At 28.8% G+C, this 115,343-nt stretch carries 115 protein-coding genes, 3 tRNA genes, 1 pseudogene, 1 riboswitch and 1 other annotated feature (1 of these 121 running past the window's edge); of the genes and pseudogenes, 35 read left to right on the top strand and 84 right to left on the bottom strand.

From position 1 onward, the window contains the following. Positions 1-677, bottom strand: partial view of an FUSC family protein gene (locus BN2920_RS01715; RefSeq protein WP_172437911.1) — the 5' portion only. Its footprint begins 841 nt before the window's first position; only the first 677 of its 1,518 coding nucleotides appear in the window; its start codon is at positions 675-677; its stop codon lies off the left edge, out of view. A gap of 695 nt (positions 678-1,372) precedes the next feature. Here BN2920_RS01715 and BN2920_RS01710 point away from each other — a divergent pair. Then, positions 1,373-1,963 carry a sigma-70 family RNA polymerase sigma factor gene (locus BN2920_RS01710; RefSeq protein ID WP_058293332.1) on the top strand — a complete coding sequence of 197 codons (591 nt, stop codon included), beginning with the start codon at positions 1,373-1,375 and terminating at the stop codon, positions 1,961-1,963. 79 nt (positions 1,964-2,042) lie between these two features. Here BN2920_RS01710 and BN2920_RS01705 read toward each other — a convergent pair whose 3' ends face one another. From BN2920_RS01705 to BN2920_RS01680, 6 genes are all read right to left on the bottom strand, one after another. Beyond that, positions 2,043-3,332 (bottom strand): replicative DNA helicase, encoded by a 1,290-nt coding sequence (locus BN2920_RS01705; RefSeq protein WP_230132323.1) that lies wholly within the window; start codon positions 3,330-3,332, stop codon positions 2,043-2,045. A 12-nt stretch (positions 3,333-3,344) separates the two neighbouring features. After that, positions 3,345-4,178, bottom strand: a complete 834-nt coding sequence (locus BN2920_RS21945; protein ID WP_058293330.1) for a phage replisome organizer N-terminal domain-containing protein — start codon at positions 4,176-4,178, stop codon at positions 3,345-3,347. A 50-nt stretch (positions 4,179-4,228) separates the two neighbouring features. Continuing rightward, a complete protein-coding gene (locus BN2920_RS01695) occupies positions 4,229-4,423 on the bottom strand; it encodes a helix-turn-helix domain-containing protein (protein ID WP_058293329.1) in 195 nt (64 codons plus the stop codon). A gap of 443 nt (positions 4,424-4,866) precedes the next feature. Continuing rightward, complete coding sequence (locus tag BN2920_RS01690; RefSeq protein WP_058293328.1) at positions 4,867-5,439, bottom strand: hypothetical protein; 573 nt, start codon at positions 5,437-5,439, stop codon at positions 4,867-4,869. A gap of 222 nt (positions 5,440-5,661) precedes the next feature. Further along, positions 5,662-6,144: a PTS sugar transporter subunit IIA gene (locus BN2920_RS01685; protein ID WP_058293327.1), complete on the bottom strand. Its 483-nt coding sequence runs from the start codon at positions 6,142-6,144 to the stop codon at positions 5,662-5,664. Between the two features lie 129 nt (positions 6,145-6,273). Further along, entirely contained in the window at positions 6,274-7,200 is a 927-nt protein-coding gene (locus BN2920_RS01680; protein WP_058293326.1) for an AEC family transporter, read from the bottom strand. Between the two features lie 79 nt (positions 7,201-7,279). Here BN2920_RS01680 and BN2920_RS01675 point away from each other — a divergent pair, with 79 nt between their 5' ends. Both BN2920_RS01675 and BN2920_RS01670 read left to right on the top strand, forming a co-directional pair. Further along, a complete protein-coding gene (locus BN2920_RS01675) occupies positions 7,280-8,053 on the top strand; it encodes a MurR/RpiR family transcriptional regulator (RefSeq protein WP_058293325.1) in 774 nt (257 codons plus the stop codon). Positions 8,054-8,077: 24 nt separating this feature from the next. After that, positions 8,078-8,851, top strand: coding sequence for a MurR/RpiR family transcriptional regulator (locus tag BN2920_RS01670; RefSeq protein ID WP_058293324.1), 774 nt, complete (start codon positions 8,078-8,080; stop codon positions 8,849-8,851). Between the two features lie 37 nt (positions 8,852-8,888). Here the strand turns inward: BN2920_RS01670 and BN2920_RS01665 are convergent, their stop codons facing one another. The 9 genes from BN2920_RS01665 to celB (BN2920_RS01625) all read right to left on the bottom strand — a co-directional run bounded on the left by BN2920_RS01665 (position 8,889) and on the right by celB (BN2920_RS01625) (position 20,996). Beyond that, positions 8,889-10,415 carry a PTS transporter subunit EIIC gene (locus BN2920_RS01665; protein ID WP_058293323.1) on the bottom strand — a complete coding sequence of 509 codons (1,527 nt, stop codon included), beginning with the start codon at positions 10,413-10,415 and terminating at the stop codon, positions 8,889-8,891. Positions 10,416-10,717: 302 nt separating this feature from the next. Then, positions 10,718-12,043 carry a 6-phospho-alpha-glucosidase gene (locus tag BN2920_RS01660; RefSeq protein ID WP_058293322.1) on the bottom strand — a complete coding sequence of 442 codons (1,326 nt, stop codon included), beginning with the start codon at positions 12,041-12,043 and terminating at the stop codon, positions 10,718-10,720. A 474-nt stretch (positions 12,044-12,517) separates the two neighbouring features. After that, positions 12,518-13,600 (bottom strand): 3-phosphoserine/phosphohydroxythreonine transaminase, encoded by a 1,083-nt coding sequence (gene serC / locus BN2920_RS01655; RefSeq protein WP_058293321.1) that lies wholly within the window; start codon positions 13,598-13,600, stop codon positions 12,518-12,520. Between the two features lie 412 nt (positions 13,601-14,012). Beyond that, positions 14,013-14,426: a GNAT family N-acetyltransferase gene (locus BN2920_RS01650; protein ID WP_058293320.1), complete on the bottom strand. Its 414-nt coding sequence runs from the start codon at positions 14,424-14,426 to the stop codon at positions 14,013-14,015. A gap of 174 nt (positions 14,427-14,600) precedes the next feature. Then, positions 14,601-16,046 carry an ABC transporter substrate-binding protein gene (locus tag BN2920_RS01645; RefSeq protein WP_058293319.1) on the bottom strand — a complete coding sequence of 482 codons (1,446 nt, stop codon included), beginning with the start codon at positions 16,044-16,046 and terminating at the stop codon, positions 14,601-14,603. A gap of 3 nt (positions 16,047-16,049) precedes the next feature. After that, positions 16,050-16,853: a carbohydrate ABC transporter permease gene (locus tag BN2920_RS01640; protein ID WP_058293369.1), complete on the bottom strand. Its 804-nt coding sequence runs from the start codon at positions 16,851-16,853 to the stop codon at positions 16,050-16,052. A 7-nt stretch (positions 16,854-16,860) separates the two neighbouring features. Next, complete coding sequence (locus BN2920_RS01635) at positions 16,861-17,745, bottom strand: carbohydrate ABC transporter permease (RefSeq protein WP_058293318.1); 885 nt, start codon at positions 17,743-17,745, stop codon at positions 16,861-16,863. Positions 17,746-17,807: 62 nt separating this feature from the next. Then, positions 17,808-19,703 (bottom strand): DUF4838 domain-containing protein, encoded by a 1,896-nt coding sequence (locus BN2920_RS01630; protein ID WP_058293317.1) that lies wholly within the window; start codon positions 19,701-19,703, stop codon positions 17,808-17,810. Positions 19,704-19,715: 12 nt separating this feature from the next. Further along, a complete protein-coding gene (gene celB, locus BN2920_RS01625) occupies positions 19,716-20,996 on the bottom strand; it encodes a PTS cellobiose transporter subunit IIC (protein ID WP_058293316.1) in 1,281 nt (426 codons plus the stop codon). Positions 20,997-21,153: 157 nt separating this feature from the next. On the opposite strand from celB (BN2920_RS01625), the gene BN2920_RS01620 reads away from it, so the two are divergent. After that, a complete protein-coding gene (locus BN2920_RS01620; protein WP_058293315.1) occupies positions 21,154-22,365 on the top strand; it encodes an ROK family transcriptional regulator in 1,212 nt (403 codons plus the stop codon). A gap of 110 nt (positions 22,366-22,475) precedes the next feature. On the opposite strand, the gene BN2920_RS01615 is transcribed toward BN2920_RS01620, so the two are convergent. The 7 genes from BN2920_RS01615 to BN2920_RS01585 all read right to left on the bottom strand — a co-directional run bounded on the left by BN2920_RS01615 (position 22,476) and on the right by BN2920_RS01585 (position 30,564). Then, the gene (locus tag BN2920_RS01615) at positions 22,476-22,970 is read right to left on the bottom strand and encodes a PTS sugar transporter subunit IIB (RefSeq protein WP_058293314.1); all 495 of its coding nucleotides are present in this window, start codon (positions 22,968-22,970) and stop codon (positions 22,476-22,478) included. Between the two features lie 188 nt (positions 22,971-23,158). Beyond that, a complete protein-coding gene (locus tag BN2920_RS01610; RefSeq protein WP_058293313.1) occupies positions 23,159-23,635 on the bottom strand; it encodes a PTS sugar transporter subunit IIB in 477 nt (158 codons plus the stop codon). Positions 23,636-23,648: 13 nt separating this feature from the next. Then, complete coding sequence (locus BN2920_RS01605; protein ID WP_058293368.1) at positions 23,649-24,464, bottom strand: PTS system mannose/fructose/sorbose family transporter subunit IID; 816 nt, start codon at positions 24,462-24,464, stop codon at positions 23,649-23,651. Next, positions 24,457-25,233 carry a PTS mannose/fructose/sorbose/N-acetylgalactosamine transporter subunit IIC gene (locus BN2920_RS01600; RefSeq protein ID WP_058293312.1) on the bottom strand — a complete coding sequence of 259 codons (777 nt, stop codon included), beginning with the start codon at positions 25,231-25,233 and terminating at the stop codon, positions 24,457-24,459. Before BN2920_RS01600 ends, BN2920_RS01605 begins: the two co-directional genes overlap by 8 nt. A gap of 17 nt (positions 25,234-25,250) precedes the next feature. Beyond that, positions 25,251-25,667 carry a PTS sugar transporter subunit IIA gene (locus tag BN2920_RS01595; protein ID WP_058293311.1) on the bottom strand — a complete coding sequence of 139 codons (417 nt, stop codon included), beginning with the start codon at positions 25,665-25,667 and terminating at the stop codon, positions 25,251-25,253. Positions 25,668-25,669: 2 nt separating this feature from the next. After that, positions 25,670-27,739, bottom strand: a complete 2,070-nt coding sequence (locus tag BN2920_RS01590; protein WP_058293310.1) for a glycoside hydrolase family 31 protein — start codon at positions 27,737-27,739, stop codon at positions 25,670-25,672. A 119-nt stretch (positions 27,740-27,858) separates the two neighbouring features. Next, a complete protein-coding gene (locus BN2920_RS01585) occupies positions 27,859-30,564 on the bottom strand; it encodes a sigma 54-interacting transcriptional regulator (RefSeq protein WP_242868282.1) in 2,706 nt (901 codons plus the stop codon). Positions 30,565-30,903: 339 nt separating this feature from the next. On the opposite strand from BN2920_RS01585, the gene BN2920_RS01580 reads away from it, so the two are divergent. Further along, positions 30,904-31,344: a hypothetical protein gene (locus BN2920_RS01580; RefSeq protein ID WP_058293308.1), complete on the top strand. Its 441-nt coding sequence runs from the start codon at positions 30,904-30,906 to the stop codon at positions 31,342-31,344. 72 nt (positions 31,345-31,416) lie between these two features. Here the strand turns inward: BN2920_RS01580 and BN2920_RS01575 are convergent, their stop codons facing one another. After that, on the bottom strand, positions 31,417-31,569 hold the full coding sequence (locus BN2920_RS01575) for a zinc-ribbon domain-containing protein (protein ID WP_058293307.1): 153 nt from the start codon (positions 31,567-31,569) through the stop codon (positions 31,417-31,419). A 420-nt stretch (positions 31,570-31,989) separates the two neighbouring features. Here BN2920_RS01575 and BN2920_RS20840 point away from each other — a divergent pair, with 420 nt between their 5' ends. From BN2920_RS20840 to BN2920_RS01565, 3 genes are all read left to right on the top strand, one after another. Next, the gene (locus BN2920_RS20840; protein ID WP_083498684.1) at positions 31,990-32,166 is read left to right on the top strand and encodes a YvrJ family protein; all 177 of its coding nucleotides are present in this window, start codon (positions 31,990-31,992) and stop codon (positions 32,164-32,166) included. Positions 32,167-32,263: 97 nt separating this feature from the next. Continuing rightward, positions 32,264-32,488, top strand: coding sequence for a DUF1659 domain-containing protein (locus BN2920_RS01570; RefSeq protein WP_058293306.1), 225 nt, complete (start codon positions 32,264-32,266; stop codon positions 32,486-32,488). A gap of 88 nt (positions 32,489-32,576) precedes the next feature. Continuing rightward, entirely contained in the window at positions 32,577-32,795 is a 219-nt protein-coding gene (locus BN2920_RS01565; protein ID WP_058293305.1) for a DUF2922 domain-containing protein, read from the top strand. Positions 32,796-33,009: 214 nt separating this feature from the next. On the opposite strand, the gene BN2920_RS01560 is transcribed toward BN2920_RS01565, so the two are convergent. Together BN2920_RS01560 and BN2920_RS01555 are read right to left on the bottom strand one after the other, a co-directional pair. Then, positions 33,010-34,230, bottom strand: coding sequence for an MFS transporter (locus BN2920_RS01560; RefSeq protein ID WP_058293304.1), 1,221 nt, complete (start codon positions 34,228-34,230; stop codon positions 33,010-33,012). Between the two features lie 453 nt (positions 34,231-34,683). Continuing rightward, complete coding sequence (locus BN2920_RS01555; protein ID WP_058293303.1) at positions 34,684-35,583, bottom strand: AraC family transcriptional regulator; 900 nt, start codon at positions 35,581-35,583, stop codon at positions 34,684-34,686. 236 nt (positions 35,584-35,819) lie between these two features. On the opposite strand from BN2920_RS01555, the gene BN2920_RS01550 reads away from it, so the two are divergent. From BN2920_RS01550 to BN2920_RS01525, 6 genes are all read left to right on the top strand, one after another. Beyond that, entirely contained in the window at positions 35,820-36,698 is an 879-nt protein-coding gene (locus tag BN2920_RS01550; RefSeq protein WP_058293302.1) for an AraC family transcriptional regulator, read from the top strand. Between the two features lie 243 nt (positions 36,699-36,941). Continuing rightward, entirely contained in the window at positions 36,942-38,615 is a 1,674-nt protein-coding gene (locus BN2920_RS01545; protein WP_058293301.1) for a glycoside hydrolase family 13 protein, read from the top strand. 280 nt (positions 38,616-38,895) lie between these two features. Beyond that, on the top strand, positions 38,896-39,504 hold the full coding sequence (locus BN2920_RS01540; protein WP_058293300.1) for a sugar O-acetyltransferase: 609 nt from the start codon (positions 38,896-38,898) through the stop codon (positions 39,502-39,504). A 433-nt stretch (positions 39,505-39,937) separates the two neighbouring features. Further along, entirely contained in the window at positions 39,938-41,446 is a 1,509-nt protein-coding gene (locus BN2920_RS01535; RefSeq protein ID WP_058293299.1) for a purple acid phosphatase family protein, read from the top strand. Positions 41,447-41,549: 103 nt separating this feature from the next. Beyond that, positions 41,550-42,713 (top strand): YibE/F family protein, encoded by a 1,164-nt coding sequence (locus tag BN2920_RS01530; RefSeq protein WP_058293298.1) that lies wholly within the window; start codon positions 41,550-41,552, stop codon positions 42,711-42,713. Positions 42,714-43,170: 457 nt separating this feature from the next. Then, positions 43,171-43,833 (top strand): class I SAM-dependent methyltransferase, encoded by a 663-nt coding sequence (locus BN2920_RS01525; RefSeq protein ID WP_141443107.1) that lies wholly within the window; start codon positions 43,171-43,173, stop codon positions 43,831-43,833. A gap of 196 nt (positions 43,834-44,029) precedes the next feature. Here the strand turns inward: BN2920_RS01525 and BN2920_RS01520 are convergent, their stop codons facing one another. The 4 genes from BN2920_RS01520 to BN2920_RS01505 all read right to left on the bottom strand — a co-directional run bounded on the left by BN2920_RS01520 (position 44,030) and on the right by BN2920_RS01505 (position 47,631). Then, entirely contained in the window at positions 44,030-44,923 is an 894-nt protein-coding gene (locus tag BN2920_RS01520; RefSeq protein WP_198157479.1) for a DUF7916 family protein, read from the bottom strand. A gap of 42 nt (positions 44,924-44,965) precedes the next feature. Beyond that, on the bottom strand, positions 44,966-46,237 hold the full coding sequence (celB, locus tag BN2920_RS01515; RefSeq protein ID WP_058293295.1) for a PTS cellobiose transporter subunit IIC: 1,272 nt from the start codon (positions 46,235-46,237) through the stop codon (positions 44,966-44,968). A gap of 190 nt (positions 46,238-46,427) precedes the next feature. Beyond that, complete coding sequence (locus BN2920_RS01510; RefSeq protein ID WP_058293294.1) at positions 46,428-47,171, bottom strand: MurR/RpiR family transcriptional regulator; 744 nt, start codon at positions 47,169-47,171, stop codon at positions 46,428-46,430. A 139-nt stretch (positions 47,172-47,310) separates the two neighbouring features. Then, a complete protein-coding gene (locus BN2920_RS01505; RefSeq protein WP_058293293.1) occupies positions 47,311-47,631 on the bottom strand; it encodes a winged helix-turn-helix transcriptional regulator in 321 nt (106 codons plus the stop codon). A gap of 320 nt (positions 47,632-47,951) precedes the next feature. On the opposite strand from BN2920_RS01505, the gene BN2920_RS01500 reads away from it, so the two are divergent. Continuing rightward, a complete protein-coding gene (locus BN2920_RS01500) occupies positions 47,952-48,353 on the top strand; it encodes a pyridoxamine 5'-phosphate oxidase family protein (RefSeq protein WP_058293292.1) in 402 nt (133 codons plus the stop codon). 112 nt (positions 48,354-48,465) lie between these two features. On the opposite strand, the gene BN2920_RS01495 is transcribed toward BN2920_RS01500, so the two are convergent. Together BN2920_RS01495 and BN2920_RS01490 are read right to left on the bottom strand one after the other, a co-directional pair. Then, positions 48,466-49,269, bottom strand: a complete 804-nt coding sequence (locus BN2920_RS01495; protein WP_058293291.1) for a hypothetical protein — start codon at positions 49,267-49,269, stop codon at positions 48,466-48,468. Beyond that, on the bottom strand, positions 49,260-49,841 hold the full coding sequence (locus tag BN2920_RS01490; protein WP_058293290.1) for an RNA polymerase sigma factor: 582 nt from the start codon (positions 49,839-49,841) through the stop codon (positions 49,260-49,262). Before BN2920_RS01490 ends, BN2920_RS01495 begins: the two co-directional genes overlap by 10 nt. 231 nt (positions 49,842-50,072) lie before the next feature. Here BN2920_RS01490 and BN2920_RS01485 point away from each other — a divergent pair, with 231 nt between their 5' ends. After that, on the top strand, positions 50,073-50,960 hold the full coding sequence (locus BN2920_RS01485; protein ID WP_058293289.1) for a LysR family transcriptional regulator: 888 nt from the start codon (positions 50,073-50,075) through the stop codon (positions 50,958-50,960). Positions 50,961-51,119: 159 nt separating this feature from the next. Here the strand turns inward: BN2920_RS01485 and BN2920_RS01480 are convergent, their stop codons facing one another. From BN2920_RS01480 to BN2920_RS01465, 4 genes are all read right to left on the bottom strand, one after another. Continuing rightward, positions 51,120-51,698 (bottom strand): chromate transporter, encoded by a 579-nt coding sequence (locus BN2920_RS01480; protein WP_338132735.1) that lies wholly within the window; start codon positions 51,696-51,698, stop codon positions 51,120-51,122. A gap of 5 nt (positions 51,699-51,703) precedes the next feature. Further along, positions 51,704-52,273, bottom strand: coding sequence for a chromate transporter (locus tag BN2920_RS01475; protein ID WP_058293288.1), 570 nt, complete (start codon positions 52,271-52,273; stop codon positions 51,704-51,706). A 122-nt stretch (positions 52,274-52,395) separates the two neighbouring features. Continuing rightward, positions 52,396-52,719, bottom strand: a complete 324-nt coding sequence (locus BN2920_RS01470) for a thioredoxin family protein (RefSeq protein WP_058293287.1) — start codon at positions 52,717-52,719, stop codon at positions 52,396-52,398. A gap of 20 nt (positions 52,720-52,739) precedes the next feature. After that, the gene (locus tag BN2920_RS01465) at positions 52,740-53,486 is read right to left on the bottom strand and encodes a hypothetical protein (protein ID WP_058293286.1); all 747 of its coding nucleotides are present in this window, start codon (positions 53,484-53,486) and stop codon (positions 52,740-52,742) included. 273 nt (positions 53,487-53,759) lie between these two features. Between BN2920_RS01465 and BN2920_RS01460 the strand changes: the two genes are divergently transcribed. After that, a complete protein-coding gene (locus tag BN2920_RS01460; protein WP_058293285.1) occupies positions 53,760-54,386 on the top strand; it encodes a biliverdin-producing heme oxygenase in 627 nt (208 codons plus the stop codon). A 199-nt stretch (positions 54,387-54,585) separates the two neighbouring features. Here BN2920_RS01460 and BN2920_RS01455 read toward each other — a convergent pair whose 3' ends face one another. The 17 genes and pseudogenes from BN2920_RS01455 to BN2920_RS01380 all read right to left on the bottom strand — a co-directional run bounded on the left by BN2920_RS01455 (position 54,586) and on the right by BN2920_RS01380 (position 69,443). Further along, entirely contained in the window at positions 54,586-55,044 is a 459-nt protein-coding gene (locus BN2920_RS01455) for a hypothetical protein (protein ID WP_058293284.1), read from the bottom strand. A 173-nt stretch (positions 55,045-55,217) separates the two neighbouring features. Beyond that, positions 55,218-56,579 (bottom strand): MATE family efflux transporter, encoded by a 1,362-nt coding sequence (locus tag BN2920_RS01450; RefSeq protein ID WP_058293283.1) that lies wholly within the window; start codon positions 56,577-56,579, stop codon positions 55,218-55,220. Between the two features lie 313 nt (positions 56,580-56,892). Next, positions 56,893-57,630, bottom strand: a complete 738-nt coding sequence (locus tag BN2920_RS01445) for an amino acid ABC transporter ATP-binding protein (RefSeq protein WP_058293282.1) — start codon at positions 57,628-57,630, stop codon at positions 56,893-56,895. A 12-nt stretch (positions 57,631-57,642) separates the two neighbouring features. Next, entirely contained in the window at positions 57,643-58,419 is a 777-nt protein-coding gene (locus BN2920_RS01440; protein ID WP_058293281.1) for an amino acid ABC transporter permease, read from the bottom strand. 65 nt (positions 58,420-58,484) lie between these two features. Further along, positions 58,485-59,303 (bottom strand): transporter substrate-binding domain-containing protein, encoded by an 819-nt coding sequence (locus tag BN2920_RS01435; protein WP_058293280.1) that lies wholly within the window; start codon positions 59,301-59,303, stop codon positions 58,485-58,487. Between the two features lie 145 nt (positions 59,304-59,448). After that, positions 59,449-59,632: riboswitch (Lysine riboswitch) on the bottom strand. Positions 59,633-59,822: 190 nt separating this feature from the next. After that, positions 59,823-59,975, bottom strand: a complete 153-nt coding sequence (locus tag BN2920_RS01430; protein ID WP_058293279.1) for a zinc-ribbon domain-containing protein — start codon at positions 59,973-59,975, stop codon at positions 59,823-59,825. A gap of 261 nt (positions 59,976-60,236) precedes the next feature. Further along, the gene (locus BN2920_RS01425; protein WP_058293278.1) at positions 60,237-60,443 is read right to left on the bottom strand and encodes a hypothetical protein; all 207 of its coding nucleotides are present in this window, start codon (positions 60,441-60,443) and stop codon (positions 60,237-60,239) included. A 367-nt stretch (positions 60,444-60,810) separates the two neighbouring features. Further along, positions 60,811-61,266, bottom strand: a complete 456-nt coding sequence (locus BN2920_RS01420; protein ID WP_058293277.1) for a DUF2000 domain-containing protein — start codon at positions 61,264-61,266, stop codon at positions 60,811-60,813. Positions 61,267-61,415: 149 nt separating this feature from the next. After that, a complete protein-coding gene (locus BN2920_RS22235; protein ID WP_268259372.1) occupies positions 61,416-61,544 on the bottom strand; it encodes a hypothetical protein in 129 nt (42 codons plus the stop codon). Between the two features lie 107 nt (positions 61,545-61,651). Beyond that, positions 61,652-61,933, bottom strand: a complete 282-nt coding sequence (locus BN2920_RS01415; RefSeq protein ID WP_058293276.1) for a hypothetical protein — start codon at positions 61,931-61,933, stop codon at positions 61,652-61,654. A gap of 39 nt (positions 61,934-61,972) precedes the next feature. After that, positions 61,973-62,248: pseudogene (locus BN2920_RS01410) on the bottom strand (MFS transporter); the annotation flags it as partial. A 319-nt stretch (positions 62,249-62,567) separates the two neighbouring features. Then, complete coding sequence (rlmH, locus tag BN2920_RS01405; protein WP_058293274.1) at positions 62,568-63,047, bottom strand: 23S rRNA (pseudouridine(1915)-N(3))-methyltransferase RlmH; 480 nt, start codon at positions 63,045-63,047, stop codon at positions 62,568-62,570. Positions 63,048-63,629: 582 nt separating this feature from the next. After that, positions 63,630-65,810: a methyl-accepting chemotaxis protein gene (locus BN2920_RS01400; protein WP_058293273.1), complete on the bottom strand. Its 2,181-nt coding sequence runs from the start codon at positions 65,808-65,810 to the stop codon at positions 63,630-63,632. Positions 65,811-66,009: 199 nt separating this feature from the next. Next, entirely contained in the window at positions 66,010-66,651 is a 642-nt protein-coding gene (locus BN2920_RS01395; RefSeq protein ID WP_058293272.1) for a lactate utilization protein, read from the bottom strand. Between the two features lie 160 nt (positions 66,652-66,811). After that, positions 66,812-67,309, bottom strand: a complete 498-nt coding sequence (locus BN2920_RS01390) for an SEC-C metal-binding domain-containing protein (protein WP_058293271.1) — start codon at positions 67,307-67,309, stop codon at positions 66,812-66,814. A gap of 53 nt (positions 67,310-67,362) precedes the next feature. Next, a complete protein-coding gene (locus BN2920_RS01385) occupies positions 67,363-68,154 on the bottom strand; it encodes an MBL fold metallo-hydrolase (protein WP_058293270.1) in 792 nt (263 codons plus the stop codon). 23 nt (positions 68,155-68,177) lie between these two features. Continuing rightward, positions 68,178-69,443 (bottom strand): UDP-N-acetylglucosamine 1-carboxyvinyltransferase, encoded by a 1,266-nt coding sequence (locus tag BN2920_RS01380; RefSeq protein WP_058293269.1) that lies wholly within the window; start codon positions 69,441-69,443, stop codon positions 68,178-68,180. Between the two features lie 348 nt (positions 69,444-69,791). On the opposite strand from BN2920_RS01380, the gene BN2920_RS01375 reads away from it, so the two are divergent. The 6 genes from BN2920_RS01375 (at position 69,792) to BN2920_RS01350 (ending at position 75,269) form a co-directional block, all read left to right on the top strand. Beyond that, positions 69,792-70,331, top strand: coding sequence for a hypothetical protein (locus BN2920_RS01375; RefSeq protein ID WP_058293268.1), 540 nt, complete (start codon positions 69,792-69,794; stop codon positions 70,329-70,331). A gap of 144 nt (positions 70,332-70,475) precedes the next feature. Next, a complete protein-coding gene (locus BN2920_RS01370; RefSeq protein ID WP_058293267.1) occupies positions 70,476-70,934 on the top strand; it encodes a dUTP diphosphatase in 459 nt (152 codons plus the stop codon). A gap of 338 nt (positions 70,935-71,272) precedes the next feature. After that, entirely contained in the window at positions 71,273-71,704 is a 432-nt protein-coding gene (locus BN2920_RS01365) for a DMT family transporter (RefSeq protein WP_058293266.1), read from the top strand. 242 nt (positions 71,705-71,946) lie between these two features. After that, positions 71,947-73,143, top strand: a complete 1,197-nt coding sequence (locus tag BN2920_RS01360) for a S8 family serine peptidase (protein ID WP_058293265.1) — start codon at positions 71,947-71,949, stop codon at positions 73,141-73,143. A gap of 142 nt (positions 73,144-73,285) precedes the next feature. Further along, the gene (locus BN2920_RS01355; protein WP_058293264.1) at positions 73,286-74,293 is read left to right on the top strand and encodes a DnaD domain protein; all 1,008 of its coding nucleotides are present in this window, start codon (positions 73,286-73,288) and stop codon (positions 74,291-74,293) included. Then, complete coding sequence (locus BN2920_RS01350) at positions 74,286-75,269, top strand: ATP-binding protein (RefSeq protein ID WP_058293263.1); 984 nt, start codon at positions 74,286-74,288, stop codon at positions 75,267-75,269. The genes BN2920_RS01355 and BN2920_RS01350 overlap by 8 nt, the downstream gene beginning before the upstream one ends. A gap of 241 nt (positions 75,270-75,510) precedes the next feature. Here the strand turns inward: BN2920_RS01350 and BN2920_RS01345 are convergent. From BN2920_RS01345 to BN2920_RS01330, 4 genes are all read right to left on the bottom strand, one after another. Continuing rightward, a tRNA-Asp gene (locus BN2920_RS01345) sits at positions 75,511-75,587 on the bottom strand. A 6-nt stretch (positions 75,588-75,593) separates the two neighbouring features. Beyond that, positions 75,594-75,669: transfer RNA gene (locus tag BN2920_RS01340), tRNA-Val, on the bottom strand. 12 nt (positions 75,670-75,681) lie between these two features. Next, positions 75,682-75,756, bottom strand: a tRNA-Glu gene (locus BN2920_RS01335). Between the two features lie 167 nt (positions 75,757-75,923). Then, positions 75,924-76,472 carry a hypothetical protein gene (locus tag BN2920_RS01330; protein WP_058293262.1) on the bottom strand — a complete coding sequence of 183 codons (549 nt, stop codon included), beginning with the start codon at positions 76,470-76,472 and terminating at the stop codon, positions 75,924-75,926. Between the two features lie 131 nt (positions 76,473-76,603). On the opposite strand from BN2920_RS01330, the gene BN2920_RS01325 reads away from it, so the two are divergent. Beyond that, complete coding sequence (locus tag BN2920_RS01325; RefSeq protein ID WP_058293261.1) at positions 76,604-77,851, top strand: BaiN/RdsA family NAD(P)/FAD-dependent oxidoreductase; 1,248 nt, start codon at positions 76,604-76,606, stop codon at positions 77,849-77,851. 323 nt (positions 77,852-78,174) lie between these two features. On the opposite strand, the gene BN2920_RS01315 is transcribed toward BN2920_RS01325, so the two are convergent. The 3 genes from BN2920_RS01315 to BN2920_RS01305 form a co-directional block, all read right to left on the bottom strand. Then, positions 78,175-78,924: an acyl-[acyl-carrier-protein] thioesterase gene (locus BN2920_RS01315; protein ID WP_058293259.1), complete on the bottom strand. Its 750-nt coding sequence runs from the start codon at positions 78,922-78,924 to the stop codon at positions 78,175-78,177. A gap of 262 nt (positions 78,925-79,186) precedes the next feature. Beyond that, on the bottom strand, positions 79,187-79,369 hold the full coding sequence (locus BN2920_RS01310) for a DUF1858 domain-containing protein (protein WP_058293366.1): 183 nt from the start codon (positions 79,367-79,369) through the stop codon (positions 79,187-79,189). A 98-nt stretch (positions 79,370-79,467) separates the two neighbouring features. Next, positions 79,468-80,754, bottom strand: coding sequence for an adenylosuccinate synthase (locus BN2920_RS01305; protein WP_058293258.1), 1,287 nt, complete (start codon positions 80,752-80,754; stop codon positions 79,468-79,470). A 345-nt stretch (positions 80,755-81,099) separates the two neighbouring features. Here BN2920_RS01305 and BN2920_RS01300 point away from each other — a divergent pair, with 345 nt between their 5' ends. Continuing rightward, complete coding sequence (locus BN2920_RS01300; RefSeq protein WP_058293257.1) at positions 81,100-82,275, top strand: NAD(P)-dependent malic enzyme; 1,176 nt, start codon at positions 81,100-81,102, stop codon at positions 82,273-82,275. Positions 82,276-82,492: 217 nt separating this feature from the next. Here BN2920_RS01300 and proC read toward each other — a convergent pair whose 3' ends face one another. Beyond that, a complete protein-coding gene (gene proC, locus BN2920_RS01295) occupies positions 82,493-83,299 on the bottom strand; it encodes a pyrroline-5-carboxylate reductase (protein ID WP_058293256.1) in 807 nt (268 codons plus the stop codon). A gap of 145 nt (positions 83,300-83,444) precedes the next feature. Between proC and BN2920_RS01290 the strand changes: the two genes are divergently transcribed. Beyond that, positions 83,445-83,792 (top strand): hypothetical protein, encoded by a 348-nt coding sequence (locus BN2920_RS01290; RefSeq protein ID WP_058293255.1) that lies wholly within the window; start codon positions 83,445-83,447, stop codon positions 83,790-83,792. A gap of 116 nt (positions 83,793-83,908) precedes the next feature. Here BN2920_RS01290 and BN2920_RS01285 read toward each other — a convergent pair whose 3' ends face one another. The 11 genes from BN2920_RS01285 to BN2920_RS01235 all read right to left on the bottom strand — a co-directional run bounded on the left by BN2920_RS01285 (position 83,909) and on the right by BN2920_RS01235 (position 92,610). Continuing rightward, a complete protein-coding gene (locus BN2920_RS01285) occupies positions 83,909-85,246 on the bottom strand; it encodes a replicative DNA helicase (RefSeq protein WP_058293254.1) in 1,338 nt (445 codons plus the stop codon). A 71-nt stretch (positions 85,247-85,317) separates the two neighbouring features. Next, a complete protein-coding gene (gene lonC / locus BN2920_RS01280) occupies positions 85,318-87,213 on the bottom strand; it encodes a Lon family ATP-dependent protease (protein WP_058293253.1) in 1,896 nt (631 codons plus the stop codon). A 12-nt stretch (positions 87,214-87,225) separates the two neighbouring features. After that, entirely contained in the window at positions 87,226-87,672 is a 447-nt protein-coding gene (rplI, locus tag BN2920_RS01275) for a 50S ribosomal protein L9 (RefSeq protein WP_058293252.1), read from the bottom strand. Between the two features lie 2 nt (positions 87,673-87,674). Further along, on the bottom strand, positions 87,675-89,612 hold the full coding sequence (locus tag BN2920_RS01270; RefSeq protein ID WP_058293251.1) for a DHH family phosphoesterase: 1,938 nt from the start codon (positions 89,610-89,612) through the stop codon (positions 87,675-87,677). Between the two features lie 26 nt (positions 89,613-89,638). After that, on the bottom strand, positions 89,639-89,959 hold the full coding sequence (locus tag BN2920_RS01265) for a MazG-like family protein (protein WP_058293250.1): 321 nt from the start codon (positions 89,957-89,959) through the stop codon (positions 89,639-89,641). A gap of 155 nt (positions 89,960-90,114) precedes the next feature. Further along, complete coding sequence (rpsR, locus tag BN2920_RS01260; protein ID WP_058293249.1) at positions 90,115-90,372, bottom strand: 30S ribosomal protein S18; 258 nt, start codon at positions 90,370-90,372, stop codon at positions 90,115-90,117. A 25-nt stretch (positions 90,373-90,397) separates the two neighbouring features. Next, positions 90,398-90,850: a single-stranded DNA-binding protein gene (locus BN2920_RS01255; protein ID WP_058293248.1), complete on the bottom strand. Its 453-nt coding sequence runs from the start codon at positions 90,848-90,850 to the stop codon at positions 90,398-90,400. 14 nt (positions 90,851-90,864) lie between these two features. Further along, on the bottom strand, positions 90,865-91,152 hold the full coding sequence (gene rpsF / locus BN2920_RS01250) for a 30S ribosomal protein S6 (protein WP_058293247.1): 288 nt from the start codon (positions 91,150-91,152) through the stop codon (positions 90,865-90,867). A 101-nt stretch (positions 91,153-91,253) separates the two neighbouring features. Continuing rightward, complete coding sequence (locus BN2920_RS01245; protein WP_058293246.1) at positions 91,254-91,448, bottom strand: DUF951 domain-containing protein; 195 nt, start codon at positions 91,446-91,448, stop codon at positions 91,254-91,256. A gap of 24 nt (positions 91,449-91,472) precedes the next feature. Continuing rightward, entirely contained in the window at positions 91,473-92,354 is an 882-nt protein-coding gene (locus tag BN2920_RS01240; RefSeq protein WP_247607689.1) for a mechanosensitive ion channel family protein, read from the bottom strand. Between the two features lie 16 nt (positions 92,355-92,370). Beyond that, the gene (locus tag BN2920_RS01235; RefSeq protein ID WP_058293245.1) at positions 92,371-92,610 is read right to left on the bottom strand and encodes a putative Se/S carrier protein; all 240 of its coding nucleotides are present in this window, start codon (positions 92,608-92,610) and stop codon (positions 92,371-92,373) included. Between the two features lie 356 nt (positions 92,611-92,966). Between BN2920_RS01235 and BN2920_RS01230 the strand changes: the two genes are divergently transcribed. Next, a complete protein-coding gene (locus BN2920_RS01230) occupies positions 92,967-94,127 on the top strand; it encodes an aminotransferase class V-fold PLP-dependent enzyme (RefSeq protein WP_058293244.1) in 1,161 nt (386 codons plus the stop codon). Positions 94,128-94,178: 51 nt separating this feature from the next. After that, positions 94,179-94,757, top strand: a complete 579-nt coding sequence (gene yyaC / locus BN2920_RS01225; protein WP_058293243.1) for a spore protease YyaC — start codon at positions 94,179-94,181, stop codon at positions 94,755-94,757. 87 nt (positions 94,758-94,844) lie between these two features. Here the strand turns inward: yyaC and BN2920_RS01220 are convergent, their stop codons facing one another. From BN2920_RS01220 to rpmH, 12 genes are all read right to left on the bottom strand, one after another. Then, the gene (locus BN2920_RS01220) at positions 94,845-95,360 is read right to left on the bottom strand and encodes a DUF4446 family protein (protein ID WP_058293242.1); all 516 of its coding nucleotides are present in this window, start codon (positions 95,358-95,360) and stop codon (positions 94,845-94,847) included. Between the two features lie 38 nt (positions 95,361-95,398). Then, on the bottom strand, positions 95,399-96,250 hold the full coding sequence (locus tag BN2920_RS01215; RefSeq protein ID WP_058293241.1) for a ParB/RepB/Spo0J family partition protein: 852 nt from the start codon (positions 96,248-96,250) through the stop codon (positions 95,399-95,401). Between the two features lie 13 nt (positions 96,251-96,263). Beyond that, a complete protein-coding gene (locus BN2920_RS01210; protein WP_058293240.1) occupies positions 96,264-97,025 on the bottom strand; it encodes a ParA family protein in 762 nt (253 codons plus the stop codon). A gap of 140 nt (positions 97,026-97,165) precedes the next feature. Beyond that, positions 97,166-97,948, bottom strand: a complete 783-nt coding sequence (gene noc / locus BN2920_RS01205) for a nucleoid occlusion protein (RefSeq protein WP_058293239.1) — start codon at positions 97,946-97,948, stop codon at positions 97,166-97,168. 104 nt (positions 97,949-98,052) lie between these two features. Then, positions 98,053-98,772, bottom strand: a complete 720-nt coding sequence (gene rsmG / locus BN2920_RS01200) for a 16S rRNA (guanine(527)-N(7))-methyltransferase RsmG (RefSeq protein ID WP_058293238.1) — start codon at positions 98,770-98,772, stop codon at positions 98,053-98,055. Positions 98,773-98,793: 21 nt separating this feature from the next. Then, positions 98,794-100,680, bottom strand: coding sequence for a tRNA uridine-5-carboxymethylaminomethyl(34) synthesis enzyme MnmG (gene mnmG, locus BN2920_RS01195; RefSeq protein WP_058293237.1), 1,887 nt, complete (start codon positions 100,678-100,680; stop codon positions 98,794-98,796). A gap of 12 nt (positions 100,681-100,692) precedes the next feature. Continuing rightward, the gene (gene mnmE / locus BN2920_RS01190; RefSeq protein ID WP_058293236.1) at positions 100,693-102,075 is read right to left on the bottom strand and encodes a tRNA uridine-5-carboxymethylaminomethyl(34) synthesis GTPase MnmE; all 1,383 of its coding nucleotides are present in this window, start codon (positions 102,073-102,075) and stop codon (positions 100,693-100,695) included. 148 nt (positions 102,076-102,223) lie between these two features. Beyond that, positions 102,224-102,847 (bottom strand): RNA-binding cell elongation regulator Jag/EloR, encoded by a 624-nt coding sequence (gene jag / locus BN2920_RS01185; protein ID WP_058293235.1) that lies wholly within the window; start codon positions 102,845-102,847, stop codon positions 102,224-102,226. 39 nt (positions 102,848-102,886) lie between these two features. Beyond that, positions 102,887-103,663: a membrane protein insertase YidC gene (gene yidC / locus BN2920_RS01180; RefSeq protein ID WP_058293234.1), complete on the bottom strand. Its 777-nt coding sequence runs from the start codon at positions 103,661-103,663 to the stop codon at positions 102,887-102,889. Between the two features lie 22 nt (positions 103,664-103,685). Further along, positions 103,686-103,895: a membrane protein insertion efficiency factor YidD gene (gene yidD / locus BN2920_RS01175; RefSeq protein ID WP_058293233.1), complete on the bottom strand. Its 210-nt coding sequence runs from the start codon at positions 103,893-103,895 to the stop codon at positions 103,686-103,688. Continuing rightward, positions 103,858-104,244, bottom strand: a complete 387-nt coding sequence (rnpA, locus tag BN2920_RS01170) for a ribonuclease P protein component (protein ID WP_058293232.1) — start codon at positions 104,242-104,244, stop codon at positions 103,858-103,860. The genes yidD and rnpA overlap by 38 nt, the downstream gene beginning before the upstream one ends. Positions 104,245-104,305: 61 nt before the next feature. After that, a complete protein-coding gene (gene rpmH / locus BN2920_RS01165) occupies positions 104,306-104,440 on the bottom strand; it encodes a 50S ribosomal protein L34 (protein WP_058293231.1) in 135 nt (44 codons plus the stop codon). Positions 104,441-104,944: 504 nt separating this feature from the next. On the opposite strand from rpmH, the gene dnaA reads away from it, so the two are divergent. The 7 genes from dnaA (at position 104,945) to gyrA (ending at position 113,764) form a co-directional block, all read left to right on the top strand. Further along, complete coding sequence (dnaA, locus tag BN2920_RS01160) at positions 104,945-106,294, top strand: chromosomal replication initiator protein DnaA (protein WP_058293230.1); 1,350 nt, start codon at positions 104,945-104,947, stop codon at positions 106,292-106,294. Between the two features lie 260 nt (positions 106,295-106,554). Continuing rightward, complete coding sequence (dnaN, locus tag BN2920_RS01155) at positions 106,555-107,655, top strand: DNA polymerase III subunit beta (RefSeq protein WP_058293229.1); 1,101 nt, start codon at positions 106,555-106,557, stop codon at positions 107,653-107,655. Between the two features lie 36 nt (positions 107,656-107,691). Continuing rightward, complete coding sequence (locus BN2920_RS01150; protein ID WP_058293228.1) at positions 107,692-107,898, top strand: RNA-binding S4 domain-containing protein; 207 nt, start codon at positions 107,692-107,694, stop codon at positions 107,896-107,898. 62 nt (positions 107,899-107,960) lie between these two features. Next, positions 107,961-109,046, top strand: coding sequence for a DNA replication/repair protein RecF (gene recF, locus BN2920_RS01145; protein ID WP_058293227.1), 1,086 nt, complete (start codon positions 107,961-107,963; stop codon positions 109,044-109,046). Positions 109,047-109,059: 13 nt separating this feature from the next. Further along, positions 109,060-109,311 carry an extracellular matrix regulator RemB gene (gene remB, locus BN2920_RS01140; RefSeq protein ID WP_058293226.1) on the top strand — a complete coding sequence of 84 codons (252 nt, stop codon included), beginning with the start codon at positions 109,060-109,062 and terminating at the stop codon, positions 109,309-109,311. 33 nt (positions 109,312-109,344) lie between these two features. Next, positions 109,345-111,252, top strand: coding sequence for a DNA topoisomerase (ATP-hydrolyzing) subunit B (gene gyrB, locus BN2920_RS01135; RefSeq protein ID WP_058293225.1), 1,908 nt, complete (start codon positions 109,345-109,347; stop codon positions 111,250-111,252). A 25-nt stretch (positions 111,253-111,277) separates the two neighbouring features. Beyond that, complete coding sequence (gyrA, locus tag BN2920_RS01130) at positions 111,278-113,764, top strand: DNA gyrase subunit A (RefSeq protein WP_058293224.1); 2,487 nt, start codon at positions 111,278-111,280, stop codon at positions 113,762-113,764. A gap of 561 nt (positions 113,765-114,325) precedes the next feature. Further along, positions 114,326-115,084: a sequence feature (16S ribosomal RNA rRNA prediction is too short), on the top strand. The last annotated feature ends 259 nt before the right edge of the window (positions 115,085-115,343 follow it).

The following is a 115,343-nucleotide window of genomic DNA, read 5'->3' as shown; positions in this document are numbered from 1 at the left end:
GGCATTAACATTAAAAATGCGCTCATTGGATACCAATATCCATGATTTAATTTTGTTACACGACAAAAAAGAAATGATATGCATAAAACGAGGGATAATCGTAAAGCAAATCTTAATTGAAATAGGTCAATTCTTAAGAAATTGCGAAATCCTTGTATTGAAAATACTTTTTTAGGTAATTTCCATTTTTCTTCTGATTTATTAATAGATACATATCGCAAATCTGATAAAGCATAAGTCAAAAGCCCTAAAATTGAATTCATTGCTTGTTCGGATTTCAAATCAGATAAATAATAATTTTTCTTAAAATAATTAATTCTTTCTATTAAAAATGAATTATCTTCTAGATTTATTCTAGTCTCCATAAAAGAAAAAATATCCTTTAAATTATTGTAATATACCTTATCATTATCAGAAATATCTCCCGAAATAAAATTGTTCATATAATAATGAAATCTTTGAAAAACAATCATAAACCAATAATTTATTTTACCATAGCCATTAGCTAAATATGAATAATTACGAGTACTGTAAATAACCTGGTTCATATGATACATCATTTGAACCAATTCTTCTTTTTCAGCACTGAAGCTTTCATTTCTCAACATTTTATCCAATTGTGCTGATAAATTTTTCATCCCTTTACGTACTGTTCCAAAATGTCTCTTTCTTTTCATGATATATTTATGAATATATAAACTAAAAGTAACCACAATAAATCCATAAATTAATGCAACAAAACGCATTAAAAAACTAGAAAATGAAATCGGAATTAATTGAAGAAAAACAAACTCCATCGTATAAACAAAATAAGATTTTGGAGTAAACTTATTAGTCATCATATATACTAAAAAGAAAGGTACGCATAAGTTACAAATTATGCATAACTCAATATTTATTGTTGCTAAAAAAGAAAAAAAACACACTAATATCATAAGTAAATAAGACCTTAACAGTTCTCTAAAATTAAAATCCTGAGTGTGGCGAATTCTAAATACAAGTGTTAAAAAAGATGTCATTATCACATGTACTATTCCAAACAATTTAAGAATTGAAAAAAATAAAAAAATAGAAACTATGATGGTTGGAAGTGAATTAATCCATCTCTGTTTAATCATCATTAATCTTTTAGAATACCCAGTCATAGAAACCCTCCTCCTTTGAATTTTAAAAATAATCATTCTTTTTTTGTATTCTATAATTTAGCAAATTAATTATATCACCGTTTATTTCACCTAGCCAATATTCTATTTCAGACTATTATTCATTTACAAGTAGTACCTCCTATTAAAAGTCGTATATACTGTATATAGTGGTTTTATCTAAAATTAACTATATATTTTATTATGTTATTTAAGGAGGATTTCTACCCTTGGATTATGATTATGTAGAAAATTTAGTTAAGAAATCTAAAGCCAATGATAAAACTGCACAAGAGGAACTTTTAAAGGAGTTTGAACCATTCATAATAAACATTTCTAGTAAAGTTCATTTAAATGGTTATGACTTTGATGATATTAAAAGTGAATGTTACAAAAGTATAGCTAAATGTCTTTTACTTTATGATGAAAACAAACATAGATTTGTTGCCTATTCAATTAATGCAATAAAAAATAATTTAAAGGACCTTGTTAAATGTAATTTAAAGAAGAGTTCAATTGCTTCTTCTAATTTAATACATTTAACTGATGAATTACAAAGCATACTAAAGTCAGAAGAAATAGACCTAGATGAATTAATCATGAATAAAATTGACTGCGATATATTAAAAGCATCATTAAAAACTCTTACCTCTGAAGAACAAGAATTAATAAACTTTATTTTTATTAAAGGATATTCACTTAAAGCTTATTCAGAATTGAAAAACATAAGTTATAGTAAAGTTTATAAAGACAAGCAAATTATTTTAAATAAGATTTACAATCGACTTATTTCTAATAGTTCACTTTCTTATCTTTCATAAAAAATGAGACAACAAAAAACAGATGTAATTTTACTTTATTTGAAAATTACATCTGCTTTTTATTTTATAAAGCTATGAATTATAAATTTTCTATTTTTTGTAGTTTATCAAGATACCTGAATTTAAGAGTACCTGTTCTGCCATTCCTTTGCTTTGAGATAATCCATTCTATAATATTTTTTTCTTCCGTATCTGGATAATAATACTCATCTCTGTATGCAAATACAATTAAATCTGCATCCTGCTCAATATTCCCTGATTCGCGTAAGTCACTCATAATAGGTCTCTTATTACTTCTTAATTCAACTGCCCTTGATAGCTGGCATACTAGAATTACATTTATGTCTAATTCCTTAGCAAGCAATTTTAAAGCTCTCGTAACATCACCAATCTCCTGACTTCTATTATTTTTAGAAGGTATGTCCATAAGAGTTAAATGATCAACTATAAAACAATCTAATCCATGAGATTGTTTTATTGCCTTAGCTTTTGCTTTTATTGTGAGTATACTCTGATAACTGCTACAGTCTGTGAATACTTTATCATTTTTAGCAAGTCTGTTGAATGCAGCTGCTACTTTGTAAAATTCTTCATCATTCAATTTGCCTGTCTGTAGCTTTTGTGTTTCGGTATTGGAATTATATGCGAGCCTTCTAAATCCTAGTGATTCCGGAGTCATTTCAAGTTCCATAAGCCCTACACAATATCCCTTCTCTGCAAGTTTATCTCCTATATTAAGAGCCATTAAGGTCTTACCCATAGATGGCCTTCCGCCAATTACAACTAATTCTCCCTTTTTAAGTCCATTAGTCGCCCTATCAAAGTTTATAAATCCTGTTTCCATTCCTGAGATTTGTCCACCGTTTTTATATCTTTTTTCTATTTCTTCCACAGTTAATGTTAATAACTTTGTGTCATTCAATATTGAACTGTGGACAGTTGATGAATCAACAAGCAGATTAATAAGCTCACCAGATAATTTATTTGGATTTTCGTTATCATCATAAAATTTGTTCATATATTTCTGCATTGCCTTTATGGCTTTTCTTCTGTATGAACAATTCTTTAAAATCTCAATATACTTCTCAGGATTTATAAGTAATCCGCTTGTAGCTAATTCAGTAATGTAAGTTACTCCTCCAACATCTTTTAAATTCTCTCTGCCAATGGCATCAATAAGCATTGTTATATTTATATCTTTACCTTCAGCAAACAGTCTACATAAACCTTCAAAAATTACTACATGTCTTTTAATATAAAAATCCTCAAATGTTACACTTTCTAAAACTTCTGTAAGCATATTAGGATTTTGCATTATCCCACCTAATATCTCAACTTCAACCTGAATGTTTTGTGGCAGTTGCCCCATATCCATACCTCCTTAATCAAAAGTAAACATATTATGACTTCTACTTTTTACTTCTTTAGTCTTATCATTATTTTTTCCATATGAAGTTTTATTATTGTTTTTCGTATTATTTAAACACCAGGTATTAATCACTCTGTAATGATCTTTATATTTTTTCTTGCCATTAACTATATAATTATCAAGCTTTAAAATAATTGTATTTACATTAACAGTTCCATGCTTCATACCGAGTTTATTATATTCTTCCTGTGTAATCTTCACATTGTCAATAATGTCATCTATAAATGTGAGATCCATATATATCTTATTCTTCTTTTTCTCTATTTCTGTATCTGACTCTTTCTCTATAAGACTTTTTTCAGACACCTCTTGGACATTGTCCTCAAACTTAACTTCTATATTGTTTTCCCCATAATTTTCAATGAGCTCACTCTTATCACCTTCATGCACATTATTGTTTTTATTGCCTTGTATCTGCTTTTTTTCTTCTCTTTGCTTTCTCTTAATCTCTGCCCATTTTGATTCAGCCCCAACCATGTTCTGTATTTCATTCATAAACAAAGCTCCATTTTCTAAATTCTCCATAAGCTTAAGCTTTATAAAAATATCTATTGCTATCCGTACTATATCTATATTTTCACCCGTAATCGACGATATCATTTCTGGTGTATATGGTATTGTTCTTTTAAATATGAGTGCGCCTTCTGTTTCTATGCTTTTAAGTAATAATTTTAAGTAAATGATTACATAAATTGTTCCATTTTGCATTGCTAAAAGTATTTTTATCTCTTCCTTTTCAAAAAAATTGTTTTGAAGTTTAAGCCAATAATATTTGTTTCCCGCCATAAATCCCGCTCTCCTTTTTATCAAATAAATATTAAATCATATGAAACTTTTCAACTATAAGAATATAATTTACTTATTGTGACTTTAAATATATTTGCAAATATTATTACTTCATCTTCTTTTAATACTCTAATGCCAAGTTCAATCTTACTAATTTGTGTTTGATTAAAAATACACGTCAGTTTTGCTAAGTCTTCCTGTGACATATTTCTTTCTTCTCTTAATTTTTTTATTACTTTACCCATAAATATTCCCTCTCCCCATAATAAATTTCAATAATACCCACTTACACTTATTTGTATTTTTGTAAATATTAAAATTATTGTATTATATATCGAGGTATAAATCTACTATTTTTTTACATATTAATTCATCTTTCTTATTTTCTATCTTGTCTAAAGTACCTTCATTCCTATATCTAAGTGATTTTTAATAACCTAAAATAGAATATTCCCGCTATTCTTGTTGACAAATATACATTTATAATATAAGTTAATTCATCGTCTATTAAATTATTTATCAAAATAAAAAATACAGATAACCAATTTTAAAATTGATAATCTGTATTACTATTCTTAATATTATAGTCGTTCTTTATCAAAAAATGAAAAATATTAACATGCCTTATCTAGGATAAGGCCATTATTCTTGTTTTTTCAACTAAATAATCATGTATATTGATATCTTGTTATTCCTGTGACCTTAAATATATTATTGGCGATTCAAAACCAACTAAAACCCTATCACCTTTTTTAAGTATTTCATTTACTTCAAATTTATCTTTATCTAAAGTTTCTTCTAATAAAAATGTCGTATCAGGTCCAAATTGACTTAAGCTTTTTCCATAAAATCCAGTTTTCTCACTGTACTCATATGTCATAGGATTAAATTTCTCTGATATCTCAAGTTCATTATAATCTAATCTTAAATCAGGATTTGAATTTGTAAAATCTTTTTTATTTATTGATTTAGGAACCTCATAAGATGTAAGTCTTACCTTACCATCTTCTGTCTCTTCAAATAAAAATAAATGAGGTAATATATTTGTTCTATCTGCATCAACAAATGTATAATAGCTTTCTTCTAATACAAAAATACCTTTAAAATTATCTGGTAAATTGTCAATTTTATCATTAACAATTGCATTTACATGCTTTGCAATTGGATGAATTACGTTCCCATTATTTTTTTCTTGCTCTATCTGCTGTAAGTTATTAAATTTACCGACTATTACACTTTTAAATAATTCAAATTGAGACATATTAATCCCTTCTTTCTTCAACTAAATTTTAATTTTTTCATAGTTTATTAAAATTAATTGTTAATTTGTATATTATTATACTACCATCGTATTTTTTTGTCTTGTTCAAAAGTATTATTAACTATATTAAAAAGAATGCTTTAATAAAAAAATATAAAAGTAAAAGCTATATGATATTTTTATTACTCTAAAATCATATGGCCTATATCTTTAATTCAACCTTTAAAATTTAACCACTGTACTTTCACCAGCATAAACTTCATTTCCTGTTATTAATTCCATGCTTGGATAATCTAAATGATTAGTTATTACAAGCATCGTATCTGCCACAAATCCCTTTTCTTTTATTAAGCCTGGATCAAATTTAATAAGGTTATCACCTTGCTTTACCTTGTCTCCCTCTTTTACAAAAACCTCAAATCCTTGTCCATTCATTGATACAGTATCAATTCCAACATGTATAAGTGCTTCAACTCCATTTTCAAATCTAATTCCCACTGCATGTTTAGATTCAGACATAACTACTGTTATCTCCCCATCTGCTGGAGACTTTACTAAATTAGTTGTTGGAATTATAGCTACTCCATCTCCCATCATTTTTGATGAAAAAACTTCATCATTAACCTCAGTAATATCTATTATTTCTCCTGATAAATAAGCTTTTAATTCTAATCCTTTTTCTTTCTTTTTTAAAAATGAAAACATGTTAATCCTCCTATATATCTAATATTTATATTTCAATCTGACTGCTAAACTTATATGGCTATATTCTTGTATTGCCATATTTTTATATTATTGCATTTCTATTTTTTTAAATTTTATCTAAAAATTCACTTATGTTAACAATAAATAAATCATTAAAGGAATAGTTACTACTGATAAAACTGTAGTTATGAAAACACCTATAGATGCTGCTTTTACATTGCCTTTATATTGAGTTGTTAACATTACAATCATTGATCCTGCTGGAAGAGCTGTTGCTATTGTTAATTGTGCAATTATAAAACTATCACTTGTAAATAAGTTAGCTATAAAATATGCAATAAGCGGCATAATTATTAATTTTATAAATGATACTATATATATTTTTATATTGCTAAATACATATTTTATTGGTATAAGTGCCAATGAAGACCCTATTAACATCATTGATAATGGAATAGTTATATCTCCAATCATAGATAATATCTTTTGTATTGTTTGCGGCACCTCTATACCAAGTAAAAATATTACTAAAGCAATTATTGCTGCAATAACTCCTACGTTTAAAACATCTTCAATTCTAAATTTTCTTTTTGAATCACCTTTATTTTGAATCATATATACTCCATAAGAGTAAATTAAAACATTAAATGGCATATGTAAAATTGCAGAAGCAAAAATGGCATAATCACCATACAATGCCCTAAGAACAGGGTATCCTACAAAAGATGTATTAGTAAAAACAAGCATTAATGAATATATATTTTTACTTTCATCATTTGCACAGAATAGTTTTATTACGATTTGAGAAAAAGCAATTAAAACTACATATAATAAAATTCCAATAAAGAAAATTTTAATAATTTGATTTTTATCTGTCATTTCATTTGTACTACAAACAGAACTAACAACTAAAACTGGTCCCGTTACTTTTACTATTAATTCTGATAATACATCATTTGATTCCGCTCTCAATATCCCCAATTTATTTAATATATACCCAATTAGCATTATTACAAATAACACCACCATAGTTTCAATCAAAACCATTATGTTCATTGCTTCTTCCTCTTTCTTGCAATTTGTATTTCCTTTTGATAAACTTAAAATTATAGTTATGGAACAGGAGTGATATCTATTGTTAAATTTTATTGATAATAATATTTTAAATACTTTAACACAAAGCGAATTATCCATATTACAATACATAGATACTCACACATCCGAAGTCTTAAATATGAGTATTCATGAATTATCAGAGAAAGTATTTTTCTCAACAGCTACAATCCTACGTTTGTGTAAAAAATTAAATTTCAGTGGATACTCTGAATTAAAATTTTCCTTAAAAAATCGTTTAAATTCTCAAGAAGTAATCGATATTAATCCTATAAATAATGAAAATGTATTAATGGACTTATATACTCAAATTGAAAATACCAGTCGCTTACTTGATACAAAAAATATAGATGTAGTTGTTAATTATCTTTTAAGTGACAAAAAAGTTCATTTATTTTCTACTGGAATTACTAGTATGGTTTTTGAATATATGCAAAGATATCTCTTAGCTACTGAACGTTCAACAACTTTATATAAGACTGATACTATAGCATATCACTCTGCTCAGAACCTTACTGAAAATGATGTTCTAATTCTAGCAAGCGTTACAGGTTCTAATCCTTCTATATTAAAGGCCGCTAGAATAGCAAAAAGTAATAATGTACATATTATTGCGATTACTCCACTTACAAATAATCCATTATCTCAACTTGCAGATACTACATTATATTTTTTCTCAAGAGATCGCATATTTTCTAATTCTGATGTAAAAAGCAGAACTGGTATATTTTATATTATTGATATAATACTTCAACATTATCTTTATTATTTAAATCAATCTAAAATTGATATATAGTATTTAAAAGGATGGGTACTGGTAATGATAAATAAATTTGATCCTAAAGCAATGCAGACATTAACTACAAATGAAGAGGATGTATTGCAATATGTTTTTTCTAACAAAGATAAAGTCATAAAAATGAATATTAATCAATTAGCACAAAACACTTATGTATCCACAGCAACTATTCTTCGTTTGTGTAAAAAATTAAATTTGCAGGGATTTAACGACTTAAAATTTCAATTAAAATCTGATTCATTATCCCAAAATAGTGATAATCCCTCTAATGTTGAAGTAAATGAAATTATTTCAAACAGTCTTTATAAATTAAAAAGTACTATATTAAATCTAAATTTAGATGATTTAAACTATATCGTTGACTGTTTATGCAGTAATAAAAATATCCATATCTTTGGCAGAGGACTCACCCAAATGCCATTAGAATATTTTTATAACATGCTGTTATCCTTAAACAGACCATGTACATTTTACATTGATCCCCCACTTCTTTATCGTGATGCTTCACATATGAATACAGATGATATTCTTATAATAGGAAGCTCTGGTGGATCTACAGTCCCAATTGTAAAATCAGCAGCATTAAGCAAAGCTAATTCTGCCACTGTAGTTGCAATAACTTCAAATTATGATAGTGAATTGTCTAAAATAGCCAATATAGTTCTACATGGTGAAACTGAAAATACAAAGTTTTATGGTATAGACATTAAGTCAAGATTATCTATACAATTTATTGTAGAATCAATTCTAGAACTATATATAAATAGATTAAAAAGCAAAACTAATATAGATTAACAAAGAAGAGCAACATCAATAGCTGCTCTTTTTATTTTTATCTTTTCATAGCCTCTTTTACCTGCTTTGCAACCTTTTCAACCTTAGGCCCATAAATAACATGAATATGAGTTGCTGAAGGTTTTACAATTCCCATAGAGCCAGTAGATTTCAATAAAGTTTCATTTATTAATGACATATCTTTAACGTCAACTCTTAATCTTGAAATACAATTATTAACTGCCACAATATTATCAAATCCACCTAATCCATCTATGATTTTTGTAGCTAAATCACTTGCACCTTGCCCATTTGATTGAATTGAAGTGTCTTCTACTTCATCTTCATTTACATCAATAGAAAGATTTCTGCTTGAGAAGTACCATTTGAAAGCTAAGTAGTAAATTATCGCAAATACAATACCTACTAGAATTACTATATACCAATTTGATCCCGGAACTAAAACACCATAGATTAAGAAATCTATAATACCGCCTCCAGTATTTCCTATACCAACATTTAGTAAGCTTAGCAATCCAAAAGATATCCCTCCCATAACTGCATGGAAAAGGAATAAAGGTGGTGCAACAAACATAAATGCAAATTCTAAAGGTTCTGTAATTCCTGATACAATAGATGCAGCTACACCAGCAATCATTAGCGCTTTTACTTTTGGTTGTTTTGCTTTAGGTGAAGTTTTATAAATTGCATAAGCTGCTGCTGGGAGTCCAAACATCATAAATGGCATTTTACCTTGTCCTAAGAATGCAGTATATTGTCTTAGCTCAGATATAGGAACTTTATCAAAGAATTGAAGGAAAATATTTAAACAGCCTTCAACCCCTTCATACACACCACCAACGGAAGTAGTACGGAATATACCATTTAAAACATGATGTAGTCCAGTTGGAATTAATAATCTTTCTAAAAATCCGAAAATGAATACACCAAAATGTCCTAGGCTAGCTATCATATTTCCTAAGCTAGTAATTGCTGAAGAGATTGGAACCCAGACAAATGGAATCACTTGTCCTAAAACAGTCATTGCACCAATAACTACTATAGCAACAAATCTTTTGCCACCATAGAATGCAATAGCAACTGGAAATTCAACGTTATAAAACTTATTATGAAGTACTGCTGTTAATATACCAGTCAGCATACCTGCAAATGCTCCCATTTCTATTGTATCTGCCACACCTAGAATACTTGCCATTTTTAATGCACTAAAGTCAAAAAATCCTGATCCAATAATTAATGATGCACTTAATAAGAAAACATAATACCCTATAAATCCTGCAAATGCTGCAATTTCTTTTTCTTCTTTAGCCAATCCAAAGGCTATACAAATTGAAAATAATACCGGAATCATTCCAAATACAGTTGCAGTAATCGTTTTTATAGCTGTTATAAAATATGAAACGCCTGTTATCTGTAAAAATGGAAGTACCTCTTGAATTTGAGGTTTTAATAACGCAGAAGTTAATCCTAATAACAGACCAGCAGCTGCTAAAGTTGCAATCGGTAACATTAAGCTTCTGCCAAGTGCAGAAAAGAAATCCATCACTTTATTTTGCTTACCCATATCCATTCCTCTTTTCTAAATTTATTTTAATACTATAATTTATCATCTATGATTCACTACAAAAATTCTTAATACATATGGAAAGGTAATATTAACTTATATACAAATTTACTATTAAAATATCTTATATAAAATTTATATCATGAGATTATGATAGCATAGATTTCAAATTAATATATGATAATATTTCAATATACTAAATATAAGTGGTTATTATAGTTTTAATAAATCTGTATATATTGTTAAATTACCTTTCTTAAAGTACTGTTAGTATAAATATTGAATAATATTACTTTTAGATATTATTTAAGTTCTGGCCAGTAGCCTTTATTTGCTTCAATTAACGCATCTAATACTTTTCTTGCCTTTTTAGCATCGTTTATTAATCTATTTAAAGTAAATGCCTGAAGTGCTTTAGTATAAGATTCTTCATAATAAGCATCTATTAATAACTTTTCACATGATACTTGATTCACTAATAATCCTAAATAGAATTGAGGTATATTTCCAACGCCCATAGGTCTTGGTCCATTTATTCCAAGCTCAGCAACTACTTCTACCATAGCATCATCTTGCATATTATTTATTGCTCCATTATTTTCTGTAATTATTATATATCTTCTATTTTGGTTATAAGCAATTGATTGTGCTACTTCAATCATCATTTCAGCATGAGCATCACTTTCAATTTTAACCTTTCCTTCTGTTGTTCCAGCTGCGATTACTTCTCTACATTCATTGAATACACGTTTTTCTCTATTAGCCATAACTTCATCAGCTCTTGTGAAGTTTGGATCAAGGTGAGAAACCTTGTAATCTGGATATAAATAATATTGATCATAGGTATTTGGTAAATAATCTGGGAAGTCCTCCATTATTGTTTGAACCATTCCATAAGTGTCTAACCAAGATTTATCTCTTTGCTCGGCATCTTGTGGTAAGAATCCTCTTTCTTTTATTAATTCTTTTAGTTTAGGAAGTAAATCTTCACCTGTAGCTTTATCATATATATGAGTAAACCATCCATAGTGGTTTAATCCAAAATAAACAGGATCTAATGATTCCCAGTCACAACCTAATAGACGACTGCAAGAGCGAACAACATTTTCTGGCTGGTCACATATATTTAAAATTCTCTTATCATCTGGAAACTCTCTTCTTAATGCTTCTGCAACAATTGCTGCTGGGTTAGAGTAATTAAGTACCCATGCATTTGGAGCATATTTTCTTATGTCATAAATTGCTTTTATCATTTCTCTTGTTGATCTTAATCCATAAGCCATTCCACCTGCTCCACAAGTTTCTTGTCCTATAAGTCCCATACTTAATGGAATATGTTCATCTTGTGCTCTCATTGGAAGTCCACCAACACGCATTTGCATGAATACAAAATCCATATCAGTATAAGCCTCTGCAACATCTGTAGTATAATTGAATTCAACTTCAGGATATTTTTCCTTCATTAATATTTTTCCAAACTCTCCAATTGGTTCTTGTCTTTCAGCATCTATATCAAATAAAACTAATTTATTAAGTGGAAATTCTTCTTTTAATCTGCAAAATGATTTTAAGAAACCTGGTGTAAAAGTACTTCCTCCTCCAACAATAACAACATTATATCTTTTCATAATAATCACTCCTACTAACTTCAATTTAATGAAATTCTAATTTATTTTAAAGTAAATATAGATTCTTAATTTCTATTAATTAACGGCCGTTTATTTTCTATACTCACATTTTATATTCTGATATCGTTTTAATCAATGCTTCTTAGCACTATAGTCATGGATAATACCGTATGTCATTTGTAACTCTCAATGTCATTTGTAACTGTAAAATTAAGTAATACTTTATGATTAGTTCCATATAAATAACTCTCACATTAATTCTTAATTATTAATGTGAGAGTTATTAATTCTTTATTTGATTCACTTTTATTAATTGTCTTAAAATCTACTATTCATTTAACTTATATAGATTTCTTCCCACTTATAAAACTAACAAATGGGTTTAGATGATGCAAAGAAATAGAGCTCACAGTTTCTGCCAAGCAAGCATAATTGTGAGCTCTATTTCGATTGTCTACCACTAAACTCTAATGGTTATTTATTTTCAGCTTCGAATTTCTTCATAAAGTCAACTAAATATTGAACACCTTCTATTGGCATAGCATTGTAGATACTTGCTCTCATACCACCAACAGTTCTATGTCCTTTGATGTTTTCAATTCCAGCTGCTTTAGCTTCTTTTACAAATTTAGCATCTAATTCTTCATTACCTGTTACAAATGGTACATTCATTAAAGAACGATCTTCTTTTACAACTGTACCTTTGAATAATTCACTTGAATCAAGATAATCATAAAGAATCTTAGCTTTTTCTTCATTTCTCTTCTTCATAGCTTCTAAGCCACCAAGTTTCTTAAGGTGTTTAAATACCTTTCCACAAATGTATATACCATAAGCTGGTGGTGTGTTATATAAAGATTTATTATCTGCATGGATTTTATATTGAAGCATTGTTGGAGTACCTTCAAGTACATCTTCTGTAATTAAATCTTCACGAATTATTACAACTACTGTACCAGCTGGTCCAATATTTTTTTGAACTCCAGCAAAGATTAATCCATACTTAGTTACATCTATTGGTTCAGATAATATATCAGATGACATATCTGCAACTAAAATCTTACCTTTAGTATCAGGAAGATTATGATATGTAGTTCCATAAATTGTATTGTTGTGACAAATGTATACATAATCTGCATCATCGCTAACTTCTATCTTTGTTAAGTCTGGAATATATGAAAAAGTCTTATCTGCTGAAGATGCTAATTCATTTACTTTACCATATTTTTTTGCTTCTGCTGCTGCTTTTTTTGCCCATTGCCCTGTTATAATGAAATCTGCAACTCTATTCTTCATTAAGTTCATTGGAATCATTGCAAATTGTGTTGATCCTCCACCTTGAAGAAATAATACTTTGTAGTTATCAGGAATGTTCATTAAATCCCTTAAATCTTGTTCAGCGTCTTGAATGATTTCTTCGAAAGCCTTAGAACGATGGCTCATTTCCATTACTGACATTCCAGTTCCTTTGTAATCTAACATTTCTGCTGCTGCTTCTTTTAGAACCTCTTCTGGTAAAACAGCTGGTCCTGCTGCAAAATTATACACTCTTGACATAAAAAAATGCCCCCCAATTTTAAATATTTTATAATATTATAACACATTTTATATATTTAGGAATAATTTATTAATAAATTTATTTCTGAAAATTATTAATCTCATTGATATATTATTATGAATTTAATAAATATCTAATTATGATGTTAATTTGTAATTGAATTATTTATAGTGAATATTTATTCCATTTTATATTACATAAATGCAATCTTTATAAATAAATATAAAATTAATAAGTAAATATATATTCCTAAGAATATATATTTACTTATTCGCTTATTCTTATATTTACTAAACATTTACAACCTTTTTTAATAATCCTTTATTAAATATTTTTTATTAAATATACTAGAAATGAAATTCCCAGTTATATTTTTAATTTACTTTAGAAATGTATGAATAATCAGTTGATTTAAACACCCTTTATCAAGAAAATCCTAGTAGTTCCTTTAAATGGAATATCGTTTAGTTCGAAAACCACACTATATCCCATTTTTTCATAAAACCTTCTTGCTTGATAGTCCTGTGTAGTTAAAAAAATTTTTTTGCACCCATGCCTTTTAACTTCATTTTCTAATTCTAAAATTAATTTTCTTCCTACTCCAAGTTCTTGATATTTTTTTTCTACAGCTAATAAATCTACAAAGCAGGTCTCAAATACTTTTTGTGCCGTGATTCCTCCAATGTAATTATCTTCTTCAAAAGCTGCTAATGAAATACTACTTTCATTTCTTGTTTTAAGATGTGTTCTTTCTGCTAAATGCCCTAAAAGAATTCTATTGAGATTCTTACTATTTTCTTCTTCATTAAATTCAATTATTTTCATATGCAACTTTCCTCCTATTTTTATTCAGCAATTATTTATATTCTGAGTATTAAAACTGACATTCAATTGGTTTAATAACATTTTCGAATTATTCTATATTTCCTTTTCTCCTGGCTTACATATAAAATATTTTCAATCTTTTAATAACTGCAAAAAAGCTATTCCCTTTAGTTTTTAGTCACTATAGTTAAAATCATCAATTTTAACAGGATATTTCTTTTTAACACTATCAATAGACATTTTTAACTTTTCTTGCAGTTTATTTGAATAGTCCTTCATTTTATCCTTATAATTCTTATCCCCAGAAAGGATGCTAGATGATATGTCTCCAAAATCCGGTATTAATTGAGGTAAATTTGTATAAACTAATTCTAAATATTCATTTTTTTCTATCGGATTTATAACTTCAATGCTCTGTTCCATAGATAACTGATAGTAACACTTCATTACCTCATCTTCTATATCCTCTTCTCCCAAGTCATTCCTAATTGAAACAAAACCACCTTTTTTGACAAGTTCCTTTTGATATTCATAGGAATATAAGTATTCCAAATACTCTGCTGCTATATCTGGATGTTTACTGCTAGATGATATTCCCATCCATCCCTTAGTAAAAGGACGAATCATTTTAGAGCTCTGAGATTTATTTTTATCCGGAATTTTCATCACTCCAAAATCTAAATCTGGATTATCCTCTTCCCAAACTGGAATACACCATGATCCTTGAACTATAAATGCAGCCTTATTTTCCGCAAAAATATTCCTTGCCTCTGGTGCAGAAAGAGAAGCTGAATCTGGATGAAAACAGCCATTTTGATATAATTCATTGTAAAAATCTAATGCTTCCATTACTTGAGGAGAATCAAATTGATTTTCTCCATTGTTTAAAAAAATTTGACCAGCAGGTCCTAATCTAGCTCCTGCTACTTCTGCAAAGCTTCTTAATTCTAAATCTATTCTATTTTTTTGAGCTCCACTTGTAACTATTCCAAAATATTTTCCATTTCCTTTTTCACTCACTAGCTTGGTAATATTAAGAAATTCTTCCCAGGTTGTTGGAAGTTGATTAAGAGAAATTCCTGCTTCTTTCAGTACCTTTTTATTATAAAAAATTAAAGTACTTGGAATTTCTTCTGCTTCTGGCAAAAGATATATACTCTCTTCTTTTGTTGTAATATTTTGCTTAAATACATTATCTTTTAAAGATGAAAAGAAATTAGAATCTAAATACCTATTTAAGGGAATGAACCATCCTTCATTAATAGCAGTAGAAAAAAATACAGTACTAGGAAGTGGAAATAAGTCTGGTGCATTTCCTGATCTAATTCCAGATAACATTGTTTCATTAAACTGAGCTTGAGTTAATGTAGTGTAATTTATAGTAACATTAGGATGGTCTTTCATAAAACGATCATTGAGTTTCTCTCTAGATTTTTTTGTACTATCACTCCAGTCTACAATATTTAATGTTACTTTTTCTTCTTTATCTGTCTTAATAATCTCATTACTATTATCTAAATTTTTTCCTTCATTCCCATATTCAACAATATCTACTCCAATTCCACATCCGGTCAATGTAAATAATAGAATAAATACAACTCCACATAATTTTTTCATCATACCCTACTCCTTTATGGCTCCTGATATTCCTTGTATAAAGTAGTCTTGGAAAATAATAAATAAAATAATTATTGGTATTATAGTTATGCAAGCTCCAGCAGATATACTTCCCCAATCTACAATGTTCTCTCCTTGAAATGAATATAATCCTACTGATAATGTCCTAATACTTGGATTGTTAATTGATAGAATTAACGGGTATAAAAAGGAGTTCCATGTCCATATTGACTGTGTTATAACTACTGTTCCAATAATAGGTTTTGAAAGCGGAAACATTATTCTCAAAAAAATATTGTAAGAATTTGCACCATCAATCACAGCTGCTTCCTCAATTTCATTAGGAATAGACCGAAAAAAGCTAACAAAAAGGAGTATAAATATGACATGCCCTCCACCTATCTCTGCTAAAATTAACCCTATTATTGAATTTTCAAAGTTTAACATTCTTAATATCTGGTACACAGGTATTGAAAAAAATATCATAGGCATTCCCATTGAAAGTACCAAAATAGAATATATGAATTTCTTTCCACAAAACTCAAACCTCCCCATAATATAACCAGCTAAAGAAGTGATACAGAGTATAATTATCACAGAAGAAATTGTTATGATAATCGTATTCAAAAAATATTGAGAAAAATTAGCTTCCTGCCATGCATTAGTAAAATTACTAAAGGTAATATTGCTAATGTTAAGTAAATCACTAAAAGATAATGTATTCTGGCTATTAAAAGCTATTAATAACATGATTAAAAATGGTAAAAACCATATAAACATTAATAAGATTAAGGTAATTTTCTTAATCATCACTCTCTCACTTCCTTTTAATATTCTTCAGAAGAATCTTAGATGTATATGCAATTATTAATATAAAAATTAAACACAGTACTGAAGCTGCACTCGCATAGCTTAGTCTTGGTGCACCGAAACTACTTGAAAATGCTGTCCTGTAAATATAGGTCGATAACATATCAGTTGAGAAATATGGACCACCAGAGGTTAGAGTCTGAATTATATCAAAAACCTTTAGTGAATTTAAGAAAGTAATCATTGTAACAAATAATGCAACTGGCTTAATTATTGGAAAAATGATATGGATAAACATTGCTCTTCCTGTTGCTCCATCTAAATTAGCTGCATCAATTATTGATGTAGAAACTAATTTAAAACTCGCCATCCAATAAATAAAAAGCGTTCCTGTCTCCTTCCATATAGATACAAGAATAATCATTATAAAAGTCCATACAGGGTCCGCTAACCAATTAATTTCTCCCATTCCTATCTTTTTAAAGAACATATTCAAAACCCCATTATAACTAAAAATCGCCTTCATTATAATTCCAATTGTTGCAGAAGTGGCAACTATAGGCATTATAAAAACTAATCGGATTATTTTTTTAAATTTAAACGAGTTAAATTCAACAAAATATGCTATAGAAAACGAAATAAAGACTTGAAAAAGTGTTCCAAAAATCGCAAATAAAATACTGTTTTTAAATGCATTCCAAAAAAGTCCATCAAATATTATTTCTTTATAATTTTCTAAGCCAATAAAATTAGCCCATTTAGTAATTCCATTCCAATTTAGAAAAGAATAAATTACATTTAAAATAATGGGATATAATTGAAATACTACATAAACAATTAATAACGGTAATAAAAATATAGGAATTATAGACCTTTTATTTTTCTTTAACATTACTTACCTCACAGTACATGGCATCAAATAAACTTTTGATGCCATACTTCTTTCTATAAACTCTATAAAATGAAACCTGTGTAATTTTTTGCCACCTCAATTACTCTATAGACATCTAAATTATTTTGTATATATGGTTCATTTCTTCTAATGAAATCTAATAAGTCTCTCCACTGTCTTTGTCCTAGCTCATTATTTCCTTCACAAAGTAGTTGTAAAGCTTTTGAAAGTTTACAAACATACTCTCTATGAAAACCTAACTGTCTCCATTGTTCTTTCTGGAGTCCACTTACAGCTTCAGTGTTTTTTTCTATTTCTGATAGAAATTCATTAGCTAAATTATTAGATATTTTATATTTAATTGAGAGTTCTGTATTAAGTCTATCTCCAATTGCATTGAAATAATCACATGATGAATATTCTGATAGCTTCTCCAAATAGTCACATACTTGAATCCATTCTTCCCCATACATAGCTTCAAAATACTCTTCTTTTAAATCCTCATAAGATAATTTGTTATTCCAAAGCATTTTCCCCATTACATAATTCGGGAAATTATGTGGAAATCCAGCTCTTAATTCTTGACAACTGATATAGCCATTTAGATCTAACTTATCTAGAAATTGAATATCTCTATAAATTATTTTACTAATTTTCATATAACCTAAATCACCATAATGAGCACGTCCTAGCGGATAATCATAAACAAAGCTGTCTCCAGAAAACGTTTTTTTCCAACTGAATAAATATGATAGATTTTCTTCTAAAGAATTGGGAAGAACTATTTTATTTCTTTGATATTCTTTTGGTTCTGGAACCCCTTTTTCATAATCTACATCTGCATAACTTTTTTCAAAAGTTCTTGTAATTGGTGCAAACATCATTGTAAATCTATCAGGATTATTTATTTTTTCTTTACATGGTGCAAATAATAATTCATGATATAATAGAAAACATATTTTTGTCTCAAGTCCTTCTTTATTTAACGCATTATCTAATTCATTTAAGATACGCACATATTGATCAGAAGGTATCTCTTTCTGACATTTTTCACACTCACAAATATTATTTCGTGCATCAGATAACCATACATGAAGATAGTCAACATCTTTTCTCTCTTTTGCATAATCGACAATTAACTGTACCATCTTACTAGAAACCTCAGGATTAGAAAAATCCAAACTAGTCAATATAGGGGCAGTTCCGAACAATTCCCTCTTTCCATTTAGTTCTGCTACCAATGGTTTCTTCTCTTCAGGTAGTGTTAAACCAGATTCCCATCCATATTTTGACGAATAACCTAATACTTCACCTGTCCATCCATGTCCAACTCTATGATGTACAATACCTCTCTTAGAAATCTCTTCATCAATTAAATCACTCATTTTTTGTGATATATCTGTATTAAATTCATCATTTTCTAAGTACGGATTAAATTCATGTTCATACCATCTTTTAAAGAATGAATATGGATTTTCAAATTGAATGAAGAAGCTATTCAAACCAATCTTAGGTAACCAATCAACAAAATTTTTAACATTTTCAAAAGAATCAGCGCCCTCAATACAAATACCTCTATGTTTAAAACTAGCCTGTTCTGAAATAGTAATTTTTTTGCTAATAAAATCCTCAATGTCTCTTTTTACTGTGTACTCGTTTTCTCTTCCTGGACGTAAATATCTTACACCAAATTCTGAAAAGAAACGATAAATACCAATAAGCAGACCAGATCGTGTATTTGATTGAATTTTTCCTTTACCTTCTAATAATTTTATTTCAATTAAGTCATTCTTGTTGATGTCTAAATCAGGAATAATCTGTAAAATAATATCAGCTTCACTTTCCTTTTCAGTTTCTTTAATATTTATAGAAAATATTTTTTCAAAATAATACTTCATTTCTCCTTTACAAAATTCAGCAAAACTTTTTTCTAAATCAAAGCTTATTTTTAAATTCATAATATTCACCTCTTAATTATTTTTCTTTTCAATAGCTAAATTCCTTTTATCTGCAGATTTAAAGAATGGATAATAAATAAGGAATGAAACTGCTACTAAAACCACCTGCAGTGCTGCACCCTGCCAGCTTCCTCCTGTAGCAAGGAATCCTCCAATAATAGGTGGTGTTGTCCAAGGTAATGTTACACCAGTCGTAAGGGGGACAAGTCCACTTACCATTGCAAAATACGTAATAATTGCATTTACTACAGGTGTTAAAACAAACGGTATTATCATAATTGGATTAAGTACTGTTGGGAAACTAAATAAAATTGCTGTATTTATATTAAATAAAGCTGGAATGCCTGAAATCTTTCCAAGTGTACGATACTCATTGCTCTTACTAAAAAATATTAGACATAGTGCTAATCCAATAGTTGCACCGCCTCCACCAATATATACAAATAAATCCATAAAAGGAGCTGTAATTATATGAGGCAAAACTTCTCCAGCAGCTTGAGCCAATCTGTTTTCATCTGTATATTGAAGCCATATTGGATTCATAACAGATCCAACAACTTGTCCACCATTAACACCACAGAACCAGAAAATAGAATTTAGAAGAACTGCTATAAATGTGCCTGGCAATGTACCTCCAATAAGGCCTAAAGGTTTGCCAATAACAAATGCAAGAACATTATTTAAACTACCTAACTCCAATACATCTAACACTTTTAGAACTATTGAAAAGAATAAAATTATTACAGTTCCAGGAATTAGCGCCGAAAACGATTTACTTACTACCTCAGGAACACTTTCTGGCATTTTAATTGTAATATTTTTTTGAATAAACCATCGATAAATTTCAGCAGAAATAATAGCTACAACGATTGCAGCAAATAGGCCCTTTCCCCCTAACATTCCATATGGAATTCCAGCAGCGTTATTAGCATCGGTTATTGTTGGTGTAACTAATAGAAAACTACTTAAAGCCAACACGCCTGCAGAAGGTCCATCTGTATTATAGGATTCAGCTAAACGATAAGCAATTCCAAAACTTGTTACTAGTGCAATAAGACCAAATGTATTGTTAACCATTGTATTTAATAAAACATCTAATTGCCAATGTGTCTTTAACCAATTTGTCCACGAATCAATTGGAAAACTAGCAATTAAAACAAATATAGATCCAATTAATACCAATGGCATTGCCATCATAATTCCTTCACGTAATGCTTTTAAATGTCGTTGATTTCCAAGCTTTTCTCCTAATGGTGCCAGTCTTTTTTCTAAGAATTCAAAAAAAACTTTCATTTCTCTATCTCCTTTTTATTTATAATTTATAAATAAATATTATCACGTAATCGTTTAATTGTAAATATTAAATTTATAATTTATTAATATTAAAAGCTTTAAATCAATCAAAAAATAGAGTAAAATAGTCTATGTATTATAAACGGAGGTATTTATAATGTATAATAAAAAAAATTTAGATGCTTTTAACTTAAATATGAGCACGGTACTAGAGTTTATTTATAGGAATCCACAGACTTCTCGTATTGAGATAGCACACTCGACTGGTATTACACCTGCGACTATTACTAGTATTGTAGGTGAATTATTAGACAAAAACCTTATAATTGAAACTGGTGCAGAAGTACAAGGAGCACTGGGCTCTGGTAGAAAAAGAAAAGTTCTAATACTAAACCCTTCAGCTGGATTCTTTTTGGGCATTGAATTTAATATGAAAGGCCTTTTTCTTTCAGTTACAGATGCCTGCGGAAATGTAGTCTATAATCTAAAAAAAGAATTAAACGATTTTAATGTAACGCATATAAATCAATTAATTATAGATATGATTAATACTGCCTGTGAAACATTAGATACTTCTAAGCTAATAGGAGCTGGCATTGCAATTCCAGGGCACTTTGATTCAATAAATAAATCCATTATATCTAACAATAAAATGTGGAAAGATTTTTCTTTATCAAAAATAAATAAAAACTTTAATTTTCCAATTATTGCAGAAAACAATATTGAATGTATGGCTTTAGGTGAATATCTTTTTAATCCATTAAAAACACCAGAAAAATTTTTATTTTTGCATGTTGGTCATGGCCTATTTTGTTCTTTCTTTAATTCGAATCATATTGGATTCAAATCTAACTTTTATTTAGGTGAAATAGGTCATACAGTAGTAGATATTAATGGGCCTAAATGCGAATGTGGAAAAAATGGTTGTTTACAAACATACATATCTGAATCATGGTTAATAAAAAATGCTAAATATCTTTTTGAAAATTCAACTAATACAGTTCTTCACTCACTAGTTGAAACATCTGATGAAATAAATATTAAAACCATTATAGATGCATATAAGCTTAATGATCCCTATTTCAAAGAACGTATTGTATTAGGAATTAAACTTCTTGGTACATCAATAGCAAATACTCTAATCATGCAAGATGCAGATAAAATATACTTAAATAGTGAGTTATTCACAAATGATGAATTTAGAACATTTATTTTAGAAATTATAGAAAATCAATTAATGTTTATTCCCACTAAAAGAAATGTGGATATTGAAATTGAAAACTTCAATTATAATAGAGGGGCTACTGGTGCATGTGCATTAGCTTGCCTATCATTTGTTATAAAAAACACTGGCTATTTGCAGGAATAAATGTGTTCAAAATATTGACCTAGGTTCACTTTATAAGTAAATATAGAATTAATAAGTAAATATATATTCCTAAGAATATATATTTACTTATTCGCTTATTCTTATATTTACTAAACCTTTACAGCCTTTTTTAAGTAATCCTTTAAATAATTTTTACCTTCATCAGGTACCATCATCGCAGTTAACAGCACCCCTCTCTTCTCAAGCTGTAGGAAATTTCCAAGCTCATCATTAGTTATACTAACTGATCTTTTTATTTGAATAGTATCCTTTCGTGACGCCATATTTCCAACATTCACTTCTTTTATATCCAATCCTAAATCCATTAAATCCAATATATCTTTGGGATTCTTAACAATTATCATTACTCTTTGTCCTAAATATTTCTCATTTAAAATATTTTTTACTGCTGTTTCTTTACCCAATATAGACGTTCTTATATTGGCTGGAGCCACCATTCTTAGAAATGTTTTTTGAAGCTCATCATTAGCTACTTCATCATTTATTACCATTACTCTTGATATTTGCAATGAATTACTCCAAAATGCTACAACTTGACCATGTAGTAATCTATCATCTATTCTTATATGAACTATACCCTTCATAATTTTCATCTCCTTTATACGGCTATATTTGAATACATAAAATTATATAAGTTCTAAAGAAATTAAATAATAATTTCCTGTTTAAAATAATACTTTAAAATTATAATATATTTTTTTTCGATTTAAAGCAAAAGGAAATTAGCATGAAATTTATTTGATTTATGCTAATCTCCTTTCTTTAGTTTATTTTATAATGAATCTTTAAGATATACTTTAGGAGCTCCAGGTGTCATTATTGCTGTCACTTCTACTCCTCTTTCTATAAGTTCTTTAAATGCTTCTTTTTCTTCCTTAGTAACACTAATTGTAGTTTTTATAACTTCTGTATTTGATTTTGCTGACATATTTCCTACATTTATTTCTTTTATATCTAACCCATTATTAAGTAAATATAATATATCTAATGGCGATTTAACAACAATAAATACTTTCTGTCCTTTATACTTGCCAGATGATATATTTTTTACTGCTGTTTCTCTAGTAATAATAGATGTACTTACATTAGGTGGCGCTGCCATCCTAAGTAATGATTTTTGCATATCATTATTTGCTACTTCATCATTTATAACCATTATGCGTGTAGCCCCTAATTCATTTGTCCACATTGTAGCTACTTGACCATGGATAAGACGGTCATCTATTCTTATATGTGTAATTCCTTCCATAACTAATCAACTCCTATTTTAATATTTTTAATACATATGCAAGTACTGCAATTACCATAACTAATAGTATTAAATAAACTGGTTTTACTTTTTTACCTAAAAGATAGTAAACTAAAAACACAAGCGCTGCTGGGATTATTCCTGGCATAATTTGATTTAAAATATCTTGTCCTTTCATTGTTACATCACCTTGGGCAAATTCGAAAGCTATATTTGCTTTAATAACTGATGGAATTAAGGCCCCTACAACCATTAAACCTAGTATTGCAACACATTCTGAAATTGTTTTTAACTTTTTACCTAAAGAATTTACTAAACTTGTACCTGACTTATATCCCATTTCAAAAAGAGGAAAACTTAACATTTTTAATGTAATTCCAACTGCAAGCCATAGAACTATTCCAATAGCACTGCCTTGAAGAGCCATATTGGCAGCAATTGCTCCAAATATTGTCCAAGGTATAACAACAAACATACTATCACCAAGCCCAGCAAGTGGTCCCATAAGTCCTGTCTTTAGAGATGCTATTGCTTCAGCTGCATTATTTTTTTCTTTTTCTTCAATACCTATGTTTACTCCTAATACATATGGAGCTATCCATGGATTTGTATTGAAGAACTGTAAATGATTTTTTACTGCTGTTTGTAGACCATCTGGATCACCTTTATGAATGAATTTTAGGAAAGGCATAATAGCATAACAATAAGCAAGTGCCTGCATTTTTTCATAGTTTGATGATACACTACTTGTAAATATCCATCTCCATAAAACTTTATAACGTGTTTTTTTATCTAAAACTGTTTCTTGTTGTTTTACTTCATTATTCATCTTCATCCATACCTCCTACAGTTTGAGTTTGAGCTTCTAATTGAGTGCTCTTTTTATAGTTAAGTAATGCTATTGCTGCTCCTAATAGAGCTACTCCTAATATTGGTATATTTAAATAGACAGCAAGAACAAAACCTATAATAAGATAACTAATATAACTTTTTACTGGTAGATAACGTAATAGTAATCCAATACCTACAGCTGGAAGTAATCCTCCCGCTACTGATAATCCACCTATTAGCCATTCTGGAGTATAATTTAAAATAGTGTTTACAAGATCTGGTCCAAATACTACAGCTAAGAATACTGGTATTCCTGTAGTTAACATTGTTACAGCCACGCCTACCATCTGCATTAACTGAATTTTATTATATTCTCTTGACTCTGCATATTTTTCTGCTTTGTGTTGCAAGAATATACCAAATGTATTTCTTAATACATCTAATTGAACCATGAATAATGCTACTGGAATGCCTATAGTAATTCCAACTTCTGGCTTTTGACCAGTAGATATAGTTATAAATGTACCAACAATAGTTGCTGTTTGATAGTCAGGAACTGATGCTCCACCAAAATTACTAATACCAAGTGACATTAATTGTAATGTTCCACCAACATATAATCCAGTTTTAACATCACCTAATATCAATCCAACCACAAAACCACACATTACAGGTTGATATGTTCCAAACATTGTACTGTTTTTTTCATAGTTAATAAATAGGCCGTATAAAATAACCAGTGCCATTTGCCAAAATTGTAATTCCATTAATTTCTTCCTCCTTTTTATTCATCATCTTCATTCATATTATTTAAATTAAATTTTTCACTAAATATAACTGGCTTATTAGCTTCTATAATTGAAGGCAATGCTTCTTTTAGTGTCATATCCTTTTGTTTAAGTACGGCTTCCAATATTCCAGGCATATTCACACCTGCAATTATTTCATATGAATTCGTAAACTTTTCAATTTTAGATGAGAATACATTAAATGGACTCCCATAAAATAAATCTGTGAAAATAAGCACCTCATCTGCTCCAATTTCTTCAATTACATTATCTGCCTTTTTTTCAAATTCTGATATGCCTTTGTCATCTAAGCATATAGAATATACTTCCTTATCTTCACCAACAAAAAGGCTAAGCGTGTCATTTATACTTTGTGCTAAATTTCCATGTGTAGCAATAATAATCTTATACATTTCTATTCTCCTCTCACTATGTCCTTAAACATAGGAAGCTTAACTGCTTCATTGTTTAGTTTATAAAATACTGGAATGGAATCAATATCAGCATCAATCGTATAGTAATTGCCTCCGCTGTATTGTTTACCTGTATTTGCATCTATCCAATTTTCTCCTGTTGGAAGGTAAACTTCTCTTTCTCTTTCTTTGTAATTTATAATTGGAGCAACTAGAATATCTGGTCCAAACATAAATGTATTTTCTATATTCCAAGCTGTTTTATCATTAGGGAAATCATAGAATAATGGTCTCATTATTGGAGTTCCCTTTTCATGTGCTTCTTTCATTAACTCCTTAATATAAGGTTTTAAAGCTTCACGAATTCTAATATATTTTGTAAATATTTTTTCATTTTCTTCTCCATAAGACCAAATTTCATTTGGAGCTCCACTTGAACATTGTCCTCCACTGTCTGTACCTAAAGGCTCTGAGTGTGGTTGCCTATCACCATGCATTCTTAGCACTGGAGTAAATGTTCCATATTGGAACCAACGTATCATTAATTCTCTAAATTCTTCATCATCAGGATTTCCACCATGGAAACCTCCTATATCAGTAGTCCACCAAGGTATTCCCGCTATTCCCATATTTAATCCGCTATTTACTTGATTTCTAAATGCTTTAAAGCTTGAATCAATATCACCAGACCATGCAAGTGCACCATATCTTTGGCTTCCAGCCCATGCACATCTTACTAAGCTGACTATATTTTCTTCACCCTCTTCTTTTAATCCATCATAGACCATCTTTGTATATTCTAATGGATATAAGTTAGCAACTTGAAGACTTGGTCCATTATAATATCTATAATTATCAAAATCATATACCATGTATCCTGGTTCAGCTACATCTAACCAAAATAGCTTGAATCCCTTACTTACATAGCTTTCTTTAAGCTTACTCCAAACGTATTTTTGCGCATTTGGATTTGTTGTATCAATAAATACTGTATTTCCAAGCTGTTGCATTGTCATTTTTACGCCTCTATCAACATGGATCAAATATCCATTTTCTAAGAATTCTTGATATGTCTTAGCGTTTGTTGAAACTGTTGGCCATACAGAAATCATTGCTTTTATTCCCATTTCATCAAGTTCTTTAATCATTTTAGCTGGATCTGGCCAATATCTTTCATCAAAATCAAAATGTCCTTGCTCTGTCCAATGGAAAAAGTCAATTACTATAACAGATGGTGTTATGCCCTTTTCCTTATATCTCCTAGCAACTTCCATAACTTCATCTTGTGTTTGATATCTCATCTTACTTTGCCATAATCCTAATGCATAATCTGGCATCATAGGTACTTTACCTGCTACCTCTGCATATTTTTCTTCGATCTCAGCTGGTGTATCCCCTGCTGTAATCCAATAATCTAAAACCTTTGTTGAATATAACTGCCACTCTGTGATATTTTTAGCAAAGTTGACCTTTCCAACACCTGGATTATTCCATAAGAAACCATATCCTTTACTTGAAATATAAAATGGAACAGATGACTGTGAGTTTCTTTGTGCTAATTCTATGGAACAATTCTTTAGATTTAAAAATGTTTGTTGATATTGTCCCATACCGAATATTTTTTCCTCTGGATCAGATTCAAATCTAACTGTAAGATTATAATCGCCTCCAAGTATTGGCTTAAATTCACGTGGATTTAATTTTAAAGTTGATGAAAATGCTTTTATAGTTTTTACATTAACATCTTCATTTCCAGTATCATTTAAAACCGCTCTTTGACGTATATATTCTTCAAGAATAACTTCATCCTTTTGATTTCTAAATATTATTGTTCCTCTTGATGTAAATGTTGCTGATATATTACCATTTTTTATTGAAGCCTCATTATTTTTTATTTCAATTTTTAAGTTATCGTTTTCTTTTTCTTGTCTATCAAGTAATGCCCATTTATTATCAGGCATTTCTGGTAATAATGTTGCTCTAACTCTAAGACTATTATCTCCCCATGGCTCTATCCATACGGTTTCATTATCAAACTTTCTAATCAGTCTATCTCTTTCTTTTAAAAACATAAACTCATTCCTTTCTTAATTTATTTCTATAATAATTTCTGCATATGTTTCTTTGATACTTTTATATAAAGCAAGAAGCGTGCCACATTTGTGTAACGCTTCTTTAAATAATTCAGATTTTATATTCTATTTTTTATAATGCCCACTATTACTGCTGTTTCATAAGATGGAACTTTTATTGAATATTCTTTTAACTCATTGTCTAATATATTCTGTACTAACTCTAAATCCTTTGTGTCACAATTTATATGTATTTCATCATCATCATCAAGCTTTGTGTCCCTGTTTAATACTACCCTTTCTATCATTATTGCCGTATGAATAAATAATGTTAACCTTAAGTCACTATTTAATTTAACTTCTAATTCGATTTCCAGTATATTGATTATTCTTTCTACATCATTTATTACTCTTTCTGGATTTAGTATAATCATTCTACTTATAATATTCTGAAGGGATAGTAGCTTTATTAAGTCCTTAATTAAAACATCTGCACTTCTGCTTTTTACAATCTTACTAAATACTTTTCTAAGTCTTTCTTCACCATCTTTTCTAAAACAGTCGCTTAATAAAATCACATCAAATCCTTTTATCTTTAAGTCTAGTGTACTTATTATTAATTCAACTTCATAATCATCAAATACCACATCACTTAATCCATTATTTTTTAACTTAAAGTAATCGTAGGCCAATACTTCTATATTTTCATCATCTATACAACTCTTTATTATGTCTTTTATTTTAGTTGCTACTCCAATACCAGTAGCACAACATGTAATAATAGCTTTTTTCTTCTCTTTGCTCTCAAAATACTTATAGCTTATTTTTGTATCTCTTACTGCTGTATCTATTATCTCTTTTATACTCTTTTCTTTAATTATCATATCTCCAACACTTAAAGCAAGCTGAGTAGTTATATTATTGATAACAGCAACTTCACCTTCCATAATATCTTTTATACTTGGATATATTTCAAACAGAGAACCCATATCCACTAAAAATATAGTTCCTTTACTCTTTGAAAAATTCTTAATGTAATTCTTTATTATTCCTGTTACTTCCTCAGGATTCATATCTATTGGCATATCAAATGGTTCAAATATAAAGTCTCCAAGAAGTTTATTCACTACGCTTGCTATGCTGCTTGCAGTTGAATCACCATGGGCAACTATTATACCATTTGTATCATTTATATCATTACTTTTTGTAAGCATATAAATAAATAGTGTAATATACAACTCACCATTTATCCCAAGATTAAATTCTTTATTTTCTTCTATATATTTCAGTATTTTTACTGCAATATAGTTATATTTAAAATTCTTATTCTTCAGTATATTAATTATGTCTTTCTGCATATTAATTATTTCTGGATTATTAAGTTCTTTAGCATTTTCAAATAATAATAATGCCGATGTAATTATTCTAGAACTATTATTGTAATATTTTATTCCATAGTTACTTTCTAATTTACTTATTGCTTTTTCTACTACATTTAAAGATAATTTGAAATTGATACTATCACTCTCATGAACATCATTAGATATTATCGCTTCATTAATTGTATTCAGCTTGGTCACTAATATTTTTCTATATTCATCAAATTTTATTAAGTTCTCATTATACTTTTCTGTAATTTCATAAATTTCTTCTATCATATTTATATATTGTTCAATTATTATAGTAGTCTCTTTTTTACATACTATATCAAATATTTTTTCTCCATACTTTATATGAAAATTTGTATCAAAATACACCTTTTTTATCTTATCAGTATTAATAAATGACTCTGGTAAATTATCTAGCTTAATAACTATTTCACCTGAAACACTATTTCTAAAGCTACTTGCGCAGCTATATTTAATAGCATTTTTAAGAGCACCTACATTACCAACCTTATTCATGAATAATAAATTATTCATAACTTCACTATCCACAAAAATATCATTCTTTAATATATCACTTTCATCTTTGTAGAATCTATATATAAGCTCTACCCTTTCATCAATTGGCCTTTCATCAATGTTAGGTAAGTTAGTTATGATAGGTATTCTTCTTATGAATGTATCTATTAAAAATTCATCTAGTTTTTCTGTAGTTGCGCATATTAACCTTACATTTACTTTTCTTGGATTACCACTTTCCCCTATTCTCTCAAAAACTCCTTTATCCAATAATAAAAATAGTTTTTCTTGACCTTCTGGTGATAGCCTATGCACTTCATCAAGAAATAAATAACCGTTTTCAGATTCGTCAATTACACCAGTTGATTCTTTATCAGCTCCAGTAAAAGCTCCCTTAACATAACCAAATAACTTTGATGATAATAGCTCTTTATTATCTGAATACTCTGCACAGTTAAAAGTTATAAATTTTGCATCTTCCTTTATTACCTTTTTCTCTTTAGCATATTCATAAATCAGCTTTGCCATAAAACTCTTTCCAACACCACTACTTCCTGTCAAAAGAATAGGTAGTCCATTCCCAGGATATAATGTCGCAGATTTGCACTCCTTAATAGCATTAGCTAAGCTACCGTTTGCCCCTATAACCTTACTAAAAATATCATCTTCTTGATTTAATTGTTCATTATTGAATTGATCAATTACTTCCTTATATAAAAAATATACAGGCCTAGTCTTTGTTTTAATTACTAGTCCATCATCAACCATCCTATTTAAATAATGACTTATTACATTTCTCTTTATTCCAAGAACCTCACTAATATCTTGTGCTGTTATCCCTTGTTCCCCTTTCTTTAAAGCATTACTACTTAGTGTAGCTATAACCATTTTTATCTTTTCTTCGTTTTTCAAGTAAATCACCTCACATTTTACTTGTTCTATATCACTATTATATATTTATTCCATAATATTTTAAATATCGACTTTGTTTTCGTTTTCACAAATTCGTGTATTTAATTTTATCTAAATATTCTTGTATTCCCATGTTCTCAAGCCAAAAGATCAACTCTTGCATCTACTATAAATCGTTTATTCAAAAAATACATGTGAGTCAAGTTTACTATATATATATTTTTATCTATTTTTATATTTCTATATTCTTCTATTCTCAAAAATATATATTTCTTATCGTATATTAAAATTGCATTATTACTATAAAAATAATGACATATAAATATTGTATTTATAAAGGAGAATCTTATGAGTTATAAAAAATCTGAGCCACTAGATAATATTGATGTTATAGATGAGTTTGATACATTCACTTTTGCTGAGGGAGATGAAGCAGTAATTCCTGTTGGTAAATGTATTGCAGAATTCAATTTTGATGATATCAATAAATCTTCTAATACTTGTACAACTTATAATAATGAATATTCAACTTCCTCTCAATCTCATGTTGATAAAATTTTAAGCAGCTATAACTCTTTAGATAATTTAAATATTCCTGTATGTCATGGCTCAATCCCATCAATTAATGATGAAGTTCCAGATATTAAGCGATGTTATGTTCTTCGTTCTTCTACAGTAAGAAAAATTAATGAAATAAAAAATAATCATTCAAGCCTTAATGTATGTGTGAGCACAATAGTCGATTTAGCAGTAAATCATTATTATGATTGTATAAAAAACAATAACTAGTTTAGCGCTTTATATGAAATTTAATAACAAAAAAGGCTATAGTCTAAACTACAGCCTTATAACAATCTAAAATTATCTTCTATTTTGTTCTTTCTTAGCTCTTCTACAAGATACACATCTTGTTGGCTCATTTTCAAATCCTTTTTCTTTGTAGAATTCTTGTTCTCCTACTGAAAATATGAATTCACTTCCGCAATCTCTGCATGTTAATGTCTTATCTGTCATAAATATTCCTCCTAAATTTAAAGCTCTCTATTTGATGATAATACTTTCTAAATTTATGAGAAATTATTTATCCAAACGAAACTTAAATTATCTTAATTATTTTTATTAGCTTTTTGCTACTCATTTATAATAACATAGTTTTTAATATAATGCAACTATTTTGTTTAAATATATCAAAAAATCAAATTATTTGTCATTATTAAATGAATAAATAGATTTATCTAGCATTGATATATTGTATACTTCATTCTCTAAAGAGTATCTTTATAAATAATTATTACACTGCCATTTCTAAAAGCTATTTCAAAGGACATAGCCTGCCCATATGTTAGGCTTATTTAAATAATTTATTTTAAAGCCTATTTTGTTTATATTACCATTTACATTGTCGTATATATTCATTGAAAGGAGTGATTAATAATGGAAATCAATGAGCTTATAAGTCTTATTGGAAATGTTGGCTTTCCTGTCGCAGTAAGCAGTTATCTGCTCATAAGACTTGAAAAGCAAATTAATACCTTAACAGCTTCAATTAGTAAATTGAACACCATAATTTCTACAAAGCTTGGAGTCGTTATAGAATATGATGAAAAATAAATATGTTCTTTGATTAGAATATTTATAAAACATTGTGAAAAATTTTTTTAAGCTTCGTATATCTTAATTGAAGCACACAAATAAAGGAGGTTTTAAAATGGCTGTGAACAAAATTGTAAACTCAACAAATATGGCAATAGAAATTCAAACTTCTGTTGATAAAGCAGGAGATCCAGTTTTCACTAAGAAAACTTTTTCCAATGTCAGAAACAATGCTGATGCTCAAGCTATATATGATGTAGCTGAAGCAATAAAAGGCGTCTTATCACCTACTACAAGGGGAACTTTACTAAATGTTTCTTCTGACTTAGTAAATAATTAATATTATCTTTGCATTTTTATTACCTTTTGAGAGTCCCTGAGGCTCCTTGAAGATAATAAACAAATTAAAAGAAAGGAGTAATTTAATTATGGAGTACATCTTAACTATGATCTTCACAACTGAAGGTGGCAAAACAAGCACCTTCAGCATAAATGGTGTAAAACAGACTCTTGATAAAGATCAAATTTTAGCTCTTATGGACCTAATCATTGAGAAAGACATCTTCTTAATGGATAGTGGTGCTTTAGTTGGCAGAAGCACAGCTAAAATCACTGAAAGAAAAGTTACTAAATTTGATGTAGCTTAATATTATATAAAGGACTATACATAATGATTACATATCATTTGTATAGTCCTTTTTCTCATAATTATTTAATTATATATGTTTTGATTAAGAATTTACATTAGAGTATTTTATTAATATCAAATACTTTAACAATGTTAACCAAAACATTAGTTATAGGTTTTAATGTAGAAACTTTATTAAAACTTATATATAAATATTTCAATTAAAAATCATATTAATTAGCTGCCACAGTTCCTTTTATATCTTTGATTTTAACACTTTTTTTCTCTCTGACGCTATAAATTAATAAGTAAGCAAATACAACTGCAATTATAAGAAGAATTGTACCAGCAAACGCAGTATACTGAGTTCCCGCATATTCAACCACTTGTCCACCAGCAAAAGATCCTAATGAAATTCCAAAGTTAGCAAATACCGAATTTAATGAGGAAGCTAATGTTAGAGATTGAGGATAATCATCTGTTGCTACATTCATAAAATGCATTTGAATAGGTGCATTTGTAAGATACATCATTACGCATAATACAAAAATCAAAGGTATGCAGATCATCGCATTATTAACTGAAAATGGTAATATTGTTAATAAGGCTGTGTGTATAATATATATAACTGGCATCTTATTTATTCCATGCTTGCCCGCAATAGCTCCTGATGCTAAATTACTAATAATCGCTGCAACTCCAAAGAATAAAAGTATAATACTAACATATCCTGTAGGTATTAATAATTTATCTTCTAATATTGGCGTTAAATAAGTATAAAATGAATATGTCCCCGCTAGACTAAAAAGAGGAAGTCCAACTCCAAATAATATTCTTCTATCTTTTAGCAAAGATAGCTGTGATATTAAACTAGTAACTTCTGTAGGCTTAGCAGGTGGCAGTAATCTCCACATTGCTATTGTTATAATTATAGCCACTATAGTTATAGCAAGGAAAGATGCTCTCCATCCAAGCATATTAGTTATAAATTTTCCTATTGGCACTCCAATTACTGAAGCTATACTAAATCCAGAAAATATCCAAGATAAAACTTTAGCTTTATTTTCTTGTGGAACAAATTCATTTGCATATGCTAATGATAAAGAAATCAATGTTCCTGAAGCTAATGCAGTAATTATTCTTGATCCTAAAAGTACACCATATGAATAAGATACTGCATTTAAAAGATTTCCAATAACAAAAACTACAGAGATTAATAAAATAAAATAATAGCGATTATATTTTCCAGCAAATGTTGTTATAATTGGTGTCCCTATTGCATATACAAGTGCAAATAAAGTAACAAGTCCTCCAGCTTTCGATATAGAAATTTGAAGGCTTTCCGAAATTTCTGGAAGAATTCCTATCATTATAAATTCACTGGTTCCTAAAATAAAACTTAAGCTAACAAGAGTAATAACTGCTAGCATATAGGAAGTTTTCTTTTCCTTCATCAATATTCCTCACCTTTCTGTTCAAAAATAAAAAAATCGCCAAGGCGACTATGATATAGTCTTCTATAAAAATGCAAATCCAATAGAATACAATAGCTTTTATAAAACGTAATCCTTTAAGCCGTCGATTTTTTTCAGCGCACTCTGGATTTTCTGAGCTTGCCGAAAAAAAGGCCGAGCGCATATAATTTATTTTTTATTCTTTAGGAACTATGCATTAGTCTATTGCAATATTTTTTTAAATAACTTATCCACAGGTTGTCCAATAATATAATTTCCTAAAGAATAAAAAAACTTATAAGGGGAGTGGAATCTAATTTTATTTCAGTCCCACACCGATTATAAGTATAATATTATTATATTGTCTAATATATAAATATTATAGGTTTTTTTATAACAATATTATGATAACATTTCCTTAATGGAATTTTTACTCTAATTATTGAATATGTATCACTTAGATAATATTTCTTTTTTATATTGAGAAGGAGTTTTTCCCATAATCTTACGAAATGATTCTGTAAAATAACTAGCACCTGTAAATCCAACCATTTGTGCTATTTCAGTTACAGAGTATTTATCAGATGCTATTAAAGGCAAACTCCTTGATATTCTATATGACATTATATATTCCATGGGAGTTTGATGAAGTATTTTCTTAAATAATTTGCACATTTCACTTTTACTTAAAGAACAAGCTGCTGCAATGTTATCTAATGTTATTTTTTCATTATATGAAGTCTGAATGAATAACAATGCATTTTTCATTCTTGTGACTTCTCTAGACTCTGATTGCATATAAACTTTATTCTTCATTGTATTTTCATACAGTATATGCCATATTGAAAGTATATCTCTAAGCATGTCCAACTCATAGCATTCAGACTTCATATTGTACAGCATAGATAAATTTACTAATAAATCTATAATTCTTTTTTGCCATTCAATATCCATACATAAAGGTTGAGCTGCAAGCTCTGCACACGATAAAATTGGATTAATATATTTTTCATAAATGATTCCACCGGTTATTCCACCTATCAATGATGAATCAACAAGGATTGCTTTATAATGACAATCTTCCTCACTAATTTTATTAGATCCATGAAGAACATTTGCATTTACAAAAATCCCTTCACCTTTTTTAATTATATAATGTGATTCATTTACTTGATAATCCATTTCACCTTGAGTAATAAACATGAACTCTAATTCTGGATGCCAATGACAACCTACAGAGTCATGTACAAAATCTGAAAGCTTATCATAATAAACTTTAAGCGGAAACTTACCATTTAAGTTTTCGTCTAGCTGTCTTTTATTTTTATCTGTCTTGATTATCTTTTTCTCCATTTCAGAATCCTCCTTAATGCATAAATTTTAGATTTTATTTTACTTTTATTTATATATTACATATTAATTTCATATAAAACCAGATATTATTAGTTAATAATTTTACCTTAACATCAATATCACACAGAATATACTATTATTATAGATATTCATTTTCACTTTTAATTTATATGTTATAACCTATTACATGTTATAATTAATATAAGAATTATAATATTTCTGAAAGGATTTTAACAATGGAAAAGGAAGAGTTGAAGGAAAATATCACACATGGTACTGTGAACTTTCCATTAGCCAATTATAAATGGAATTCAGATAAACAATTTATCGTTAACCTACACTGGCATGATGAAACCGAGTTAATTTTCTTCAAAAAAGGTTCATTTACTGTAACATCAAATATGAAGGAATATAAAATTACAGAACCTACATTTATGTTTATAAATTCTGGTGATATTCATTCAATTGTAAGTGATGGTGGATGTAATGAATCTGCTGTGGTATTTGATTTAAAAATGCTCAGCTTTGAATACTTTGATGCTATACAATACAAAATTATCAGACCTCTTATTGAAGGAAAAATTCAATTTCCACCTTTTATATTAGAAGATAATCCTATATGGAAACCTGTTAAAAAATTATATGAAAAGATTATTAAGGAATCGGATAATGATGAATTAAGTTCTTATATGAAGGTGAAATCATATTTATATCAGCTTATAGCATGCCTTTATGAAAATGACAGTTTTTTAAATGCTGATAACACAGAAGAAAGTGATACATATAAGCTGGAAAACATAAAAATAGTTCTTACTTTTATTCGTAAAAATTACAGTCAAAGAATTTCCTTAGACGAAATTGCAGGTCTTGTAGGCATGAACACGCAATACTTCTGTAGATATTTTAAAAAACTTATAGGAAAAACACTTACTGAATATATAAATGAAATCCGAATAGAAAAAGCTGCTGAGTGTCTTATAAAAACAGATACAAAAATTATAGATATAGCAATATGTTGTGGTTATGACAATATTGGATATTTTATTAAAAGATTTAAAGAGCAAAAAAATGTTTCTCCATCAGAGTATAGAAAAGATCATAGAAATCAAATTTAGAAAATAAATCTGACAAAAATTAATTAAGCTTTTGTCAGGTTTATTTTTTTATTGTATTTTATACTATTTCTTTAAAAATATAGATAAAAATAAGAAGTCAAAATAGTGTAACTTTTTATGCGGAATTATATAAGTAATTCTCCCATTAAAAATATATAATACAGTTATATTAAAAAGATAAGAAATACATTTTTTAATTTGTAGCTAACATATATGATTTTAATTTAAACAGGAGGATTTTTTATGAAAAAACAATGGTGGCATGATAAAGTAGCTTATCAAATATATCCAAAAAGTTTTAATGATACAAATAATGATGGTATCGGTGATATTCGTGGAATTATAGAAAAATTAGACTATTTAAAAGAATTGGGCATAGATATAATCTGGATTTCACCTATGTACAAATCTCCATTCGTAGACCAAGGCTATGATATATCAGATTATTACAGTATTGCACCGGAATTTGGGACAATGGAAGACTTTGATGAATTGCTTGAAGAAGCTAAAAAGAGAGAAATGCATATTGTAATGGATCTTGTAATAAATCACTGTTCTGACAAACATGAATGGTTCCAAAAAGCATTGGCTGATCCTGATGGCGAATATGCTGATTATTTCTATTTTAGAGAAGGTAAAAATAGAAATCCCCCAAGCAATTACCGTTCTTACTTTGGTGGAAGTGCCTGGGAGCCAGTGCCTGGAACAAATAAATATTATCTACATGCATTTGCTAAGGAACAACCCGATCTTAATTGGGAAAATCCTAAAGTTAAAGACGAGTTATTCAAAATGATAAATTGGTGGCTTGATAAGGGGCTTGCTGGATTCCGTATTGATGCTATTATAAATATCAAAAAAGATTTAGACTTTCCAAGTTTTGAGCCAGATGGACCAGATGGACTTGCTAGCATAACAAAAATGGTTGAAGAAGTTGATGGTGTTGGTGAATTGCTTGAAGAAATGAAACGTAAAACCTTTGATAAATATGATGCCTTCACAGTTGCTGAAGTCTTCAATATGCATGAAGATGAGCTTCCTGAATTTATTGGTGATAATGGTCATTTCTCAACAATGTTTGATTTCTCTGCACATTGTGTTGCAGAAGGAGAACATGGATGGTATGACTCAAAACCTTTTGAATTCACTGCTTGGAGAAATGCCATCTTTGACTCTCAAATGAAATGTAAAAAAGTTGGCTTTTTAGCTAATATTATTGAGAACCATGATGAGCCAAGAGGTGCATCTCGTTATCTTCCAGACTATGCTTCAAATGATGCTGGAGTAAAGATGCTTGCAACTACAAATATCCTACTTAGAGGCTTACCATTTATATATCAAGGACAAGAAATAGGAATGAGAAATTGTCCTATGGACAGCTTTGATGAATATGATGATCTTGAATCAAAGAATCAATACCAAGTATCAATAGATGCAGGCTTAAGTAGTGAGGAAGCACTAAAAATATGTTGTGATCGTAGCAGAGATAATGCTAGAACTCCAATGCAATGGTCAGATAGTAAAAATGCTGGTTTCTCTGAAGGAACACCATGGATTAAAGTCAATCCAAACTATAAAGAAATCAATGTTGAATCACAAATAAATAATGAAGATTCAATACTTAAATATTACAGAAAATTAGTTGCTCTTAGAAAGTCTAAAGAATATAACGAAATATTCACTTATGGTGATTTTGAGCCAGCATATTTAGATAAGAATAAAATCTTTGCATTCTACAGAGAATTAGATAATATGAAGATTTTAGTTGCAGCTAATTTTGGTGAAACTGACACTACTTTAGAGTTAGAAAGAGACAATAATAAAATTTTATTATCTAACATGAATCCTAGATTATCAGCTGATCATGAACTTAACCTAAAATCATGTGAAGTAGTAATTCTTTTAATGAATAAATAACTTTAATATCAATTATTTAATAACGGCTAATAGTAATTTTCATATAAATTTGATTCACTCATCTAAATTTTTATACAAAATGAAATATAGATTAGTGAATTACCCCTATATAATTAAATAAACTAACGCTATAAAATACCTTTACCATAAATTTTATAAATATATTTTAATTCATTAATCTATTTCTAAATTGAAATAGATTAATGAATTAGTACTTTACACGATAATTTAATATTAATTGAGTATATTAAAAAGAGAATAATAAAAGGAGTATAATAATATGAATCAAAAAGAAAGAATGTTAGCAGGTCTGCCATATAAGGCTTGGCTTGATGGCCTTAGTGAAGAAAGATTAGATTTAAGACTTAAAATTCATAAATTCAATTCATGTTCACCTGATAAAAAAGATGAAATGAAAGCAATGATTAAAGATATCGTAGGCAAATGTGGAAAAGATATATTTATCGAACCTCCATTTCATTGCGACTACGGAAAAAATATAGAAGTTGGCGAAAACTTTTATGCAAATTTCAATTGCGTAATACTTGATGTAGGCAAAGTTAAAATAGGTACTAATGTTATGTTTGCACCAAATGTATCTATTTATACAGCTGGCCATCCAATCCATCCTGAGTCAAGAAATTCTGGCTATGAGTATGGAATAGGCATAACAATTGGAGATAACGTATGGGTTGGAGGAAGTGTTGTTATAAATCCCGGCGTGCATATTGGTAATAATGTTGTTATAGGTTCTGGAAGTGTTGTTACTAAAGACATACCTGATAATGTAATTGCAGTAGGAAATCCATGTAGAATCATACGTGAAATAACAGAAGATGATAGAAAATATTACTTCAAAGATAGAGAATTTGATGTTAATGACTATTAATGTATTGCATTTTTCGATTATCAATAATTAATAATCAATTATAGTTTCAATTACCTTATGATCTCTTAAATTATATGAAAAATAAACTATAAATAACATATATGGTAATGATTAATAACATACTTGCTCATGAACATGAGACTGTCGCATTAAGAAATGTAATCACTATGAATATATTATTGAAATTTAAATGTTCAATAATCCATAGTATTATTTAATCTTTTGCAACAGTCTCTTGTATTTTTTATAATAAAAACTCGTTCTAATAATAGACCTATAGCAAGTTAAAATTAATGTTCTCTATGTTATAAATTAATATATTCTGTTGTTGATTAGTTAAAATTGTTATCATTTCTTAATATTTATTCAGTTATAAATTTATATGAAATAAAATGAATAAGGAGATATTTATTTATATAAAGGAGAAATCATAATGATAAAACGTACTAAGAAATTAATAACACTTATATTAACTACGACGATGCTTTTAACTGCAAGCATCTATTCTTTTGCAGCTGATAATGATGGCTGGACTGAAGCAAGCAAAACAACTGCTGCCGCAAATGGGGACTGGGATAAATGGTGCAAGGAATGGGAAAGTATAAAAAATAATCCTACTCAAATCTCCTTAACTCCCGGAAAAGACGAATCAGAATTAAATTTTGCATGGTATTCAAAGGAAAATGATGCTACACCGCATTTAAGATTTGGTAAAAGCATTAATTTAACAGACTCAGATGAAATCAATGTTTCTCATGAAGATGCTGTTGAAGGATTTATTTCTAATAAAGCTACAGTAAAAAATCTCCAAAGTGGGACAAACTACTATTACAGCTACGAAGTTGATGGTAAATGGCTTGCTCCAATAAAATACGAAACTAAAAATAGCAGCGATGGATTCTCTTTCATATTTGTAGGAGATCCTCAAATAGGATCATCAAGTGAAAATATTGCTACAGGTTCATCAGAAGAACAGGGCCAAGATAAAGCTACAAGAAATGATAGCTTTAACTGGAATAACACAATAAAAAAAGCTTTGGAAAAACAGCCAAATGCTAGCTTTATGCTTTCAGCTGGTGACCAAATTCAATCAAGAGATAAGAAAAATGCCTCTAAAACATATGATAAAAACGAAATTGAATATGCTGGTTACTTAAGCCCAAGCTTATTAAAATCACTTCCAGTTGCTACAGCAATAGGAAATCATGATGCTCCAAGCGGAAACTACTCTTTCCATTTCAATAATCCAAATGCTTCTGAATTAGGTTCTACTATGGCAGGCGGAGATTACTATTATTCATATGGTGATGCATTATTTATAATGCTAAACACTAATAATCTTAACATTGCTGAACATAAAAAATTAATAGAAAAAGCTATTAGCGAAAATAAAGATGCTAAATGGAGAATAGTTACTTTACACCAAGATATCTACGGTTCTGGTGAACATTCTAATGAACCAGAAATAGTAAACTTAAGATACAGCTTAATTCCAATTTTAGAAGATAATAATGTTGATGTTGTATTGACAGGACATGATCATACTTATTCAAGATCTTTCATCTTAAAAGGTGGATCTAAAAATGAATCTAAACTTATTACAGAAGATGAATTTGATGCATATATAGATGGAGAAACTCCTATTGATTCTAAATATAATGAATATTTAACAAGTATTGAAGATCCATCGGCTGTAACTAATAAATCTATAAATGTAACTAATCCCGATGGAATATTATACATGGCTGCAAACTCTGGTTCTGGTAGCAAATACTATGATTTAGTTCAAACTCAACAATCATATATTGCTGCAAGATGGCAAGAAGATGTTCCAACATATTCTATAGTAGATATTACTGATAATACATTTACAATAAACACATATAGAACAGACAATGGTGAAAAAATAGACGATACATTTACAATTACCAAAACTAAATAGTAGTAAAAAGGGTGTCGTTACATGATTAATTATTAATCAAATACGGCACTCTTTTTATTTAATTAATTATTTGCATCTTAATTATAAAATTGGAGGGCTTTTAATGATTTCAAAATTATTTAATGATAAACATGCTAGCTTAAGACATGGGATAATTCTTTTACTTGGAATATGCTTTTTCATATTCTTATATTTGTTTAATCAAATTGATAAGGCTCAACTTATAAACAGGCAAAATACCAGTTTTGAGAAAGCAGTTGTTCAAGAAGTTATTGATGATAACTCTAGCGAATATGGCTCATCATCCGGAAAACAAAGAGTTAAACTTAAAATACTCAGTGGAGAACATCGTGGAAAGAATGTCTATGCTTCAAGCTTTAACGGGTATTTATATGGTGCTGATTGTAAAGAAAATATGAGAGTTATTGTTTCATTAAGTGTTTCTGGAGATGATTATGTTGCATCAGTTTATGGCTATGATAGATCGCCTATTATTTATGGATTTATAGGACTATTTTTACTTATACTTTGCATTATAGGCAGTAAGAAAGGGTTTAAATCTGCTATAGGTTTAGTCTTCACATTTATCTGCATAATATTTATGTTCATTCCAATGATATATAGAGGATACTCCCCTTTCCTATCAGCAGTTATTGTAGTAATCCTCGTAACCATTGTCTCTATGTATCTTATTGATGGAATAACAATAAAATCAGTAAGCGCTATGTTGGGTACTGTAATCGGAGTTATTATTGCTGGAATTTTTGCAGCTGGCTTTGGACATCTGGCTAAAATATCTGGCTATAACGTATCTGAAATTGAAGAATTAATCTTCGTTGCAAATAACACTAATTTAAAAATTGGAGGCCTTCTATTTGCAGGTATATTAATTGCATCATTAGGTGCTGTAATGGATGTTAGCATGTCTGTAGCTTCTACAATTAATGAAATATACGATAAAAATCCAGATTTATCTGGTAAGGAACTTTTTAAATCTGGAATAAACGTTGGTAAAGATATGATGGGGACAATGTCAAACACACTTATATTAGCATTTACAGGTGGATCTATTAATACGCTTATTCTAAACTACTCTTATAATATGCAATATAATCAAATTATTAACATGTATTCAATTGGAATTGAAATAATGCAAGGCATATCAGGAAGTATTGGAGTTATATTAACAGTTCCTCTAGTCTCATTTATAACTTCTTTCTTATTAACTAATAGTAAATTAAAATCTAATAAAATTTTAGATATTTAGTCATTTTAGGAATTCTCTTGATAATTAACATTAAGTCAAAATAGTGTAATTCTTATGGTAAAATAAGAGAAAAACATATAATTATGGTATAATGTTATTTAATAAAATTTTACAAATAAAAAGCATATTTTGGAAAACTAGTGACAAAAACAGAGGGAGAGGTAAAATCAATAGTATAATTTTTCTATATTATAAATTAAATGTAATCAAAAATATTTGGCTAAAATAGACATCTCTGCACTACAAAATCAAAATGAAAATACACTTTTGGAACTGATCATATTGATTTATTAATCCTGTTTGGTTAAACAATACTATACAGATATGATGTTGTAATTAAACCCATAAAAATGGCGTTTCTAAAAAATAATTGTTTCTAGATGGCAAATACCATAATACTGAATCTCTAAGAAAAGAATTCAAGTTAAACTGCCAAGAATTAAAGATTGAATTAAGTATGAAAGCTTATGAAATAAATTCAATTAAGGAGTCGATGAATATGAAAAATAATATAAAAAAGAATTCGGAACTACATTTTAATGAAATTGCTAAGAATTATAATAATAGCCATGATGGAAAATTTGTAAAGTGCATGTATGATGAAATTATAGATAGAGTTTTAAAAAAACAACCTAAAGATATTTTAGATTTAGGTTGTGGAAATGGCAATATTCTCTCTATTCTTAGTGACTGTACAGACGCTAATCTTTTTGGACTAGATCTCTCTAAGAATATGATTTATGAAGCTCAGAAAAAACTTAACGATAAAGTACAATTAGATATAGGCGATTCTGAAAATTTGCCTTATGATGATGATAAGTTCGATCTCGTTATTTGTAATGCTTCATTTCACCACTATACAAATCCACAAAAAGTTCTAAAAGAAATAAAACGTGTACTAACTCCATCTGGAACTCTTATATTAGGTGATCCAACAGCTCCATTTGAATGGTATTTAAAGATATTAAACTATTTTCTTCCTAAAACTAATTCTGGAGATTATAAAATTTATAGTAAAAATGAAATTTATTCGCTACTTAATGCATCTGGTTTTACCCCTTCAAATTGGAAAAAAATCAATCACAGTGCTTTTATCATTGATGCCACAATCACAAATTAATATGAATATATAAATATACAAAATAGCTGTAGTCTTACCTGAATTTAATTTTACTTTATACTCTTTCTATTCCGTGGATGTAATAGCTAAATCTATTTTATTTCCATTTATATTATCTATTCCACTTCTCTTAAAATTATAAAATTATAGACGGTTTCGGAATTCCACAACCGTCTATAATTTTATTTAATAATATCTATCTATTAATAGAACGTGATATCATTGTTAAAGTATGTCTTATCCCTCTAATTGAAGATGATAATGCAAAAATATTTTCTACAGGTGCTAGTCCAGAATATCCAGCATCTCCTATATGTTGTATATCTACACCACATACTTTATTCTTTAATCCAAATTGCTCAATCACTGCACTACTAGACCCTTCTTGACTTGTCCCAATCGCTGTTAAAACGAGAGCACCTTTTTCATGTGCACAATTAACGATACTTATTAATTGCTCTTCTGTAAATGCTGGTACTGTACCAACTGCTGGTACAAGAATAATGTCAGCTCCTGCATCTATGAATTCTTCAATAGTCTTTAAATCACAAATCGGCTCATTTACACCAGCCCCATGCATTTTGCCTGCAATGATTAATCCTGAAAAATGTTTTTTAGCTAACTCAATAGCTTTTACAATAGCATTATTAGTTACACCTGTTCCTGGATTACCAGTCAAGCAAATAAAATCTAATCCTAACTCTTGTGCTGCTTGTAATGTTTTCTCTGAACATTGACGTCCTTCTGGAATTTCTAACCTACTTTCAAGCATATCAGCATTTAAGTCAACTGGCTCGATATTTGCACCTATTGGGCGTCCAACAAGTCTTTTCAATTCTTTTATAGGCTCATTACATTGTGGTAATCCGCCTATTTGGGGATTTAATAAATCAAATCCATTTAATAACATAAGGTCTGCACCACTAGCTCTTGCCACTTCTGCATTTGTGATTCCATTCATTAACGGTTCACGGCTTACTACCATTTCTGCACAAATAGTACGCCCTTCTGCTGCTAAAATTGATTGTTTTAACTCCTTAGAAGTCATTGATAAAAAATCACTACTGTCACAATCTAATAAACGTTTCATTACTAATTCCTCCATATTAAATATTTTTTAAATATATTTTAATTATTTATTTTCAGACTCTATCTCATTCCTATCCACCATTCTGAAAAATGGATAATAAATTAAAACATCCATAAATATCAATGCAATTTGCAATAGAGCACCACTAAAATGTCCTCCTGTTGCTAAAAATCCACTAATTATTGGTGGCATTGTCCAGGCTACGCTAATACCTACTGTTTTCATTACTAAACCAGAGGTCATGGCAAAATAAGTAATCACTGCATTCATAACTGGTGCTAAAATAAATGGAATAAATAAACTTGCATTCATAACAACCGGCAATCCAAACATTACAGGCTCATTAATATTAAATATTCCAGGCACAAATGTTAATTTTCCTAACATTTTTGTATGTGTAGATTTTGCCATAAAAAATAATAATATTATTAATCCTATAGTTGCACCACTACCACCAATATAAACAAAATTATCCATAAACGGTTGTGTTATTATATTGGGGATTTTTTCGCCAGCCTGCCATGCAAGACGATTAGCATCTGTGTTCATAATCCACATAGGTTGGAATATTGAATTGACTATACTTCCTCCATGAATCCCAAACAACCATAATAATGAATTTAAAGAAACAACAACTATTGTTCCTATTAATGTTCCTCCCAATAATCCAAGTGGTTTTCCTAAAACAATCATAACCACATCATGAATGCTTCCAATACTTGTCACTTCAAATATTTTATATAATACTCCAAATAATAATATTATTACAGCTCCAGGAATTAATGCTGTAAATGACTTACTTACTGCTGGTGGAACTGCGTCTGGCATTTTAATTACAATATCTTTTTTAACAAAATAACGAAAAATTTCTGCTGATACTATACCAATAACGATTGCAGCAAATAATCCTTTACTGCCCATTAACCCTATTGGAATTCCTTCTCCTGCATCTGCCATAACGCTTGGTGTGGAAATTATAAAAGAAGATAATGAGATAATTCCTGCTGATAAACCATCAACTTCATAAGAGTTTGCCAAGCTATATGCTACAGAAAATGAAGCAACTAATCCCATAATACCAAATGAACCGTTGACCAGTTTTCCAATCCAAACATCTAAGTTGCCATGTGATGCTAACCATTCTGTGTAACCATTAATAGGTAAGTTACCAAAAACCAAAAACATGGAACCAATAATAATCAATGGCATTGCACCCATCATTCCATCACGTATACATAGTAAGTGTTTTTGACTTCCTATTTTCCCAGCTGTTGGCGCAATCTTTTCTTGTATTTTTTCAAAAAAAGTATTCATAAAAAACCTCCTCTATTTATAAAAAACAAACTGCTATAATAACTATTTTCTTTTTAATATAATTTGTAATTGCAACTACAAGCTAATTATAAAGTATATCGTTTTCAAAATCATTAAAATAGAAAAAAGAGTGATAGGTTATATCTAATAAAACCTGTCACTCAAAAAAAAACATGTTACTAAAAAATAACTATTTATTATTACATTCTAGCTGAGATAGATGAAAAGTAAGCTTTTCAATAATATTCATTACTGGAATTTGAGAAGTTAAATTTACTTTTTTCTCTCCTTTTATTTGTAAAGGCAAATAATAACTAATTACTAAATCAGATAGTTTAGCTATTGTACTCATTTCACTATTTGTTATAGAAATAATTACACAATCAAAATTTCGAAATTGTCTTAATTGATTTATTATATCTTCTGTCTCTCCAGTTACAGAAAAGACGATAATTACTATCTCATCATAGAATCCATCAGGAACAAGAAAATATGGATAATCAATATATACAGCAAATCTCCCTATATTAACAAAACACCTAGAAGCATATTTAGCTAAAATACCTGATGTCCCTATTCCTAAAAAAATAATTTGTTTGCTTTTGTGAATAATTTTAGTAGCATCTAATATTTTTTGTACTTCTGAAGGCTGATTAGAACGTTCAAAATAATCCATAATAGCATAATCATCTGTATTTAACTTAAAATCTTTATCTGTTTCTGCGATCTGTTCTTTTAATTTATATTTAAATTCATAAAATCCTTCACAGTCCATTTTCTTACAAAATCTCAATATAGTAGTAGTTGAAACATGAACATTTTTAGCTAACTCTCTTATTGTCAATTTTAAAACTATATCATGATTTTTAATTATATATTCATATACTTGTAATTCTAAATCATTTAAGCTTTCTATTTGCTTGTATGTAAACATATACATTGCCCCTTCACGCAAAAATTGTTATTAATAGTAATTATATCATTCAAATATATTTTTATCAAAATCACTCAATATAAAATTTTACACATTTTCATATAAAAATATAACTCTTATATTTCATCTTTTATTTACACTATTCAATAGACTTTTTATAATTAAGTCCCCAATCAATCATAGCATCTAAAATTGGTTTTAGACTATATCCCATTTCAGTTAATGTATATTCTACTCGTGGTGGAACTTCTGCATAAACCTTTCTAGTTAAAAGACCGCTTTCTTCCATATCTCTTAAATTTGAGGTTAAAACCTTTTGAGTTATATCTCCAATAGACTTTTTTAATTCTCCGAATCTCTTGGTTCCAGTTAGAAGATCACGCATAATTAACACCTTCCACCTGTTTCCTATAAGCTTTAATGTAATTTCTACAGGGCAGTCTGGCAGTTTCTTTTCCATAGCTTTCCCCCTCCTTTTTTAAAGTTATCTATATATTTAGTTCATTATAGCATATTACATACCAAAAGATACTATTGAAAAATTTATAGATAATATTAAGTTGAACATAATACTTAATATGGCACTTATAATCATTTTGACTACATACTCTTATTATATTTAAAATTTGTATTCAACACTTAATCCTACATTCCTTCTAAAGAGTATCCCTTAAGAAACTATACCACTTTAAAGTGCGTACTTTTCAGGCCTCTATCTATATTTTATTATTTATTCATAGAAACAAACTCATAAGAAGAGTTTCAGGAGGTAATTATAAAATGAATGAAGTAGTAAAATTTTTAAATGAAAATCCAGTGCAATACCTAGCAACAGTAGGACGTGATGGCAAAGCAAAATGCCGTCCATTTATGTTCTGCTTTGAAAAAGAAGGGAGACTATGGTTCTGTACAAATAATACAAAAGATGTCTATAAAGATATACAAGCAAATCCTGAAATCGAAATATCAGTATCAAGCCCATCATATGTATGGATTCGATTAAACGGTAGAGCAATGTTTGAAAATGACATGGAAGTTAAACAAGGCTGCATGGAAAATCCTATAGTTAAAGGGCAATATAAAAATGCTGAAAATCCAATATTTGAAGTATTTTATTTAGATAATGCAAAAGCAGTAATAGCTGATTTCTCTGGAAATCCCCCAAGAGAATACACTCTATAATAAACATAAAAACATTGTAAATATAAAAATCATCTCTAAAACAAATCCCACTAAGCAAGATTAAATAATATCACTTAATGGGATTTCAACTATGTGTATATATGCTAAATCTCTATTTATTTATAATATCTTTAGCCATTTTAATCATATCTTCTTTGCTTACATCATTATAATTAGAATTTAAAATAGAATAACTTATACCATCTTCATACCACGAAACACTTTGCATAGTATCTTCTGAAATTTCATCTGCTCCATATCCAATTTGTAGCTTTCCTTCTGATTCTAATTTTAAATCTTCTTCTGTTTTTTCATAATCTACTGGCACAGCTTTATATTGAAAAGTAGTATAATAAATATCAACATTATTATAATTTGTTTTTTCTTCATTTGCTTCATGTTGGATTTCTTTTTCATCAATCTTTATTGCACTCAAACTTAAATATTGATTTTTCTCTTCATCATTTCTTGAATATCTAAAATCTGCTGACTTTGTTTGTAATGTAGTCTTACCATTATCACCTTGTATTTCATTATTACTAAAGTTAAATGATTTAAACTCAAAACCACCATCAAAACTTTCTACATATTTAGGTAAAAAGCCAACTGTATCTTTTACTACATTTTCTGTTGGAAACTTAGTAATTTCAGTAAGATGAGAACTTGATGATATCCAAACTCCACGTGTTGCTGCTATACAAGTTATTGTTGTTGCTATACACAAAACTCCTGCTGCTAATAATGTTTTAATCTTTAATCTTCCAAATTTCATATTTAAAAATCCCCTTTCATTTCTTCTTAGAACTTCTCCTCTAATTTTAAAAAACATATCATCTGGCGCTGATGCTTCTTCAGCTTTATTATTTAAGTATTCTGTAATTTCTTTATCAATATCTTTATTAGATTTTAATTGCATTGAACTTCACATCCTTTTTTACTATTACTTTGAGCACTATTAACATTCATCAAGGCTACTTTTAGATTCTTTCTTGCACTATGAAGTCTTGATTTTACTGTACCTTCAAAACATCCCATAATCTTAGCAATTTCTTTTATTGTAAATCCATTAAAATAATATAATACAATAACAGTTTTTTGCTTTAATTCTAAATTATCAATCTCAGCACGAAGCATTTTTGATTCTTCATTCCTTATATATGAATGTAATGATTTATCGATATTTTCATTTTTTGCTTTTTCAAAAATATCTTCAACTGGAAGCACAGCTTTATCCTTTTTCATATAATCCCAAGCAGTCCTTGTAAGGATTTTAAATAACCAGGATTTGAACTGTTCAACATTTTTCAAATCTTTTATTTTTAGATAACATTTTACAAATGTTTCTTGTACAATATCTTCACTTGTGAATTTATTATTTGTAATAAGATATGCATACCTAATGGCTTGATTTTTGTATATTTCAAATATTTCCTCAAAAGCATTCATATCACCAGCCTGGATTTTTTTCACAACTTCTGTTTCATTCACTTACATCACTCTTTTCAAAATTGTTTGAGATGCATCTCTACATATTAGAGTCTTCTATTTAAAAAATGGTTCATTTTAAAACAAAAAATTTTATTATTATAACTTGATTATATATTAACTACACATTATGCAAATTATTATTCTGTATAATCTAAAAGAAAATGGATATAAAAAATATAGTATAATATTCTTAGAAATATTTATACTATATTTTTTTATGAGGTTTATATTATGACTATAAGGCATCTAAAAATATTTATAACTGTTGCTGAATGTGGAAAAATGAGAAAAGCTGCAGAACTTTTATTCATATCTCAGCCATCAGTAAGTCAGGCTATTCGTGAACTTGAAGAACACTATAACGTTAAGCTTTTTGAGCGCATTTCTCAAAAACTCCATATTACAGAAGAAGGCACATTGCTATTATCTCATGCTCAGCATATTGTTGATTCATTTGAAAATATGGAGCTTGCTATGAAAAACATAGGAAAATCAACTAAAATAAGAATTGGTGGAAGCGTATCTGTCGGGACATATTTAATGAATGATATTATTGAACGTCTTGAAAATAGAATTCAAAATATAGATACTTTTGTTACTATAAATAATACATTTGAAATTGAAAATATGATTTGTAGAAGTGAGCTTGATGTAGCTATAGTTGAAGGAATAATCAAGAATCCAGATATTGTGAAAATTCCATTTTGCGAGGATGAATTAGTAATGGTAGTCGGTAAAGCTCATCCTTTTTACAGTAAGAAGCAGCTATCACTTTCAGATTTAGAAGGCCAATCTTTGCTTTCAAGAGAACCTGGAAGTTCTGATAGAAATCAGTTTGAGCAATTATTAGCTGAACATAATATTAATGTGGTAAAAAAATGGACCTGTACTAATACAGAAGCTATCAAAAATGCTGTTACAAATGGTAAGGGAATTGCTATCTTATCAAAAATGCTTATAAATAATGAATGTAAAAAAGGTAAATTAAAAATATTAAGTTTTAGAGATGTAAGCATAAAACGTCAGATTAAACTCATATACCATAAAAATAAATACATCTCAAAATCAATTGAAGAACTTATTGACATATGCTCTAGCTTTAATATGAGTTCTAAATAATAAAAAGTATCAGTTAAATCAATTTTAAAATCAAAAATTAATTTTCTGATACCTTTTATATTTAATATTTAAATGACATTTCTAACCTTTTATTATGGTATATTTCTTTATAATATAAATTTCAACTATTATCTATATATTTCTATTATTTAAATAACTCTAAAATATAAAATCTTTTATTACATAAAGTAAAGTTCCAACTACTCCGCTTCCAAAAATAATTGCAATAGCACTTGCTTTATATTTTCTAAGGATATATAAACATCCTCCAAATAATATAAATTCTATCACTCTAAAATCACTGATTGCAAATGAAAAAATATCACTTTGGAATAAGCCAAGCATTAATATTGATGCACCTGCTGATCCAATAAGCGCAACTACTGCTGGTCTAAGTGAAGCTAATACAACTTGAACCCCACCAAAGCTTCTATATTTGTAATAAAAATGAGCTAAAGTTAAACATATTATAAATGATGGAATAATACATCCAAGTGTACATATAAATGCTCCAAATGGTCCTGCAAGTCTTGTTCCAACGAATGTAGATGCATTAATCGAAATCGGACCTGGTGTCATTTCTGCAATTGTTATAAGATCAGTAAACTCTTCCATAGTCATAAGTTCATATATATTAACAACTTGAGCCTGTATAAGAGGAATTGCTGCATATCCTCCACCTACGCTAAAAAGTCCAACTTGTATGAATGCAAAAAATAGCTTTAATAATAATATCACCTTAGTTATGCCTCCTTCTTGCTCATTGATACAAATAAATCAATAATCCCTATACTTAAACAAATTAATATTATAAGCATTGCGCTTACATTAAAGAAGTAAGTACTTATAAAGGCAATAACCATCATAGCAATATACATCACTCTTTTTGTTTTACAAACATTCTTTGCAAGATTAATAGTAACATCCAAGATAACAGCCGCAACCCCTGCACGCATTACTTGAAGAGCTATTGCTATATATTTATTTTCTCTAAATTGATTATAAAATAATGATATTGCAGATATGATAACCATTGGCGGAATAATAGTACCTAAAATTGCAACAAGTGAACCAATTATACCATACATACGATATCCTATAATTACAGATGCATTTACTGGAAGTGGCCCTGGTGATGATTGTGTAATTGCTGTGATATCAAGCATCTCATCTTCTTCAATCCATTCAAGTTCTTCAACGAATTTCTTTTTCATTAAAGAGACAATTACAAATCCCCCTCCAAATGTACATGCACTTAACATAAACATTGATTTAAATAATTTCCATAAGACTTTAGGGTCTTTTTTATCCATTACATTTCCCCTCTTTTCACTTTATCTTCTGATATTATTTTAATTTAAAAAATTCTATATGTATAATACGTAAAAAATATAAAACTGATAGGTATTTACCTATCAGTTTTTATACATAAAAATTAAAATATCATTTTATAATATCTTTCAATATCCCTCTCAAGCTCTAATAAGTTCACATTTCTACCTATTCTTAAATACTCCTTACCTTTTATGTACAATAAAAATATAGGAAATGAAAATACATTATATTTAGCTGCAACCTCTAAATTATCTTCTCCATTTATTTCACAAGCTTGAATTTTAGGATATCTTTTTATAATGCTCTCAATTTTAATCTTTATTGATTCACATGCTCCACATTTGCTTCCTGTAAAAAATACTACTTCCATCATATTGTTCTTTATTTCTTGCTTTATATCTTCATCACTACTTACTTTTTTCACATCAATTTCTCCTTTCCCAATTATCTTAGAAATTTATCTTTAACAAAATCTATCATTTGCTTCTGATTTTCACTAAATACTTTTATTCTATTAACATTTGCTCCTGATGGATGAGGAAACCCTTTAAGTATTTGATTATCATTAATTATACCTTCTTCTTGAAGTTTACACAGAACAACTTCAACGGCTCTGCCTAGTGGTATTAATAATATATTTTTAGACTCATTAAGCATATTAAATTCATCTATGAAATTTTTATAAACATACCTCATCAAAAAATTGCTATTTATTAATTTAGGTTTATGTCCTGAATAATTTTCTTTTTTCACAAAAACAGGATAAGGAATTAAAGATACTGTATGTAATAAATAATCTTTTTCTTCAAACAGCTCAGCGCAGCTATTTAAGTTCAGCGCTTCATTAAGCTTTATATCATCAAGCATACTTATTATATTCTTTCGTAAAGCACCACTAAATCTCGCATTAGCTTTACACTTATACTGAATCTCTTCAATATTATCACTAATTTCAATTTCTTTTCTTGCAGTTGCTATAGCTGTACTCATTTGTTGAAATCCTGGTGTTATTCCAATTATAAATATCTTAGCTATTACATTCAAATATTCATTATGTGGTGAATAATATATCTCAATATCATCATATTTTTCAATTAAAAAATCTTTTATTAATAATTCTTGTTTTGTGTACTTATCTTTTAATGGAACGCTTCTTATTATATCCTTATAATCATATAATGTTTTTTTCATATTTACCTCTTTATATATTAAGTAATCAATAAAATTAGTATTTGAAATAAACTCTAAAAGATTCCACAAAAATATATATCATTAAATTACATACATAATTATAAAATATTTTAATATTTTGTTATATATAGTGAATTATAAAGAAAACACTAGTATTTCTTAGTATTTTAATGATACTTCACATTAAATAAATATAATTTAGTACTTGATAATTATTATCATAAGATTTATATTGTTATTAAGAAATAATTTCAAATAAAAGAGGTAATTAACATGAAATTTATGATGAGTATTAGAGAAAAAACTGCACAACTTCATAGTGCAGCTGAAAATACTGGATATATAAAAAAAATATTAGATGGTACTGCTACATTAAAAGGATATGCTGAATATATCTATAATTTAGAAAGAATGTACAGGGCAATAGAAGAAGCATTAGATAAGAATAAAGATAATGAAATCATTAAACCATTTGTTACAAAAGAATTATATCGTTCTGAGCGCATGAGAAAAGATTTAGATTTTTTATTAAAAGATGGATTAAATTCCCTTAAGCCATTATCATCAACAGAAGCATGTGTTGCAAGAATAGAAGAAATATCTAAATATAAACCTGAACTCATAATTCCATATGCGTATACAAGATTCTTAGCAGATTTATTTGGCGGAAGAACTTTTCTTTCTATATTAACTAAAAACTATAAAATACCCGAAGAAGGATTAAATTATTATCAATTTCCTGATATAAATGACATCAAAGAATATGTTATGAAATACCATAATATGCTAGGGGAAATTAATCTACCAGATGATATGAAAGTAGATTTTATGAATGAAATATCTAATGCTTATATTTATAATATTGCAATATCCAATGAGTTAGAAGCAAAATTAAAATAACATTTATTAATTAAAGGTATGCTATTTAGATGGGATATTGAATTTTCTTATATAGTATAATTTAATATCCCGTTTTAAGTTGGTATTACTAGATTAATTAATGCTAACATACTCCCGATCTTATATATAAATTCCTATATTTTTGTATTTATATATATTTATATTCCTATATTCTTATATTTATATATTCACAAATATGCTATATTCCAATAATAGGTTGACTAATATCTCTATTGTATATACCTATAGCTGCTATTAATGCATAATATGTTCCTAAGGTTCTCAATATATTTGATATATTTGCATTTACGTTTGGTTCAAGAGAAAAATCAAACTCTCCATTAATCTTTCTTTCATATAAATGTTGATACCTTATAAAGCTAATTGCTGTGTATGCTACTCTTGCTAACATTAATAATTGTATAGATTGAACCGCTGGGATATCTGGATTAGGTACCCTTTTGGTGTTCTTATCATATTTATTATAAATTAACTCGATGCTCTCAATAGTTGAGACATATGATAAAATATCTGATAAAATAATGATTATATCAGCTGAATGCTGAATGTTTAATAAGTATAATTCTTCTTTATCATATTCTGTAATGCTCTCAAAATCTATATTTCCTTCATTATAATCAGAATAATTATAATCCACTATAAAGCTACCTCCTAAAAGCATTCCCTATTCTATAATATTATTTGTTATAAATTTAGTTCTTATTTTATGTTCAATATTACTCACAATCCTTCATTAAATTATTAAATTGAACTTAATAAACTGGTATCAATTTATTATTTAAGTAAATTTTATGGTGAAACGATATGTTCCTAAGAACTCTCTTTACTTTTATAATTTTCTTCAAATTTTCTGATTCTATAATAATATGTAATCATTAAAATAATTGTAGCCATAATCCATGCAGCAACTTCTGCTGCTGGTATAGCAAGAAATCCAAATAAAGATGATAGAATAATTACTGCTCCAATTCTCGCTGCAAATTCTATAATTCCAGATATCATTGGAATAAATGTATCACCTATGGCCTGAAGAGTTGAACGATAAACAAATAATAACCCTAAAACCCACAATAAAAGTGAAGTTACAACTAAATATTGATATCCTATTGAAATAACTTCTGTTTCACCACCAGATACAATTAAAGCTAATAGCTGTTTACCAAATAATACAACTAAAACTCCTAACGCAATGTTTATTACACCTAAAATAACATTTGTATTTCTAACGCCTTCCCTTATTCTATCAATCTTATTTGCGCCTAAATTCTGACCTGCATATGTTGCTATTGCAAAACCAAACGTATTTCCTATCTGCTCTAAAATAACTATAACCCTTGATCCTGCTGAATATCCAGCAACATAAACTGCACCATATCCATTAACAACAACTTGAAGCACCATGACTCCTACTGCCGTAACAGAATTCATAAGTGCTACAGGTATTCCTAATATAAATGACTTTTTAAATAGTGATCCATTAAATTTCCAATCCTCTTTATGTATTCTTATCTCTTTTATTTTATGAATTTTATAGTAACAGAATATAGAAGAAATAAGTTGAGCAATCACAGTTGCATACGCAGCCCCATTAACCCCCATCTTTAAAACTACTATAAAATAAATATCTAAAACTATGTTAATTATTGAAGATATAAATAATGAATACAATGGTGTTTTTCCATCACCAAATGCTCTAAGTATTCCTGAAAGAAAATTAAAAGCAATAGTTACCATTATTCCTGCAAAAATAATTCTAATATAAGAATCAGCATCGTTAATAATATTATCTGGAGTCCTTAATATCTCCAATAACTCTCTGGAGTACATTACACTTATAACAGTTATTATAATTCCTACTATGGCATATAGGTATACTGACATTGTTATGGATTTACGAATTTTCTTATAATTATCTGCCCCATAATATTGTGCCACTAATATTGATAATCCTTGAGTAAGTCCTAAAACGAACCCTAATACTAAGAAGTTTATAGAACCTGTTGAACCAACAGCGGCTAATGCATTAACTCCAATAAATCTTCCAACAATAACTGTATCAACCATATTATAGAGCTGCTGAAATATGTTTCCCAATAGTAGCGGTATTGCAAAACTAATAATTAATTTAGTTGGATTACCAGATGTCATATTTTTTACTACTTCTTTGTGCATCAATCTTCCTCCAATTTATGCTTATTTAAACCCCATATAATTTCTAATTTAATTATAACTTTATATTATATACTATCTATATTCAATATATTTTGAACATATAAAAACAATGTTACATATTTTTGTATAAATCACCAATTTTACTGTAACATTGTTTCTAAAAATATAAATATAATTTTTCTCTTCATCAATCCATGCCTTTGTAATAGTACAGGCTAGACTCCATGAGGCGCAAATCCATCAGTAAGAGAATAATTTTGATGTTCAACATCATTTAATCTATTGTTTATATACAAAAAAACTAGGCATAAACCTAGTTTTTTAAAGTACGTTTTAAGAATTCTCTTGTTCTTTCTTTTTTAGGATTATTGAAAATCTCTTCTGGATCTCCTTCTTCTTCGATAATACCATTATTCATAAATACAACTCTATCTGATACTTCTCTTGCAAATTCCATTTCATGAGTTACAACTAGCATAGTAAGTCCGCTTTCTGCAAGTTCCTTCATTACCTTTAATACTTCTCCAACCATTTCAGGATCTAAAGCAGATGTTGGCTCATCAAATAATATTACATCAGGTTCCATAGATAATGCTCTTGCTATTGCTACCCTTTGTTTTTGTCCACCAGATAATTGTTTTGGCTTAGCATTTATATAATTACTCATACCTACAATCTCTAAATACTTCATAGCAACTTTTTCAGCTTCTTCTCTACTTCTTCCTAAGACCTTCATTTGTCCAACTACACAGTTACTTAAAACATTGTGGTTGTTAAATAAATTAAATTGCTGAAATACCATTCCTAATTTAGTTCTATATTTATATATATCATGTTTATCATCTAATATATTTTCACCATTATATATAATTTCCCCGCCTGTTGGTTTTTCTAAAAGATTTACACATCTTAATAATGTTGATTTTCCAGATCCTGAAGATCCTATAATACAAACAACTTCTCCCTTATTAACTGAAAAATCTATATCTTTTAAAACCTTATGGTCTCCAAAGGATTTACTTAAGTGTTTAATTTCAATTATTTTTTCCATTTCGATTCCTCCTTAAGCTACCACATTACCATTAACTTTTTTAGCTATATCTTCTGGTGTTTCAACTTGCATTTGATTTCCTGCAATAATATAATTTTCTGGTCCATCTAGTTTCTTTTCTATTGCTCTTAATATTCTTGTAACTGTAAATGTCATAATGAAATAGATTATACATGATATAAAGAACGATTCAAAATATCTGAAATTATTTCCTGATATAGTCTTAGTTTGGAAATATAGTTCTGATACAGATATAACATTTAATACAGATGTATCTTTTATATTTATTACGAACTCATTACCTGTTGCTGGTAAAATATTTCTAACAACTTGTGGTAATACTACATTTATCATAGTCTGAAAATGATTCATTCCTATTGCTTGCGCTGCTTCAAATTGTCCCTTATCTATTGAAACAATACCACCTCTTACTATTTCAGACATATATGCACCTGTATTTACTGATACTATAAATAGTCCTGCTAAAACTCTATCTATGTCTATTCCAAAAGCTGCCGCAGATCCATAATAAATAACCATAGCTTGCACTATCATAGGAGTTCCACGGAAAAACTCTATATAAATCGATAAAATTGAGTTAATTATTTTTAGAAATACTCTTTTAGTTCCTTTTTCTGGAATAGGAATTGTCCTTATAACTCCCACTATAAGACCTATAAGCGTTCCCACTAATGTTCCTATTATAGAAATTAATAATGTCATTCCAGCCCCACGTAAAAGCATTGGCCAGTTATTTTGCAGTATCTTAATTATCCATTCTAGACTCATAAAAAACTCTCCTTAAAATATTTAATTATAGGATTTAGGCTTTTTATAATAATCTATACCCTGAGCTATTGAGCCGCTGGTTGATTTTTAATAGCCGTATCCATTATTTCTAATCTTTCTTCTTCTGATATTCCTTTTAAAATTTCATTTATCTTATCTTTTAATTCACTTCCCTTTTGTACACCAACTGCTATAGCTGTATCTTCTTCTGATGTAACAAAACCATCTTTAAATTCTATCATTTTAAAGTTGTCATTTGCCATTTGAGCACTTAAGGCTTCTGGTCTTTCTGTGACATAACCATCTATAACTCCGCTTTCTAAAGCAACTCTCATAGCTGGGAAATTATCCATAGCTGGTTGTTTATTAACTGATGGTATTTGATCTATTACTGAATAGTGGAAAGTATTTAATTGAGCTGTTATTTTAGCTCCTGAAAAATCATTTAGTGTCGTTGCATTATCATATGCTCCACCATTTTTTACTAGCATTACTAGGTCTGACTTATAATAAACATCTGAAAAATCTATTGTTTCCTTACGTTCTTCTGTTGGAGACATACCTGCAATAATAGCATCTATTTTTCCCGATGTTAATGATGGTACTAATCCATCCCATTCAGTTTTAACTATAACTAATTCTTTTCCTAATGAATCAGCTATTTTCTTTGCTATTTCTACGTCATATCCGCCAGCATATTCCGAACTTCCTTCTATTTTTACTGCACCATTTGAATCATCCAGCTGAGTCCAATTGAAAGGTGCATATCCTGCTTCCATCCCTACTCTAAACACATTTTCTGATGAAGCCTTTGTCCCACATCCTGTTAATGTCATTGTTGCTGTTACCACAGCTAAAATTAGTGCTGATAATCTTTTTTTCATATTTACCCTCTCCTTTTTTATAATAAAAAAACCAACCCAAAGGGCTGGTACTATCTTCAATATTTTAGATAATATTATATGAATTTATAAAAACTACTACTATATGGCCTAGCTTAAATTTCATATAATATCCCCTCATCTTTCTAATTGAGATAGCACAACTTAATAAACTGGGGAGTTTATTAAGACAGTCCTGCAGCTCTTAACTACAGACCCAGCAAGCAACACTGAGATATATTGCAAACTTCGGCAAAATCCCCTTCTCCATAGCTTCATTGCTCTCTCTAGCTCTGCTAAAGACTGTTGGATTCTGCGCCTCTACCTCACAGTAAAGTGAGGCATATATTTAATTTTATGACATAATGATAACTATATATTTAGCTTTTGTCAATCTTTTTAAAATTTTTTTATTAATATTAAAAATTAAAATTCTTTTTAAATTAATATATTATTCATCTTTATTATAATAGAACATCAAAAAAGGTTGTAGCCTAAACTACAACCTATAACAATCTAAAATTATCTTCTATTTTGTTCTTTCTTAGCTCTTCTACAAGATGGACATCTTGTAGGCTCATTTTCGAATCCTTTTTCTTTATAGAATTCTTGTTCTCCTACTGAAAATATGAATTCACTTCCGCAATCTCTGCATGTTATTGTCTTATCTGTCATAAATATTCCTCCTAAAATTAAAGATTCTAAATTGATATAATAATCTCTAATTTTCGAGAAACTATTTACCTAAATGAAACTTTTTTTGTTAGCAAATTTGCTACTCATTTATGATAACATATAATTTATTTAATTGCAACCTTTTTTATTATTTTTTAGAATTGATAGAGATATTACCACAAATGACGCCATACACTTTGAATGGTATAGAGCTTCCAATTCTGATTCTGACAATGGTAAACTAATAGGAACAGATGAAAATTATAAATTAGTTAATGCTGATGCAAATTCATTTATTAGATTAATTGGATACTTTAATGAATAAAAATTCCAAGCTATTACAGGAAGATTTAATAAAAAAGCTACAAGTAGTTTTAGCTCTTCTTCATCAAAATATAAATCCAATACTTCAAAATATGAACAAACTAGCATACCTGTTGTAAGTGAAAAAAATGACAGCTCCGTCACACAAATTCCAATTCAAATAACTACAGGAAATGATAGAGCTAAAAAAGAAAATATACTATTTACTGAAGATAAAGCTAATGAGGCAATTGAAACATAAAAAAAACAAGGTAATGATGTAGCTAAAATACTTATACCTGATAATAATTATTATATATCAGAGGTAAATGTAAGTTTTCCTAAAACTACACTTTCTGCACTTTAAACTGGAAATGTCTCTTTAGAAATAAATACAGTAAATGCAAGAATTTCTTTACCAAAAGACTCTATACATGATTTATTTTTTGTATATATTTTCTATATTCTGATGTTGACATAGAATTAAGTCTTTTTGATACCTACGATTATTATAGTATTATATTTTATACAATCATCGTAACAATGGCATGCTGCCTGTTAGCTTATTGACTTTTTTCTTATGGCCACAGATAGCAAGCCCAAAATATGAGTGTTCTAATTCAGGCGTCATTGAGGCTTTTTGCAAATATTCACTATAAACATTGCAGCTTTGTGCAACATCTGAAAAATCAACAGTAATAACATCTTTATAATTATCAGTACATAACTCTTCTCTCAGTGCTCTAAGTAATTCCTTGTTTGCCTTTAGTATAGGAACTGGAATTGTGATAATGCCCATTAGTATAGGAACTGGAATTGTGATAATGCCCAAATGACTTTTTTCTGAAGAATCAACTGCATCTTCTCCAACTAGTTCAGGTACATGTTTTCCTAATGTAATCCCAAGTATTGTACAGGTATTTGCAATAATTCCTAGAGGAAGTTCTTCATTTATTACTATAACGCATTTTGTATCCTGATTTGTCATTATTTTTTCTCCTTTATTTTTTAATTATTTTATTTTGTTCTTTACTCTTTTATACGGTTTTAAAATATCACAAATTATTAAATTTTTCTTGTATGATATTGACATATTATATTTAATCAAAGTTCACTATTCAAAATTCCAAACTGCCATTAGTTCATGTCCTTTGGAATAACTGCTTCACCAGGTCTTAATCCCTCTATGCAGTCATCATTTATATCTTCATCTATGCATGCAGTTTCACTGTCTTCATCCAAATTTTCTGCTGCCAAAGCTTCCATATTACTTTCAAGAGTCCAATTGTAATCCTCACCTTTAGTATGTTTTTTCTTTTTTAAAGATTTTCTTTTACTTCTTTTAATTAGGGGTACTACTACATTATTTGCTGCTAGATCCGGACTACTAAGCGATCTTTGATCAAAGCATCATTTATTTCTGGGATACTATTTTTATTATTGTGTTTTTGTTGCTGCAATAAATTTACTTCTTCGTATTCATTAATTTGTATATTGCTTTCATTATTAACATATCTATTACTTTTATTATTAACTTCTATATTATTTCCATCATTGTTTTTATACATATGATTTTCTTTCATATTTTCAGTTTCTGCATCTTTTTTCCGCAGATTTTCTTCTTTATAATTTATATATTGTATATCTCTATCCAAGCATGACGTTCTCTATCGAACCTATCTAAAAAGCTTGTTTTAATTTATATGCATACCTTTATGCAAAACTGGTATTGCCGTTGCTATAAGGATTATACCCATAGAAGCAGGTGCAGCATGCCCAAGTGATACATAGATTTTACATCCAATGATAGCCCCAATCACTCTTGCTAAAGCCTGAATAGATTGGCTGCCTCCTTGATTTCTTCCTTGTTCACTAGAATCCACAGACTTGGATAGCATCCCATTGAAAGAAGGTCCGAAGACCGAATCACCAAAACCAAATATAAACATTCCAGCGATATTATATGTGTATTTTTATATTCACAGGATTTATCATCAACCTTCTTCTTGATACAAAAGAAAAAGGAGAACCTCATCCATCTGGACTTGGTTCTCCTCCACTATTTAGATACATTATTAAGTTATCATTTATAGTTAGTTATATTGAGTCAATTTTCCTTAACTCATTTATGTTAATCTTTGAAATCAACATATGCAGCAGTTTCTTATACTGTTCTCTTGAAATATTGCTCTTAATCCCTATTGAAAAATCATTACTTGTGATACAGTATTTCCACTTATAAAAATGGTATTAATCATTGCTATTACTTGGTTAAGGTCATTTTTGCCTTTACTTATGATACGGTTCACCACAACTTATCCTAAATGCCCTATAAATCTGCTCAAGCAACATTACTCTAAACAACTGATGAGGAAAGGTCATCTTACTAAAACAAAGACTATAGTTAGCTCTTTTTAAAACACTTTCACTTAAACCCAAGCTTCCACCAATTACAAAACACATATTACTATCGCCTCTTACACCACAGTTATCAATAAATTTAGACAACTCCTCAGAAGATAACATTTTTCCTTTAAGATCCAGAGTTACAACATACATATTGTCTTTTATATTACTTAATATTTTATTGCCTTCCTTATCTTTAATTATCAGTTCATCTTTTTCTGATGCATTATCTGGTGTCTGCTCATCTGCAAGTTCGATTATGTTTAATTTACAGTAACGTGATAATCTTTTTGAATACTCATCAATTGCCTGCTTTAAATACTTTTCTTTTAATTTCCCTACTGAAATAACCGTTATATTCATATAAATTAACCGCACATCCTTTATTGTTAATTAATATCTCGATACTAATTAATATCTCGATTTATTCTACGTAATATTCTATCATATTAATTAAAAGCAAAAAACATAGATGCCACACAACATAAATAATGGACGTAGTAAGTTTATAGTGAAATAACCGAAATAAAGTTCTCAAATTGGGCTCGCTTGCTCAAAAAATGAAGCAAGAATTTTTTTAGAATGTAATAAACGTACATTGAGATCTTAATTCTGTCAAAAACACATTTGTTTTTTGAGTCAAGCATAAATTATAACAAAAATAAATTAGGTATCTATGGTTTTAGAGAAAACAAAGAAATTCAATATATGAATATGCGTAGTATTGTATTGGAAATTTCAGCTTTTAAATTCTTTGGCAGAGGCTGTTCCAAAATTGTTTGTCCAAAAACCTGCTTTTTGGAGCAAACATTTTTGGGCGCAGCCTCTGCCATTAGAATTTTTAGCTTGAATTTCCCTACAATCGAGCATATCATATATTGAATTTCGGTTATTTCACACTAAACTCTGATTCTACACAATATATTTAAACTGTGAATTTAAACATTAAGATAATTTAAATGAACCTACCATTTCATCCATATTTTCTGCTGAATATTCTAGTGCCTCTGTTGCTTGTTTTAATTGATTTATGTGCCCCAATATCCTTTTAACCGTTTCAAGTGATCTTTCACTTTGATTTGAACTTAATTCTGTTGATTCATTAATTTTATCTGCCATAGTTGAAACATTATTCATAACGTCACTTACATCCTGACTTTGAGTTGATGTTATTTCTGATATAGATTGCATTGCTGTAGATATTATATTTACATCTTCATTGACTTTTGCAAATGAATCAATTGATTCCCTAACACTACTTATTGACATATCTACCTTATCATTCATTCGTCCAGCATATTCATACGTAGACTGTGTTTGTTTTTGAACATCTGATATAACGCCACTTATAGATTTAGTAGCACTTTCTGTTTCTAATGCTAACTTAGATATTTCTGCTGCTACAACTGCAAATCCTTTTCCACTATCTCCTGCTCTTGCTGCTTCTATAGATGCATTTAAAGCCAATAGCTGAGTTTGCTGGCTTATATCATTAATTACATTCACTACATTTGTTATGTGCTTTGAATGTTCTTGTAAGTTAGTTATAGAATCTACTGTTTTCTTGATTAAGCTCTCAAGCTCCTCCATACTATTAAGTGCAATCTTTGTTACACCATCAGCTTTTTGTGAACTTTCATTAGTATCATGTACAACATTGGAGATCTCTAATATCAAGCTATCCATTTCTTGAATTGATGCTGATATATCTGAAAATTTATTCTTAGTTTCTTGAAATGTATCATTTTGTTCTTGTGAGTTCTCTAGTAAATTAACTACTGTTTTTTCAATTTGAGACATTCCGCTTTTAAGCTCTGATGTTATTCTTGAAACTATATTTACTGACTTTTTAGTTGTCTTAGCTGATTTTTTAACTCTCTTAAGCATAGTCATCTGACTATTTATGAACTTATTAAACCACCTTGATAATTCACCAATTTCATCTGCTGATATTTTATCAACCCTTTTGGTAAGATTCCCCTCTCCTTCTGCTATATCTTGAAGTATATCAATTGTTTTACTTAAAGGAGATACGATTAATTTTCTGCTTATTATCATTGATGATATACAAATTATAATCCAGCTTATTGCTAAAAAAATAAATTCCTTACTAGGAAATATTTTATTTAAAATTCCATTAGCTATAAATAAAATACCCGTTAATATAGATATTGTAGCTGGGACCTTTAAATTAATTCCTTTAAAATCATAAATTTCTGCTATATCCCCTTCACACATCATTCCCCATGTTTCATCACAGTTTGGAGGATATATCAAAGTCCCCTTTCCCCCGACCATAATATGTCTATAATCTGGATAACCCGGCCAGCAATCTAAATTTTCACCATTTTTTATTGTGCTAGCAACACCTGGGTGCAATTCTTTTGTAGATGGATCATTAAAAATTATTTCAAATTCTGTATGATCTTTAATTTGTACAACTCCCCATTTTTTAGTCTTTACTCCATCCTTAAGATTATCACCTAATGTAAATGTATTATCTTCAAATCTACTTCTTGATATAGCAGTTCCTGGTTTAATCCCCCTATTTGAGTTGACCATAAATAGATAGTTGTCTCCAGAATCTTTATATATATGAGTATCTTCATCTTGTATTACATTACTCATATCATCATTTAAGGCTCTGCAGCATAATATTCTTATATCCCCTGCATGATTCTTACATGGCATGGAAAACATCAATGTCACTTCATCAGAAAATTTCTTTCCTTTTATATCTGTATCTAATGTTCGTTTGTCAATATATGGCCCATACATAAGTGGCTTACCTTCTAGTCCTCGCTTTAAATTTGGTAAGTCATTCATCATTATCCCTATATGTATCTTACAAGATGAAACTGATACTTTTCCTTCATTATCCAACACAAATATTTCACAAAATTCTTCATACTTGCTTACTGTTTCTTTTAAAAATTCATTTATTACTTCATCATCATTTTCTAATGCAATAAGTGAATTTTTGATATTGTTAACTTGAACCCATTTATCTTTAAACCAGTTATCTAACGCCTTTTTTCTTCCATTAGATATTCCTTCAAATACTCTTTCTGAATGTTCTTTAAGATTTCTATTAAGAAAATATTTAATACCTAATTTATAATTCATGTAATTAGCCTCCTAGATTTAATATCAATTTTTAATTATTTACTTTTTTAATTGATGAGATCATAATAATTTTTTATCATAATACTTATTGCTTTTATAAATTTATTTCCCAGAAAATAAAAAACACTGATAAATGGGTCGATAGTATCAATCCAATTATCAGCACTGCCATAGTACTCATTCTATTTATTTATAAATATCAATATCCAAGGTTATCATTAAGAAATATAACATGTATTCTATTCTTATCAATTTGTCTCTTTATTAATGTATATTCATTGCATATTCTATTATCACTATTGCACTCTACGCATCTTCCAATTTTTGTGCAAGGAGTTTCTTTATTTAATCTTTTTGCATTTATAGGCGATGCATACTCTTTTGTTCTAATTATAGCTTCTTCTACATTAGGTACTATTTTATTAACGCCAGCAACTATTATTACCTTATCTGGTCCGTATAACATTGCAGCTACTCTATTTCCATTACCGTCAACATTATATATTTCTCCATTCTCAGTTATAGCATTTGTACTTGTCACATACGCATCACTTAAAAAGGATTGTCTAAATATTTCTTTTATTTCATCTTGAGTTAATCCTTCTTTATATCTATCTAAAAATTCATACCTACCACTCTTTAAATGATCAATAACACCTGTTTCGAATAAAGTCATTGATCCTCCACATGAAACCTTTGACTTTGGAGATATTAATTCTTCAATCTTACTTATTAAGTCCACATTTGATGCGACCATATAACCATTCATATTATTTTTTTCTAATGCTTTTATGGTTCTAAGTATTCTTTGCTCATTCACCCATAGCACGTTTTTATCCATAACTCCTTATCACCTCAGTCCATTTATTTAATTTTTATTTAATTATACCATCTCTACCTTTATTTGTGAATTATTTTAGCATAAAAACTTAAAAAAATAAGGAATCCAAGTTAATGTTCGGAATTCCTTATTAAAAATAATTATATTCATTTATATGTAATTATTTACCACAGCATTTCTTGTATTTTTTCCCACTTCCACATGGGCAAGCATCATTTCTACCTATTTTTTCAGTATTTCTTACTGTCTTAGAATCTTTATATGATTTCTTTATTTCTTCTCTCTTTTCTGCTGAGAAAATTCCATCCCATTGTGGTAATGTATATAAATATTCTGCTTTAGCATCTAACATGTTAAAGTATAAAGTTTCTAAATCAATGTCTAATATTATTTCTGTATCAGCTTCTAAAGTTTCTAAATCATATGGATTCTTTAAGCTGTCGTTTATTCCGTCAACAAACCCCATTGCAAATTCTATAGTTGAATCATAATCTATAGCTAAATCTCCAATTGTAGTTTTCTTAGATTCTTTATGATTAGCTAATAAATCTTTATATATCGCAGTTTCTAATTTGCTATATTCTGCCCAGAAAGCATTTTCTCCTTTAGTCTTAACATATTCTACAACCATATCAGTCCAGTTTGTATATAAACTCATGTCTAAGTCCTCCCTTAAATTTCTTTATTTATATATTAAATTTATTTATTTAACTAAATAGTTATATAATTACTTGGGCTATGTCTATCCGCCATAGTTAAAATTATGTCTTCATTTTCTTTAATTCCATTTTCTCTTATCACATTTAATACAGTCTGATAAGCTAAATCGGGATGATTATTAGTAGTACTTAAATGTCCTAAAATAATCTTTTTATTTAATTTATGTTTCACTAATTCAATTATTGCTGTACCGCAGTCATCATTAGATAAATGTCCTATCTCACTTAATATTCTTCTTTTTAATGTATACGGATATGGACCAAATTTTAACATATTAACATCATGATTACTCTCAAGTAATATAATTTCTGATTCCTTAATATTATCATATATTTCCTTAGTAAAAGTCCCAAAATCAGTTGCCACACTAATGCTCTTTTTTTCATCACTAACAGTATATCCCATTGGTGAACTAGCATCATGTGGAATATTAAATGCTTTTATATTAATATCTTCAATTTGAGTAAGTGATCTTTTATCAATTACTTTTATGTTATGTTCTTTTACTTTCCCTATAGAGCCTTCCATAGCAGACCATGTATCTGCATTTGCATATATAGGAATATCATATTTTCTTGATAAGACACCTACTCCCTTAATATGATCACTATGCTCATGAGTAATGAATATCCCTTTCACATCTCTAGGATTTTGACCAATCTCTTGAAATGCCATATCTATTTTCTTTCCTGGGAGTCCAGCATCTATTAATATTTTTGCCTTTTCAGTGCCAATAAACATGCTATTTCCACTACTTCCACTATATAAAGAACAAAATACCATTCTTGACCCTCCCCAGCATTCTCTTATTCTTCTACATGTACTCTCTTAATATCAGCACCTAATGCCTTAAATTTATTTTCTATATGAGGATACCCTCTATCTATATGTTCTATACTAGTTATTTCAGTTGTTCCCTCTGCTATTAATCCTGCTATTACCATAGCTGCACCAGCTCTTAAATCTGTAGCTTTTACAATAGCTCCTGTCAATTTTTCAACACCATCAATTATAGCAACTCTGCCTTCTACCTTTATATTAGCGCCCATCTTCTTTAATTCATCTATATGCTTGTGTCTACTCTCCCATATAGATTCAGTTATTAGGCTTCTGCCAGGAACCACACTTAATAACGAAGACATTGGTTGTTGAATATCTGTTGGGAATCCCGGATAAGGTGTTGTTTTAATATTAACGCCTTTTAATTCCTTATCAACTTTTACTCTAATACAATCATCGCCCTCTTCAATAGTTGCACCCATTTCAGTAAGTTTTGCTGAAATGGATTCTAAATGCTTTGGTATCACATTTTTTATATACACGTCTCCGCCTGTAGCAACAGTTGCAATCATAAACGTACCAGCTTCAATTTGGTCTGGTATAACACTATAGTCACAGCCCTTTAGCCTTGTTACACCTTGTATTTTGATTACATCAGTACCTGCACCTCTAATATTTGCACCCATTGAATTTAAAAAGTTAGCTACATCAACAACATGAGGTTCTTTTGCTACATTTTCCAATGTAGTAACTCCTTCCGCTAATGTTGCTGCTATCATTACATTTATGGTTGCACCTACTGACACAACATCAAAGAAAATATTTGCGCCAACTAATCTCTCAGCTTTAACTTTAACTGCACCATGTTCTATTACAACTTTAGCACCTAAAGCTTCAAATCCCTTTATATGCTGATCTATAGGTCTTACTCCTATAGGACATCCTCCTGGAAGAACCACTCTAGCTTCCTTAAATCTTGCAAGTAAAGCACCAATAAAATAATAAGAAGCTCTCATTCTTCTTACATCTTCTATACACGCATCAAAATTATCTACATTTGTACTATCTACTTCTAAAGTATTGTTATCAATTTTATTTACAGAACAGCCTAAGCTCTTTAATATTCTTTCTAAGCAATGAACATCTTCAATATCTGGTATATTATCAACTATGCACTTACCTTCATGTGCCATTACAGTTGCTGGTAATATAGCTACGGCAGCATTTTTAGCGCCATTAATTTCCACGCTACCTTTGAGCAAATTACCTCCATTTATGATTAATCTTTCCATCTATATTCACCCTATCTATAAAATCTATATAATCTATATAAAACCGCATTATTAACCTATTATAATTATAAAAATCTATCTTACTTATTATAACATAATATAAATTTATTTAAATATATTTTTTTAACAGAACTTAAATTTAACGGCATTCAATTTATTTTTTATGTATTTAAATATCATTATTTTATATTATGGCTATTTTTGTATTAATTATGTAATTTATTCTTTAATTACATAATTATGATTATTACTTATTTTTTAAATTTTCTTCTATTTTTTTATTTCCATTAATATGATATAATTTATTAAACATTAAGTAAACAATAATTGAGAGTGTGAGGTTCAATAATGAAATACTACATAGTTGCATTATTTGATGAGGAAGCTTATCAAGTAATTTCACCAATTCAAAAAAATATATCTAGAAAGTTTAGAACAAATAGAAATTCGCCACAACCATTTATACCTTTAATATCAATAGAAAATCCTGATTTAGATAAACTATATCCACTAGTAGATAAACTTATAGCTCCATATAAAACCTTCAGAGTAGATGCAAACGATACTGTATATCCTCTGGATCAAACAAAGAGTATAAACTTAAGGTTAGATAATAAAGGTTATATAAAGCGAATTGCTCGTAATCTTTTCGATACTTTATCTTTACATGGCTTTAATGTAAAATGTTTTGAGGATAATTTTATTCTTCTTGGGAACTTACCATATGTTCCAAAAGATAATAAGAAGCAAACTATTAAATTAAATTATCCTGATTTATATGATAAAGATAATTTTCTTAAATTGAAAATTAAAAATATAGAAATTTGGAAGCTTCCGGCAGCCAAGAAAAATATACCTATAAAATCTTATGAATTAAAAAGTTTCTGATTTTTTTAATAGCATGAGTAATAATTCATGCTATTTTTTATTTAAGTTAAAATAATTTTTTCTGTAGTCGTTTTCTCTACTTTTCTTTCTTTAAAAGATTTTGTAAAATAATATTAGTTTTTAAAAGTTATAGGAGGATTTTTTATGAATATTAATCCAATGTTTGAAATAAATAAAAAAATAATCAGTTCAATCTCAATTAATCCAGAATTAGACTCATATAAATTGAGAGTTCGTAAGCTTTTAGAATTTGAAGTAGCTTTGGGTGAATTTGCCAAATCAACTAATTGTTATTCTTACTTAAATAATAATACTGAAGATACTTGTTCAGATTTAATCTTAGAAAAATATATTAATTGTTTATCTAATTTAATAACATTGGGAATAGAGCATAATTATGATGATATTACTTCTATAAATGTAGCTACTAATGAAAATTGTCTAAGTGATCAGTTTCTTAATTTATACATAGATATAAATGATCTAATTGTTTCACCATGTCGTGATCATTACATAACTTTATTTGAAGATATATTGGCTGTTGGAAAATTTTTAGGGTTCTCAGAAGATGTCATTAACGAAAAATTTAAACTAAAAAATTAAAATTAAATTTAGAATAATCATTTAAGGGGATACCGCATTAAATAATCTGTGGCATCCCCTTTCTGTTTGCGCTACAAATCTAGATTTAGCTATTATAGATAAAAACTAACAAGTAAGAAGTAATAGATAATGAAAAAAGCCTTCAGCTTTTTAAACATTAATTTGTATTTTCTAAGTAGAAATACATAGCTTTATCTTTTTAACTTCAGTTATTTCTAACTACTCACTTTTAGTTTATTACTTCTTACTTATTATTTACAAATTATAATTTGTAAATTCAATGCCACTTTAATATTTTTCTCTCAATTGTAAATACTATATTAGAGGTGATAAATAGTATGATTGGAATAATAACTGCAATAATTTCTGGAATAGCAATGAGCATTCAGGGAGTATTCAATACACGATTGGGTGAAAAAGTAGGTGTTTGGGAAACTACTGTAATAGTTCAAGGTATTGCATTAGTTTGTGCTTTAATTATCTCATTCTTTTTTGGCAAAGGAAGCTACGGTTCAATAAAAGACGCAAATAAGCTATATCTACTTGGTGGAGTACTTGGAGTTGTAATTACTTTTACAGTTATGAAGAGTGTTGCTAGTATGGGACCAACTGTAGGAATAGGCACTATATTAGTTGCTCAGCTTCTTTCAGCAGCTCTTATAGATGCATTTGGTTTATTTGATAGTGAAAAAATAAGTTTTTCCATACATAACTTTATAGGAATCTCACTTATGATAATAGGTATAGTAGTATTTCAATGGAAGCATTAATTAACCTATTAAAAATATATGCTTTAAATAAAGATTCTACCTTACTCAAATATTTGAAGCATATATTTTTCTATTCTTCTATTCTTCTACTCCTATATTCTCATATTCTTGTATTTATATATCTTAATATTTTCATATTCTTAAATTTTATATAGTCATCATAAATAAATACTATATTTTGGTATTAACAATATGGATAAAGTTCATATAATATATAATGAAATAATATTGAGGAGAAAATTATGTTTTCATCTAAAAGCAAATTAGATAATAATTTAAAATACTATGTATCTAAAAATGCTTATAAAAATTATAGAGTACTTATTAAATATAAGAACTTTCATTCTTCCCTTGCTAAAAAAGTAAGTTCATATAAAGGTAAAGTTTATCATATTATCGAATCCATAAATATAATTAGTGCTGATTTGACAGCTCGTGGAATTGAACGTATTATTGAATATCCAGAAATAGAAAAAATATATTTAGATGAATACTTATTTCTTTGTGGTATGAGTATATCTACTGCAAATAAAACTCATTTATCTTCAAATTCAAAATTGTCTGGCGCTGGAGTTGGTGTTGGAGTTATTGATAGTGGCGTCTACCCTCATCAAGATCTAATAAAGCCAAGTAATAGAATAGAATTGTTCATAGATGTAATAAACGAATTAACTCATCCTTATGATGATAATGGACATGGGACATGTATAGCTGGTATATTATGTAGCAATGGTACTGAATCAAATGATTTATATAAAGGAATCTGCCATAAGAGCAAATTATTTTGCTATAAAGCATTTGATAAATTAGGAAAAGGATTTGCTTCAGATGTCCTTTATTCATTAGAACATGTTATAAGTATCTCTGAAAAAAATAATATTAAAGTTCTCTGTTTACCTTTTGAATTATTATCTCATAATACATTTATAATATCATTGTTTGATTCAATGTTGAATAAGGCTATAACAAAAGGATTAATCCCAGTTCTTCCATCAGGCAGCTTAAAAGATAATTATTCAATTATGGGAATATCAACTTTAAGTAATTGTATAACTGTTGGTGGATTAGATACTACATCAAATACACTAAGGCCATATGAATACTCTTCTGGTGGATTATATGAAAAATCAGTGAAACCTGATTTATCTGCTGCCTGTGTTAATATTGTTTCTTTAAATTGTGATCAGAACTATATATCAGAAAAAAATGGCTTAAAATTATATCCTCATAAACTTGATGCAGCTTATAAAACATTTTCTGGCACATCCCTATCTACAGCTTATATAAGTGGATTATGTGCATTAATATGTGAAAAAAATCCTAAAGTTAATTTTAAAGATGTTTTATCACTACTAAAGGTTGCTTGTACTCCCATCGAAGATATTTCAAAAAGCATCCAAGGTGAAGGAGTTGTTGATACAAAAAAGCTCATGCTTTAATACAGAAATGCAGACTATTAATCATAGGTCTGTATTTTTTTGCTTGTCGAGTACATAGTATTTATTATTTCCCTACATTGAAGTATAATATGCTATAATTATTTACATAATCATAAATATAATTAAAAAGGTAGGTGGCAAAATGAGCACTTTCATATTAAAGAATAATTCTTTAAACTTTACTCCTGTTAGTAATACTTTCATTGAAAAATATATGCTAGGAGCTAGAGGCGAATTTATAAAAGTTTATTTGCTATTATTAAAATTTAATACTTCAGGTGAGCCTGGGGTAAGCTCATCAATATTAGCTTCCTCTCTTAACTTATTAGAATCAGATATAATGAATGCTCTTAATTATTGGAGTGATCAAGGAATAATCAGACTAAATAAGATAGATCAAATGGGAAACTTTAATATAGAATTCTTGGACTTAGATAATACTTCAAATAATGATAACAAAAATCAAGTTGACTTACTATCTGCTTTAAATAGCAATAATACTAAAGATATGTTAAAGGATATAGAATCTCTTTTAGCAAGACCACTTTCCCCTACTGAGATGTCCACATATTTAAATTGGCAGAATGAATTTGGTTTTTCTTCTGAATTAATTTTAATACTAATGGAATATTGCATTTCTAAAGGTAAAAGCGATCCAAGATATATAGAAAAAGTGGCTTTATCATGGCATGACTTAAAAATAACTAATATTGAGCAGGCTCAAAATTTAATCAAAAAGACTGAAGATAAATGGGGAAATATCAGAAAAATACTATCTTATCTCGGAATTAATAATACAGATATAATGAAACCTCAACAGGAAATGATTGAAAAATGGTTACTAACTTATAATTATTCCATAGAAATAATTCAAAAAGCCTGTGATATATGCTTTGAAAGATTGAATAGAGCAGATTTCAAGTATATTGATGGTATTTTAAATAACTGGAATAGTAATAACCTTAGAACATTAGAAGATATCGCAGCTAAAGACAAAAAACAAGTCAATAGTAATAAGTATAATAAGGCTCAAGGTACATCTTCTTATATTAAAGAGAAGCCACCGCTTAGATTTAATAACTTTGAACCTAGAGAATATGACTACGACTCTTTAGAAAAAAAATTATTAGGATGGGATAATGATGATTAATGGTTATCAAACAGAACTTTTAAAAATATATGATAATATAAGAGCATCTGAAAATAAAGCATTAAAGCAAAGAAAAGCAGAAATAGCTGAAAAATATCCTGAAATAATAGATTTAGATAATAAAATTAAAAAGCTTTCATTACAAATGGCTCTATCAGTAATAAAATCAGATAACAGCGAAAAAACCGTAGAAGAATTTAAAGAAAAAATCACTGATTTACGTGTTAAAAAATGTGAAATGCTAGTTGAAAGAGGTTATTCTACTGACTATCTAAATATCTATTATCATTGCAAAAAATGTAAAGACACAGGTTTTATAGGTAATAAAAAATGTATTTGCTATAGCCAAAAGTTAATTGACCTGTATTATAAAGATTCTGATTTAGAGAATATAGTGAAAACTTGTAATTTTGATAATTTTGATTTAAGTTTATTTTCATCTCATAGAAATGAAAATGAAAAATATTCTGAAAGAAAAAATATCGAAAACAATTTAAATTACATTCTTCAAGAATATCTACCTAACTTTAAAACAATCAATACCAACCTACTATTTTATGGTAATCCTGGTAGTGGAAAAACTTATTTATCATATTGTATAGCAAAATCTATTTTAGACACAGGAAACTTAGTAGTTTATAAAACATCAGAAGAGTTAATAAAGATATTAAGAGATTTAAGATTTAAAAATGCTGATAGCGGAATAGAAAAACTATTATTAGAATGTGACTTACTAATTATAGATGATTTAGGTGCAGAGCATATAAATGAATTCTCTGTTACAGAACTTTTTAATATAATAAATAAAAGAATTCTTACAAATAAAAAGATGCTTATTTCTACTAATTTAACCCTTCCTGCAATAAGCAAACATTATTCTGAAAGAATTGCTTCTAGACTTTTAGGCGATTTTAAATTGTGTAAATTCTATTCAGATGATATAAGAATAAAACAAAATCTAAATAGAAATAGATAATTTTTTAATTATCTGTTCATAAAAGAAGGTATCCTTAAAAATTATTTTTTTAAGGATACCCTCTTTTATATCAAATTATACGCAAAAATCTTATATTTAGTCTATAAAAATAAAACGAAATTAGATAAAGCTAATTTGAATAATCATATACATACATATTTATTTTCTTTTTTATAAATCATTACAATACTTAAATATTAATAATAAATAAAAAAACAAGCTATTAAAGCTTGTTTTTTTATGGCGACTCAGAAGGGGCTCGAACCCTCGACCTCCGGCGTGACAGGCCGGCACTCTAACCAACTGAGCTACTGAGCCATCTTATGGTGGGCACAACAGGGCTCGAACCTGTGACCCCCTGCTTGTAAGGCAGGTGCTCTCCCAGCTGAGCTATGCGCCCATAAGATAGAAATGGTGACTCCTAGGGGAATCGAACCCCTGTTACCACCGTGAAAGGGTGGTGTCTTAACCGCTTGACCAAGGAGCCATGCTTTATATTGTCTTCGCTTGATGTCTTTTAACACCTTGTCGCGCTGACCACATAGACTATAATACAGAAAATTAGATTAAGTGTCAACATATTTTTTAAAATTTTTTTAAAATCACTTCATTTTTTGATCCATATTAAATTTAAATATTAAATGAAATACTCTTTCAAACTTGATTTATTGCGGCTTCAAAGCTATCTATCTCTAATCTTCTACTACGTATTTCTTTATTAATTCTTTCTATTTCTACATTACATAATTGTAAAAATTCATCTTTCTGAATTATTCTAATATCAATATTGTAGCTATCCTTTTTAAAATTTTGTCCAGATGCATTAACTTGTAAGGGAACTTTTTCATTAATCATCAATACTATATCCTTTTCCCATATGCCTCTCTTATTTACTTTATATTTATCTATTAATACATTTAATCTTTTAGCTTCTTCATGAATTTCTGATTCTAATGAATTTTTTAATGCACTATAGAAGACAACCGAAATTCCTCTTTTTATTTTTATTTTTAAGTATTCTTTATTTTCTATCAAAAACTCATCTATTTTTGTTTCTCCCATAAATTCTACATCGTTAAATTCAAAACATTTTAATCCATTTCCACCAGAATAATTTACCAGAACTTGATCATAATTCATTCTTCTTACTTTAAATACTCTTTCAAAATCTTCTAATTTATTATTTATTACTTTTACTTCCATAATATAATCACCAAATTTAGTATTCCTTCCTTTTAACATTTTTATTACTATGTTAAAATCTATTTAGCATATTGAAGCTTATTTTTACCTTCTTTAATATGTCTTATAAAAAATAAGGAGTGATTAATATAATGATTCATCACGATTTACTTATAATTGGTGGCGGAGCTTCAGGAGTAATGGCCGCCATTGTTGCAAAAGATTTTGGAATGGATGTAGCAATAGTTGAAGGTAACGACAGAATATGTAAAAAGGTTCTTGCCACTGGAAATGGTAGATGTAACATAAGTAATAACACAATATTTGAACCTTTTAATGCTTATCATAGTGAAAATGATAAATTTTATTGTGACACTTTAAGTAATTTTACAGTAGAAGATACAAGAAGTTTATTTTTATCATTAGGATTACCTTTTGTTGAACTTGAAAACGGCAAAATGTATCCTCAATCACTACAAGCCTCATCTGTAATAGATATATTTAGAATTGCTGTAGAAGAAAAACAGATACCTCTATATTTAAACTGTAAAGTTAATAATATATCAAAAAGTAAAAATTTTAAAATAGCTACTAATAATGAAGATTTTAAAAATTTTTCATGTAATAAATTGATTTTAAGTTGTGGAGGAAAGGTCGCTCCTAAGACTGGTTCTGATGGTTCTGGATATAAAATTTCAAAATCATTTGGTCATACTATTATTGAACCTATTCCTGGTATAGTTCAATTAAAACTAGATTATCCTTATCTAAAAGCCTTATCAGGAATAAAATTTGATGGTTCAGTATCCATATTTATTGATAATGAATTTATCCGCTCAGAAAAAGGTGAAGTATTATTTACTGACTATGGCATTTCAGGGCCTCCAATAATGCAGCTATCTTATTATGCATCTAAGGCTTTAAGCAAAAATTCAACAGTAAAATTAGTAGTAGATATGTTCCCAAATAAAACAAAAGAAGAAATTGATGACTTCTTCTCTACTCACTTTTCAATGTTTGGTTACAGGGAAATGTCATCTGCTTTAATAGGATTAATTAATAAAAAGCTTATTCCAACTATTCTTAAAGACTGTGGTATAAAGGATATCCATACACCTTGTAGCAATATAGATTGGAAATACTTAAATATATTTATAAATAGATTAAAGCATTGGGAGTTTACATGCATTGATACAAATGGATTCTCAAATGCTCAAGTGACAGTTGGAGGAGTAAATACTAAAGAAATAAATTCATCAACATTAGAATCTAAATTAATTAAGAATCTTTACTTCTGCGGCGAAATAATGGATGTCCACGGTGATTGTGGTGGATTTAATCTACAATGGGCTTGGAGCTCAGGATACACATCCGCTAAATCTGCTTCAAATAATAAATAATAATAAACTTAGTTTAATTAGTTTAGAAATAACCAAAATTAAGTTCTAAAATTCTGATTGCTTTACTTTATGTAAACAGCTTAAGTATGATTTTGATAAATACAAAGAAATCCAATATACAAATGTACTTAGTATTATATTAATAATTTGAATTCTTAAATCCTTCAGTAGAGGTTGTTCCAAAATTATTTTTCTAAAACTTGTTTTTAAAGTAGACTGTTTTGGTATAACCTCTATTATTAGAATCTTCATCTAAATTTTTCCTACAATCGATCATATCATTTATTGGATTTCGGTTGTTATTCACTAAACTCTGATTTTATCTATTCTCTTTCCCAATCAAACTCTAATGCTGTCAGCTCTTTTCCATTGCTATCTTTTATTATATGATAAGATTTTAAGTGATTATCATCAATTTTCTTCACTTCTGCAAAAACATCAATTTTCTCTCCATATGTAGTTTCTTTTTCAAAATCTACTTTTACTCTTTTCAATTCATAATTAGTTATAACTTCAACTGGAATAACTTCTAATCCCCATTCAACGTACTTTACATTATTCACATGCTTATTAGAATCTATATCGCTATATCTAATATTAAATACTTTTGAGTACTCAGCAGTTTGCATCTTTTCAACTTTTTCCATAGAAATATCATAATCTATATCTCCATCTACTCCATAGAAATCATACTGTTCCTTTTGTATTCTCATAGGTCTTCTTTTTTCTATGTTGATTAAGAAAAATAATGCTAAAGCTTCACCTATTATTTCTTCTTTTTCATCCCTAATAATATATTTTCTTAATCCATAAAATTTCTTAAATCCAACTGGTTCTGTAGTTATGTTTATTTTTTCTCCAAACATTGGATATCTTTTCATTTTTATATCATATTTATAAAAAACCCAGGCACAATTATTGTCTTCACAATACTTCATTCCTCCACCGACAGATTCTGATTGATGAGTTCCAACATCACAAATAAAGTTTATTATAGAAGACATCTTACATTTTAATTTATAATCTACATCGTAATAATTTATTTCATAAGTTTTAGTATAATTTTTAACCATATCTTATATTTATATGACTTAAGCCAAGTCATATAATTTTTCACCTCACTTAATAAACTTATAGTTTTATTAATATCTATTATAGTATATATTACCATAATAAATATTATAATGTAATTAGTAAAAATATTTTCAAATTATTTCCAAGGAAATAATCTCGTTTCAAAACAAATTTATCTTGTAAATATATCTTATTTTCTATAATTTTTTTATATTTTATAAATAAAAAAAGAGAAATCAAAATGATTTCTCTTTTTAATGCTTATTTATTTAATGCTTCCAATAATTGTTCTAAGTTTATTCCATGAACTACAGCTGCCTCAGCTAAAGTTTCAGCTTGAGCAGATGGGCATCCAACACATCCCATTCCAAAGCTCATTAATACTTCTGCTTTAGATGAATCTGCATTTACAATTTCACCAATTGTCATGTCTTTAGTTATCATATCTTCACCTTCTTTATGTATAAAAGTCAAATTTTATGTTACACCAAAAATTATATTTTATACGTAAAGTAAAGTCAATATCAGATTAAATCACTATACTATAGATCCTTTACTCTCATAGTTTGGTCTCTCTTTGGACCAACAGAAACTATAGAAATCTTAGTTTCTGTGAATTCTTCAATTCTCTCAAGATACTTCTTTGCGTTTTCTGGAAGCTCATCATAACTTCTTGCATTAGCTACTTCTTCGCCCCAACCTGCAAATTCTTCATATACTGGTTCACATTTTGCTAAATCTTCTAAACTTGCTGGGAAATAATCTATTACTTTTCCATCAAATTTATATCCAACACATACTTTTAGTGTATCTAATCCTGCTAATGTATCTATTTTAGTAACAGCTAATGAAGTTAATCCACTTACTCTTACAGCAGTTTTAACTATAACTAAATCTAACCATCCACATCTTCTTGATCTACCAGTAGTAACTCCATATTCGTGACCTTTTTCTCTGATCCATTCACCAGTTTCATCAAGTAATTCTGTTGGGAATGGCCCTTTACCAACTCTTGTAGTATAAGCTTTTGTTATACCTACAGCATTAGTTATCATGTTAGGTCCAATACCAACACCATTAGATACTCCACCAGCAGTTGTATTTGATGATGTAACATATGGGTATGTTCCATAGTCAATATCTAATAGCATTCCTTGAGCACCTTCAAATAGCACTGTCTTATCAGCCTTGATATCGTTATAAACTTTAACTGATGTCTCTTCAATAAATGGTTTTAATCTCTTACCGAATTCTAAATATTCATTTAATATTTCATTATAGTCTAATGCTTCTCCACCTAACACTTTTGTTATATAAGCATTTTTCATTTCTATATTTTCTTTTAATTTTTCAGCAAAAACTTCTGGATGCATTAAATCACAAACTCTTATTCCACATCTTTCAAATTTATCTGTATAACATGGGCCTATACCTTTTCCAGTAGTACCAATATCATTTTTTCCTCTTGCTTTTTCTTTTAATCTATCTAATACTTTATGATATGGCATGATAAGTTGAGCTCTATCACTTATTATTAATTTTTCAGGTGTAACTTTAACTCCAACACCTTCTAAATAATCTATTTCTTCAAATAATGCCTTTGGATCTAATACTACTCCATTACCTATAACATTTAATTTATCATCATATAAAATACCTGATGGTATTAAGTGTAGTTTATATTCTTTATCTCCAACAACAACAGTATGACCTGCATTATTTCCACCTTGGAATCTAACAACTACATCAGCGTCCTCTGCTAAGTAGTCTGTCATTTTACCTTTACCTTCATCTCCCCATTGAGCTCCTAAAACAATAAATGCTGACATTTATCCTGCCTCCTTAATTTAAATAAACATATTAATTGTTTTCTTCTACTTTGGAGAGCGCATAAAAAAAACTTTTTACCTCTCCCTTTAAATAGTAACAAAGTAGCTTTTGATGGTCAACTACATATCGAATATTTTTTTGATTTTTTTCTAAATAATTCGTATAATGTTTCTATACGTATATTACTACAATGTATATCATTTACTTTGATATTCATTTGTATTCATTAATAAATGTTAAACGTTGGTCCAAGCCATAATCAAGCTATAATAATAATTTATTATATTATTGTATAAACATATCTTAGTATCAAATTAAAATATTTAATATAAAGAGGTGCCATTATGAACATATATGAAGAATCATTAAAATTTCACGAAGAAAAAAGAGGCAAATATGAAATAAAGCCAACTTGTGAAGTAAAAGATGCAAAAGATTTAAGCTTAGCATATACCCCTGGTGTTGCAGAACCATGTCGTGAAATACATAAAGATCCATCAAAGGCTTATACTTATACTCGTAAATGGAACACTGTTGCAGTTATTTCTGATGGAACTGCAGTATTAGGGCTTGGTGATATAGGTCCACTTGCTGCATTACCAGTAATGGAAGGTAAAAGTGTATTATTTAAAGAATTTGGTAATGTTGATGCATTTCCTATAGTTTTAGATACTAAAAATGTTGATGAAATTGTTGAAACTGTAGCAAATATTGCTCCAACTTTAGGTGGAATTAACTTAGAAGATATTTCAGCTCCTAGATGTTTTGAAATAGAAAAAAGATTAAAGGAAAGATTAAATATTCCAGTATTCCATGATGATCAACATGGTACAGCTATAGTTGTTTTATCTGGATTATTAAATGCCTTAAAAATAGTAAGCAAAAAATTAGATAACATAAAGGTAGTTATAAATGGAGCTGGTTCTGCTGGAACTGCAATATGTAAATTATTACTTTCTTCTGGAGTAAAAAACATAGTTATGTGTGATATTAATGGAGTAATAAGCAGAGATAAAGATTTAAGTGATAATATATATATGCAAGAATTAGCTAATATAACTAACCCAGATAATGTTACTGGAACTCTTAAAGATGCAATGGTAGGTACTGATGTATTTATAGGTGTTTCTGCTCCAAATATTGTTTCAAAAGAAATGGTTAAAACAATGAATAAAGATGGAATAATATTTGCAATGGCAAACCCAACTCCTGAGATCTTCCCTGAAGATGCAAAAGAAGCTGGAATTGCCGTTATGGGGACTGGACGTTCAGATTATCCAAATCAAATCAATAATGTATTAGCATTCCCAGGAGTATTCAGGGGTGCATTAGATGTAAGAGCATCAGAAATTAATGAAGAAATGAAAGTAGCTGCTGCTTATGCAATAGCAAACTCTGTATCTGCAGAAGATTTAAATGCTGAAAATATAATTCCAAAAGCATTTGATTTAAAAGTTCAAGACTTAGTTGCTAAAGCTGTTAAAGAAGCCGCTATTAAAAGTGGTGTAGCTCAAGTTTAATATACTTAAAATTTAAAATATAACACGCATTTTACTAAAGCATCGTAATTTATAAAAATTTATCCACATAATCAAAAAAAATTTTTATCCACTGTGTATAAAATCCTTTTTTAAAATAAAACTGTGGATAATTCTAAAAAATTTAGTTTTTAGAATTATCCACAGCATTTATTAAAAATATTTTTGATAATATTATATTTGTAGCATAGCTGATTTTTTAGTTGTGCATATTCTTAGATTTCTCAGCACACTTATCCATAGCTTGAATTATACTGTTTCTAAATCCTAGTTTTTCTAGCTCAACAACTGCTTCAATAGTAGTTCCTGCTGGAGAACAAACTGCATCTTTCAATTCTCCTGGATGCTTTCCAGTTTCCAATACCATCTTAGCAGATCCTAAAACACTTTGTGCTGCCATTTTATAAGCTTTTGCTCTAGGAATTCCAAGCTTTACTGCTCCATCTGCCATAGCTTCTATAAACATATATACATATGCTGGTGATGATCCAGCCACTGCAACAAATCCATCAAAATATTTTTCTTCTAATTCAACACATTCTCCAAAGCTTTCAAACATTTTTATACAATATGCAAGCTCTTCTTTACTTACATTTTCATTTGGACATACAGCTGACATTGCTTCTCCTACAAACGCTGGAGTATTTGGCATAGTTCTAATTATCTTTGCATCATCTCCAAGCCATTCTTCCATATTATTTATTGTGATTCCAGCAGCTATAGTGATAATTAACTTATCTTCTGTTAATTCACCTTCTATTTCTTCAACTATTTGCTTATACATATTAGGCTTAACAGCTAAAATTACTGTTTTAGCTTCTCTCGCAACCATTTTACTATCAAAAGTTGTTAAAACATTAAATTCATCTTTTAACCTTTTTGAAGAAGATTCTGTTTTAGTAGAAACTATAATCTCATCTGCATTAACAAAACCTGATTTAATTAATCCGCCGAGAATTGCACTTCCCATGTTTCCACAGCCTATAAAACCTATTTTTTTACTCATTTTTATGCCCCCATTTTTAATTTATTTGTTACAAATTGATTTTTTATGCTTTTATATAAAGATTTAAAATTAAATCCAGCACAATCATAGGATAGCTTGTTTTAATTCCTCATAAACTATAAATAAGATGAAGGGAGGAATTTATATGAACAATGTTTCTTTGATTTATAATAATTCCATATTAGACATAGACAATTTCATAGATTCTATATTACACAAGAATGATTCTATATCTAATCTTCCTATATGTGAGATTACTGAAAAACCTTTATTTTATTTTATAACTATAAAAAATTTTTATACACATAAACATAATTTCGAATTATTTTATAAAAATAAATTTTTAATCTTAAGAATAAAATCTAAAGATAATACAAAAACTATTTTCACTAGAATATTTTATTTAGATAATATTGATATTAAAGAAATATCTCATATTTATCATAATAATACTGCTAAATTAAAAATTTTAAAACTACCTAATATTTCATGATAGTAATATTTTTTATAAAGACTTTATTGTAAATAGCATATTCTTTATATATATAATTTTAGATATAAGAAATATCTACTATAAATATTTCTTATATCTAACCTTAATAACTTTAACTATTCTTTATGTATGACATCTAAATTACCGAACTTACTATATTGACCAAGCCACGCCATTTTTACAGTTCCAACTGGACCATTTCTCTGTTTAGCTATTATGCATTCACCAATGTTTTTATCTTCAGTTTCCTTATTGTAATACTCATCTCTATAGAGGAACATAACTAAGTCAGCATCCTGCTCTATAGATCCAGATTCTCTTAAGTCAGATAACATTGGTCTGTGATCCGCTCTCTGCTCTGGAGCTCTTGATAACTGAGATAGTGCTATTACTGGGCATTCCATTTCCTTTGCCAAGGCTTTTATAGATCTAGAAATCTCTGATACTTCTTGTTGTCTATTGTCTGTTCCACTTCCACCAGACATAAGTTGTAAATAGTCTATAACTATTAAATCTATTCCATATTCAAGCTTTAATCTTCTACACTTAGATCTCATTTCCATTACAGTTACACCAGCAGTATCATCAATATAAACCTTTGCCTTTGAAAGCGGCCCTGTCGCTCTGGCTATATTTTCCCAGTCGCTATCTTCTAATGCACCAGTTCTAAGCTTTAACATATCTACATTTGCTTCTGAACAAAGGAGCTTATATGCAAGCTGTTCCTTAGACATTTCCAGTGAGAATATAACAACACTCTTATGTTCCCTAAGAGCTGCATGTTCAGCAATATTAAGTGCAAATGTTGTTTTTCCCATAGAAGGTCTTGCAGCTATTAATATCATATCCCCTGATTGAAATCCTGAGGTCATTGAATCTAAGTCTGTAAAACCAGAACCAACGCCTGTGATTTCTCCCTTATTATTAAATAACTTTTCTATTTGAAGAAATCCTCTTTCTAAAACATCACTTAAAGGTTCAAAATCCTTTGATGTTCTATTCTCTGCTATATTAAAAATTTTCTTTTCAGCTATATCAACTACACTTTCAACTTTATCCTGTTTATTGTAACTTTCTTCAATAATTGTAGTTGATGCCTTAATCAATTTTCTTAAAGTAGACTTATCACTTACTATCTTTATGTACGCACTTAAATTTGCTGTTGTTGGAACAGATGCACTAAGTTCTGTTATATATGTTACTCCACCAGCTCTTTCAAGCATATTAGTGCTTTTTAGATATTCTAAGAGCGTTACTAGATCAACTGCCATATCATTTCTAAACATCTCTAATATTGCCTTATATATTGCCTTATGGCCATCCCTATAAAAGTCTTCTTCTTCTAAACTTTCCATTACTTTAGCAATAGAATTTTTATCTATAATCATAGAACCTATAACGGACTGTTCCGCTTCTATGCTTTGAGGTAAACTTCTCATTGCTGGATTCTCCACAATATTTTCCTCCTTCCTTATTTATTTTAATCTAAATAAGCTTCCCTCTAACAAAAGGAAGCCTATTTAATTTAGTTAAAAGCAATTTCCATTAATTCATTTATAGATTCAATAGCCTTTACTTCTATTCCACTATTATTTACTGGTATCTCTTTTTCATTATCTTTCGGAATTAATACTAAATTTATTCCCATTCTCTTAGCTCCATAAATCTTTTCGAATATGCCACCTACAGGCTTTATCTTACCTTGAAGTGATATTTCTCCTGTAACAGCTATATCCTGTCTTATAGGCTTCTTTAATAATGAACTTATTATACAAAGAGTAATTGCAGCCCCTGCTGAAGGTCCATCAATTTTTCCTCCGCCAATTACATTAACATGGATATCATAATCTTTAATGTCTTTATCTGTTATATTTCTTATAACAGATGCTGCATTATATACGGAATCTTTAGCCATAGATCCAGCAGTATCATTAAACCTAACAGTTCCTGCACCTTTTTTCTTTGCAGGGAATACAGCGCTTTCTATGCTTATTGTTGATCCTAAGAATCCGCTTACTCCTAATCCATATATATTTCCTATTTCTCTTTTATCTAAATCATCTAATCTTTCAAACGGAATATATCTTCCAATTGATATTACTTCATCTAAATCAGATAATTTTATCTCAATATTATTAACATTTTCTTTATTTGAATAAAGAGCATATCCGTAGGTATCTGTTAATATATTTACAGCTTTTCTACCTTCAAATGTATAGTTGCTTATCTTTTTTGCAACTCCATCTTCTAATATAACATTAAGTTTTTTTGCTGCATCTTCAACAATATTAACTATATCATCTGAAGAAAGCGGCTCAAAATATACTTCTGTACATCTTGATCTTAAAGCTGGATTAATTTCACTCGGACTTTTAGTTGTAGCTCCAATAAGAACAAAATCCGCTGGTGCACCATTATCAAATAAGTATTTTATATACTTTGGAGTCATTTCATCATCTGGATCATAATAAGAAGATGAAAATTCTACTCTCTTATCTTCTAAAACCTTTAAAAGTTTATTTTGAAGCATAGAGTCTAATTCTCCTATTTCATCTATAAAAAGTATTCCTCCATGTGCTTCTGTCACTAACCCAGTCTTAGGTTCAGGTATTCCTGTCTCTGCTAAATCTCTTTTACTACCTTGATATATTGGATCATGTACAGATCCTAAAAGTGGATTTGTTATTTCTCTTGGATCCCATCTTAATGTAGTACCATCTACTTCAACAAACTTAGATTCTTCATCAAATGGAGTAAAATCTAATTTTTTCACTTCTTCAAGAGCTATCCTTGCAGCAGTAGTTTTTCCTACACCAGGAGGTCCATATAAAATAATATGCTGTGGATACGGAGACGATAATTTAGATATTAAGGATCTTATAGCTCGTTCCTGTCCTACCACTTCATCGAATGTTTTTGGTCTTAAAAAACTCATTATATTTTTACTTGTAACTTTACTATCAAGCTTAATTAAGTTTTCTAATTTACCAAGAGTTTTCTTATTTTCTGCACCTTTTTGTTTATTAATAACTGATAGTCTTACTTCATCTATATATTTATCTTGCTTTTCCATAATAGATTGCTCTACTTGAGCTTCTATCTTATTTTGTACATATCTTTTTGCTAATTCATTAGAAACTAGCTCTACAGTTCTATCTAATACTTTCTGTAATTCATCTTCTTTTGGAACTATTTTCAAATCTTGGCCTTCTGCTAAAATAGTATTTATTGCATAAAGTCTTTCTGCCAAACTTGAGGATTGTATATACTTTTCCAACTTAAATCTTATAGTTCTAGCCCTAAAAGCACCTTTATCAAGGATATTCTTAGTTATAGCATAAATAGCATCGATTTGTGATTCTAAAGATAGATTAGACGAGATAACATCCTTTAATAAATTAGCTTCTTTTTTTGAATCCAAAATTTATTCCTCCTATTCTTGTGGAACAATAACAACCTTCATTTTAGTACTAACTTCTGGATATAGTTTAATTTCAATATCATATCCGCCAGCTAATTTTATTGTATCCATTACAATCTTCTTTTTATCAATTTCAATTTTATATTGTGTTTTTATTAATTCAGCAACATCTTTACTTGTAATAGCTCCAAATAGCTTTCCATTCTCACCAGTTTTAGCTTTTATAGTTATTTCTTTTCCTTTTAATTCACCAGCTAGCTTTTGTGCTGCTTCTATCTCTGCTAGTTTTTGCTTTCTATCATTTTCTTTTTTATTATTTAATATGTGTAAATTAGATTCTGTAGCTTCTTGTGCTAGCTTTTTAGGAAATAAAAAGTTTCTTGCATATCCATCTGATGCTTCTATAACATCACCTTTTTTACCAATCTTTTTAACATCTTGTAATAAAATAACCTTCATATTTATTCACCTATCCTTAAGTATTTTTGTATTGATTCTTCTAATTGATTTATAACTTCATTTACAGACATATTTTCAACTTTAGCTCCTGCAATGTTCATATGACCACCACCACCTAATGCTTCTAATACAATCTGAACATTTATATCACCAAGAGAACGTCCACTAATATATATATCTTCGTTCACCTTACCTATAACAAAGCTTACACATATTCCTGATATATTGAGTAATTCATCTGCTGCTTTTGCTATTATAACAGTATCAATGTTAGGAGGTGCAACAGCAATAGCTATATTATCTTTAACCTCTGCATCCTTTATTGTTTCTGCAATTAATAAGTAATCATCTAAATCATCAGTAAACATCTTTTTAATTTCAATCATATCAGCTCCCAATGATTTTAAAAATGACGCAGCCTCAAATGTTCTGACACCTGTTTTGAAGGAGAATCCCTTTGTATCCATATATATTCCTGCAAGAAGTCCTTCTGCCTCTAATCTAGTCAATTTAGGCTTTTCAACCATATACTGAATTATTTCTGTTATCATTTCTGAAGTTGATGATGCGTAAACTTCAATGTAATTTAATATATCGTGTTCAATCATATCAGGGCTTCTTCTATGATGATCTATGATCACCTTTCGATTAGCTTTCTCAACTAAAGATAAATCTAAAATATAGCTTTTATTATGAACATCTAAAATTATAACCAAAGTTCTGTCATCCATATTATTCTTTGCTTCTTCAGATGATATAAACAATTCATTATATTTCTCTTGATTAGCTAATTTATTCAAATAATATTCTATTGCGTTTATATCCCTATTTAATATTATATTACAACTTTTACCCATTTGCTTTATAATACTTGCGAGTCCAATAGAAGCACCGAAGCAATCCATGTCTGGATTCTTATGACCTATTATATATATTTTACTGCTTTCATATATTAATTCACTTAGAGCTCTAGCTATAACTCGTGTCTTAACTTTAGTTCGTTTTTCTAACTCTTTGCTATTTCCTCCAAAGAATTTTATATCATTTTTATTTTTAACAACCGCCTGATCTCCGCCTCTACCTAATGCTAATTCTTTTGCTATATTTGCATTATTATAGTTTTCTTGAGGAGACATTCCACCTTTTCCTACACCTATACTAAGAGTAATTTCAAGCTTATTACCTTTATCTATCTTAGAAATATCATCTATAATTTTAAATTTCTGTGTTATCTCATCTTCTATATATTTATCTTGAATAGATAATACATACTTATTTGTATCATATTTTTTTATCATTGCTTTTAAATTATTTGCATATGAATTTATATTTCTTTCAATTTCCGCAACTAATAAAGGCCTATTATTTTCATCAGTATTATCTAGAGCCTCTGAAAAGTTATCTACTTCAATTAACATAACACTTTCTTGGGTAGTTTCATAATCTATAAGCTTAGTAATATCATTAAATGATAACAAGTATAAGTTTTTTTCTTGCATTGTAACTTGCGTAAAATATACATCATATAGCTTATCATTAATTTCTAATCTCTGATGTAATTTATCTTCACCATTTATTATTTTTTCAAGATTTAATCCTCTAGCTATACTCAATATGTTACTATCTTTTAATTCATCCTTTGATTTAAGAGAATTAAATATATTGTTATTCCATATTATTTTTCCCGTATTATTTATTATTGCTAACGGATAAATAAATTGAAGTACATTTTCAGATAATCCATTGTCTATGCTTTTTACAAACTTCTGCAAATCATTTTCTTTCTTCCAAAAATAATTTAGCTGATAAAAATTATCCACTAAATATATAATAAAAACAATTATGCCTAACCCAAAATAATTTTTTGTAAATAATATAATTGAACTTATTATTAATAATCCAGGTTTAAGCATACGTTTAAGTATAGCATTATTATTCATAAAAAGCCTCCTAAAATATATTTAGTTTAATCTATTCTGTTATTTATATACTTTTTTAATTTACTTAGACTTTTACTTTCTTTTTCAACTTGATCTTCTGCTTTTATACCCAAATCTAGCTTTGACTTCATTATATTATCTACTTCTTTAAATGAATATCCAAGTTTTTCACCTAAAACATATAAAATGATTATAGCTCCAGATATACATTCTAATATGGCATCTTGTGCTACGTTGCTTCCTTTAGTTAAAAGCCTGAAAAATTCTCCTATGATACAGATAAGTTGTGCTTTCAACTCTTCTATTATTTTAATATTGGTCATTATATTAAAACTCTCTTTTTTCATAACCAATCTCCTCTCACCCCAAACCCTGTATTCTTATTTTAAATTTTTTTTATACTTATTGCAATATTTTATGAATCTTTTTCTAATATTTCCCATATATTTATTGTTTTATGTACTAAAAAACCCCTGATTTCTCAGGGGCTGTATTATTACTCTTATTCTGTTGTGAATGGTAATAATGCTATGTTTCTAGCTCTCTTAATTGAACTAGTTAATTCTCTTTGATGCTTAGCACATGTTCCAGAAATTCTTCTTGGTAAAATCTTACCTCTTTCTGTAACATATTTTCTTAATTTATTGATATCTTTGTAATCAATAAATTCAGATTTATCTGAACAAAAAGCACAAACTTTCTTTCTTGATCTTCTCATTCTTCCGTTTGGTCTTCTGCCATTATTTTCTTCTCTGCTCATTTTCTTACCTCCTCACCTAAAATTATTAGAAAGGCATATCTCCATCATCAACCGGTGTGATATCCTCATCAAAATTAGCACCACTAAATGGATCATTCATTGGCGCTGAATATTCATTACTTTCGCCAAAGGTATTTCCAGAAGCATTGTTTCCTTTGCCTCCTAAGAATTGTACACCACCAAATGCATCTGCAACAACTTCTGTTACATATCTTTTAGTACCGTCTTTAGCATCATATGATCTAGTCTGAATTCTACCACTTATTGCAGCTTGACTTCCCTTGCTTAAATAATTGGCAGCACTCTCAGCTTGTTTTCCCCATATAACTACAGGTATAAAATCTGCTTCTCTTTGACCAGTCTTAGTGTTATATCTATCAACTGCTAATGTTAAGGTTGTTACTGCACTTCCAGTACCTGGAGTAAATCTAAGTTCTGGATCTTTTGTTAATCTACCGATTAAAACTACTTTGTTCATTACAAAACACCACCTTATGCTTGCTCATTAACTATGATATGTCTGATAACACCATCAGTGATTCTGAATATTCTATCTAATTCTCTTGGTAATTCAGTTCCAGCAGTAAAGTTGATTAAAGTATAGTAACCTTCGCTTACTTTAGATATTTCATAAGCAAGTTTTCTCTTCCCCCAGAAATCAACGTTTTCTACAGTTCCTCCACCATTTTCAATAACACCCTTAAACTTTTCGATGTTGGCTTTAACAGTTTCTTCATCGAATGATGGGTTTAATATGAATATAGTTTCGTATTTTCTCATCATTTTCACCTCCTCCCCTCGGACTAACGGCTGTACTTTGTACAGCAGGGATTACAATTAAATATTCTATCATTCAATTCAAAATATTTCAAGTATTTTCTTTAACTTTCTGCAACAGCTACTATTTTTTTTGCATCTTTTTGAAATTTTCGTCTTGGAATCATAACTATTCTTCCACATCCAACACATTTTATCTTTATATCAGCACCAATTCTTATTATTTCAAAATTATTTGTTCCACATGGATGAGTTTTTTTCATTTCAACTATATCTCCAAGATTAAAGTTTTCTACCATCTATTTATCCATCCTTTCTTCATTCTAAAAATTTGTATTGATCATATTAGTAGGAAACGGTATTTCAATATTATTCTTATCTAATGTAACTTTTATTAGCTTTCTAAGTTCTCTTTCCATATCCCACTGTCTTAATGGCTTTGCCTTTCCTAGTACCCTTATTGTAACGCCTGATGCTCCTAATGCTACGACTCCCAAAACATTTATAGGTTCCTTTATGTCTTTTTCATTTTCTTTTTTAAATTCTTCACATGTTTTTTCTATAACACTAATTGCATTATCAATATCTTCTTTATATGCTATATTTACATCAACTATAAAGCTGCTATCGCTTCTAGAGTGATTAGTCACCTCTAATATGGATCCATTAGTTATACAATGAATATCACCATTAAAATCTTTTATTATTGTAGTTCTAATACCTATACTGCTAACTATTCCACTAAAATTTCCTATTGTTATATAATCCCCAACTCCAAACTGATTTTCAAATAAAATAAAGAATCCATTTATTAAATCTTTTATTAAACTTTGAGCTCCAAGACCTAAAGCTACTCCTCCAATACTTGCAAATGTGATAGATATTCCGCCAAATATAATCGAGGCCATAGCCGTTATTCCAATAAAATAGACAGAATACTTTAATACACTTTTCATGACTTCACCTAGCGTTTTTGCACGTTGTGAATCCATTGATAATCTTCCATCACTTTTTATTTGATTATCTACAAACTTTTTTATTATATAGTTTCCTATTTTTATTGATATAAACATCAAGAAAACTAAAAATAAAATTTTTAATCCCTTATTTACGAATACCTCTAGTTCTCCTACACTTATAGATATTCTTCCAAAGTTTAATTCTGTATTATCTGATAATATGTGAACTAAATAATTTATATTCAACTATACTCTCCCTTCATTAATTGCTTTCTACATATTCTCCACTCTTTCTTAAATATATATTCTTATATTCAAATAGGTTGTCATTCTTAATTAATTTTATTTCTTCTTCATCATCTATTCTTACACAAATTCCGCAACTCATTGTTATCGTTGTTGGTGTAGGCATTATCCTAAATTTAAAATTCAATTCATTTAATTTTTTTTCTGCACTCATTGCATCATGTGTATTTTTAAAAACTACTATATAGTAATCCATTTTAACACCTCTTTTAATATTATATATAAATATTTCTCATATTTATTATAAATAATATCATTATTTATAGACAATATAAATACTAATATACTTAAATTATAGCATCCTAATTTCATATTTATATATACAACTTAGCTTTAAGGATATTAATTTTGAAATATAAACCCATGGTAATATTTAATATAAAATATCTTCTAGTTATAATGATTATTAATTTTCAAGAATACCTATTCTTATAAATATGTATTTCCATAAATACGTATTTATATAAATAAGTATTCTGTATACTCATCATTTGAGTGTTTTTATTATTAGTGATACAATAATCATTAATATTTTATTTTTAGAGGTGTAACATGGAAGTTTATTTAGACAATGCTGCAACTACTTTTCCTAAGCCCAAACAAGTATTAGATGGAATTTATAATTACATGTTAAGCATAGGTGGTAGTGCTGGAAGAGGAAATTATAGTAATTCGCTTGAAAGTAATAGATATTTATATAATACACGAGAAATTATTTGTAATTTTTTTGGATTTGATTCACCTAGTAATGTTATTTTTACGAATAATGTAACTACTTCACTAAACATCCTAATAAAAGGAGTTCTCTCATCTGGAGATCATGTAATAACATCATCTATGGAACATAATTCTGTGATACGTCCAATTTTTTCATTTAAAGATTCCATAGGTATTGATATTGATATTGTAGACGCTGATTCTAAAGGGTTCATTAATATAAATGATATAGAGAGTAAGATAACATCTAAAACAAAACTTATAGTAATAACACAAGCATCTAATGTTACTGGCTCAATACAAAATTTATATTCAATAGGTGCATTATGTGAAAAATATAATATATTATTTTTAGTTGATTCTTCTCAAGGTGCTGGTGTTCTACAAATCAATATGAAATCTATAAAGGCTAATGCCATTGCATTCACTGGTCATAAAAGTCTCTTAGGTCCTCAAGGAATTGGTGGATTTATATTAGATGAAAAGTATAATACTGCATGTAAATCTCTATTAGAGGGTGGAACAGGAAGCTTATCTTATTCATTAAAACAACCAGATTTCTTGCCTGATAAATTTGAATGCGGTACACATAACATGCCTGGTATTGTTGGATTATATGAATCAATATCTTATATAAATTCTATTGGATTAAATAATATATATGAACATAATCATAACTTAATAAAGTATTTATTAAATGGATTACTAAATATAAGTAATGTGATTGTATACGGTGATTTGACTGGAAAAAATATAACTACATGCATATCAATTAATATGAAGTCCATGGATCCTTCAGAAGTTAGTTACTACTTAGAAACAAATGGAATAAAGACAAGAAGTGGTCTTCATTGTTCACCACTAGCACATAAAACTATTGGAACTTATCCAAACGGCACTGTAAGATTAAGTATCAGCCATTTTTCTACTAAAGAAGATTTAGATTATGTGCTTTATCATTTAAATAAATTATCTAAAACCAATATATATTTATAGTTTGAATAAAACCTCCTTTATTGGAAATAACTCTAATAAGGAGGTTTACTTATGGTTGAAAATTTTTCAGTTGATTCGTCTGAACCATTAGCATATATAAAAATATGCAATTATCTTTTTTCAGAACTACAACCTATCATTTTAGAAAACAGACCAATAATTTTCGTCTGCATCGGCACTGATAGGTCAACTGGTGATTCTTTAGGTCCATTAATAGGATATAAATTAAAATATTTATGTAAAGGTAAAATTCATATATATGGTTCTTTAGAAAATCCTATTCATGCTAAGAATTTATCTGATGTTCTAAATAAAATAAATTTAGCATTTAAAAATCCCTATATAATAGCTATAGATTCTTGCTTAGGTAAAATAAATAATATAGGAAAAATATATATTAGTAAAAGATCTCTAACCCCCGGTTTAGCATTAAATAAAGATCTTCCTCCAGTAGGTAATATGAGCATTCTTGGTATAGTTAATATATCTGGTAATTTTGAATTTCTAGTTCTCCAAAATACTAGATTATATATGGTAATGCAATTAGCTGATATTATTTCTAAAGGAATTTATCATTTTTCATTAAAATATAACAAAGTATATTCTTATGACAATTTAAAAGATATATAATTTAGTAATAATTTTATAAAAATGTTTCACGTGAAACAAAAATGGTACTTCTAAATATTTTTCCATTTAGAAGTACCATTAACATTCTTATTCATTTATATCCGTTTCTTTTTTTATAGCTTCATTTAATACATATAATTCTTCTTCAGAAAGATCATATCTTGAAATTCCTTTATCAACAGGCTTAGCATAAGTAGTACTATCTTGGCGTCCATAAATTCCTGTAAGAATTATACCATCATTCTTATTATCTAATAATGCTATAGAAAAGCTCAAATCACTACCTACATTTTCAAAAGCTTTATATCTAACTATAGATACCTTTTGAATACATTGTTGAATCTTTTTGTCTAGCTTCTTACACTCTTCTAATGCATCCTCTGCTATTTTCTTATTATCTTCTATACTATCAATTTTTTCAACTAGCATTTCTTCTAGATTTTTGCTACTAGTTCCCTTCATTAATCTTCTATACTTAGATTCAAGCTTATTTATATCCTTAATTAAAACTATTACTATTATAAATAATAATAGTATTATTATCACCAACATGCTCAATATATATGGTGATAATTCATTTATTTTGCCAATTAAAGCCTCCAACTTTTGTCATTCCTTTCATAATTGTTTCACGTGAAACATCATAGATTAAGTATATCTAAGATTCTTTGTAAATCATCTTCAGAATAGTACTCTATCTCTATCTTACCTTTATTATTTTTGTTTGATAAATTTACCTTTGTGCCAAAATGTTCTTGTAATTGATTCCTTATATTTTTGTAATACGGATTTAAATCTTTTTTATTAATATTTCTTTCTTTATGTAAATTAATATTCTTTATTAATTTTTCTAATTCCCTAACTGATAACTTTTCATCAATTACTTTTTGAGCCAGCTCATACTGCAAGTCGTTTTTTTCTACTGAAAGTAATGCCCTTCCATGTCCCTCTGATATAATACCGTCGATAACGTATTGCTGAACTCTTTTATCTAAATTAATTAATCTTATTGTATTCGCAATAACAACTCTTGACTTACCTATTCTTTTACTTAACTCTTCTTGAGTTATCTTGAATTCATTTAACAATTTTTTATAAGCTAAAGCTTCTTCAATGGGATTTAAGTCTTCTCTCTGAATATTCTCTATTAAGGAAATTTCTAAGACATCCTTTTCGCTTAATTCCATTATTATTGATGGTAGTTCTTTTAACCCAGCCATCTTTGCAGCTCTCCATCTTCTTTCCCCTGCAACAATTATGTAATTTTCATCCTTATCTTTCCTTAAAATAAGAGGTTGAATTATTCCATGCGTTTTAATAGATTCAGCTAACTCAGCTATTTTTTCATAATCAAAATTTTTTCTAGGTTGATTTGAATCATACTTAATGTTATTAATTGGTATAAGTATTCTATTATCATTATATTTATCCTGTTCCATATCCTCTGGAATAAGAGCACTTAATCCTTTTCCTAAGCCAAATTTTTTTCCCATATCAATTCCATCCTTACTGCCTATTTAAAAATTCTTTAGTTAATTCAATATATGCTTCTGCACCTTTACATTTTTCATCATATAACATAATAGGCAATCCAAAGCTTGGTGCTTCTGCTAATCTTATATTTCTCGCAATTTTAGTTTTATATACTTTGTCTTTAAAATATCCTTGAACTTCTTTAAGAACCTCATTACTTAGATTAGTTCTATAATCATACATAGTCATAACTACTCCCTCTATATCTAAGTTCTTATTTAAAGACTTTTTAACTAATTGAACAGTATTTATAAGTTGGCTAACACCCTCTAATGCATAGAATTCACACTGCATTGGAATTAATACTGAATCAGCACAAGTTAATGCATTAATAGTTAATACTCCTAATGAAGGTGGGCAATCAATAAAAACAAAATCATATTCTTCTTTAATTTCTTCTAATTTTCTCTTCATAATAGTTTCTCTATCAGGTATTGATGTAATTTCCACTTCTGCACCTGCTAATTCTATAGTAGAAGGTAAAATTGATAAGTTTTGAACCAACTCACTCTTTATTGTACTTTCTTTAACACTCGCTTCTGATGTTAATACATCATATATAGATACATCTAAATTATATTTATCTAAACCTAAGCCGCTAGTTGTATTACCTTGAGGATCAATGTCTACAGTTAATACTTTATAACCTTCCATTGCTAAATAAGCACTTAAATTTATCGTAGTAGTAGTTTTACCTACACCACCTTTTTGATTAAAAACACAAATTATCTTCATAGTTATAGCCCAAAAAGAGCCTCCCCCCTTCCCATAATAATATTATATATTTTTTTATAATATTATAAAAGAATTAAGTTTAAAAAAACTTAATTCTTCTATCAATAAATATATTAAACTCTATAAACTTTATTATATCACTATTTTTTTATCTTTGGGATTTTAACAGTTACTTCAATAAAGTCATCTTCTTCTTTACATCCATATTCAGCTGGAATATCAAATTTATTTAATACTTGCTTAATTGTATTAACATATAATTTAGCTGGAAGTACTCCTCTTATATTTCTTTTATTATTATTTTTTAATTCTTTCCCTGCTAATTTCAATAATTCTTTATTAATAAGTTCTTCTGTTTTCTTAACATTTAATCCACTAGAAATAATTTTTTGAACTATCTTTAATTGAAGCTTTTCATCTGGTACTGTTAATAATGCTCTTGCATGTCTTTCAGTTAGATTATTAGTTAAACACAACTCTCTTACTTCTTTATTTAATTTTAATAATCTCAACTTATTTGCTATAGTAGATTGTTTTTTACCAATTCTTTTTGCAACTTCATCTTGCGTAAAATTATGTTCATTAATCAAATTATAATAAGCTTCAGCTTCTTCTATATAGTTTAAATCCTCTCTTTGCAAATTCTCTAATAAAGCAATCTCTGCTGATTCAGTATCTGTAATATCAATTATGTTACACGGAACAGTTTTTAAATTTGCCAACTTAGCTGCTCTAAGTCTTCTTTCTCCTGCAACTAATTCATATATTTCCCCTCTCATTCTTACAGTTAGAGGTTGAATTATTCCATGTTCCAGAATAGATTGCGATAATTCCTCTATAGCTTGCTCATTGAAATATTTACGTGGTTGATAAATATTAGGTATAACTTTATCTATGTCAATCTGTGTTATTTGATTATTCATACGTTCAACCCATCTCCCATTGTTTAATAAAATTTAGCAACATCCCCTATATTTATTCTATAATCATCTCATTTTTCCTTTAATTTTAATATATAGTTATATCCTTACTTAATAGGTTTTTTAGATATTGTTCCAGCTTTTCTTGGATATGTCTTAGCACACTCTTTAATTTTTTTTACTACAACTAAATTATGTCTTAAATCAGTATCCTCTATTTTTACTTCACATATCTGTTCTAATTCTCCGCCAAGAGTTTTAATTGCTACATCACTTTCTTCAATTTCTTGATCTACTGCTGGGCCTTTTAATGCTATAAATTTTCCTCCAACTTTAACATAAGGTAAACAATATTCAGATAAAACACTCATATTTGCCACAGCTCTCGAAGTTGCTATATCAAACTTTTCTCTTAACTTCTTATTTCTAGCACCATCTTCAGCTCTAGAATGAATAGTTTTTATATTTTTTAATCCTAATTTACTAATAACAATATCTAAGAATTTAATTCTCTTATTAAGTGAATCTAATAATGTTACATTTATGTTAGGATTCATTATTGCTATTGGAATTCCTGGGAACCCTGCTCCAGTTCCTACATCAATCATATTAACATTCTTTTTAAATTCATCTCTTTTAAAAGCCTTTATTGAATCTATAAAATGTTTTTTTATAATTTCTTCATCTTCTAATATAGCTGTTAAATTTATTTTTTCATTCCATTCCTGAAGCAATCTCATGTATGTAATGAATTGATCATATTGCTCAGTAGTTAATTCAAGTCCAACATCTTCAGCCGCCTTAGCCATTAAATCATAAAATTCCATAATTTACTCCTCTCATAACGGTTAAGATTTTTTATTATACTGATGTTCTAAATATATAAGTAAAACTGATATATCAGCTGGAGATACACCTGAAATACGTGATGCCTGCCCTATACTTAGTGGTCTAATATCATTAAGTTTTTGAACTGCCTCTTTTCTAAGACCACTGACATCATTATAATCTATATCCTTAGGAAGCATTTTCTTTTCGAATTTTTTAAATTGCTCTACTTGCTCTAATTGACTTTGTATATATCCTTCATATTTAGTTAATATGTTAATTTGCTCGACAACATCATCAGATAATGCTGGTCTATCTGGATCTAATATTGCTAATGCATTATAGTCTAATTCTGGTCTTTGTAATAATTCATATAGACTTACAGCTTTCTTTAATTCTGAAGAATTTAAAGAGCTTAAAAATTCATTCACTTCATTTTTATTAGTTATTTTTAATTTTTTTATTCTGTCTAATTCATTATTTATATTTTCTTTTCTTTGCAAATATCGTTGATATCTTTCTTCTGTTACTAATCCAACTTTATATCCTAGATCTGTCAATCTTAAATCTGCATTATCTTGTCTTAATAATAATCTATATTCTGATCTAGATGTCATCATTCTATATGGTTCATTTGTTCCCTTAGTAACAAGATCATCTATAAGGACTCCTATGTATGCATCTGAACGTGTTAATATAAGAGGTTCTTTTGCTTGTATCTTTAATGCAGCATTTATTCCAGCTACTAGCCCCTGTGCACCAGCTTCTTCATAACCTGAGCTTCCATTAAGTTGACCAGCTCCATACAAGCCTTCTATATCCTTAAATTCTAATGTAGGTTTTAATTGAGTTGGATCTATACAATCATATTCTATTGCATAAGCAGTTCTCATCATTTCTACGTTTTCTAAACCTGGTAGCGTTCTAAGCATCTTTATTTGAACTTCTTCTGGAAGTGATGAAGAAAAACCACCAACATACATTTCTAATGTATTATTTCCCTCTGGCTCTATAAATATTTGATGTTGAGGTCTATCCGGAAATCTCATAACCTTATCTTCTATAGATGGACAATATCTAGGTCCAACGCCTTTAATACTTCCATTATATATTGGAGATCTTCCTATATTTTCTTTAATTATGTTATGAGTTTCTTCAGTAGTATAAGTTAAATAACAAGCTACTTGGTCTTTTTCTAATTTATTACTCATAAATGAAAACGGAACTATCTTTTCGTCTCCATTTTGTTCAATCATTTTTGAGAAGTCTACAGATCTTCTATTTATTCGTGCAGGTGTTCCTGTCTTAAACCTTCTAAGAGAAATTCCTAAATCTAATAATGATTGAGATAAATCATTTGCTGGGAATAATCCATTAGGTCCCCCACTATAAGAAACTTCACCAATTATTATTTTCCCTTTTAAATAAGTTCCTGTAGCTAAAATAACAGCTTTACATGAAAACTTTGCCCCATTTTTAGTGATTACACCTACAACTTTATTATTTTCAACAATAAGTTCAGTTACTTCTATCTGTCTTATTTGAAGGTTTTCTTGTTCTTCTAAAACCCTCTTCATTCTAAATTGATAATCTTTTTTATCAGCCTGTGCTCTTAACGAATGTACTGCTGGTCCTTTAGATGTATTTAACATTCTTGATTGTATGAAAGTATTATCAATGTTTACTCCCATTTCTCCGCCCAGCGCATCTATTTCTCTAACCAAATGCCCTTTGGCTGTTCCTCCTATATTAGGATTACAAGGCATTAATGCAATAGAATCTAAATTAATAGTACATACTAAAGTATTAAGTCCCATTCGTGCAGAAGCCAAAGCTGCTTCACACCCAGCATGACCTGCTCCAATGACAACTACATCAAATTGTCCGCCCGCATAATTTATAGCCATTTTGCTCCTTCCCTACTTTCCTACACAAAATTCACTGAAAATTTTATTTAATAAATCTTCTTCTAGTTCATCACCAGTAATTTCGCCTAATGCTCTCATTCCTGATGTTATATATATAGATATCAGATCTAAAAATTCATTTGACTGTATTTTTTCTAATGCAATAGTACAGTTTTCTAATGCTCTATATAATGCTTGCTTATGTCTAGTATTAGAAATTATTAAACTTTCTGAATCTATTTCTCCATCGAAAAATAGTTCTTTTATTTTATCCTTTAAATTATCTATACCAATTTCATTTTTAGCTGATATTTCTATTATATTTCTTAAATTTCCTATTATATCATCTGATATTTTTCTATTCAAGTCAATTTTATTTAACAATGTTATGTATTTTTTATCCTTAACAGCATCTATTATTAGCTTATCTTCATCATCTACTTCTCTAGATGAATCCATCATTAAAACAACTAAATCTGCTTCTTCTATTTTTTCTTTAGATCTTTCAACACCAATCTTTTCTACAGTATCTTCTGTATCTCTGATCCCTGCAGTATCAATTATTCTAACAGGAATACCATCAATATTTATATATTCTTCAATTATATCTCTAGTAGTACCTGGAATATCAGTAACAATAGCTCTTTTTTCTTTTAGCAAAGCATTAAGTAAAGATGATTTTCCTACATTGGGTTTACCTACTATAACCATATTTAATCCATCTCTTATTATCTTACCTTCATCAGCATTTTTCAAAAGCTTCTTTATTCTTTCTATTGTTTTATTTATTCCATCCTTAATTTGGAATAATAAATTATCGTCTATTATATCTTCATCATCTTCTGTAAAATCAACGGCATATTCAATTAAAGCTAATACATTTAATAAATATTTCCTTAATTCTCCTATCTCTTTTGATAATGAACCCTTGCTTTGCATTATTGCAGATTTCATCGATAATTCTGTCTTTGCTCTTATTATGTCTATTACAGCTTCAGCCTGACTTAAATCAATCTTTCCATTTAAAAATGCTCTTTTAGTAAATTCACCCGGCTCTGATAATCTTGCTCCAGCCTTAACTATTTCATTAAGCACTCTATTAGTTGCAACAACGCCCCCATGACAATTTATTTCTACAACATTTTCTCCTGTATAGCTATATGGACCTTTCATGTAACTTAATATTACATCATCCACAATCTCATTATTTTCTGCATTTATTACATTTCCATATCTCATGGTGTAAGTTTTCATATTTTTTATATCTTGTTTATTTTTAGGTCTAAAAATACTACTAGCCATATCTAAAGCATTATTTCCTGAAATTCTTATTATAGATATTCCACCTTCGCCAATTGGTGTAGCAATTGCACAAATAGTATCAAATTCTTTCATTGTATATTGTCCTCCTCTTAAAGAAGTCTTTTATATTATTATACCCATTTAAACTAATATCAATTTTACATAACAAAATTTAATTAGTCAAAAATACAGCACTTATTCTTTTTTATAACTTAAAAAAAGAAAGCCTCTAGGCTTTCTTCTAATTATTAGGTTCTATAACAATCCTTCTAAACGGCTCTTCACCTTCACTATATGTATTAACTAAATTGTTATCTTGAAGAGCAAAATGAATTATTCTTCTTTCATAAGGATTCATAGGCTCTAATTTTAGTGTTTTTCTTGTTTTTATAACTCTATTAGCTGATTTTATAGCCACACCTTTAAGAGTTTCTTCTCTTTTGCTTCGGTAATTTTCAGTATCAAGTATAACCTTCTTATGAGGAATATCATGTGACTTATTAACTACTAGTGATAACAAATATTGGATTGAATCTAATGTCTCGCCTCTATATCCAATTATTAATCCCATCTTCTTGCCATAAAGATTAATATTTATAGCATCATCTTTTTCTGTAATAGATATTTCTGCTGTTAATCCCACACATTTAAGTATATTAGCTATAAATTTTCTTGCTTCCTCTATATAATCGTATTTCATTGAAACCCTAATCCTAGCAGGCTTAAATCCAATAACATTGAATAATCCTTTAGCTCCTGGATCTATAATTTCAAAATTAATCTTTTCCTTAGTAGTATTAAGCTCATTCAACGCCTTTTCTAAAGCATCCTCAATATTTTTACCTTCTACTTCAATTGATTTCATATATCAATTCACCACCCTAAGAGTAATAAAAAATTCTTATTATTTTTTCTTTTTTTTCTTTTTAGTACTAGCTAAATTCTTAGGTTCATCAATATTCATTGAAAACTTTTCTTTTTTACTTTCTGATTCATTAACTTGTGTCTTTTTCATTTCTTCCATAGCTGGTCTATAATTCAAGAAATATGTTTGAACAGCTTGAATTGCATTTCCCATAATCCAGTATAAAACTAATATTGATTTAAATTTTATAGACATGAATCCCATCATTCCGGCCATAACAAAATTCATAGTTCTCATATCCATTCCACCTTCCGCTGGACTTGGTTGAGCTTTTGTCATTAAATATGATGGTAGATAAGTTGTTAATGCTGCTAACACAGGTAATATAAACAATTGGTCTGGTCCACCTAAACTTTTAAGCCATAAAAACGGAACTCCATCTAAATCGTTTATCCCCATAAAAACCCAATATAAAGCCATTAATATTGGTAATGGTAATAAAGAAGGTAAACATCCACCTGTTAAACTAACATTGTTTTCTTTATATAGTTTCATTACTTCTTCATTCATTTTTTGTGGATCATTTTTATACTTTTCTTGAAGTTTCTTAACTTCTGGCTGAATTTTCTGCATACCTCTTGTTGATTTTGCAGACTTTATATTTAATGGTAATATTAATAGTCTTATTATTAAAGTAAATATAAAAATAGCTAAAACATAAGAAATACCCTTATCAGATATTCCCATTTGTACATGAACAAATTCATACAAATAATTAAATATAGAAGCCAAAAAGTCAACTATCTTTTGAAACATTAATTAAACTCCCTCCTACGCCTTACTTTACCGGATCATATCCACCCTTACAAAAAGGATTACATCTAAGTATTCTGTAAAATGCCATTATTCCACCTTTTAATGCTCCATATTTGTTTATAGCATCAAGAGCATATTGTGAACAGGTTGGCGTAAATCTACAGCACGAAGGTTTTGCTGGTGAAATATATTTCCTATAAAATTTTATTAGACTTATCAATATTTTCTTCATTATTATATAAGCCTGCCTTTTTTAATAAATTTTGCATTGCTTTTTCAACCTCAAAATAGCTTTTATCTTTTAATGGTTTTCTAGCAATAAAAACAAAATCGTATCCTTTTTTTACATTTTCATAGTTTAATCTAAAGCTTTCACTTATTAATCTTTTACATCTACTTCTAACAACACTATTTCCTACTTTTTTACTAACAGATATACCTATTTTGCTATAATAACCCAAATCATTATTCTTATTCCTCTTATTTTTAAGTATATACATAACTAATATATCATTTGCAAAAGATTTTCCTCTTCTGTATAGAGTCATAAATTCAAAATTTTTTTTTAATCTATAAATCATAGATATTCACAAACTCCTTTTTTTCCTGCATTTGCAGAAAAAAGGCCACTTATTGCGGCCCTTAAGCTGTTAATTTTTTTCTTCCTTTTCTTCTTCTGTTTCTAAGAATGTTTCTTCCTGATTGAGTGCTCATTCTTTTTCTGAAACCATGTTCTTTTTTTCTTTGTCTCTTTTTAGGTTGATAAGTCATGAACATTATACATGCACCCCCTTAAAATAATATTTTATAGTCAAAACTATAATATCACGATTTTAAATTTTACCTTTCTATTATATATAGATACTAAAATCCTGTCAAGAAAACAATATTTGTTGATAATTATAAATTGATGACAGTTTTTTTGTGGATAACTTATTGAATAAGTAGTTTTACTTATGTTATGATAAATATACTATTGTGAATAACCTTTTAAATGTAAAACTTATCCACACCTGTTGATAAAATTGTGCATAACTTGTTTGTTTTATTATGAATTATTTATAGAACCCCTCTATTATTCAGCAATATACCTTGTTTATAACAAATTTCATAATGTTGTGCATTATTTATAAATATCTGATTTCATAAACATAATTATTAACATGTTAGTATACTTATATACATAATTGTAAATAAATATAATATGTTAATATCTATGTTGATAATATGTACATAATGTATAAATAAAAAATTTTAATTTATTTATTTGGAGGAACATAAATGGATACCGATCTAAATAACCTTTGGGAAAAAACCCTAAATATTATAAAAAGTGAACTAAGTGAAGTTAGCTTTAATACTTGGATAAAAAGCTGTCAACCAATATCGATGTCTAATACTAGCATAAAAATAAGTGTTCCTAACTCATTTACTCAAGACATTTTAAATAAAAGATATAAAGATTTAGTTGCAAATTCAATTAAAGCTGTTTGTTCAAAGTTATATGATATTGAATTTGTAATACTTTCTGATGCTTCTGATAAAGAAAACTCAAAAATAAAATCAGATAAACCAACTAGATCAATTATAGTTAATGATGAAATGTCATCAACACTTAATCCAAAGTACACTTTTAATTCATTTGTTATTGGTAATAGCAATAGATTTGCTCATGCAGCATCATTAGCAGTTGCTGAAGCACCAGCTAAAGCATACAATCCTTTATTTATATATGGAGGTGTTGGACTCGGAAAAACGCACCTTATGCATGCGATAGGACATTATATTTTAGAGAGTAATCCTAATGCAAAGGTTGTTTATGTATCATCTGAAAAATTTACTAATGAATTAATTAATGCCATAAAAGATGATAAAAATGAAGAATTCAGAAGTAAATATAGAAATGTAGATGTTTTATTAATAGATGATATCCAATTTATAGCTGGTAAAGAACGTACACAAGAAGAATTTTTCCATACCTTTAACGCATTACATGATGCAAATAAGCAAATTATTCTATCATCTGATAGGCCACCAAAAGAAATTCCAACACTTGAGGATAGACTTAGATCAAGATTTGAATGGGGATTAATAGCAGATATTCAAGTTCCTGATTTTGAAACTAGAATGGCAATTTTGAAAAAGAAAGCAGATGTTGAAAATTTAAATGTTGCAAATGACGTTATGGGATATATAGCTAGTAAGATAAAATCAAACATAAGAGAACTTGAAGGAGCGTTAATACGAATAATAGCGTATTCGTCTTTAACTAATAGAGAAGTTAGTGTAGATTTAGCTACTGAAGCTTTAAAAGACATAATATCTAAAAAGCAAGGAAAACATGTAACTATAGATGCAATTCAAGACATTGTTGCAAGTTATTATAATCTTCGTATAGAAGATTTGAAATCCCAAAGAAGAACAAGAAGCGTTGCATATCCTAGGCAGATAGCAATGTATCTTAGTAGAAAACTAACGGATATGTCTTTGCCTAAAATAGGAGAAGAATTTGGCGGAAGAGATCATACAACTGTTATACATGCATACGAGAAGATCTCTGAAAATTTGAAGACTGATGACACACTACAACATACTGTAAATAATATAACTAAAAAGCTAACTCAAAATTAATTAACAGCTGTATATAATAACTTTATCATATATTGTGGATAACATAAAAAAGATAATTGAATGTTAATAACTGTGGATAACATAATAAGATTATCAATAAATTATCCACACTATTTTTGCATAAAATTCTGTTGATTTCTCTTAGATTAGAGTACTTATCAACAAATTAACAGCTCCTACTACTATTATTACTAATAAATATCTATATATTTATCTATATATTTTTTTAAATCTTGTTAATAAAATAAGGAGGATAACTCATGATCTTTAAATGTGAAAAACAAAAATTTTTAGAAGGAATTTCTATAGTACAAAAAGCAATAACAGGAAAATCAACAATGCCTATTTTAGAAGGAATTTATATAAAAGCTAATAATTCAGGTTTGACATTAATAGGTTCTGATATGGATGTTAGTATACAAACAGTTGTTGATGCAGATATTATAGAAGAGGGATCTATTGTTATAGATGCTAAAATATTTGGAGAAATAATAAGAAAATTACCTAACTCAACAATAAAAATAGAAACAATAGAAAATCAATTAATTAAAATAACTTGTGAAAAATCAGTATTTGATGTAGTTTATATGAATACTACTGAATATCCAGAATTACCTCAAATAAATGAAAATTTAAAAATATCAGTTAATCAAAATATACTAAAAAACATGATTAAAGGAACATCTTTTGCTATAGCTCAAGACGAAACTAGACCTATACTACAAGGAATCTTATTTGAAGTTAAGAATAAAAATTTAAATTTAGTTGCACTTGATGGATATAGATTGGCAATTAGAAGTGAATTTTTAGATAGCGATATGGATATAGAAGTTGTTATACCAGGAAAAACATTAAATGAAGTGTCTAAAATATTAGAAGATATTGATGACATAGTAGATATTACATTTACCGATAATCATATATTATTTAATTTAGAAAAAACTAAAATAATTTCTAGGTTATTAGAAGGAAAATATATAAATTATACTTCACTTTTACCTCAAGAACACAAATTATTAGTCAATGTTAACAGACAAGAATTACAAAATGCCATTGAGAGAGCTTCACTAATGGCTAAGGATGGTAATACCAATTTAATTAAATTAGACTTCCAACAAGATAATCTAATAATAACTTCGAATTCTCAATTGGGAAAGGTAAGAGAAGAAATAGAAATAAAATTGCAAGGTGAGCAAATAGAAATTGCATTTAATTCTAGATACCTTTTAGATGTGTTGAAGAACATTGAAAGTGATGATGTATTAATGAAAATGACATCTGGAATTACTCCGTGTGTACTTGAAGAAAAAGATAATGAAAATTCTAAATACTTGGTATTACCAGTTAGATTGATGAGATAAGGAGAAAAGTATACATAGGTATATTTATGCGTAAAAATGAATGAGGTATCAATTAATACGGAAATTATAAAATTAGATGCATTTTTAAAGTGGGCAGCTATTGTTGGATCAGGAGCAGAGGCAAAATTTTTAATACAAGATGGATTAGTTAGTGTTAATGGGGAAATTTGTACTCAAAGAGGTAAAAAGTTAATAAAAGGTGATGTTGTAAATTTTGATAACATCGATTATAAAATTATATAGTTATAAAAAGTATAGTAAAATTTATTATTATATTTATGTTATAATTGTTATAGGTGCATTACATGTATATTAAAAATATAAGTTTAATCAATTATAGAAATTATGAAAGCCTACAGTTAAATTTAAGTAGAAACGTTAATGTTTTTAAAGGTGATAACGCTCAAGGTAAAACAAATATCTTAGAGGCTGTATATTATTGTGCTTTTGCTAAATCACATAGAACATCTAGAGATAAAGAACTCATAAAGTGGAATAACGAGAATGCTTATATAAGTATTCTCGTTGGCAAAAGTAGATTGGATAAAAAAATAGACATAAATATATTGAGAAATGGAAAGAAAGCTATTAAAGTTAATTCAATTAAGGTTAGTAAGATTGATGAGCTATTTGGTAGCTTTAATGTTGTTATGTTTTCTCCAGAGGATTTAAAAGTAATAAAAGAATCTCCAAGCTTGAGACGAAGATTATTAGACATGGAAATATCCCAAATAAATAAAAAATATTATTTTAATTTAGTTCAATATAATAAAGTGTTAAATGAACGTAATACACTATTAAAGAATAGAACCTTAGATAATGAATTTATTGAGGTATATAATTTACAATTAGCCCAATATGCTGATTATATTATAAAAGAACGGTTAAAATATATAGATAAGATAAATTATTATGGTAATGATATACATAATGAGATAACATCGGGAAAAGAAAATATCAATCTTAAATATACTTCAACAATAGGAGAAGTGAATGATATAAAGTCGAATTTTTTGTTGAAGTTAAGAAATAATTTGAATAAGGATAGAGAACGTGGTTTAACTTTGATAGGTCCACATAGAGATGATTTTAATATTTTTATTAATGGAATAGATGTGAAAACATTTGGCTCGCAAGGACAACAAAGAACAGCAATTCTAACCATAAAGTTTTCCTCTTTAAAGATAATTAAAGAAACTACAGGGGAATATCCAGTTTTATTATTGGATGATGTACTTTCAGAACTTGATGGAAATAGAAAAAAATATATATTAAGTACTATCAAAGATATCCAAACTATAATAACCAGTACAGGAATTGAAGATTTAAAAGATTATCTAGATAACAATGGGAAGATTTTCAATGTTTATAATGGAAAAATAATCGATTAAAGGAGGTTTAAAAATGTTTTTACATTTAGGTGAAAATATAGTAATTTCTATAGACAATATAATTGGAATATTCGACTTAGATAGGGCAATGTATGGATCTGATACAATACAATTTTTAAGGCTTGCAGAAGAAGATGGATTTGTTGAAAGAATATCAAATGAAAATCCAAAATCATTTATTTTGGCAGAAGTAGATAATGTGAGTAAGATATATTTATCACCTATATCTTCTACAACATTAACAAAGAGAATTGGTATAATATAGTTTTAAAATTATTAGTTATAGGAGGAATCTGATTTGGAACAAGAAAATAAAAAGTATGATGAAAATCAGATACAGGTACTTGAAGGTCTAGAAGCTGTAAGAAAGAGACCAGGAATGTATATTGGAACTACAAGTTCTAGAGGTCTTCATCATTTAGTATATGAAATTGTTGACAATAGTATAGATGAGGCATTAGCAGGGTACTGTAAGAAAATAGAAGTTAAAATAAATAATGATAACTCAATTACAGTGACTGATGATGGTAGAGGTATGCCAGTTGGAATACATCACAAAATGGGTAGATCTGCGGTAGAAGTTATAATGACGGTTCTACATGCAGGTGGAAAATTCGGCGGAGGAGGTTACAAAGTATCAGGTGGATTACATGGTGTTGGTGCATCTGTAGTTAATGCTCTTTCAGAAGATTGTACAGTAACTGTAAAAAGAGAAGGGCATGTATGGCAACAAAGTTATAAAAGAGGAAAGATACTAGGGGATCTTAAAAAGATAGGCGAAAGCAATGAAACTGGTACTATGATATATTTCAAGCCAGATCCGGAAATCTTTGAGGAATTAGAGTTTGATTTTGAAATTCTTTCACAAAGATTAAGAGAACTTGCGTTTTTAAATAAAGGCATTTATATAAAATTAATTGATGAAAGAGATCAAAATGAAGAAATTTTTCATTATGAAGGTGGAATAAAGTCATTTGTTACTTATCTAAATAGAAATAAAGTTCCAATTCATGAAGAGCCTATTTATGTTGAAGGAATAAAAGATAATGTATCAGTTGAGGTAGCACTTCAATATAACGATGGATATACGGAAAATATATTTTCTTTTGCTAATAATATAGATACAGCAGAAGGTGGAACTCACTTAGTTGGATTTAAAACAGCACTAACAAGAGTATTTAATGATTATGCAAAAAGATATGGACATATAAAAGAAAATGATAAGAACTTATCAGGAGAAGATATAAGAGAAGGGCTTACAGCTGTAGTATCAGTAAAGATAGAAGATCCACAATTTGAAGGACAGACTAAAACTAAATTAGGTAATAGTGAAGTAAGAGGTATTGTTGATTCAATTGTAGGAGAAAATGTAGGCACATTTTTAGAAGAAAATCCAAATGTAAGTAAGATGATAGTTGATAAAGCATTAATGGCAGCAAGAGCAAGAGATGCTGCTAGAAAAGCAAGAGAATTAACTAGAAAATCTGTATTGGAAAGAACTACATTGCCTGGAAAGTTAGCTGATTGTTCATCTAAAGATCCAAAAGAATGTGAAATATATATAGTCGAAGGAGACTCAGCAGGGGGATCTGCTAAGCAAGGAAGAAACAGAAAATTCCAAGCAATTTTGCCTTTAAGAGGTAAAATATTAAATGTTGAAAAGCAAAGACTAGACAGAATATTAAATGCAGATACTATTAGATCTATGGTTGCAGCTTTTGGTGCTGGAATCGGTAATGATTTTGATATAGAAAAAATTAGATATAATAGAATAATAATAATGACTGATGCCGATGTTGATGGTGCACATATAAGAACTTTATTATTAACATTCTTTTATAGATATATGAGAAAGTTAGTAGAAGATGGGCATGTGTATATAGCGCAGCCACCACTATATAAGGTAACAAAGAATAAGAATGATAACTATGCTTATAATGATGCAGAGTTGGATCAAATATTAGCAGAGATTGGAGGCAAAGATAACTCTACTGATATTCAAAGATATAAGGGACTTGGTGAAATGAATGCAATTCAATTATGGGATACAACAATGGATCCTGAAAAGAGAATTTTACTAAGAGTTGATATAGAGGATGCAATGGCAGCAGATGAAATTTTCACAATATTAATGGGTGAAAAAGTTGAGCCAAGAAAAGAATTTATTCAAAGAAATGCGAAGAACGTTGTTAATTTAGATATTTAGTACTGAATAATATGAGGTGAAGTACATGGATTTTAATGAGGGAAAAGTTATACCTGTAGATATAAACAAAGAGATGAAAAAATGCTATATAGACTATGCTATGAGCGTTATAGTTGGTCGTGCTCTTCCAGATGTAAGAGATGGATTAAAGCCAGTTCATAGAAGAATACTATATTCGCTACAAGGATTAGGATTAACACCAGAAAAGGGCTATAGAAAATGTGCAAGAATAGTCGGAGACGTATTAGGTAAATATCATCCTCATGGTGATAGTTCAGTTTATGATGCATTAGTAAGAATGGCACAAGACTTCTCAATGAGATATATGCTTGTTGATGGTCATGGAAACTTCGGTTCTGTAGATGGTGATAGTGCAGCTGCTATGAGATATACAGAAGCAAAGATGAATAAAATATCTGTAGAGATATTAAGGGATATTAATAAGAATACTGTTGACTTTATGCCTAATTTTGATGGAGAAGAACAAGAACCAGTAGTTTTACCATCAAGATTTCCTAATCTTTTAGTAAATGGTTCATCTGGAATAGCTGTTGGTATGGCAACTAACATACCACCACATAATTTAGGCGAAATAATTGATGGGACTATTATGCTTATTGATAATCCGGAAACAAGTGTTCTAGATCTTATGACTAAAATAAAAGGTCCAGACTTTCCTACTGGTGGAATAATCATGGGAAAGGCAGGAATAAGAGCTGCATATGAAACTGGGAAAGGAAAAATTGTTGTTAGAGCAGATGCAGAAATAGAAGAAGAGAGTGGACGACATAGAATAATTGTTACTGAGATACCTTATCAAGTTAATAAGGCTAGACTTATAGAAAATATTGCTGATTTAGTAAAAGATAAAAAGATTACTGGAATATCTGATTTAAGAGATGAGTCAGATAGAGAAGGCATGAGAATTGTTATAGAACTAAAAAAAGATGCAAATCCAAGTGTTGTATTAAATCTTTTGTATAAACATACAAAACTTCAAGATACATTTGGAGTTATAATGCTGGCATTAGTTGATAATGAGCCAAGAGTATTAAATTTAAAAGAAATATTATCAAACTATATAGATTTCCAAAAAGAAGTTGTAACAAGGAGAACTGTATTTGATCTAAATAAAGCAGAAGCTAGGGCACATATCTTAGAAGGATTAAAAATAGCTTTAGATAACATTGATGAAGTTATAAGCATTATAAGAAATTCTAAGACTACTGAAATAGCTAAAAATACTTTAATGGAAAGATTTGGTCTATCAGAAAAGCAGTCTCAAGCTATATTAGAAATGAGACTTAGAAGACTAACAGGATTAGAAAGAGATAAGATTGAAGAAGAGTATAATGAATTAATGAAATTAATAGAATATTTGAATTCTATATTGGCTAGTGAAGAAAAACTATTAGGAGTAATAAAAGACGAACTAATAGAAATAAAAAATAAATATTCAGATGAGAGAAGATCTAAAATTGAAAAAGTAGTAAATGAAATTGACATTGAGGATCTTATACAAGAAGAAGAAGTTGTAATAACATTAACTAATTCTGGATATATAAAGAGAATTCCTTCTGATACATATTCATCACAAAGAAGAGGTGGAAAAGGAATTCAAGCTATGACAACTAAAGAGGATGACTTTGTTGAGCATATTATGATAACATCTACTCATTCTGATGTACTATTCTTTACTAATAGAGGACGTGTATATAAATTAAGAGCATATGAAATACCTGAGGCAGGAAGACAGGCAAAGGGTACTAATATAATAAATCTTATAGCAATAGAACAAGATGAAAAGATTCAAACTGTATTAACTGTAGCAGATGGTAAAAAAGAGGGATTCCTATTTATGGGAACTAAACAAGGTATAGTTAAGAAAACACATATAAGTGAATTTAAAAATCTAAGAAAGAATGGATTAATTGCTATAAGCTTAAAAGATGGGGATGAGCTTCTTAAAGTTAAAAACACTTACGGAGATGCTAATATCATAGTAGTAACACAGAATGGATATGCTGTTAGATTTAATGAGCAAAATGTTAGAGCTATGGGTAGAACGGCATCAGGAGTAAAAGCAATTAACTTAAAAGACGATGATATAGCTGTATGTATGGATATCGCAGTTGATGATGAAGAATTGTTAGTAATAAGTGAAAATGGATTTGGAAAAAGAACACCTATAAAAGAATATAAAGTTCAAAATAGAGGTGGGGTAGGTTTAATCACATATAAAATTAGTGAAAAAACAGGAAAATTAGTAGGTGCTACAGTTTGTAAGGTTGATGATGAGTTAATGCTTATAAACTCTAGTGGTGTAGCTATAAGAATTAATGTATCAGATATTTCAGTTACAAGTAGATCTGCAATGGGTGTAACTTTAATGAGAACTAGTGATACTGAAAAAGTAGTTGCTATAGCGAAAATATTAAGTAATGATGATGAAAAAGAAGAAATTGATTCAGAAGTTATAGAACAGAAAGATGAAAGACCAATAGAAGAATAATATTAATAAAGAAGGTAATTAATCATTAATTACCTTCTTTAATTTCATAGAAGAATATTATTGTAGAATATAGTTAAGATTAGTATTAAATAAAAATACTAGAGTTTTAAAAAGATATTCAATAAAAAAGGGTATCTGTTTATTCTTTAGAGAAGAATGTAAGCAAGATATATGGAGTATACTATGTACTACTATCCAGGTGTATCATTATATAAAAAACTTAGAAAGATAAAGAAAATGAAAGATATATAATAATAATCTAACAAAAATAAGAACATGTATTAATATCGGATTAATACATGTGTTATTATGTAATACGTCGCTAGGAACTGAGGGCAAAACTTTTAAGTATCAATTGTAAAGTTTGATGCAAATAAAAAAAATAAAAAAAGTTGTTGACAGATGTAAAAAGCGGTGTTAAACTAAGAAAGTCGCTTGAGGGCGACAAAGTAATAACGAAAGTTATGAAAAAGAAAATGGTCTTTGAAAATTGAACAGAATATAATAAACAATTAGTAAACCAGCAATTCTTTTATAAGAGTAAGAGCAAAGATTAAACTTTTTATTGAGAGTTTGATCCTGGCTCAGGACGAACGCTGGCGGCGTGCCTAACACATGCAAGTCGAGCGATGAAGTTTCCTTCGGGAAACGGATTAGCGGCGGACGGGTGAGTAACACGTGGGTAACCTGCCTTATAGTGGGGGATAGCCTTTCGAAAGGAAGATTAATACCGCATAAGATTGTAGTATCGCATGATATAGCAATTAAAGGAGTAATCCGCTATAAGATGGACCCGCGTCGCATTAGCTAGTTGGTGAGGTAATGGCTCACCAAGGCGACGATGCGTAGCCGACCTGAGAGGGTGATCGGCCACATTGGGACTGAGACACGGCCCAGACTCCTACGGGAGGCAGCAGTGGGGAATATTGCACAATGGGCGAAAGCCTGATGCAGCAACGCCGCGTGAGTGATGACGGCCTTCGGGTTGTAAAACTCTGTCTTCAGGGACGATAATGACGGTACCTGAGGAGGAAGCCACGGCTAACTACGTGCCAGCAGCCGCGGTAATACGTAGGTGGCAAGCGTTGTCCGGATTTACTGGGCGTAAAGGGAGCGTAGGCGGATGTTTAAGTGGGATGTGAAATACTCGGGCTCAACTTGAGTGCTGCATTCCAAACTGGATATCTAGAGTGCAGGAGAGGAAAGGAGAATTCCTAGTGTAGCGGTGAAATGCGTAGAGATTAGGAAGAATACCGNCCTGGCTCAGGACGAACGCTGGCGGCGTGCCTAACACATGCAAGTCGAGCGATGAAGTTTCCTTCGGGAAATGGATTAGCGGCGGACGGGTGAGTAACACGTGGGTAACCTGCCTTATAGTGGGGGATAGCCTTTCGAAAGGAAGATTAATACCGCATAAGATTGTAGTATCGCATGATATAGCAATTAAAGGAGTAATCCGCTATAAGATGGACCCGCGTCGCATTAGCTAGTTGGTGAGGTAATGGCTCACCAAGGCGACGATGCGTAGCCGACCTGAGAGGGTGATCGGCCACATTGGGACTGAGACACGGCCCAGACT

It is taken from the genome of Clostridium neonatale (genome assembly GCF_001458595.1).
In the GTDB taxonomy this organism is placed as follows: Bacteria; Bacillota; Clostridia; order Clostridiales; family Clostridiaceae; genus Clostridium; species Clostridium neonatale.
Note: the sequence above shows the minus strand (reverse complement) of the source record. Positions and strands in the feature narration are given on the sequence as shown.

Bases quoted from the DNA above. Each gene is read 5' to 3' on its own strand.
- BN2920_RS01510 (WP_058293294.1), bottom strand. From the start codon at position 47,171: ATGTTTACATACAAGCAAATAGAAAGCTTAAATGATTTAGAATTACAA.
- celB (WP_058293295.1), bottom strand. From the start codon at position 46,237: ATGAATACTTTTTTTGAAAAAATACAAGAAAAGATTGCGCCAACAGCT.
- BN2920_RS01395 (WP_058293272.1), bottom strand. From the start codon at position 66,651: ATGGATAAAAACGTGCTATGGGTGAATGAGCAAAGAATACTTAGAACC.
- BN2920_RS01575 (WP_058293307.1), bottom strand. From the start codon at position 31,569: ATGACAGATAAGACATTAACATGCAGAGATTGCGGAAGTGAATTCATA.
- BN2920_RS01310 (WP_058293366.1), bottom strand. From the start codon at position 79,369: ATGATAACTAAAGACATGACAATTGGTGAAATTGTAAATGCAGATTCA.
- BN2920_RS01385 (WP_058293270.1), bottom strand. From the start codon at position 68,154: ATGGTATTTTGTTCTTTATATAGTGGAAGTAGTGGAAATAGCATGTTT.
- BN2920_RS01350 (WP_058293263.1), top strand. From the start codon at position 74,286: ATGATTAATGGTTATCAAACAGAACTTTTAAAAATATATGATAATATA.
- mnmG (WP_058293237.1), bottom strand. From the start codon at position 100,680: ATGGCTATAAATTATGCGGGCGGACAATTTGATGTAGTTGTCATTGGA.
- BN2920_RS01680 (WP_058293326.1), bottom strand. From the start codon at position 7,200: ATGAACATAATGGTTTTGATTGAAACTATGGTGGTGTTATTTGTAATA.
- BN2920_RS01565 (WP_058293305.1), top strand. From the start codon at position 32,577: ATGGAGTACATCTTAACTATGATCTTCACAACTGAAGGTGGCAAAACA.
- BN2920_RS01670 (WP_058293324.1), top strand. From the start codon at position 8,078: ATGATAAATAAATTTGATCCTAAAGCAATGCAGACATTAACTACAAAT.
- BN2920_RS01635 (WP_058293318.1), bottom strand. From the start codon at position 17,745: ATGTTAAAGAAAAATAAAAGGTCTATAATTCCTATATTTTTATTACCG.
- BN2920_RS01600 (WP_058293312.1), bottom strand. From the start codon at position 25,233: ATGGAATTACAATTTTGGCAAATGGCACTGGTTATTTTATACGGCCTA.
- BN2920_RS01265 (WP_058293250.1), bottom strand. From the start codon at position 89,959: ATGAAAAAAGAGAGTTTTAATATAATGACCAATATTAAAATAATAGAA.
- BN2920_RS01445 (WP_058293282.1), bottom strand. From the start codon at position 57,630: ATGGAAAAAATAATTGAAATTAAACACTTAAGTAAATCCTTTGGAGAC.
- dnaA (WP_058293230.1), top strand. From the start codon at position 104,945: ATGGATACCGATCTAAATAACCTTTGGGAAAAAACCCTAAATATTATA.
- BN2920_RS01535 (WP_058293299.1), top strand. From the start codon at position 39,938: ATGATAAAACGTACTAAGAAATTAATAACACTTATATTAACTACGACG.
- BN2920_RS01485 (WP_058293289.1), top strand. From the start codon at position 50,073: ATGACTATAAGGCATCTAAAAATATTTATAACTGTTGCTGAATGTGGA.
- BN2920_RS01695 (WP_058293329.1), bottom strand. From the start codon at position 4,423: ATGGGTAAAGTAATAAAAAAATTAAGAGAAGAAAGAAATATGTCACAG.
- rpmH (WP_058293231.1), bottom strand. From the start codon at position 104,440: ATGTTCATGACTTATCAACCTAAAAAGAGACAAAGAAAAAAAGAACAT.
- BN2920_RS01650 (WP_058293320.1), bottom strand. From the start codon at position 14,426: ATGAAAATAATTGAATTTAATGAAGAAGAAAATAGTAAGAATCTCAAT.
- BN2920_RS01420 (WP_058293277.1), bottom strand. From the start codon at position 61,266: ATGACAAATCAGGATACAAAATGCGTTATAGTAATAAATGAAGAACTT.
- BN2920_RS01615 (WP_058293314.1), bottom strand. From the start codon at position 22,970: ATGAAGGGTATAGTTCATATAAGAATAGATGATAGATTACTACATGGT.
- BN2920_RS01210 (WP_058293240.1), bottom strand. From the start codon at position 97,025: ATGAAGATAATTTGTGTTTTTAATCAAAAAGGTGGTGTAGGTAAAACT.
- noc (WP_058293239.1), bottom strand. From the start codon at position 97,948: ATGAATAATCAAATAACACAGATTGACATAGATAAAGTTATACCTAAT.
- rlmH (WP_058293274.1), bottom strand. From the start codon at position 63,047: ATGAATATAACGGTTATTTCAGTAGGGAAATTAAAAGAAAAGTATTTA.
- BN2920_RS01545 (WP_058293301.1), top strand. From the start codon at position 36,942: ATGAAAAAACAATGGTGGCATGATAAAGTAGCTTATCAAATATATCCA.
- BN2920_RS01665 (WP_058293323.1), bottom strand. From the start codon at position 10,415: ATGGGTAAGCAAAATAAAGTGATGGATTTCTTTTCTGCACTTGGCAGA.
- yidD (WP_058293233.1), bottom strand. From the start codon at position 103,895: ATGAAGAAAATATTGATAAGTCTAATAAAATTTTATAGGAAATATATT.
- yidC (WP_058293234.1), bottom strand. From the start codon at position 103,663: ATGTTTCAAAAGATAGTTGACTTTTTGGCTTCTATATTTAATTATTTG.
- BN2920_RS01390 (WP_058293271.1), bottom strand. From the start codon at position 67,309: ATGAGTTTATATACAAACTGGACTGATATGGTTGTAGAATATGTTAAG.
- BN2920_RS01620 (WP_058293315.1), top strand. From the start codon at position 21,154: ATGTATAATAAAAAAAATTTAGATGCTTTTAACTTAAATATGAGCACG.
- mnmE (WP_058293236.1), bottom strand. From the start codon at position 102,075: ATGAAAGAATTTGATACTATTTGTGCAATTGCTACACCAATTGGCGAA.
- celB (WP_058293316.1), bottom strand. From the start codon at position 20,996: ATGAAAGTTTTTTTTGAATTCTTAGAAAAAAGACTGGCACCATTAGGA.
- BN2920_RS01475 (WP_058293288.1), bottom strand. From the start codon at position 52,273: ATGGATAAAAAAGACCCTAAAGTCTTATGGAAATTATTTAAATCAATG.
- BN2920_RS01360 (WP_058293265.1), top strand. From the start codon at position 71,947: ATGTTTTCATCTAAAAGCAAATTAGATAATAATTTAAAATACTATGTA.
- BN2920_RS01520 (WP_198157479.1), bottom strand. From the start codon at position 44,923: ATGAAACGTTTATTAGATTGTGACAGTAGTGATTTTTTATCAATGACT.
- BN2920_RS01325 (WP_058293261.1), top strand. From the start codon at position 76,604: ATGATTCATCACGATTTACTTATAATTGGTGGCGGAGCTTCAGGAGTA.
- BN2920_RS01560 (WP_058293304.1), bottom strand. From the start codon at position 34,230: ATGAAGGAAAAGAAAACTTCCTATATGCTAGCAGTTATTACTCTTGTT.
- BN2920_RS01380 (WP_058293269.1), bottom strand. From the start codon at position 69,443: ATGGAAAGATTAATCATAAATGGAGGTAATTTGCTCAAAGGTAGCGTG.
- BN2920_RS01215 (WP_058293241.1), bottom strand. From the start codon at position 96,250: ATGGGAAAAAAATTTGGCTTAGGAAAAGGATTAAGTGCTCTTATTCCA.
- BN2920_RS01460 (WP_058293285.1), top strand. From the start codon at position 53,760: ATGAAATTTATGATGAGTATTAGAGAAAAAACTGCACAACTTCATAGT.
- yyaC (WP_058293243.1), top strand. From the start codon at position 94,179: ATGGTTGAAAATTTTTCAGTTGATTCGTCTGAACCATTAGCATATATA.
- dnaN (WP_058293229.1), top strand. From the start codon at position 106,555: ATGATCTTTAAATGTGAAAAACAAAAATTTTTAGAAGGAATTTCTATA.
- BN2920_RS01370 (WP_058293267.1), top strand. From the start codon at position 70,476: ATGAATATTAATCCAATGTTTGAAATAAATAAAAAAATAATCAGTTCA.
- BN2920_RS01705 (WP_230132323.1), bottom strand. From the start codon at position 3,332: ATGGGGCAACTGCCACAAAACATTCAGGTTGAAGTTGAGATATTAGGT.
- BN2920_RS01605 (WP_058293368.1), bottom strand. From the start codon at position 24,464: ATGAATAATGAAGTAAAACAACAAGAAACAGTTTTAGATAAAAAAACA.
- BN2920_RS01500 (WP_058293292.1), top strand. From the start codon at position 47,952: ATGAATGAAGTAGTAAAATTTTTAAATGAAAATCCAGTGCAATACCTA.
- rpsF (WP_058293247.1), bottom strand. From the start codon at position 91,152: ATGAGAAAATACGAAACTATATTCATATTAAACCCATCATTCGATGAA.
- BN2920_RS01430 (WP_058293279.1), bottom strand. From the start codon at position 59,975: ATGACAGATAAGACAATAACATGCAGAGATTGCGGAAGTGAATTCATA.
- BN2920_RS01525 (WP_141443107.1), top strand. From the start codon at position 43,171: ATGAAAGCTTATGAAATAAATTCAATTAAGGAGTCGATGAATATGAAA.
- BN2920_RS01465 (WP_058293286.1), bottom strand. From the start codon at position 53,486: ATGAAAAAAACATTATATGATTATAAGGATATAATAAGAAGCGTTCCA.
- BN2920_RS01355 (WP_058293264.1), top strand. From the start codon at position 73,286: ATGAGCACTTTCATATTAAAGAATAATTCTTTAAACTTTACTCCTGTT.
- recF (WP_058293227.1), top strand. From the start codon at position 107,961: ATGTATATTAAAAATATAAGTTTAATCAATTATAGAAATTATGAAAGC.
- BN2920_RS01255 (WP_058293248.1), bottom strand. From the start codon at position 90,850: ATGAACAAAGTAGTTTTAATCGGTAGATTAACAAAAGATCCAGAACTT.
- BN2920_RS01580 (WP_058293308.1), top strand. From the start codon at position 30,904: ATGAGTTATAAAAAATCTGAGCCACTAGATAATATTGATGTTATAGAT.
- gyrA (WP_058293224.1), top strand. From the start codon at position 111,278: ATGGATTTTAATGAGGGAAAAGTTATACCTGTAGATATAAACAAAGAG.
- BN2920_RS01330 (WP_058293262.1), bottom strand. From the start codon at position 76,472: ATGGAAGTAAAAGTAATAAATAATAAATTAGAAGATTTTGAAAGAGTA.
- jag (WP_058293235.1), bottom strand. From the start codon at position 102,847: ATGAAATCAATTGAAGTAGAAGGTAAAAATATTGAGGATGCTTTAGAA.
- BN2920_RS01570 (WP_058293306.1), top strand. From the start codon at position 32,264: ATGGCTGTGAACAAAATTGTAAACTCAACAAATATGGCAATAGAAATT.
- BN2920_RS01400 (WP_058293273.1), bottom strand. From the start codon at position 65,810: ATGAATTATAAATTAGGTATTAAATATTTTCTTAATAGAAATCTTAAA.
- remB (WP_058293226.1), top strand. From the start codon at position 109,060: ATGTTTTTACATTTAGGTGAAAATATAGTAATTTCTATAGACAATATA.
- BN2920_RS01630 (WP_058293317.1), bottom strand. From the start codon at position 19,703: ATGAATTTAAAAATAAGCTTTGATTTAGAAAAAAGTTTTGCTGAATTT.
- BN2920_RS01435 (WP_058293280.1), bottom strand. From the start codon at position 59,303: ATGAAAAAAAGATTATCAGCACTAATTTTAGCTGTGGTAACAGCAACA.
- BN2920_RS21945 (WP_058293330.1), bottom strand. From the start codon at position 4,178: ATGGCGGGAAACAAATATTATTGGCTTAAACTTCAAAACAATTTTTTT.
- BN2920_RS01305 (WP_058293258.1), bottom strand. From the start codon at position 80,754: ATGTCAGCATTTATTGTTTTAGGAGCTCAATGGGGAGATGAAGGTAAA.
- BN2920_RS01300 (WP_058293257.1), top strand. From the start codon at position 81,100: ATGAACATATATGAAGAATCATTAAAATTTCACGAAGAAAAAAGAGGC.
- BN2920_RS01690 (WP_058293328.1), bottom strand. From the start codon at position 5,439: ATGTCTCAATTTGAATTATTTAAAAGTGTAATAGTCGGTAAATTTAAT.
- serC (WP_058293321.1), bottom strand. From the start codon at position 13,600: ATGTCAAGAGTGTATAATTTTGCAGCAGGACCAGCTGTTTTACCAGAA.
- BN2920_RS01495 (WP_058293291.1), bottom strand. From the start codon at position 49,269: ATGCAATTAAAATCTAATAAAGATATTGATAAAGAAATTACAGAATAC.
- proC (WP_058293256.1), bottom strand. From the start codon at position 83,299: ATGAGTAAAAAAATAGGTTTTATAGGCTGTGGAAACATGGGAAGTGCA.
- BN2920_RS01590 (WP_058293310.1), bottom strand. From the start codon at position 27,739: ATGTTTTTAAAAGAAAGAGATAGACTGATTAGAAAGTTTGATAATGAA.
- rplI (WP_058293252.1), bottom strand. From the start codon at position 87,672: ATGAAGGTTATTTTATTACAAGATGTTAAAAAGATTGGTAAAAAAGGT.
- BN2920_RS01595 (WP_058293311.1), bottom strand. From the start codon at position 25,667: ATGTATAAGATTATTATTGCTACACATGGAAATTTAGCACAAAGTATA.
- rnpA (WP_058293232.1), bottom strand. From the start codon at position 104,244: ATGATTTATAGATTAAAAAAAAATTTTGAATTTATGACTCTATACAGA.
- BN2920_RS01550 (WP_058293302.1), top strand. From the start codon at position 35,820: ATGGAAAAGGAAGAGTTGAAGGAAAATATCACACATGGTACTGTGAAC.
- BN2920_RS01610 (WP_058293313.1), bottom strand. From the start codon at position 23,635: ATGGAAGGAATTACACATATAAGAATAGATGACCGTCTTATCCATGGT.
- BN2920_RS01290 (WP_058293255.1), top strand. From the start codon at position 83,445: ATGAACAATGTTTCTTTGATTTATAATAATTCCATATTAGACATAGAC.
- rpsR (WP_058293249.1), bottom strand. From the start codon at position 90,372: ATGAGCAGAGAAGAAAATAATGGCAGAAGACCAAACGGAAGAATGAGA.
- BN2920_RS01315 (WP_058293259.1), bottom strand. From the start codon at position 78,924: ATGGTTAAAAATTATACTAAAACTTATGAAATAAATTATTACGATGTA.
- BN2920_RS01505 (WP_058293293.1), bottom strand. From the start codon at position 47,631: ATGGAAAAGAAACTGCCAGACTGCCCTGTAGAAATTACATTAAAGCTT.
- BN2920_RS01685 (WP_058293327.1), bottom strand. From the start codon at position 6,144: ATGTTTTCATTTTTAAAAAAGAAAGAAAAAGGATTAGAATTAAAAGCT.
- BN2920_RS01530 (WP_058293298.1), top strand. From the start codon at position 41,550: ATGATTTCAAAATTATTTAATGATAAACATGCTAGCTTAAGACATGGG.
- BN2920_RS01450 (WP_058293283.1), bottom strand. From the start codon at position 56,579: ATGCACAAAGAAGTAGTAAAAAATATGACATCTGGTAATCCAACTAAA.
- BN2920_RS01540 (WP_058293300.1), top strand. From the start codon at position 38,896: ATGAATCAAAAAGAAAGAATGTTAGCAGGTCTGCCATATAAGGCTTGG.
- BN2920_RS01230 (WP_058293244.1), top strand. From the start codon at position 92,967: ATGGAAGTTTATTTAGACAATGCTGCAACTACTTTTCCTAAGCCCAAA.
- BN2920_RS01555 (WP_058293303.1), bottom strand. From the start codon at position 35,583: ATGGAGAAAAAGATAATCAAGACAGATAAAAATAAAAGACAGCTAGAC.
- BN2920_RS22235 (WP_268259372.1), bottom strand. From the start codon at position 61,544: ATGGAAGCTTTGGCAGCAGAAAATTTGGATGAAGACAGTGAAACTGCA.
- BN2920_RS01270 (WP_058293251.1), bottom strand. From the start codon at position 89,612: ATGAATAATAATGCTATACTTAAACGTATGCTTAAACCTGGATTATTA.
- BN2920_RS01375 (WP_058293268.1), top strand. From the start codon at position 69,792: ATGAAATACTACATAGTTGCATTATTTGATGAGGAAGCTTATCAAGTA.
- BN2920_RS01235 (WP_058293245.1), bottom strand. From the start codon at position 92,610: ATGGATTACTATATAGTAGTTTTTAAAAATACACATGATGCAATGAGT.
- BN2920_RS01660 (WP_058293322.1), bottom strand. From the start codon at position 12,043: ATGAAAAGATATAATGTTGTTATTGTTGGAGGAGGAAGTACTTTTACA.
- rsmG (WP_058293238.1), bottom strand. From the start codon at position 98,772: ATGGAATTTTATGATTTAATGGCTAAGGCGGCTGAAGATGTTGGACTT.
- BN2920_RS01150 (WP_058293228.1), top strand. From the start codon at position 107,692: ATGAATGAGGTATCAATTAATACGGAAATTATAAAATTAGATGCATTT.
- BN2920_RS01365 (WP_058293266.1), top strand. From the start codon at position 71,273: ATGATTGGAATAATAACTGCAATAATTTCTGGAATAGCAATGAGCATT.
- BN2920_RS01640 (WP_058293369.1), bottom strand. From the start codon at position 16,853: ATGATTAAGAAAATTACCTTAATCTTATTAATGTTTATATGGTTTTTA.
- BN2920_RS01245 (WP_058293246.1), bottom strand. From the start codon at position 91,448: ATGGTAGAAAACTTTAATCTTGGAGATATAGTTGAAATGAAAAAAACT.
- BN2920_RS01440 (WP_058293281.1), bottom strand. From the start codon at position 58,419: ATGAGTCTAGAATGGATAATTAAGATACTGCAAAATAACTGGCCAATG.
- BN2920_RS20840 (WP_083498684.1), top strand. From the start codon at position 31,990: ATGGAAATCAATGAGCTTATAAGTCTTATTGGAAATGTTGGCTTTCCT.
- BN2920_RS01645 (WP_058293319.1), bottom strand. From the start codon at position 16,046: ATGATGAAAAAATTATGTGGAGTTGTATTTATTCTATTATTTACATTG.